Below are 80,905 nucleotides of genomic sequence, written 5' to 3'. Positions count from 1 at the left end.
ACCACGTTAATATTCGTGGGCCTGGTGGTAGTGACGGATCTCGTATGTCGTACATCCTTATTGGATTGGTTGTGCGGCGAAGAGGTTCCAGGAAATAGCTCCACCGTATAGACCGTACCCGAAACCGACACAGGTGGTCAGGTAGAGCATACCAAGGCGCTTGAGAGAACTCTGCTGAAGGAACTCGGCAAATTGCACGCGTAACTTCGGAAGAAGCGTGACCCCATTTTACGCAAGTGGAGTGGGGTGGCACAGACCAGGGGGTAGCGACTGTTTATCAAAAACACAGGGCTCTGCGAAGTCGCAAGACGACGTATAGGGTCTGACGCCTGCCCGGTGCTGGAAGGTTAAGAGGAGAGGTGCAAGCTTTGAATCGAAGCCCCAGTAAACGGCGGCCGTAACTATAACGGTCCTAAGGTAGCGAAATTCCTTGTCGGGTAAGTTCCGACCTGCACGAATGGCGTAACGACTTCCCCGCTGTCTCCAGCAGAGACTCAGTGAAATTGAATTCCCCGTGAAGATGCGGGGTTCCTGCGGTTAGACGGAAAGACCCCGTGCACCTTTACTATAGCTTTACACTGGCATTCGTGTCGGCATGTGTAGGATAGGTGGTAGGCTTTGAAGCGCGGACGCCAGTTTGCGTGGAGCCATCCTTGAAATACCACCCTTATCGTCATGGATGTCTAACCGCGGCCCGTCATCCGGGTCCGGGACAGTGTATGGTGGGTAGTTTGACTGGGGCGGTCGCCTCCGAAAGAGTAACGGAGGCGCGCGATGGTGGGCTCAGACCGGTCGGAAATCGGTCGTCGAGTGCAATGGCATAAGCCCGCCTGACTGCGAGACTGACAAGTCGAGCAGAGACGAAAGTCGGTCATAGTGATCCGGTGGTCCCGCGTGGAAGGGCCATCGCTCAACGGATAAAAGGTACGCCGGGGATAACAGGCTGATGACCCCCAAGAGTCCATATCGACGGGGTTGTTTGGCACCTCGATGTCGGCTCATCGCATCCTGGGGCTGGAGCAGGTCCCAAGGGTTTGGCTGTTCGCCAATTAAAGCGGTACGTGAGCTGGGTTCAGAACGTCGTGAGACAGTTCGGTCCCTATCTGCCGTGGGTGTAGGAATATTGACAGGATCTGTCCCTAGTACGAGAGGACCGGGATGGACATATCTCTGGTGGACCTGTTGTCCTGCCAAGGGCATAGCAGGGTAGCTATATATGGAATGGATAACCGCTGAAGGCATCTAAGCGGGAAACCAACCTGAAAACGAGTATTCCCTTGAGAGCCGTGGAAGACGACCACGTTGATAGGCCGGGTGTGGAAGCGCAGCAATGTGTGAAGCTTACCGGTACTAATAGCTCGATTGGCTTGATCGTTCTCATTGTTCATGCTCATCAGCGCAGCATCGCTGCACTGATGATGCCGATCTTATGTCCTCACGGGCGCACCGCGATCTCACGATCGCTGCCCTGCGGACGGCGCGCCAGACGATTGGCGACGCGCTCTGCGCTTGCGGCCCCCGGCCGAAGGCGTCTGGCAAGGTCAAACAAGACGTGTTCACAAAATTAAGACAAACGAAGGCTCTGCCTTCTACCAGCTTCTCAATTGATTGCCCTTAGCCGACCTGGTGGTCATGGCGGGGTGGCCGCACCCGTTCCCATTCCGAACACGGCCGTGAAACGCCCCAGCGCCAATGGTACTTCGTCTCAAGACGCGGGAGAGTAGGTCGCTGCCAGGTCTGCTAAAGGCAATCAACAATCTTCTCCAAACAAACGTCGGCCCAAGCCGAAAGCGGGCCGCCCTCAAAGCGGCCCTTTTGCGTGATAAGCAAAAACAAAACAATAACGCGGGGTGGAGCAGCCCGGTAGCTCGTCAGGCTCATAACCTGAAGGCCGCAGGTTCAAATCCTGCCCCCGCAACCAAATCAGCCTTCCATCGGGGTCCACGGAAGGCCATAAAAAGCCAGCTTCTCCAATTAAAACAACGCGGTAAGGCATGAATGCGGTTCCATCCCCGTCCGGGAAGGTCCGCTGACAGCCGCGATTTTTGTTGGTATTTTTGCGGATAGGTTCAAATGGCCACCCGGAGATACCATCATGGCTCTGACAGAAACCGCCTGCAAGAATGCCAAACCCTCCGACAAGTCCCGCAAGATGAGCGACGGGGGAGGGCTTTCCTCCTCGTCCAGCCGACCGGCTCCAAGCTCTGGCGGCAGGCCTATCGTGAGCGCGACGAACACCCCACCTTTCCTTTTGCGATCGCGGCCGCGAGAACAGCTCCTTCACCGATAGGAGCGGAACGGGATGGTCGAAGATCGCGCTGATGCCATGCTTGAAGCCATGGATGAAGGCATGCATGAAGCCAGGCATGAGGGAAAGTATCGTCGGATCGAGGTGATCACGGGTCGACGCCAGCGGCGGAATTGGACCGACGAGGAGAAGGCGCGGATCCTTGCCGAAAGTGCAGAACCTGACGTGAACATCTCGGCGATCGCCCGGCGCTGGGGCGTCAATCGCGGCCTGCTGAACGTCTGGCGGCGCGAAGCCGGGCTGACCTCTCGACGATCCGCGCAAGCCGGCGCACAGCAGGCCATGTTCGTGCCGGTGACGGTGGTTGGCGATAGAACGTCTTGCGAGAACTCGCCGTCGGATGTCGCCCATGACGCCGCGGGGCGTATTGAGATCGAGATTGCTGGCGCGCGTATGACCGTGATCGGCTCGGTGGCGCCCGAATTGGCGCAGGCGATCGTGGCAACGTTGCGAGCACGCCGGTGATTGGACTTTCGCCTGGTGGAGTGAAGATCATGGTGGCGACGCAGCCGGTCGACTTCCGGCGCGGCATGAATGGGCTTGTTGCGCTGGTGGCGTCAGCGCTTGCAGCTGATCCCTACTGTGGTGACGTGTTCGTGTTCCGCGCCAAGCGTCTCGATCGCCTGCGCTGCATTTATTGGGACGGATCAGGCATGATCCTGGCGACGAAATGGCTGGAGGCTGGCACGTTCGTTTGGCCACCGATCCGTGATGGCGCGATGCAGATGAGTAGCCAGGAGTTCTCCCTTTTGCTGGCCGGTATCGACTGGACGCGGGTCAGGCGAAACACCGTAAAGCGGCCAACGAAAGCAGGCTGATCCTATTGGATTTGCTTGAAGATTCAGGGTCATGTGCTAGGGTCTGCCATGCCGCTTCGACCCGACCCTTTACCTCAGGATGCCGCGCAATTGAGCCGAATCATTCTCTCGCTCGATGCAGAGAATGCCGACCTCAAGGCGCGCGTTGCCTTCCTGGAGCGGCAGCTCTTTGGGCCGAAATCGGAGAAGATGACGGCGATCGACCCGAAGCAGGCGACGCTTGAGCTTGGCGATCTCAGCGACATTCCCGCGGCGGCCAATGACGATGTTGCACCCGTGGCTGACGGCCGAAAGCAGGAGCGGCGATCGCCGGCGCGCAACATCGGCCGGTTACCCAGGCATCTCCCACGGTATGAAGAGCTCATCGAGCCGGAGAGCAAGATTTGCCCGTGCTGCTCGTTCGAGCTGCATTGCATCGGCACGGACGTCAGTGAGGCGCTCGACATCGTGCCGGCGGTTGTCCGGGTGAAGCGGACGATCCGGCCGCGCTACGCATGCCGGGCCTGCGAGAGTGCCATTGTGCAAGCGCCAGCGCCGGCGCGTGTGATGGACGGCGGCATGGTGACCACGGCGTTTGCCGCCCATGTCGCCGTTTCGAAGTTCGCCTGGCATTTGCCGCTTCATCGCCAGGCGCAGATGCTTGCCTCCTGCGGCGTGATCATCGATCGCGGCACGCTCGGGGCCTGGGTGACGCGGGTCGCCTGGTGGCTTGAGCTTCTCTATGACGCGCTGCTTGCCTTCATCCGCTCCCAGCCAAGGGTGTTCTGTGATGAGACGCCGCTCCCGCGGCTTGATCCGGGGCGTAAGCGAACCAAGGTCTGCCAACTTTGGGCGCAGGCGGTCGACGATCGGCCATGGAATGGTCCGGCGCCGCCGGCGGTGGCCTATACTTTTGCCGAAAGCCGCAGCGCGCGCGAGGTCGAGGGGCAATTGTCGTCGTTTGCCGGCGTGCTCCAGGTCGATGGGTACCAAGCCTATAAAACCTTGGCCAAGCGCCGGGGGAGGAGCAATGTCGCTCCCATGCGGCTGGCCTTCTGCCTTGCCCATGCCCGACGCAAGTTCGTCGAAATCGTCAAGATGACCGGGTCTGCTGAGGCCCTGTCGATCCTTGCCAGGATTGCCGAGCTCTATCGGATCGAAGCGAAACTGCGCGGCGAAAATGCCGATACCCGGCTCACGGTGCGGCGTCGCGAGGCAGCGCCCATCATGAGCGAACTGAAGGCCCAGCTCACCGAACTGAGCGACGAGGTGTCGTCGAAATCGGCGCTTGGCAAGGCCGTCACCTACACGCTCAACCACTGGAACGGACTGGCAGCCTTCCTGGAGGATGGCCGGATCGAAGTGGACTCCAATGTGGTCGAGCGTTCGATGAAATCGGTGGCTCTGACGAGGAAGAACTCGTTGTTCGTGGGCAGCGAACGCGGTGGCAAGACGTTCGCGGTCCTCGCATCGCTCGTCAACACGGCAAAGCTCAATAGTGTAGACCCCGAAGCTTGGCTTGCCGACGTGCTCGAGCGCATCATCTCCGGCAAGGTGACCGCGAACCAGATGGATACGCTCTTTCCATGGACCTGGAAGGCCAACCGCGAGAGCATTGCAGATCAGGAGCGACGGGCGGCATGACACAGAACAGCCAAGGGGCTACGGCACGACCGAAGCTCGATGACGAGGCGTTCGAGGCGTTTATCAGGGCACGCCGTCCAGTCTCGCCGATCTGGTCGATGAGCGGCCTCGACGGCTATCTCACGGCTCTCATCATCGGCCCGAGGTTTATCGACCCGCGTCAGTGGATCCCGGAGCTGACTGGCCCGGATGCCCTGAACCTGCCAATGGAAACAACCGAGCATCGAGCCGTCCAGACCATCGTTGCGGAATACAACCGGATATCGGCAAGCCTCGCCGAAACGCCGAAAGATCATCGGCCCAGGTTCACCAAGATCGATGATCAAACCTTTGATCCCTTCGCTTGGGACCTCTGCTTTCTATTGGGAACAAGGTACGCGCCCAAGCTTTGGCAGCCCGTCCTTGGAGGTCATGCCGTCACTGGGGATATCGTCGCGCCCATCCGCAAGCTCGGCGAGGCAAAACGGAACGCGACCCGTCAGGATGCCGTTGCCGTCGCCGAAGCGCTCGTCAAGATCCGAGCCTATTTTATGCCGAAGCGGGCAAAGCAAAAGTTCTGACCGACAGCCGGAAGCCTATTCAGTCAATCACGGAAGCCGTGGGCTCTTCGTTGCGCTCACGGCCTATCGCTTCAACGGCAAGCCGAAGCTCCTCAGCCACGGCTCCTATCCGACCGTGTCGCTTCAGGAAGCGCGCGACAAGCGTGAGGCCGTCAAAGTGCTCCTCGCCAAGGACGTTATCTTCTCTCCGACCTCCTCATCCGGGTCTGAGCGGCATCTACCGCCGCAAGGTCGCGGCATTGACAGAAGCCATTGAACAAGGACGAGATTGCCCGCAACGAGGCGGTCGAAGTTCTGCGCGATCTGGTCAGCACGATCCGGTTTACGCCCGATGGTGAGGGCGAGCTCCATATCGAACTCGTGGGCGAACTCAGGGCAATCATGCTACTCGGGCAAGCCACAAACAAAAAGCCTCGCTACCGGGGTAACGAGGCTTATTCAGCAACACTGGTTGCGGGGGCTGACAACCGCTGTAATCGATCGGTCCTGAAATGTTTCGTCCGGGCGCACAACAAGCGCTGGAATGCGCTGGCCTGCTGGCCGTGATCTCGACTAATCCGATATTGTTTCCAGAACGGTTTTGGTATCAACCGCGCACCATGCCGGCATCATCTCCGCAACGGCTCCAAGGTTGCACAAGAGGAAGCTTTGCGTTCCCACCATAAATGGCCTGTGGTGGCGTCACTGCTTTCAGTAGAGGTCAGGAGCCTCACCGATCCACGCTCCGCGCAACAGGCGAAGGATGGAGCCGCTGTCGAACGGTTGCGGATTCCAGTAGGGATTCGCGGTCGCCAGTAGTGCCGCGCGTTCCAGTTCCTGCTCCGGCAATCCCAGATCGCGCAGCGATGAGGGCGCCGCAACGGACCGCGCGAAACGGTACAATCCAAGGCCGGGATTGGGATCACCGAACAGGTCCGCGATTGGCGCGAGCTGTGTCCTGGCTGCCCCGGCGTTGAACGCTATGGCGTGTGGCAGGATGACGGCATGGGTTTCGGCATGGGGAAGATTGAAGCTTCCGCCGAGCACATGGCAAAGCTTGTGGTGCAGAGCCATGCCCACCTGCCCCAGGACGGTTCCTCCCAGCCAGGCGCCATACAGGGTTTCAGCCCGCAAGGCGATGTTGGCGGGATCGGTCACCAGTCCTGGAAGGGCGCTGCGAAAGGCGCGCAGGCCTTCGACCGCCATCAGCGAGGAAATCGGTGATCTGTCCCTAGCATAAAGCCCTTCGGCGGCATGGGCCATGGCATTGAGGGCCGACGTCACGGTCAGCGCGACGGGCAGGGTGGCGACGAGCTCCGGATCGTAGAGGATGACCTCGGGCTGGACAGCCTGCGAGGTCAGGGTGGTCTTCAGCCCGCTTTCCGTCTGTCCGAGAATAGCGGTTGCCTCGCTCCCGGCATAGGTGGTCGGGATGATGATCTGCGGCAGATCGGTGCGCAGGGCGATCGCCTTGGAAAGGCCGGTAGTTGAGCCGCCTCCGACGGCGACCAGCACATCCGCGGCGAAATTTCGCGCCTGTTCCGTGGCACGTTCCGAAATCTCAACCGGCGTATGCATGGCGGCCCCGGTGAAAATCGAAACGTCCTCGCAGCAGCAAAGTTCCGCGAAGCTTTCGGCGGCATCGGCCTGCTGCGGCGTCGTCAGGACAAGGGGCCGACTCGTTTTCAGGCGGGCGATTTCCTCAGCGAGCTCATGGCGGATACCAGCTGCGAAGCGGACCCGGACGGCCGCGCTTTGCATGGTGAAGGATTCACTGAAATAGGTCATAGCTATCCCCTAGATGCATGCGGAGGAACGTCACTCTGGAGCGGTTCCGGCTCACGCCGCAACCAGAACGAAATCAAAGGGAGCCCGCCAGGCGGTTTGACCGTTCTCCACACGGCTGAACGGGGCGATCAGGCTTTGTTTGACGCCGAAAACCGTATCTGAGGTGAGATAGGGATCGTCGCCCACGAATATGTGCGTCACAAGCTTCTGAAAGCCGTCCGCCGTCACCAGGAAATGCATGTGCGCCGGCCTGTAGGGGTGGCGCCCCAGCAATGCGAGCAATTGTCCGACCGGACCGTCATCCGGGATCGGGTAGCTTACAGGACGGATGCCGACGAAGCTGTAACAGCCGTCGGCTTGCGTGATGAAGCGCCCCCGATTGTTCCATTTCGGCTGAATGCCGGGCTGCTGCACGTCATAGAAGCCGTCCGCGTTGTCCGACCAGACATCCAAGCAGGCCCCCATAATGGGGTTGCCTTCGAGATCGAGCACCATCCCTTCAAAAAGGCAGCTTTCTCCCTTTCCATCGAGCGAGATGGTGTCGCCCATCGTGCGCAGCGGGGCATTCGCGACATGGAAGGGGCCGAAAACCGTGTTCTCTGTTGCCCCGGGGGGGCGCCTGTTGTTTATCGCATCCACGAGCATGGAGAAGCCGAGCGTATCCGACAGCAGAATGAATTCCTGCCGTTCGTCCGAACAAAGGTGTCCAGCCCGGGTCAGGAACTCCACGCCGAGTTCCCATTCCTTCTGGGTGAGATGAACCTCGCTCGCGAAGGCATGCAAATGACGCACGAGAGCAGACATAACCTCCGCCGGACGCGGAAGTGCCGCACTTCCGATACGCCCGTTGACGATCTCGGCGGAGTTCTCTTCGGAAAAATAGCTCATGATTCCTCCCCTTTCCCGGATCTTGGCGCCAGCGGGTTACGGCGTCTCTGCGCCGGCGAGCCAGTTGCGGCCTCGCGCGTAGAGGTGCTCGACCTCTGGGCCGAGAAGTCCGGGCATGTCCAGCTTGACGGTGAAGCCGAGCCCTTCCTGCAGATAGGCGAGGTGCCGGTATCCTTCGGGAAACTTTGCGAGCAGTTCGGCATCGAGGGAGGGCCGGGTGGCGGGGTCGATCGGATCTATCCGGTCCTTCTCGTAGATCGGCTGCCGCAGGACGATCCCCCAGGTTCTGCCGCGCCGTTCCAAGAAGTCGTAGAAGCGCCCGGTGCACACCACGTCGCAGAGGTGGCCTTCCACTTTCGCGCGCTGGCTGATGGTCATCTTTGTCTGCGAGATGGCCCGGTCGCCCTCGATGTCGATCGATGTGCCGCCAAGGAAATGAAGAATGTTCACACCGCTCTCCAGGCCCTTCTTGCTGACGGCGATGAACTCGTCGGCGCTGCCTTGGAACCAAGTGGCCATCATGCGGCCATCATCGTGCCAGACGCTTCTGAAGCGCTGCCAGTCGCCCGCATCGCGCCAGACGGCCCAGTTCTCGAGGAGCTGGCGGATTTGAAGTTCATCGTTAAGGTTGGCGTTCATGTCGGTCTCATCCTTGCATCTGTTCATGTATGGGAATTTCTTTTTGGCGCGTGATCACGCGGCTCGGGACTACACCCTCCGATTGAACGCGAAATGCCCGAAGGCCTGATCACGCGGCATAATCTGTATCCGATTGACATTGACATGCGCTGGGCGGCTAACGGCCCAGAGAACGGCATCGGCGATGTCCTCGGCCTCGAGCGGCACGACGCCCTTGAACGTTTCCTCGGCTGCCGCCGCGTTCCCGCGCAGGCGGACAGTGGCGAAGTCCGTCCTCACCATGCCCGGTTCGATATTCGTCACGCGGACGGGTGTGCCGAGAAAGTCCGCGCGCAAGGACAGGGCGAACTGTCGGACGAACGCCTTGCTCGCCGCATAGGCAGCGCTCCCCGGATACGGAAACTCCCCGCCTACGGCGCCCATCGTGACGACATGCGCGGCCTCCCGCTTCACGAGCGAGGGAGAAAGCCTTGCCACGAGATGCGCGACCCCTTTTATGTTCGTGTCTATGATCGTCTGCACGTCGGCTGGATCGGCGTCCTGCAGCAACTCCGTTCCCAGCGAAACGCCGGCACTGCAGACAAGAATGTCGATCTTCGCCATCGCGTCCCGCAACCCGTCAAGCAGGGCGTCGATGGCCTGGGGCGAGCGCAGGTCGGCCGAAGCGACAACGATCCGATCATTCCCCGCATCCCTTGCGAGCGCGGCAAGCCCCTCGGACTTGCGCGCCACGGCAATGACCCTAACCCCCTGCCGGGCGAGCGCGAGCGCGACCGCTCGTCCGATGCCGGAACTGGCACCGGTGACAAGGGCCGTTCGCCCATCAAAGCCGTAGCCGGACATGTTTACCTCCGATCTCTCCCCCGCGACGGCTTCCCACCTGTCGCGCCAAGGCAAAGATTAATCGGCAAGTTAGTTCATGTCCATATTTTATTTCTCATATGAGAACACATATTATTTGACAACCGATCTCCCGCTGCTAGTCTTCACTGCGCAGGCTTCGGAGCGGCCCCGCAATCTGGGAGGAGGTTCGCCCGAACTCAAGCGGTCTGCTGGGAGGGAATATGTCTAGAATGTTGAATGCCGGCCTCTCGCGCCGGTCGTTAATGGTTGCAACCGCCGCGTCCGCGTTCGTGGCCGCCACGCCCGCAATCCTGCGCGCAAAGACGCTCCGATGGGTCGGCGCGTCGAACGCCGCGATGTCCGATACGACAGCGCAGGCATTCGATTTCTTTGCCGAGCGCGTCACCGAGCTGACGTCGGGACAGATCACGTCTGACCGGTTCCACGGCGACGCGCTCGGCGACGACCGGGATCACGTCGAAGGCATCCTGCAGGGAACGATCCAGTTCGCGGCGCCGGGCGCGCCACTTCTCTCGGGCTGGTTCAACCAGGCCGATATTTTCGTCTATCCCTATGTGTTCCGCGATGTCGGGCACAAGGACCGCGCCATGACCGCGATCATCGACGATTTCTCCGAAAGGATGCTCGAAACGGTTCCGCTGCGCATCCTCGGCGCCATTCCCCGCATGGGGCGCCACATAACATCGAACACGACCATCGTGACGCCCGCGGATATCAAGGGCTTGAAGATCAGGACGCCACAGACCCCGATGTGGGTCAAGGCATTCGAGAAATTCGGCGCCGCGCCCACGCCCTTGCCGTTCCCCGAGGTCTTCTCGAGCCTGCAGACCCGCGTCATCGACGGACAGGAAAACCCTCTCGCCACTAGCTTCCAGAACGGGCTTTTCGCGGCCAACAAGAAGCTCGCTCTCTCGGAGCACATGTTTGCCGACAATGTCGTCGTCATCGGAAATTCCGTCTACAGTTCGCTCGACGACGCACAGCGCGCCACCCTGCATCGGGCTGCCCGAGAGATGGAGGACGAGTTTCGTCCGAAGGTTCAGGCCGGCGAGGCCGACCTGATCGAGAAGGTCAAGGCGGAAGAGGTCGAAGTCAATGAGGTCGACAAGCAGGCCTTTGCCGCCACCGTTACCGATCTGCATCTGGAGTTCCCCCACGTTACGGAGTGGGTGAAGCGGATTCACAGCATCGCCTGACATCGATGCTCTCCGCACGACCCGCGCCGATGCCGGCGCGGGTCGCATCGCAAATCTTCGCTTGCCGGGGAAATCATGATCAGAAGAATTTGTGGAACGATCGACAGTATCGTCATGGCGTTGCTCGGGCTGTTCTTAGCCGGGGTGGTCGTTACCTGTCTGCTCGCGGTATGGATGCGCTACATATCAAATCTGCCCATCAGTTGGTCGGAACAGGTGGCGCGGATCGGGCTGGTTTGGATCATCCTGTTGGGGACAGCAGTCGCGTATCGCCGCAAGCGGCATGTCGCCGTCGAACTTTTCTATACGATGCTTCCCGCCCGATACCGGCCCTCGCTGTCGAAGGTGGTCGAACTGATGAACCTAGCTCTGTTCGTCATTTTCACCTGGCATGGCGCGAAGCTGACGCTGGACAATCTCGGCCAGACATATGGCGCCCTCGGAATAAGCGTGGCCAGCTATTACGCGGCCATGCCGATCGCGGGAGCGTTGATGCTTCTTTTCTGGCTGGAGCGGGTCGTTACCGCCGACTGGGAACAGCCCCTCATTAGTGAAACTCCAATCTGATAGGTCTGGCAGTGCCAACGATCCTCACTATCGCCTTCCTTGTCCTGCTGGCCCTCGGCGTTCCGATTGCCTTCTCCATCGCGCTCGGCTCGGTGGTGGCGATCATTGTCGACGGCAGGCTTCCCCTGACGCTCGTCCCCCAACGCACCATCGCCGGTGCCGACGCCTTCTCACTCCTGGCCGTCCCCATGTTCATCCTGGTCGGGAACCTTATGAATATCGGCGGTGTGACCGACAAGATCATCAATCTCGCCAATGCTCTCGTCGGGCGCTTTCGCGGCGGACTGGCCCAGTCCTCGATTGTCAGCGCCGTGATTTTCTCCGGCGTCAGCGGTTCGGCCGTTTCCGAAGCTGCGGCGCTCGGCAAGATACTCGTGCCCGCCATGAAGAAGCAGGGCTATTCCGGCGCCTTCTCCGCCGCAGTCGTGTCCGCCGCCTGCATCAATGGTCCCATCATGCCCCCGTCGGTGCCGCTGATCGTCTATGCGGTTAGCGTCGGCGTGGCCGGCGTGACTGTTGAGAAGATGTTCATGGCAGGAATCGTGCCGAGCATCGTCTATTCGCTCGGTCTCATACTGGTGACCTACATGCTCGCGCGCAGGAACAACTTTCCCGTCTCCATGGCGGTGCCCCTGTCGCGCTTTCCTGCCATCCTCGTCGCCGCACTGCCTGCCGTCTTCATGTTCATCTTCATCCGCATCTCGGTCAGCCTCGGCATCGCGACCGTTACGGAGAGCGCGGCCGTGGCGGTCGGCCTCGCCCTTCTAATCGGCGTGGCTTACGGTAACCTGAACCTACGCAACCTGCCGAACATCTTCATGCAAAGCGCACTGGAGACGGCCATCGTGCTGATTATCGTGGCGACGTCCGCGGTCTTTGCGTGGCTGGCTACGGTTTCGGGCTTCGCCCGGATCGGCGCGGACCTGATCCTGGCGATCTCGGACAACCCAGCCGTGGTCATCTTCATGATCGTGCTCTTCCTGCTCGCGCTCGGGACGTTCATGGACGGGCTGCCCGCCATGCTGATCCTGATCCCGGTCCTGCTTCCGGTGGCCCAGCAGATCGGCATGGATCTCACCCAGTTCGGCATGGTTCTGGTCTTCGGGCTGATGCTCGGACTGCTGACGCCGCCGGTCGGGCTGCTGCTCTTCATCACCGGCGCGTTCGCCGGGGTGACCATGGGCCAGCAGTTCCGGGCGATCCTGCCCTATCTCGCGGTCGGCGCCATCACACTCACCCTGATCGCCTTCATCCCCGGGCTCAGCCTTTGGCTGCCGCAATGGCTCGGAATGTGACCCAACCTTTGTTTTCCGTTTTCTGGGACTGACGTAATGAGCGAACTTCTTCTTGACAACATGCGATCCCTGGGGCGACGCCTGCGCCTCGGCATCGTCGGCGGCGGCGCGGGCAGCGGCATCGGTGCGACCCATCGCTATGCCGCGCGCCTCGACGGAAAATTCGAGATCGTGGCCGGCGCTTTCGACATCGATCCGGTGAGAGGCCGTGACTTCGCGTCCGGGCTCCTGCTCGATCCCGCGCGGATCTATGACGATGTCGACGAGCTAGTCGCCGGTGAAAGCGAGCGTGAGGATGGGGTCGACCTCGTCAGCGTCCTGACCCCAAACCATTCGCATTTCGCAATCTCGGCCGCCCTTGTCGACGCCGGCTTCAACGTCCTTTGCGAAAAACCTCTGACCACGTCCTGGCAGGATGCCGCGGTGCTGCTCGACAAGGTCGAGAAGGCAGGCGTCGTCCTCGCCGTAAACTACGGTTACAGCGGCTATCCGATGGTCCGCCAGGCGAAGGCCATGTGCGAACGGGGCGATTTCGGCCGCATCAACCTCATCCAGGTCGAATATGCTCTTGGATTTCCTGCGACGATGGAGGAACAGAAGGGTGGCCACTGGCGCACCAAGGCGGGACTTGCGGGCAACTCCGCCGTTCTTTCGATGATCGGGACCCATGCATCCCATCTGGCAAGCTATGTCAGCGGCCAAGACATTACCGAGGTTTCCGCCGATCTGCATACTTTCGTGCCGGGGCGGGAGCTGGAGGATAACGCACAGATCAACATGCGGTTTTCCGGCGGCGCCCGCGGCGCCATGTGGGCGAGCTATGTCGCCGCCGGCGCATGGCACGGTCTCAAGCTCAGGATCTTCGGCGACAAGGGTGGCTTCGAGTGGCTCCAGGAGGACCCGAACCACCTGCTGGTGCACAGCCTCGGCGGCGAACGCAAGATCCTGACGCGGGGCGGCGTCGGCATGCTGCCGCAATCGCTCGCCGCATCGAGGATCGCGCCCGCCCACGCGGAAGGCTTCATCGAGGCGATCGGCAATGTCTATTCCGACGTGGCCGAGGCGGTGGCCGGCCGGCTGCTCAAGCGCAGTGAGAAGGTGCCCTATCCCGACCACATCGACGGCGCGCTCGGCGTCCGCTTCGTCGATGCCGCGATCCAGTCCAGCGCCGAAGCTGGAAAATGGACCCCGGTCTCCCTGTAATTCCCCGTATCAAGCCAACCTTCCAACCCTGTCAGAGGATGAAAATGTCTGAAAGAACCATTCTGTTTCTGAACGGCCCGAACCTGAACATGCTGGGCGTGCGCGAACCGCACCTCTACGGCCATACGACGCTGGCCGACATCCAGAAGATGGTAGAGGCGCGCGGTGCCGAGCTGGGCCTCAAGATCGACTTTCGCCAGAGCAACTACGAAGGCGACCTCATCACCTGGATTCACGAGACGCGTGACAAGGTCGCTGGCATCGTCATCAACCCGGCCGCCTTCACTCATACCTCGATCGGTCTGTTCGATGCGCTGAAAATCGCCACCGCGCCGTTCATCGAGCTGCATCTGAGGGTCAAGCTCGATGCCAGCGAGGCGTTTCGCCACCACTCCTATATCCGGCCCGCCGCAAGCGGTCTGATCGCTGGGCTTGGGGCCAACGGTTATGTGCTCGCCGTCGACGCGATGAAGATGATTCTCGATTCGCCGGCTCCCTGAGGCCGCCGCCTGTCGAAACGGGCAGGCGCAGCCCTCCTGCCGGCTTCCGCCGGTCGACAGCAGGGTCCGGCCCCACGGTCGGACCTAGACACAGTTTCCTGGAGATGGCGATGACTTCACCGGTTCTCTCGATGGCGGCCTTGACGATGATCGACGCCGAGCCAACGGAATTCGTCAGGGCGTGCGCCGCCGCCGGCTTCGACGCGGTGGGCCTCAGGCTCGTCGCGCCCCCCGCCGCCGCCGTGTTTCATTCCATTGTCGATCGACCCGCGGTCGTCCGCGAGATCGAAGCCGTTCTTGATGCCAACGGCATGCGGGTGAATGACATCGAAAGCATGATTATCGGTCCCGACACCGACCTATCGAGTTTCGAGCCGGCCTTCGCGCTTGGCCAGAAATGGGGCGTCGGACTCGCCATCACCGCGATAGACGATCCCGATGTCTCGCACGCCATCGACATGTTCGGAAGGTATTGCGAGCTTGCCGGAAGCTACGGCATCCAGGCATCCTTGGAGTTCGTCCCCTATTGGGGGCTCGTTACGGACCTTCCGAAAGCCTTGCGGTTGATCAGGGCCGTGCCGGAAGCGGTTAGACCAGGCCTTCTGGTTGACGCCCTGCACCTTGCCCGTTCGGGCGGCAAGCCTTCCGATCTCGACGGCCTTGATCCTGGATTGTTCAATTTCGTGCATCTGTGCGATGCGCCGTCGGTTCCGCCCCGGCCAGACGACCTGCGGGAGGAGTCGCGCTACGAGCGGCTATATCCCGGCGATGGCGAACTGCCCCTGTTCGATCTTCTCGACCGGATGGCGCCCCATACGGTCTGCTCCGTCGAGGCGCCCTGCGCCCGCTACCAACATCTTGATTTCCAGGCGCGAGCGAGGCTCTGCGCGGACAAGACCCGGGCCGTGCTCGCGCAGCATACGGCACGCAATCCGGGCACCCCTGTATCGGCAACCAGCGGAAAGGAACGATCGTGACAGTTAAAATTGAAGGCCATTGCGACGCAGCGTTTCTGGCTGTACGCGATGCGTTTGCCGCCAATTTCGAGGTGGACCGGGAGATCGGCGCATCTTGCTCCGTCGTCATCGACGGCCGCACGATCGTCGATATCTGGGGCGGGTACACGGACGACAGCCGCACGACGCCCTGGTCTCAGGACACCATCGTCAATCTGATGTCCGTCGCCAAGGGGTTCGATTCAATCGTCATGCAGAAGCTGTTCGACCGCGGCCTGCTCGAGATCGACGCCCCGGTCGCGAAATACTGGCCGGAGTTCGCCCAGGCCGGCAAGTCCGGCGTGACCGTCCGGCATGTCCTGTCGCATACCTCCGGGCTCGAAGTCGTCCGCGAGCCGATGTGGCCTGGAGCGATCTACGACTGGAACGCATTCGTCGGGGCGCTTGAGCGTCAGGCGCCGTCGCACGAACCGGGCACGTTTCGCGCCTATCATCCGATGACCGTCGGCCACCTGACCGGTGAACTCGTCCGTCGGGTGACGGGCAAGTCCTATGGTCGCATCCTGCGCGAGACGATCGGCGCACCCTTCGGGATCGACTTCCAGGTCGGGCTTTCGCGTCCGGAGCTCGCGCGTTGCGCACGCTTCACGCCCGGGCCCGGCTATGACGATCCCCAATATGCCCCCAGCCCTCTCAACGATCTTCTCGTCGCCTCGCGGGCGCAGTTCGACGCCGAACGCGACGACGCCTTCAACAGCGAACAGTACCGCATGTCCGAGATCCCCAGCGCCAATGGCCATGGCAACGGGCGCTCCATCGCGAAGTTCTATGGAAAGCTCGCCCTCAACGACGAAGCGATCGTGACGAAGGAAGCGCTTCAGCGGATTTGCGAGGTGCAGTGGGAAGGCGTGGAAGCGGTGCTCAGCCACGACATTCGCATGGGGCTCGGGGTGCGCCGCAATTGTGTCGACGTCTATATGGGGCCGAACGAAACGGCGTGGGGCCACAGCGGCGCAGGGGGCTCGCTCGGCTACGTTGATCCGGAGGCCAAACTCGGTTTCGGCTATGCGATGAACCTGATGCGACCGACGCGCAACAACGGCCCGCGCCCCCGACGACTGATTGACGCTCTCTATAGCTGCTTGTAACGCTTGACAACTGGTCCGGAGGAGGGTGTTCCGGACCATTATTTGAACGGAGTGCCTCTCGATGTATCTTGGACCAGGGCGCGCGGCCTGCGATGCCGGTTGCTTCCGCCGACACGGCCTATTCTGCGAGATTGCGGGAGGCCGGAACGATGCGTGACGCCCTGAGTGGAAAATCGGAAGCCGTCTCCGTCAAGTCGGCGACAAGGGTGCTGGACCTGTTCGAGCTGCTGGGGCGGTGGGATGCGGAGCGGACGCATACGGAGATGGCCGAGGAACTCGACATTCCGAAGAGCAGCCTGACCCAGCTTCTGAAGACCCTCTCCAGCCGAGGATATCTGCATTACAACTCGGAGACGAAAAGCTACAGCCTCGGCCCCGCTATCCTCACGCTCGCCAAGAAGACGAGCGCTGCGGGCGACCTCGTCGCAGCTTCCGGGCCGGTGCTTGCCTGGGTTTCGGATGCGACACGCGAGACCAGCGCCCTGAATTTCCTGAAGGGCGACAAGTCCGAGGTCGTCGCGGCCGTGGTCGGGCAACACCGCCTTCTCTATACGATGCGGATCGGCGATTCCGCGCCACTCTATGCCACCTCCGGAGGCAAGGCCCTGCTCGCGTTCCTTCCCCGGGACATGCGGAACGAATATCTGGAACGCGTAACGCTGCGGCCGATTACACCGTTTACGATCACCAGCAAAGACAGGCTCCTCTCCGAGCTGGAGGAAATCCGCGAAACCCGCCTTGCCTTTGTGGCGGGCGAATTCACGCCGGGTACGGTGGGCATGGCGCGCCCGCTGCTTTCGGCCGCCGGATACCCGCTCGCGGCCCTCAATGTCGTCATGCCCGAAACCCGCTACTCGGAGGAGGTGCGGGAAAAATGCTCGGACATTCTGGCCAAGGCAATCGAGATGCTTCAGGTTCCGGCCGCCAGTTGAAAGGTAGTGCACCCATAGCCGGCTCGAAGGGTATCCGCCTTGCCCTTCCCGTATGGATTACGGTGGGGCGCAAGACACTCAAGGCTGCCGCTGACTGCGAGCCCATGGAGAATGCCACTTTCATCACCGAAACGACGGGACAGTTCTACAGCGTTTTCTCGCTGTCCTATGGTTCTGTCCACGGCGCAGCGGCCAATCGTATGCTGGTCTTGGACTTACCTGAAGTTGCATTCGCTAGAACACGCTTGGATTTTTCGGAATCTCGGATTCGCATCTCAGCAGAGATGTACTTGTCTGTCCGTACCGGAAAAGGACGGCCGGCATGGATGACCCAGCCCTGTTGTGAAGATCTTCGCGAACGGGCGATGGCGCGCCTGGAATGCTTGCGATCGCACCCGCCTGCGTTTCGAAATGGAAGAGGCGTCTTGCGCAGACCGGCGCCCTGACGGCGGGCCGCGTCGGCAGTGGCAAGCCGCGGACCCCGTCCGGTGAACGGGCCGCCTGGCTGCGCCAGCGCTGTCCATCCGGCCCGTTCACGACACGGGGCCTCGTGGCGGAACCGGCCGAACGCGGCGCCAAGACCGAGCGGCGCGCCGTTTGGGTGTGCGTCCGGGCCGAGGGCCTGAGCTTCAAAAAAACGGTGCTGCCGGCCGAGCAGACGCGGGTGGACATTGCCAGGAAACGGTTGCGTTGGAAGACCCAATCACCGGCGGATCGAAGCACCGCGGCTGGTCTTTCTCGATGAGACCTGGATCAAGACCAACATGGCGCCGCTCGGGAGGTGGGCACCGCGTGGCCAACGCCTGTGTGCCGCGGTCCCGCACGGGCACTGGAAAACCCTGACCTTCATTGCCGCTTTACGCTGCGACCGCATCGATGCCCTTTGGATCATCGACGGACCGATAAACGGCGAGCTCTTTACCCTCTACATCCACAGGGTCCTCGTCCCCACGCTCGCCAAGGGCGACATCGTCACCCTCGACAATCCCGGCAGCCATAAGGGCCAGGCCGTCCGTCGTGCCGTCCGGGCCGCAGGCGCACACCTCTTCTTCCCGCCGCGATACTCGCCAGACCTCAATCCCATCGAAATGGCGTTTTCCAAGCTCAAGACGCTCTTGCGAAAGCGAGCCGCCTTTTCTCAGTCGAAGAATGCAGAAATTTCTTCAAAGCTGCAGGATATGAGGCTCAATAACGCGACACGCTTTAGGCTGACACCCGATGCAACACGCATCCGCAATCGGTTGCGGTTGGCCTGCGATTTCTGAACTGCTAGGCTGCGGGAAACGAATACGCCGAAGACATGGCGGTTGCGGTTGGCCTGCGATTTCTGAACTGCTAGGCTTTCCAATTGCGTACGCCCGATGGCCAACCAGTTGCGGTTGGCCTGCGATTTCTGAACTGCTAGGCTTGCGCCTCGCGCGCAGAGATCATCCGCACCGTTGCGGTTGGCCTGCGATTTCTGAACTGCTAGGCTCTGGTCCGAAGCCAAGATCGCGAAGGAGCTGTTGCGGTTGGCCTGCGATTTCTGAACTGCTAGGCTGGATGTAAGCGTCGATCGAGATCGTGTAGCGTTGCGGTTGGCCTGCGATTTCTGAACTGCTAGGCTGCTTCAACATGCAGACGGTCACTGGCCGTCGTTGCGGTTGGCCTGCGATTTCTGAACTGCTAGGCTTCGATGCGTGAGCATCTGACCAGGCTGCCGGTTGCGGTTGGCCTGCGATTTCTGAACTGCTAGGCTGGTCGCGGCCACCTTGACGAAGATGTATCCGTTGCGGTTGGCCTGCGATTTCTGAACTGCTAGGCTGCCTCGCGAGACGCCTCTGGAAGCCCTATTGTTGCGGTTGGCCTGCGATTTCTGAACTGCTAGGCTACCATCGAGGATCTCGACATCGGCGAAGTCGTTGCGGTTGGCCTGCGATTTCTGAACTGCTAGGCTGGACCTGGCCAGGGCGAGCGAAGCGCAGATGTTGCGGTTGGCCTGCGATTTCTGAACTGCTAGGCTGGCTATCGCAAATCCCTCCACGCTGGTCTCGTTGCGGTTGGCCTGCGATTTCTGAACTGCTAGGCTATCGAGCCGCGACGATATCGCCGCGCAAGCGTTGCGGTTGGCCTGCGATTTCTGAACTGCTAGGCTGATCAGCCAGAGCGTGGTGCCGCCATCGAAGTTGCGGTTGGCCTGCGATTTCTGAACTGCTAGGCTGTCACGTCGCTGCCACACCAGTCGTAGGCGGTTGCGGTTGGCCTGCGATTTCTGAACTGCTAGGCTGCGGTTTCGCTCGTTAGCGAGGAGCCATTGGTTGCGGTTGGCCTGCGATTTCTGAACTGCTAGGCTAACTCGTCGGCGTCTTCCTTCGTCCGGGCCGTTGCGGTTGGCCTGCGATTTCTGAACTGCTAGGCTCGTCACGCTGGACACCGCAACCATCAACCAGTTGCGGTTGGCCTGCGATTTCTGAACTGCTAGGCTATACGAATGGCAGACGGCGATGCGCCGCTAGTTGCGGTTGGCCTGCGATTTCTGAACTGCTAGGCTAAAGGCGCTGGGCGGCGTTGCGACCGCTCTGTTGCGGTTGGCCTGCGATTTCTGAACTGCTAGGCTGACCCGTCGTCCGCATCAGGCCACACGATTGTTGCGGTTGGCCTGCGATTTCTGAACTGCTAGGCTACCTTGCCGTCGTGCTGGTCGACGCGCGCCGTTGCGGTTGGCCTGCGATTTCTGAACTGCTAGGCTCGGAAAGGATCGGCTTCTGGAGCCGCTGGCGTTGCGGTTGGCCTGCGATTTCTGAACTGCTAGGCTCGATATTGCCCCAAACCCCTGTTTCGACGGGGGTTTTGGGGCTTTATCACGCCATGAAGTGGCCCGTGGACACTAGAAAAGAGCAATCTGTTCGGGATTTTTCTTTCGGGTGCGGCGGCTTTGATCGCTGAATCGGACGATATTTTCATACTGCCTGTCCGTAAATTGAAAGATGAAAACATCGCCCCGCTCCGGAAGACGCGATCCGATTCGCCGCGTGTAGGTTTCAAACTGTTCCTGCCCGTTCACCAATCTAAGGTAATTCGAAAGCTGGCTCATCTCAAAGCCCTGATCAAGCAGGAACTGGCGAAATTTCGTAGCTTCGGCGCGATGCCTTTTCGTATCCACCGGCAGATCAAACGTAACGAGCATCCACATCATCCGATAAGCGGACATGAAGGATGGTGTGGTCCGCTCTCCCCGTTTTTCCGTATGGAGCGTCGTCATGGCGTCCCGCCCTGCCGTGCAAGGCCAGATAACGTCAGCGGGTCAAGGGGCGAAGGCAGCTCCAGGCCCTCGTCCTCCTTGTCGAAAAGCGCCGCCAGTTGCTGTGCAAGTCGCGTTGCATGCACGTGCAGCGGGCTCATGCCGTGCGGTGCCGGCAGATCCAGCGCCGTCAATGTCACCAGCGCGGTCTTCGCTTTGGGCGAAACCTCTCGCAACCCGTCCTGCACGAGATTGTAGACGGCCCTGTCGATGATCGGTCGATAGGGCTCCATCAGGTCGTCCGCCAGGGCAAAGGCGTTGGCGCGGTTGGAGTGGTGGAGCCCGATCGAGGGATGCAGACCGGCGGCGCAGATGGCCCGGCTGATGATCGCGCGCAGCACCGTGTAGCCGTAATTCAGGAGCGCATTGACACCTTCGCCATCCTGATCGCGCCGGAAATCCGGCCCCATGAACGCTTGCCAATAACGCCGCGCCGCCTGGGCCTCCACATTGTCCGGATCGCCGGAGCGGACCTTGCGGGCAAGCATGTCGAATGCACCGGCCTCCGCCCCGACCGATGCCAGCATTGCGCCCTGCATCCGGATCTTCGCAACCACGATGTCGCGCCAGATGCGCTTGGCCAAAGGCCGCGACGCGTCCACCTGGGCGTTCAGCCGCCTGCCCTGCAGATGATTGCCCTGCAGCGGCCAGACACAGGCCACCGGCGCATGGTTCGCCGCGCACAACACAACCGGCACCGCCCGCTCCGAGAGGCGAACGAAGACTGTATTGGACCATGTCAGCCCGTGTGCATGGGCGATAACGCCGCCGATGTCATCGAGCGCTACGCGGCCCATCTCCTCCCGGTCCTTCGACACGGTAAGGAAACCACGATGAACGGCCACATGCAGGCCATCAGAGGAAAGGTCAACCACACGCTGCATGTTGAGAGGCTAACTCAATCGTGTGCCTGCGTCCGGCAAATCTTAATCCTTGGTTAACCGTCCTGCTTTTCCCACCAAGGTCCGGGATCGAACACCTGGCCTATCTCGTCGATGCGGACCTGCCGCGGCCTGTATTTTTTCAATGGGTTGGGCATCGGGCGAAGCGGCTTGTAGGTTTTCTCCTTTTCCCGTTTGTCGAGATTGCCCGCCTCGTTGTGCGGATCGAGGTAAAGCTGCTTGTTGCGCTGGTCGAACTTGCGGACGATGGCGACGATATGCTTCCCGCTATCGGGATCGTCATAGGCGACCATATCCCCCTTCTTCAGGCTCATGATCTTGCGGGCATTGTGGTTTTCGAGCCGCATGCGGGGCACGAAGCCGGGGCGGTGCGCATCGAAGGTCGTCACCACTTCGGCATCCCATTTGCCGTCCGCCAGCTCCCAGACGTCGAAACGATCGTTGCCGCCCGGCAGATAGCCCTTCCGGTGCCGCCCGTCGCCATGCGTGATCCAGACGGGGTTCTGCACCTCGGTGATGCGGACGTGGCGGATGCCGCTGAATTTCGCATCGCCCGTGACGAAATCCAGCACCGCCTGTTCGAACGCCTTGCCCTCCAGCCCGCGAGTCGCCTCGTAAAGCCGGTCCCTCAGCTCCGAATGGCCGTGCGCATTCGTCCTGATCTTCAGGATATCGGCGGGGCTCCTGATATCGGTGATGGCAATGCGGCGCACGACGATATCGTTGCCGCCGGCGTCCTTTTCGCCGGTGTGCCCGTAGGCGGTATCGTTGTGCAGCTTGCCCGCCGTCTGCCCGCGACCCTTTGCATAGCCTTCGCGGCCCACCGTGCCGTGATCCGGCTTGTGGCTGACGACGATGGCACCCACCGCCGCACGAACGTCCTCACGGAAGCCGGCCCAGGGCTGATCGATCCGCTCGACGACACGCTCGGCCCCGCGCTCCTCGGCCGCCGCGGAAGCCGTCGCCAGCCGCTGGATGAGCGCACGCGAGGTGCAGGCGATGACGATGGCGTCGATGGCGTGGTGGCGATGATCCAGCCGGTTCTTCGGCTTGGCCATGTCGGCGCCGATGAGATTGTGGCCATGCAGAAGCTCGTTGAGGCTCCACTGGCGGCACAGCATCTCGGTCATCCGCCCGGGCAAGGCACGCACACGGGCATGCCGCTTGTAGATACCGTCGAGGTCCACTTCCTCGTAGTCGTAGAGATGGGCGAGGTAGGTCAGCGCCAGCCGGGAAATATACTGCATGTCGGTCAATTGCCGGGCGAGAAAACCGTCCTCCTCGCCGAAGCGCGTCATGGCGTCTTCGCCAAAGCGCCATTGCTTGTTCTTCGGCAGCGTCGTGGCGCGCGCCAGAATCTCGCCATAGCGACTGCGCCATTGCGGCACGCGCGACGGAGGCCGGTTCTTCTTCTCGCGATTGCAGGAGGTGCAGCACAGGATCCGGTTCGCCTTGCTGTCGTCCAGCGTCTTCGAATAGGGCAGGATGTGATCGATATCCGTCTCGCCGTTGAAGAGCATGTGGCCGGCGATGGCCTTGCCGCAATAGATGCAGACACGGTTTTCCGGCTTCTGGTTCAGATCCTCCCACAATTCCAGCCGGAGGCGATTGTAACCGGTGTCCAACTGCCGGAAGGTCTCAACGAGTTTCTTGCCGCGCTCGATGGCTGCGTTTGTGTTCTTGCGTATACGATCATTGACCTTGCGGAGTTCATCCGGTCCCAATGGAAGGTCTCGCCCGACCTCGATGGCGATCCGGTCCGGCTTGCCGTATGTTCGGATCAGCGCGTTGACCACGCGGCGCAACTGGTTGAGCGCGATATGGACCGTCGGATTGGTGATGCGGCCCATGAAATCGTCGTAGGGATCGTCGGGTTCGCCCGTTCCCGGAGGAATGTGGCGCGCCAGCACCTCCTGATATTTCGGAAGTTGATCAACGCCCTTGCGGTTCGGATCGGCTTCGGAATTACTGCGGCCGTAAACCCGCTTCGCCGCCTCGGCCTCGGTGATGACGAAACCACCCTCGCCCGCTTCGTTTTCCAGCGCATCGATGAGCGCGGTCAGTGCGGATTGCCCCAGCCTGCCGAAACCGTCCGGCACCGGTGTGTCGGCCACCGCCCGGGCATGCGCCTCGTCCAATCCCGCCTCCGTTCTCAGCCAGTTCATGAGGGCGTTGTAGTCAGGCTCGGTGCGCAGTCTCTCGGTGATTGCCGCCTGCATCTCCACCGGCAGGTCCGCCCAGCGGTTGCCGAAGCATTCCGGGCGCGACAGGCGGAAATAGATCACGTCGCCTTCGAGATCGCTGCGGTTGTCGGTCTCCTTGTTGAAGCGCACCTCGCGCCCGAGCTTCAGCGTGTTCCGCAACTTCGAGAAGGGCACCTTGCCCTGCTTGGTGAGGCTCGTGCGCAGCTGAAGTGCGAGAGCATTGCGCTGCTCCGGCGTCAGCTTGATGTGTTTCTGGTCCTCCCCGACGATTTCCAGTTCGTTGAGTTCCTTCAGCAGCCGGAATTTCTGGAACAGGGGATGCGCCTTCGGCAACCGCTCCTCCAGCGGATTGTAGGAGCATTTCCCCGGCTTCACCGGTCTCAGCGGGCGCTGGTGGAAGACCACCTCGCGCAGTTCCCGGATTGCCGCATCGGTGAGCAGGTCGGGATAAAAAAGCGTCTGTCGAGCTATGATCCGGTCGAATTCGCGCTCAAGCGCGCCACGCGAGGGATAGAAGGCATAGCCTTCCCCGTCAGGCGCAATGCGGGCACGAACCGGCAGGCTTTGCAGCCGGCGCATATGCAGCCATTCGCCGATGGTCCGCGCGCCCGCTTCCGCCATCTTTTCATCGAGCGCGCGCATCCCCTCGGAGATCAGGCCCTGTTCAGGGTCGTTGCTGTCGGCCTTGCGATTGCTCCTGAAGCCGCGGCGCTGGTTGAGATGGAAAATCGCGCGGCCTATCTCATAGGGCGACAGCGCCTCGTCCAGCGCCCGCGCGCGCAAGGCATAGACGGATGACGAGAGGTCGCCCGTCTTTCCATCGCCATGGTTCTTCACCAGTTCCGCGCGAGCGGCCTTGTCGGCGGGCATCAGCCCGAGATCGACGAGAAGGTCGACAAGGCGCTGCCGCCGCTTCAGATAGCGATCCCGCCGGCGCCTTGACCCACGCGCCTGACGCCGCGCCACGGCCAGCGACGCCTTCGACTGCGGATCGCGCCCGGCCATCTCGGATTGGGAGAAGATGCGCACGCCGCTGGCGACGATGCGTCCCTCACTATATTTTGCGGGCTCATCGCGCGTTTCGATGATCGCCCAGCCGAGTGAATTTGTACCGAGATCGAGTCCAAGCGTTTTCATACTCCCCTCCTTTGAGATTATTTCTTGCCCGCTCGCAGTTAATTGACGTTCCACTTTATTAGTGTGAAATAAATTAAATGAATTGCCCTGGTGTCCTTGCCAAGAGGTCGCCACCGGCGGCATGGGCTACACAACGTGATCAAGTGCGGCGCACGTCAATTCGTAGCATGCCAAACGGTAAATACAATTTCTACTTGCCATAGAAGCAAGCAAGAGCAGGTAGTTGCGGTTGGCCGGCGATTTCTGAACGCATGAGAAAGGAGAGGTTTCGGCCTCTCTTTTTCGTTGATTTCGGCGCCATATGGGCTATTCTTCTATTGTTCAGAAATCGCAGTCCAGCCGTTAACAAGCTGAGATATGCACCAGATAAGGCGTCCGCTTCGGCGGACGCTTTTTCGTTTGGCGATGTAAAAGCCTCTCTTCATAGTGGATCATCACCCGGGCAGCGAACGTGGATGCGCTGCCACGCCTTGCCCAGCGAGAGCGAGTTCCTGTCGAAAATCAACCCTCACGAGTGAAAAGGCCTTCTTCGCGGTAAAAAACAACGCTAGTCTCCCCGTGGGGAGACACACCGATGCAGATTGAAAGCGAAAGTAATTCGGAAGAATTCGATCGGGATATCAGCAACACCCGCGAAGGGCCGGTGGTCGTTGCCGATATCGCCGCGAGCTTCACTTACGCGTCCTATCAGAATGCCATACCGGTCATCCGCTCCATTCTGATCGAGAACAACAGCGACAGGCACTTTGCCAATTGCAAGCTGGAATTGACCTCTTCGCCCTCGTTCCTGAGGCCGAAAACATGGACGGTCGACCGGCTCGTGCCGGGCGACGGGCTCCCGCTGAGCGACAGGAAAGTGGAACTCGACGCCGGCTATCTCGCCGGCCTCAACGAGGCGGAGCGCGGCGAGATCACGCTTCGCCTGTCCTCGGCGGGAAACGTCCTCGACGAACGGCGCCTTCCCGTAAGGCTGCTCGCCCGGGACGAATGGGGCGGCGTCGCCGACATGGCGCAACTGCTTCCGGCCTTCGTCATGCCGAACGATCCGGGCGTGGCATCCATTCTGCGGAATGCGGCAGAACGGCTTGCCGCGCATGGACAGCCGAGCGGCCTGGACGGCTACCAGTCCGGGAGCCCGCAGCGGGCCTATCTGCTCGCCGCCGCCATCTACTCGGCAATTGCCGGCATGGCGCTCCACTACGCGGAACCGCCCGCCAGTTTCGAGAGCCGCGGCCAGAAGATCAGGCGCCCGGGCACGATCTCCGAGGAGCGGCTGGCGACCTGCCTCGACACCACGCTTCTTTTCGCCGCCGCCCTGGAAGCTGCCGGATTGCATCCTGTCATTCTGATGTTCCACGGACATGCGGCAGCCGGCGTGTGGCTGACCAAGAGAACCTTCGCCAATGCGATTGAGACGGACCCGATGGAGGTCCGCAAGGCTCTTGCATCCCGCGAGCTGAGCGTCTTCGAAACGACCGGCGTGACACATCGCCCTGCCATGACGATGGAGAGCGCGCAACGGATCCTCGACCACCGTCTCAGCGAAAAGGAAGCCCATGCCTTTGTGGCGGCGATCGATGTCCGGCGATCGCGCAGCGGCGGGATCATGCCGCTTGCCTCGCACGAGCCGATCCGCCGCGCTGTTCCCGATGAAGAAATAGCACCCGTTGCGGACCTGCCTCTGCCCGCGGCGCCGTCCTTCGGCAAATTGCCGGTCGAAACCATCGAGGTGAAGCCGACCACCGCTGCCGGCCGCATCGACCGGTGGCAGAAGAAACTGCTCGACCTCACCCTTCGCAACCGGCTCCTCAATTTTCCGGATTCGAGGAAGACGATCCCGTTTCTCTGCACGGACGTCGCTTACCTCGAGGATCGGCTGGCGGGCGGTGGCGCAATCCGCATCATATCCCTTCCCGAGCAAAATCCGCTCGGCGAGCGCGATGCCGCGCTTTATCGCGACGTCCATGGCAAGGACCTGCAATGCGGTTTCGCGGCCGACGCGCTGCTCAGGGACGAATTGCCTTCGACGCTCGGTGCATCCGAGCTTGAGGCACGGCTGATCGACCTTTACCGCCAGGTCCGAAACGACTTTGCCGAGGGCGGCGCAAACACCCTGTTCCTCGCCGTCGGCTTTCTGCGCTGGAAGAAGAAGCCGGAGGATGATCGCAGCTACCGGGCTCCTCTTCTGCTGGTCCCCGTGAAGCTCGAGCGCCGCAGCGCCAGCTCGCGTTTCACGGTCCGTTTTCATGAGGACGAGCCGCGCTTCAACGCCACGCTCCTGCAGTTCCTGGAGCGCGATTTCGATCTGGAGCTTCCGCAATTCGCAGGAGACCTCCCGCTCGACGACAACGGTATCGACGTTCCTCTCCTTCTTGCCAGGATGCGCCAAGCGATCCGCGATGTTCCGGGCATGGAGGTCGTCGATGAAACCGCCTTGTCGACCTTCTCCTTCGCGAAGTTTCTCATGTGGAAGGACCTGGTGGAGCGTACGGAGGCGCTTCGCGCGAACAAGGTCGTCCGCCACCTGATCGACATGCCCGAGCAGGCGTTCCAGGCAGGCGACGGGCAACCGCCGTTTCGCGAGGAACGCGAGCTCGATCGCGCCTATGCGCCGTGCGATCTCATCTGCCTTCTTCCATCGGATTCGTCGCAGATGGCGGCAAGCCTTGCCGCCGCCGAAGGGCGGGACTTCGTCATCGTCGGCCCACCGGGCACCGGCAAGAGCCAGACCATCGCCAACATGATCGCCAACTGCCTGGCGGTGGGAAAGACGGTCCTGTTCGTCGCCGAGAAGACGGCCGCGCTCGATGTCGTCTATCGTCGATTGCGCGAGCATGGCCTCGCAAACCACTGCATAGAGCTGCATTCGAACAAGGCCGACCGTCGCCATTTCCTGGGACAGCTCAAGGCGGCCTGGGAACAGGGCGGCGGGATCGATGCATCCGAATGGGTGGCGGTCAACGAGCGCCTTCGGCTGCGCCGCGACGAGTTGAATGCCTATGTCGAGGCCTTGCACAAGTGCTACCCCAATGGATGGACGCCCTATCTGGCGCTCGGAATCGCTTTGAAGGCTGGGGAGAGCCCTGCGCCAGGCCTTGCATGGCCGGAGCGGGATGCCCATGACGCGCAAACGCTCCAGGATCTGGAAGAGCTTGCCGGCGAGCTCGGCCTCGTTTTCGCTTCCGTCGATCGGCAGCCGGTGCTGGATCTTGTCGATGTCGGTGACTGGAGTTCCGGCTGGCAGGAAAGCCTGCTCGCGGCCGCGCAATCCTTGAAAGATGCGGCCGAGTCGGTGACGACCGCCGTCACGGCCTATCTGGCAAGCCTCGGCCTCGGTTCGCACAGCCGATCATCACAAGCCGAAATCCAGGGGCTGACGAACCTCGCAACAGTGGTGCGCAAATGTCGGGGCCGCGACATCACCATCGCATTCGATCGGGAGCTTCCGCAATGCGCCGGTGCGTTGGAGACGCTCGCGAATTCCATCAAGAGCTATCGCGAGGCAGAGCGCGGACTTTCCGCCACCTACGCCACGACCGCCATATGCGCCCTCGATCCCGATGCGCTGGACCGTCAGTGGCGGGAGGCGAATGCGTCGTTCTGGCCCACGTCCACGCTCGGCAAGCGCAAGGTCCAGAAGTTGCTGCAAAGCTATGCCGAAGGAGGAGCAGCAGAGCCGGAACGGGATATTCCCCTGTTGCGCCGCATGAAGGAATGCCTGTCGGCGATCGATCGGAATCAATTGGCGGGCAAGCCTCTGTCGATCGACGGTCTGGCGACCGATGTCGTCGCCGTCGCGGAAATCCTTGAACTCGCATGGGAGTTCCGCGCCACCGTTCCGATCCCGGGGCGCAGCGAGGAAGAAACACGATCCATGCTCCGCTCCCTTGCCCCGTGCCTGCGCGGAACGTCCGCAAACGACAGAATCCGGCAGACGGGAGACAGGCTTCTCACCGCGATTGAAGATTTGCAGGCCGCACGCCAGCGCTTCCGCGAGATTGCCGGGCGAGAGATGTCCGCAGGATCGGACGGACCCGACCTCGTGACACTGAGTGAGAATCTCGATGCTCTCGTGAATGCGCGGCATCTTCTGCGCGACTGGTCGGCTTGGTGCCGCATCCGAAACCGGGCGATGGCCTCCAACCTTGCCCCCCTTGTCGAGCAGATCGAGAAGGGGATGGTCCGCCCCGAGGAAGCGCGCTCGGCGTTTCGACTGGGATATGCCAGGTGGTGGCTTCCGAAGGTTCTCGACAGCGATCCTGTTCTGCGGGATTTCCGACGGTTCCAGCACGAAAACGCCATCAAGGAGTTCCGTGAGGTCGACGATCTGGTGCGCTCGCACGCCACCCGCCGCGTGATCAGCGCGATCGCGCATGGACTGCCCGCCGTGCAGAGTGTTTCGCGCAACTCGGAACTCGGGCTGTTGCGCCACCAGATGGAATTGCAGCGGCCGAGCCAGTCGATACGCGACATGATCGGCAAGATGCCGCAGAGCTTTCCCAAGCTTGCGCCCTGCATGCTGATGTCGCCGCTCTCCATCGCCCAGTATCTCCCACCGGATCAGGCGCTGTTCGACGTGGTGATTTTCGACGAGGCGTCCCAGATCACCACCTGGGACGCCGTCGGCGCCATCGCGCGGGCACGCCAGACCGTCATCGTCGGCGACCCGAAACAATTGCCGCCGACGAACTTCTTCGGCCGCAACGAGGATGAGGACGAGATCGCCGATCACGAGAAGGATCTGGAGAGCATTCTGGACGAGGCGAAAGCGGCCGGCATTCCGGTACGCGATCTGAGGTGGCACTATCGCAGCCGAAGCGAATCGCTGATCGCCTTCTCCAGTCACCACTACTACCAGAACCGCCTGGTGACGTTCCCCTCGCCCCTGGTCGAAGACCGCGCGGTGCGCCTGCACAAAGTGCCCGACGGTGTCTACGATCGCGGCAAGAGCCGGACGAACAGGATCGAAGCGGAAGCCCTCACGCGCGAAGCGGTTTGCCGCATGAAAAGCTGGTTGAAGCAGCCGGAAAAGGATCGCCCGACGCTCGGCGTCATCACCTTCAACGCCCAGCAGCAATCGCTGATCCTGGACCTTCTCGACGCGGCACGCCGGCACGATCCCGAGCTTGAATGGTTCTTCGCCGAAGAACGGATCGAACAGACGATCGTCAAGAATCTGGAGAACGTGCAGGGCGACGAACGTGACGTGATCTTTTTCTCGATTACGTTCTGGAAGGATGCCGCCGGCAAGCTGACGATGGATTTCGGTGCGCTCAACCGCGACGGCGGCGAGCGACGCCTCAACGTCGCCGTGACCCGCGCGCGCCAGGAACTGGTCGTCTTCTCCGGCTTCACGGCCGATCAGATCGATCCGGCGCGGACGAAGGCGCTGGCGGTGCAGCATCTCAAGACGTTTCTCGACTATGCCGAGCGCGGCGCGGTCGCGCTGCCGGCCCAGGATATCGGATCGGTCGGCGGTTTCGATTCCCCCTTCGAGGAAGCGGTCGCCGCGCAGCTTGAGCGACACGGTTGGACGGTGGTGCCGCAGGTCGGGATTTCCGGCTTCCGGATCGACCTCGGCGTCCGCCACCCCGATCTTGCCGGTGCGTATCTCGCAGGTGTGGAATGCGATGGCGCCACCTATCACAGGTCGGCCACCGCGCGGGATCGCGACAAGGTCCGCGAACAGGTCCTGAAGGGGCTTGGCTGGAATATCCTGCGTGTCTGGTCGACGGACTGGTGGTTCGATGCTGCAGGCTGCGTGGAGCGGCTTCACGCCGGGCTGGACCGTCTGCTGGAGGAAAGCAGGGCGCGACGGGCCGCCGAAAAGGAGGACGTCGCCACCCACTGGGACATGGGACATGAGGTGGAGGGGATAGAGGAGATTCGCGATGATGGGGTCGTTCCTGCCGAGGAGAGCGCGCCGCCGCCAGCAACCACTGAGGCGGAACTCGTCTCGGCGGAAGCACCAATGGTCTCTCGCGGTATCGAAGGAGCAGCAATGCAAACGGCTGCGTCTACAACCGTGGTCGATATCGTTGAGAAGCGACGATATCACGTCACCGATCTTTCCGGTTTTCCGGCCGATCCTGATCAGTTCTTCGAATTCGGCTATCGGGATATCCTGCGGAGGATGATCGAAGCCATCATCGAGACGGAAAGTCCCTTGCGCACCGATATCCTTGCCCAGCGGCTGGCGCGCGCCCACGGCTGGCTGCGGACAGGCGGACGAATCCGCGAAAGGATAGACCTTCACTTGCGCGACCTGGACAGGACCGTGGAATCGAGCGGCGAATTCATCTGGAAGAAAGGGGTCGTGTCGGATATCCTTCCGTATCGGCAGCCTGCAGACGAGGATGCGCGCAGGTCGATCGGAGACATCCCGCTCGCCGAACTCACTGCCGTCTTGCTCGATAATCCCGACCTGCTGGACGAGCCCGACCCCGCGCGCGACCTGGCGCGTCTCCTGGGCGTCGAACGCCTCGCAGCCGTGTCTCGTGCCCGTCTCGACGAAGCGATCGCACGGGCCCGCCAGCATGTCGCGAACATTCAACCGACCGGATAAATCATTTGGCGCCCGGCCCCCAAGCGGTGTCCACTCGCAGGAGACACTTACGCAACGTAGACGGCCGCCCTGAAGGCGCACCGGCAACCTTCCGCATGGAAGTTGGCCGTCCAGCGACGGGAATGAAGGCGCGAAGCGGCCGCGCGAGTTTCCTCGTCGCCAACCCGACGGGGCTTATTGCTATCCGCGCCAAACAACAGGCCCGATACCCAAGCGGCCCTTGCGCAAAACGCCCCAGACTGGATATGAAGTGCCATGTCAATCGAATCCGTCCGTGCCTTCCTCCACCAATACGCACCAGATCTGACGGTGCTGGTCACCGAACAGAGTTCGGCGACCGTGCCGCTGGCCGCGGCAGCGCATGGCGTGGCGCCGGAACAGATCGCCAAGACGATCTGCCTGCGCGTCGGCGAGGAGATCGTGCTGCTGGTGGCGGCCGGCACGGCGCGCCTCAGCAACCGCAAGTTCAAGGATCGTTTCGCCGCAAAGCCGCGCATGCTCGATGCCGAGCAGGTGCTGGCCGTCACGTCCCATCCCGTCGGCGGCGTCTGCCCGTTCGGACTGCCCGCCCCCGTGCCGGTCTATTGCGATGTTTCGCTGAAACCGTTCGAGGAGGTCGTTCCGGCGGCGGGCGCGACGAATGCGGCGGTGCGCATCGCGCCCGAACGGCTGGCGGCGCTCGTCAAGGGCGAGTGGATCGACGTCTGCGAGTGACGAAAGCCCGCCGTGCGGGCAAATCGTGAAAGAGTTTCGCGAAAATCCGGTGAAATTCCCGGCTGGCGCAATCCCGCGTGAACACGCAATATGACGCAACTGTGATCAACCGCGGCCGGCTTCCGGCGGACAGCGGCGCGCGGACGCGGGGAGACCCGCGGGCAGGCGGTTCGCAGTGCGAAGCGTCGGCTGGGTCCCGGGTTGCTGGAGGAGCATCTGGCCCGGAGGTTTTGCACGGCGCCGCCGCTGGCGCGCCAGGGGGAGAAAACATGTTTGAACGGCTTTTCAAGCTGAGTGAGCACGGCACCACCGTGCGCACCGAGGTGATCGCGGGTCTGACGACCTTCCTCACCATGTCCTATATCATCTTCGTCAATCCGGACATCCTGTCCACCACGGGCATGGACCGGGATGCGGTCTTCGTGGCGACCTGTCTTGCCGCCGCGCTCGGCTCCATGGTCATGGCGACCGTCGCCAACTGGCCGATCGGCATGGCGCCCGGCATGGGCCTCAACGCCTTCTTCGCCTTCACCGTGGTGGCCTCGCTCGGCTTCACCTGGCAGCAGGCGCTGGGCGCGGTGTTCATTTCCGGCATCATCTTCGTCATCCTGACGGTGACCGGCGTGCGCAGCTGGCTGATCGCGGGCATCCCGCATTCGCTGAGGAGCGCCATTGCCGCCGGTATCGGCCTCTTCCTCGGCATCATCGCCCTGAAGAGCTCGGGCATCGTCGTCGACAATCCGGCGACGCTCGTCGGCCTCGGCGACCTCAAGCAGACCGGTCCGCTGCTCGCCATCCTCGGCTTCTTCATCATCGCGGTGCTCGATGCGCTGCGTGTCAAGGGTGCGATCCTGATCGGCATCCTCGCGGTCACGGTCCTCTCCTGGATCGTCGGCGTCAGCGAATTCCGCGGCATCGTCTCCGCGCCGCCGTCGATCATGCCGACCTTCCTGCAGCTCGACATCCTCGGCGCGCTGCATGGCGGCCTGCTGCATGTCATCCTCGTCTTCGTGCTCGTCGAGGTCTTCGACGCGACCGGAACGCTGATCGGCGTGGCCAAGCGCGCCAACCTTCTTCAGGAAGGCAAGCAGAGCCGCCTCGGCCGCGCGCTCCTTGCCGACAGCACGGCGATCGTCGCCGGCTCGCTGATCGGCACCAGCAGCACCACGGCCTATGTCGAAAGCGCCTCGGGCGTGCAGGCGGGCGGGCGCACGGGCCTTACCGCCTTCACCGTCGCGATCCTCTTCCTCGCCGCCCTCTTCGTCTCGCCGCTTGCCGGCTCCGTGCCGAGCTATGCGACGGCACCGGCCCTGCTCTATGTCGCCGGCCTGATGATGCGCGAGCTGACGGAAGTCGAATGGGAGGACCTGACGGAAGCGGCCCCGGCGGCGCTGACCGCGCTCGCCATGCCCTTCACCTATTCCATCGCCAACGGCCTTGCCTTCGGCTTCGTCAGCTACGTGGTGCTGAAGCTTTTCACCGGCAAGTGGAAGGACATCCATCCGGCAACGGCGCTGGTCGCCGTCCTCTTTATCATCCGTTTCGCCTTCTTCGCGGAATAGACAGGGGCTTATCGATCAAGGAAAACGGGCCGCGCGAGGAGCGCGGCCCGTTTTCCTTTGTGGCGTAGTCTGGTGCGGGAATCCGGATATGAAAATGCCGGCCCGTGGAGGCGGGCCGGCACAGATCCGTGATCCCGGTGGATGGATCAGCGGATCAGGAAGGGTTCTGCGTAGAAATGCTCTTCGAGGTTCACGCCCTCGCCGCCGCGGTCCACCACGGCGAAGTCGGAGACCGTGTCGAGCGGCGTCAGGATGCCGTGCCAGACATTGCGGCCGATATTGACGCCCTGGCCGGGCGCGGTGCGAAAGGCGATCGGCTCGGCCGGGCCGTTCTCCGTCTCCTCGGCGACGACGACGAGGAACGCGGCATCACCGAGCGGAATGAAGGCCTGGCTGCCGAGCGGGTGGCGCTCAACCATCGCCAGCTCCAGCGGCAGCGGATAGGGCTCTCCGCGCAACAGGCTGATCATCGGCCGGGCCTTCTCGCCCGTCGTCTCGATATGGGCAAGGTCATGGTAGCGGGTGCATTTTCCCGCATTGATCGGGAAATTGTGCGCGCCGTCCCGCTCGATCACCTGGCCGAAGGGCGCGAAGGCCTCGCGGGTCAGCGGTTTGATCTCGATGGTCTTCATGTCTTTCCTCCCTCGGCCGGATGGCCGCAATTCGCAAGGCGGCTGGCGCCGCCCGCCGGTTTCACGAGATTGCCGTCGAACGCCGGAGGCGGCCGCCGGCAGGCGTCTGCCCCGGCAGGGGTTTCCTGCCGGAACATCGACGCGGCACGACAAGAGTGGGGAGGTCCCCCGTCGCGCCCGTCAGGTCGGCAGCATGGCCTTCAGCCGCAGCAGCGCGATGCGCTCCACCTGCCGGCAGGCGGTGGCAAGCTCGGTGTCGCGGTCGTTGGCGATGCGGGTCTCGAAGGCGGTAAGGATGCTCGCCTTCGTGTTGTCGCGCACGGCGATGATGAACGGGAAGCCGAATTTCTTCACATAGGCCTCGTTCAGCTCCGTGAAGCGGGCGCGTTCCGTGTCGGTCAGCGCGTCGAGGCCGGCGGAGGCCTGTTCCTCGGTGGAGCTTTCGGTGAGGCGTTTCGCCTGGGCCAGCTTGCCGGCAAGGTCCGGATGGGCGACGAGCACGCCGAGCCGTTCGGCATCGCTCGCCGCGCGGAACTGGAAGGCGAGGGCGGCGGCAAGGCCGATCGCCGTATCGTTCGCCGGCGAAAGTTCGTCGGCGAAGGCGCGGCGGGCGACCCAGTCGGAATGTTCGAACACGCCGCCGAAACGCGCGACGAAGGCCTCTTGCGTCATCTGCGAGGGGCGTTCGGCGGGCGGGCGCGGCGGATGGGTCTTCGCCCAATGCTCGGCGATATCGATGCGCCGCGCGATCCAGACCTTCTCGTGGCTCTGCACATAGTCGATGAAGCGGGCGAGCGCCATGACGCGGCCCGGCCGGCCGATCAGGCGGCAGTGCAGGCCGATGCTCATCATCTTCGCGCTGCCTTTGGCGCCTTCCGCATAGAGCGCATCGAAACTGTCCTTCAGGTAGCTGAAGAACTGGTCGCCGCTGTTGAAACCCTGCGGGGTCGCGAAACGCATGTCGTTGGCGTCGAGCGTATAGGGGATGATGAGCTGCTGCCGACCGCCATGCTCGTACCAGTAGGGCAGGTCGTCGGCATAGGTGTCGGAAACATAGGCGAAGCCGCCGGCCTCGGCGACGAGATCGATCGTGTTGACCGAACAACGTCCCGTATACCAGCCGCGCGGCCGCTCGCCGGTGACGAGCGTGTGCAGGCGGATCGCCTCGTCGATGGCGGCGCGTTCGTCTTCCGCCGTCATGTCCTTGTGCTCGACCCATTTGAGGCCGTGTGAGGCGATTTCCCAGCCGGCCTCCTGCATGGCGGCCACCTGGGCGGGCGAGCGGCGGAGCGCGGTGGCGACGCCGTAGACCGTGACGGGCACGGCCTTCTCCGTGAGCAGCCGGTGCAGGCGCCAGAAGCCGGCGCGCGCGCCGTATTCGTAGATCGATTCCATGTTCCAGTGGCGCTGGCCCGGCCATTGGGCGGCGCCGACGATCTCGGAGAGGAAGGCCTCGGATGCCGCGTCGCCATGCAGCACGCAGTTCTCGCCGCCCTCCTCGTAGTTCAGCACGAACTGCACGGCGACGCGTGCCTCGCCCGGCCACGCGGCCGCGGGCGGTATCCGTCCATATCCGTGCATGTCACGGCAATATCGCATGGGAACGCTCCTCCAAACGTTTTCGGTACGGAATGTCTAGCCGCAAATCGCCGGCGTCATTCCCCACGGAAATTTTGAAAGTCTCGAACGATCCTGCCGCTTTTCAGTGGCAAGGGGCTGGAGGATAGTGATTATCGGAGCGCTGTGTTCGGGAGGAAAGACATGCAAACTCATTCGCAAGGGGCCGGCCGCCTTACCACTCATGTGCTGGACACGGCGCGCGGCAAGCCGGCGGAAGGCCTGCGCATCGATCTCTACAGGGTCGAGGGCGACACGCTGCACCTTCTCAAGACCACCGAGACGAACGACGACGGCCGCTGCGATGCGCCGCTGCTCGCCGGCGAGACGATGAAGGCGGGCACCTACGAGCTGCGCTTTCATGCCGGCGATTATCTTGGCCGCAGCGGGGATGGCCCGATGTTCCTCGACGTCATCCCGATCCGCTTCGGCCTTGCCGACGAGGGCGCGCACTACCATGTACCGTTGCTCGTCTCGCCCTTCAGCTATTCCACCTACCGCGGGAGCTAAGCCATGCCGGCCGCCAAGATCCGCTCGGAACTGCGCTTCATCCTCAACGGCCGCGACGTGGCGCTTCGCGACGTCGCGGCGGACCAGACGCTGCTCGACTGGCTGCGCCTTTCGCGCCTCCTCAAGGGCACCAAGGAGGGGTGCGCGGAGGGCGACTGCGGCGCCTGCACGGTGCTGGTGGGCCGGTTGACGCCCGAGGGCGGCCTGGTCTACGAGGGCGTCAATGCCTGCATCCGCTTCCTCGGCTCGCTGGACGGCTGTCATGTCGTCACCGTCGAGCATGTCGCCGCCGTCGACGGTCGCCTGCACCCCGTGCAGCAGGCCATGGTGGATTATCACGGCTCGCAATGCGGCTTCTGCACGCCCGGCTTCGTCATGTCGCTCTATGCGCTGTGGATGCAATCGCCCAACCCGACCGACCAGGAGATCGAGACGGCGCTGCAGGGCAATCTCTGTCGCTGCACCGGCTACGAGCCGATCCTGCGCGCCGCCCGCGCCATTTCCAGCTATGGCGGCACGGAGAAGGACCCGCTTCTGGCCGAACGCCAGGCGATGATCGCGCGCCTCGAGGCGCTTGCCGACGGCGCGCGCGTCGAGATCGGCGAGGGCAGGAAGCGGTTCGTCGTGCCGGCGGACCTTGATGATTTCGCCGCCGTGCTGGAGGCGGAACCCGCCGCCACGGTGGTTGCCGGTTCCACCGATGTCGGCCTGTGGGTCACCAAGCACATGCGCGACATCACGCCGGCCGTCTTCATCGCCGGCCTTCGGGAGATGAAGGCAATCACGGTGAAGGACGGCGTGATCACCCTCGGCGCCGGCGTCACCTATACCGAGGCCATCGCGACGCTCTCGCGGCACATTCCGGCGCTCGGCCCGCTCATCAATCGCATCGGCGGCCAGCAGGTGCGCAACATGGGCACGATCGGCGGCAATGTCGCCAACGGTTCGCCGATCGGCGACACGCCGCCGGCGCTCATCGCGCTCGGGGCATCGGTGACCTTGCGCAAGGGCGCGGAACGGCGCACCATCCCGCTTGAGGATTTCTTCATCGCCTACGGCAAACAGGACCGCCAGCCCGGCGAATTCGTGGAATCCCTTGCGGTGCCCGTTCCCCCGGCTGCGGAGAAGTTCGCCGTCTACAAGGTGACCAAGCGCCGCGACGAGGACATTACCGCAACGCTCGGCGCCTTCCGCCTGGCGCTTGCCGCCGACGGCACGGTCGCCGCCGTCACCATCGCCTATGGCGGCATGGCGGCGACGCCGAAGCGCGCCGTCGCCGTCGAGAAGGCGCTGCTCGGTCAGAGCTGGACCGAGGCGACGGTGGAAGCGGCCATGGCGAAATATGCCGAGGATTATACGCCGCTGACCGACATGCGCGCGACCGCGGAATACCGCGCGCTGGTGGCGAGGAACCTGCTCCTGCGGTTCCATGTGGAAACGACGACCAGCGGGGAAGCCGCGCAGGTCTCCAGATACGAGGCTGCGTAAGCCATGAACAAGCACAGTCCAGACCTCACGGCGGAAAAGATCACCGGCGGCGTGCATCAGAGCCCGCGCCACGATTCCGCGCACAAGCACGTCGCCGGCACGGCCGTCTATATCGACGACATCACCGAGCCCGCCGGCACGCTGCATGCCGGCCTCGGCCTTTCGACCGTCGCCCATGGAATCGTGAAATCCCTCGACCTTTCGGCCGTGCGCGCCGCCCCCGGCGTCGTCGACGTGCTGACCTATGAGGATGTGCCCGGCGACAACGACATCTCGCCTTCGGGCATGCACGACGATCCGGTGCTCGCCGCCGGCAAGGTGGAGTTCCACGGCCAGCCGATCTTCTGCGTAATCGCCGAGACGCGCGAGGAGGCCCGCCGCGCCGCGCGCCTCGCGAGGGTCGAATACGAGGAGCTGCCCGCCAATATCGACATCTGGGACCTCGACCAGAAGACGCACCGGCAGGTCTTTCCGCCGCTGACGCTGAAGCGCGGCGATGCGGCCGCCGCCCTCGACGGCGCGCCGCGCCGGGTGAAGGGCCGCATGCGGCTCGGCGGGCAGGACCATTTCTATCTCGAAGGCCAGGTCTCGCTCGCCGTGCCCGGCGAGGACGACGAGGTCACCGTCTACTGCTCCACCCAGGGGCCGAGCGAGACGCAGCACCTCGTCGCCCATGCGCTCGGCGTGCCGAGCCATGCCGTGACCGTGGAGGTGCGCCGCATGGGCGGCGGCTTCGGCGGCAAGGAGACGCAGGCCAACCAGTGCGCCGCGCTCGCCGCCATCGCCGCCAAGAAGCTGGGCCGCGCCGTAAAACTCCGGCTCGACCGCGACGAGGACATGGTGGCGACCGGCAAGCGGCACGATTTCGCCATCGACTACGATGTCGGCTTCGACGACGAGGGCCGCATCCTCGGCATCGACTACACGTTCGCGCTCCGCGCCGGCTTTTCGGCGGACCTTTCCGGCCCGGTGGGCGACCGGGCGCTGTTCCATTGCGACAACGCCTACTTCTTCCCGCATGTGCATGCCAGGACGGCGCTTCTGCACACCAACACCGTGTCCAACACCGCCTTCCGCGGGTTCGGCGGTCCGCAGGGCATGGTGGGCGCGGAGCGCGTCATCGACGAGGTGGCCTTCGCCGTCGGCAAGGACCCGCTGGAGATCCGCAAGCTGAATTTCTACGACGCGATGGGCGTCGAGGGGACCCGCAACCTGACGCCCTACCACCAGAAGGTGGAGGACTGCATCATCCAGCGCATCGTCGCGGAGCTTGAGGAAAGCGCCGACTATGCCGGCCGGCGCGAGGCGATCCGCGCGTTCAACGCGAAGAGCCGCATCGTCAAGCGGGGCCTCGCGCTGACGCCGGTCAAGTTCGGCATCTCCTTCACCAAGACGGAATCCAACCAGGCCGGCGCGCTGGTGCATGTCTACACGGACGGTTCCGTGCACATGAACCACGGCGGCACGGAAATGGGCCAGGGCCTGCACCTGAAGGTGGCGCAGGTGGTGGCGGAAGAGTTCCAGATCGACCTCGACCGGGTGAAGATCACCGCGACGACGACGGCCAAGGTGCCGAACACCTCGCCGACGGCGGCCTCGTCCGGCGCCGACCTCAACGGCATGGCGGCGCAGAACGCGGCGCGCCAGATCAAGGACCGGCTGATCGATTTCGCCGCGGAAAGCCACCAGGTGCCGCGCGACCAGGTCGTCTTCCTGCCGAACCGGGTGCGTATCGGCAATTCCGAGATCGCCTTCAACGATCTCGTCAAGCAGGCCTACATGGCGCGCGTCCAGCTCTCGGCGGCCGGCTTCTACAAGACGCCGAAGATCCATTGGGACCGCTCGAAGGGCCGCGGCCACGCCTTCTACTACTACGCCTATGGCGCCGCCTGTTCGGAGGTCTCGGTCGACACGCTGACCGGCGAATATGTCGTCGAGCGCACCGACATCCTGCACGACACGGGCCGGTCGCTGAACAAGGTCATCGACATCGGCCAGATCGAGGGCGGCTTCATCCAGGGCATGGGCTGGCTGACGACGGAGGAACTGTGGTGGGACGCCAAGGGGCGGCTGCGCACCCATGCGCCCTCCACCTACAAGATCCCGCTCGCCTCGGATCGTCCGAAGATCTTCAACGTGGCGCTGACGGACTGGTCGGAGGCTTATGAGCCGACCATCCATCGCTCCAAGGCGGTCGGCGAGCCGCCGCTGCCGCTCGGTCTTGCCGTGCTGCATGCGCTGTCGGACGCGGTGGCGAGCGTGGCGGACCACAGGATCTGCCCGCGGCTCGACGCCCCGGCGACGCCCGAGTGCGTGCTGATGGCGATCGAGCGGCTGAAGATTCAGAGCAAAGGGTAAGGCCATGCCCGCCGTGCGCGAAGACATCCGGGATTTCCTGCGCCGGGCGCCGGGGTCGATCCTGGTCGAGGTGACGGGCGCGGCGGGCTCTACCCCGCGCGATACGGATGCCTTCATGCTGGTCTCGGAGCGGGAGATTTTCGCGACGATCGGCGGCGGGCAGCTCGAATATATGGCGATCGACCAGGCCCGGCGCGCGCTGCGTCTCGGCGCTGCCGCCGAGCCGATGAGCGTGCCGCTCGGCCCGGAGATCGGCCAGTGCTGCGGCGGGCGCGTCGGGCTCACCTTCACCGCCATGAACCCGGCGCTGGCCCGCGACCTCGTCGCGCGTGCCGACCGGGAGATGGCACAACGGCCGCATGTCTATGTCTTCGGCGCCGGCCATGTCGGCGATGCGCTCGCCATGGCGCTGTCGCTCGCCCCGCTGCGCGTCGTTCTGGTGGATACGCGCGAGGACGAGCTCGTCGCCTCGACGGTGCCGCGCATCGAGACCTGCCTCACCGCCATGCCCGAGGCCGTGGTGCGCGATGCACCCGCCGGCAGCAGCTTCGTGATCCTGACCCATGACCACGCGCTCGATTTCCTGATCGCGGCCGAGGCGCTGAAGCGCAACGACGCCGCCTATATCGGCATGATCGGCTCGAAGACCAAGCGCACGACCTTCCGCAACTGGCTGTCGCGCGAGATCGGCCAGCCCGACCTTTTCGCCCGCCTCGTCTGCCCGATCGGCGCCACGGCGGTGAAGGACAAGCGCCCGGCGGTGATCGCCGCGCTCGCCGCCGCCGAGATCATGACGGCCGCGCTGACATGGGCGGCAAGGCGGGCCGAGGCCGCGCTCAGTCGCTAGCGGCTTCGGCGGCGACCGGTTCCTCGCCGAGCAGCCGGCCGATCAGCCGCTGACATCGCTCGGCCATGAAGTCGATCATCAGCCGCACCTTCGGGTCCTGGAAGCGCTTGTGCGGGTAGATCGCGGCGAGCTGCACGGAGGCGGGCGGGCTGTCCTTCAGGATCTCCACCAGCCGGCCCTCGGCAAGATCGGCCTTCACCTCGAAGAGCGGCTTGTTGATGATGCCGCGGCCTTCCAGCGCCCATTGGGTGAGCACGTCGCCGTCGTCGCTGTCATAGGGGCCGGCGACCTCGAACTTGCGCAGGCCCTCGGCGGTCACCAGCGTCCAGTAATATTCCTTCGAGCCGGGATAGCGCAGCAGCAGGCAGTCGTGCTTGTCGGCGATCAGCGCATCCGCCGAGGCCGGCGTGCCGCGGCGCGAAAGATAGGCGGGCGAGGCGCAGAGCACGCGCTCGCAATTGAGGATGCCGCGCATGCGCAGGTTCGAATCCTCCAAGACGCCCAGCTTGAAAGCGACGTCGACGCCCTCGGCGAGGATATCGACATTGTGGTCCGACAGGCGCACCCGCACCTCGATATCGGGATACTTGTCGTGGAATTCCGGAATGCCGGACGCGATGAGGCGCCGGCCGATGCCGAGCGGCGCGGTGATGCGGAGCGAGCCCTTGGGGTTGCGCGAAAGGTCCGCGATCGCCGCCTCCGCCTCGTTCACCGCCTCGATGATTTTCACTGCGCCCTCGTAGAACACGCGGCCGTGCTCGGTCGGCGAGAGTTTTCGCGTGGTGCGGTTGAACAGCCGCACGCCGAGATGGCGCTCCAGCTCCTTGATGCGATTGCTGGCGACCGCCGGGGTGACGCGCTGGTCGCGCCCCGCCGCCGAAAGAGTACCGAGTTCGACCACGCGAACGAAGACGCGTACATTATCGAGATAGGACATGGCTCTTTCTACCACATCGCCATACAGAGCAAAGAGGCGGTCATCTTTTAGATTTTTTTGAAAGTGTTCGGGATTCACCGGGATTTCCGGGAAAATCACTTGATGGCAAACAAGCCCATGGAAAATGGGAGGAGGTCCCTATGTACGAATATGCCATAGCCTGGGATTGGTTGATGTTCGCCGTCCGCTGGCTGCATGTCATCACGGCGATCGCCTGGATCGGCTCGTCGTTCTATTTCGTCGCGCTCGACCTGGGCCTGAAGAAGCATCCCGCGCTGCCGCCGGGCGCCCATGGCGAGGAATGGCAGGTGCATGGCGGCGGCTTCTACCACATCCAGAAATACCTGGTGGCGCCGGCCCAGATGCCCGAGCACCTCGTCTGGTTCAAATGGGAGAGCTACGTCACCTGGCTTTCCGGCTTCGGCATGCTCTGTCTCGTCTATTATGCGGGCGCCGACCTCTACCTGATCGACCCGAACGTGCTGGACGTCTCCAAGCCGGTGGCGATCGGCATCTCGCTGGCCTCGCTCGCCTTCGGCTGGATCATCTACGATCTCATCTGCAAGTCGCCCTTCGGCAACGACAACACGCGGCTGATGGTGGCGCTCTACTTCATCCTCGTCGCCGTCGCCTGGGGCTATACGCAGCTCTTCACGGGCCGGGCCGCCTTCCTCCATCTCGGCGCCTTCACGGCGACGATCATGTCGGCCAACGTGTTCTTCATCATCATGCCGAACCAGCGCATCGTCGTCGCCGACCTCATCGCCGGCCGCACGCCCGATCCGAAATACGGCAAGATCGCCAAGCAGCGCTCCACGCACAACAACTACCTGACGCTGCCCGTCCTGTTCCTCATGCTGTCGAACCACTATCCGCTGGCCTTCGGCACCGAGTTCAACTGGATCATCGCCTCGCTGGTCTTCCTGATGGGCGTGACCATCCGCCACTACTTCAACACCCGCCACGCCAATACGGGCAACCCGACCTGGACCTGGCTTGCCACCGCGCTGCTCTTCGTCGCCATCATGTGGCTTTCCACGGTGCCGAAGATCCTTTCCGGCGAACCCACGGAAACCAAGGTCTCCGCCATCCAGCAGACCTTCGTTTCGGCGGACGGTTTTCCGCAGGTGCGCGACACCATCCTCGGCCGCTGCGCCATGTGCCATGCCAAGGAGCCCGGCTGGGAGGGCATCATCACGGCGCCGAAGGGCGTCGTCCTGGAAACGGACGGCGAGATCGCCAACCACGCCCGCGAGATCTACTTGCAGGCCGGCCGCTCGCATGCCATGCCGCCGGCCAACGTCACCCAGATCTCCGACGAGGAGCGCCGCCTGCTCGTCGCCTGGTACGAAAGCGCCGTCAGCGGGGAGAAGACCCAATGAGCGAACTCCTGATCCGCGGCCGCGTGCTGACCTTCCTTGCCGAGCCGCAGGGCATCGACGACACGGCCGCCTGGCGCTACATCGAGGACGGCGCGGTCTTCGTTCGGGGCGGCAAGGTCGTGGAGACCGGCGAACATGCCGAGGTCGCCAGACGCGCCGGTGCCGGCGTTCCGGTCGCCGATCATCGCCCGCACCTCGTGCTGCCGGGCCTCATCGACACGCACCTGCATTTCCCGCAGACCCAGGCGATCGCCTCCTACGGCGCGCAGCTCCTGGAATGGCTGAACACCTATATCTTCGTCGAGGAGCAGAAGTTCGCCGAGGCCGCCCATGCGGCCGCCGTCGCGGAACGCTTCATGGACGAGCTGATCTCGAACGGCACGACGACCGCCGTCGCCTATTGCTCCGTGCATCCCGAAAGCGTCGAGGCCTATTTCTCGGCGGCCCAGGCGCGCGGCATGCGCATGGTCGGCGGCAAGGTGATGATGGACCGCAACGCGCCCGACGCCCTGCGCGACACGCCGCAGCAGGGCTATGACGAGACGAAGCGGCTCATCGAGAAATGGCACGGCCGCGGCCGCGCGCATTATGCGATCAGCCCGCGCTTTGCCATCACCTCGACGCCCGGGCAGATGGAGATGAGCCAGGCGCTCGTCGCCGAGCACCCGACCTGCTTCGTGCAGACGCATCTTTCGGAAAACCGCGACGAGATCGCGTTTGCCACCTCGCTCTATCCAGAGGCGAAGGACTATACGGACATCTACGCCCGCTACGGCCTGCTGAATGACCGCATGCTGCTCGGCCATTGCATCCATCTCACCGACCGCGAGGTTTCCGTGCTCGCCGAGACGGGCGCCGTCGGCGTCTTCTGCCCCACGTCAAACCTCTTCCTCGGCTCGGGTCTCTTCGACCGCGACAGGTTCGACCGGCTCGGCGCGCGCTGGTCGGTGGCGACGGATGTCGGCGCCGGCACCAGCTTCTCCATGCTGGAAACGATGGACGAGGCCTACAAGGTGCTGCACCTCAACGGCCAGAAGCTGACGCCGTTCAATTCCTTCTACCGCCTCACGCTGGGCAATGCCCGCGCGCTCGGGCTCGAACAGCATATCGGCTCGCTGCATGCCGGGGCGGATGCGGATATCGTCGTGCTCAACGCCTCCGGCAAGTCGGCGATGGAATACCGCATGCGCACCGCCACCTCGCTGGCGGAGGAACTCTTCATCCTCCAGACCATGGGCGACGACCGCTGCGTCGCCGAGGTCTATGTCGCCGGCAAGGCGATGAAGGGGAAGGGCAAGGCCGGGGCTTCTGAAAAGCGGGTTCTCGAAACGGCCTGAAATCCGGCATGGCGGGAACGTGTTCGTGTGCCGGCGCCGCACACGCCATCGTCATCCTCGGCCTTGAGCCGAGGATCCACATGACGCCTCTTCGCTTGTGACATGGATGCTCGGGTCAGGCCCGAGCATGACGGAGGAGAGGTTTCGGGAGAAATGCGGCCGGGGGCGTTTGCCCGGGATGACTTTATCTCAACCGTCCCCCCATCGCCTTGGTCAGCCCCTCCGCCGCCGCGCGCACCACCGGGCCGAAGGCGTCGACCTTGCTGTCGGGCAGGCGCACCGCCGGACCGGACACGGAAATGCCGGCCACCGCCTCGCCATATTCGTCGAAGATCGGCGCGGCCACGCAGCGCATGCCGAGCGTGTGCTCCTCGTCGTCGATCGACCAGCCGCGGACGCGGATCTTTCCGATATCTTCGAGCAGCGTCGGGATCGTGTCGCGCGTCCTGTCGGTGAAATGCTGCAGCGTGCGGCCGGAAAGCAGCGCCTCGATGCGCGCGTCCGGCCAGGTCGAGAGGATCGCCTTGCCGATGCCGGAGGCGTGGATCGGCCCGCGCCGGCCGGGGCGGAAGAAGGCGCGCATCGGCGCATGGCTCTCGACCTGCGAGATGAAGACCACGTCGCCGTCGTCCTCGATGGCGATGTTGGCGGTCTCGCCGCAACCCTCCATCAATTGCTTGAGGAACGGCCGGCTGATCGTGCCGAGCTTGCGGAAGCGCAGATAGGCGGTGCCGATCTCGAAGGCCTTGACGCCGATCGTCCAGGCGCCGGTCTCCACGTCATGGGCGACCATGCCGTGCTGGGCAAGCGAGGTCAGCAGGCGGTGCACGGTGGAGGGCGCCATGGCCGACTGGTCGGCAAGGTCGGTCAGCGCCGCGCCGTCCGCCCGCGCCACGAGATCGAGAAGCTTCAGGCTGCGGTCCAGCACCTGCACCGAGGAGGGTGCCGCATTCTCGCCGGCCTTGCGGCCCGGCCGCCCCCGCGTCTTCTCCTGCTGTTCCGCCATGCGTCCCTCTTTTCCGTCGCTCTGCGCTCATGACATAGCCGGCCCGGGGCGATTGTTCCAGTTTCGTTGAAAATGTTTATTTCCACATGATGGGATTGATTTCCATTTTATGATTGCGCGCAGAAACGGATGCGCTACCTTCCTTCCCCAGAGACGGAGGAAATCCCATGGCTAAAATGCGAGCTGTCGATGCAGCGGTCCTGGTTCTGGAGAAGGAGGGCATCGATTGTGCCTTCGGCGTTCCGGGCGCTGCGATCAATCCCTTCTATTCGGCGCTGAAGGCGCGCGGCACGGTCCGCCACGTTCTCGCCCGTCATGTCGAGGGCGCAAGCCACATGGCCGAGGGCTATACAAGGGCCCGCGCCGGCAATATCGGCCTGTGCATCGGCACGTCGGGCCCGGCCGGCACCGACATGATCACCGGCCTCTATTCGGCCTCCGCCGATTCGATCCCGATCCTGTGCATCACCGGCCAGGCGCCGCGCGCCCGCCTCGACAAGGAGGACTTCCAGGCGGTCGATATCGCCAAGATCGCCGCGCCCGTCACCAAATGGGCCGTCACCGTCATGGAGCCGGGCCTCGTCCCCTATGTCTTCCAGAAGGCGTTCCACACGATGCGCTCCGGCCGTCCCGGCCCGGTGCTGATCGACATGCCGATCGACGTCCAGCTTGCCGAGATCGAGTTCGACATCGACGCCTACGAGCCGCTCGAACCCTACAAGCCGGCCGCCACCCGCGCCCAGGCGGAAAAGGCCCTCGCCATGCTGAACGCGGCCGAGCGCCCGCTGATCGTCGCCGGTGGCGGCATCATCAACGCGGATGCCTCGGACCTCCTGGTCGAGTTCGCCGAGATCACCGGCGTTCCCGTCATCCCGACGCTGATGGGCTGGGGCACGATCCCGGACGACCACCGGCTGATGGCCGGCATGTGCGGCCTGCAGACCTCGCACCGCTACGGCAACGCCACGCTGCTCGCCTCCGACTTCGTCCTCGGCGTCGGCAACCGCTGGGCCAACCGCCATACCGGCAATATCCCGACCTATACGGAAGGCCGCACCTTCGTCCATGTCGACATCGAACCGACCCAGATCGGCCGCGTTTTCACGCCGGATTTCGGCATCGTCTCGGATGCCGGCGCCGCGCTGAAGATGTTCCTCGACGTCGCGACCGAATGGAAGGTCGCCGGCAAGCTGCGCGACTGGTCGGCCTGGGCCGAGGAGTGCCAGGAGCGCAAGCGCACCATGCTGCGCAAGACCCATTTCGACCAGACGCCGCTGAAGCCGCAGCGCGTCTACGAGGAGATGAACAAGGCCTTTGCCCGCGACACCTGCTACGTCTCGACCATCGGCCTTTCCCAGATCGCCGGCGCGCAGTTCCTGCATGTCTACAAGCCGCGCAACTGGATCAACTGCGGCCAGGCAGGGCCGCTCGGCTGGACGCTGCCCGCCGCGCTCGGCGTGCGCGCCGCCGATCCCGATCGCCCGATCGTCGCCTTGTCCGGCGACTACGACTTCCAGTTCATGATCGAGGAACTGGCGGTCGGTGCCCAGCACAAGCTGCCCTACCTGCATGTCGTCGTGAACAATTCCTATCTCGGCCTCATCCGCCAGGCCCAGCGCGGCTTCAACATGGACTTCGAGGTCTCGCTCGCCTTCGACAACATCAATGCGTCGGAGGGTTCGGAAGCCGGCTACGGGGTCGACCATGTCGCCGTTGCCGAAGGCCTCGGCTGCAAGGCGATCCGCGTGCGCAGCCCCAACGAATTCCAGGAAGCCTTCACCACCGCGCAGGCGCTGATGAAGGAGCACCAGGTTCCCGTCGTCATCGAGTTCATCCTCGAGCGCGTCACCAACATCGCCATGGGCGCCGACATCAATGCCGTCGTCGAGTTCGAGGACCTGGCCGAACGCGGCGAAGACGCCCCGACCGCGACGTTCGCCCTGCTGGACTGAGACGTAGAGAAGGAAGAAACCATGCCGAAATTCGCGGCCAACCTGACCATGCTCTTCAACGAGGCGCCGTTCCTCGAACGCTTCGCGCTGGCCGCGAAGGCTGGCTTCGAAGGGGTGGAATATCTCTTCCCCTACGATTTCGACAAGGAGGCGCTGCGCGCCGCGCTCGATCTTCATGGCCTGACGCAGGTGCTGCACAACCTGCCGGCCGGCAACTGGGCCGGCGGCGAGCGCGGCATCGCGATCCTGCCGGACCGGGTCGACGAGTTCCGCCGCGGCGTCGCCTCGGCGATCGATTATGCGACGGCGCTCGGCTGCAGGCAGGTCAACTGCCTGTCGGGCATCGCCCCGGTCGGCGTCTCGGATACGGTGTTGCGCACCACCTTCGTCGCCAACCTGAAGCTGGCGGCGAGCGAGCTCGGCAAGCACGGAATCCGGCTTCTAATCGAGCCGATCAACCGCTTCGACATTCCGGGCTTCTACCTCAACACCCCGGACCAGGCGGCCTCCATCATCGCCGAGGTGGGCAGCGACAACCTGTTCATCCAGTACGACCTCTACCACCAGCAGCGCACCGAGGGCGAGCTGATCGGCACGTTCAGGACGCACCAGGCGCAGATCGCCCATGTGCAGCTTGCCGACAATCCGGGCCGGGGCGAACCGGGCACCGGCGAGATCGCCTGGCCCTTCGTGTTCAGGACGCTCGACGCACTCGGCTACGACGGCTGGATCGGCTGCGAATACAAGCCGCGCACCACGACGCAGGAAGGCCTCGGCTGGCTGGCCGACGCCGGTCGCTGAGCCACAAAGTTTCAGATTGGGAGTTAGCATCATGGCAAATATCGGTTTCATCGGCCTCGGCATCATGGGCACGCCCATGGCGCGTCATCTCCAGGACGCCGGCCACACGGTCACCACCTCGAAATTCTCCGTTTCGCCGCGTCAGGAGCTGCTGGACAACGGTCTCAAGATCGTCGACAGCCCGAAGGTACTCGCCGAGACCGTCGACACGATCATCCTCATGCTGCCCGATACGCCTGAGGTCGAAGGCGTGCTCTTCGGCGAGAACGGCGTCTCCTACGGTCTTTCGGCCGGCAAGCTCGTCATCGACATGAGCTCGATCTCGCCCATCGCCACCAAGGAATTCGCCCGCAAGATCCGCGCGACCGGCGCCGAATATGTCGACGGCCCGGTCTCGGGCGGCGAGGTCGGCGCTAGGAACGCCTCGCTCTCCATCATGGCCGGCGGCTCGCAGGAAAGCTTCGACCGGGCCCTGCCGCTCTTCCAGCTGATGGGCAAGAACATCACCCTCGTCGGCGATTGCGGCGACGGCCAGGTGACGAAGGTCGCCAACCAGATCATCGTCGCGCTGACCATCGAGGCGGTGTCCGAGGCCCTCGTCTTCGCCTCCAAGGCCGGTGCCGATCCGGCGCGCGTGCGCGCCGCGCTGATGGGCGGCTTCGCCTCCTCGCGCATCCTCGAAGTGCATGGCGAGCGCATGGTCAAGCGCACCTTCGATCCGGGCTTCCGCATCTCGCTGCACCAGAAGGACCTGAACCTGGCGCTGCAGGGCGCCAAGGCGCTCGGCGTCGCCCTGCCGAACACCGCGTCCACGCAGGAACTGTTCAACCAGTGCGCCGCCCATGGCGAGGCCGGTCTCGATCACTCAGGTCTCGTCAAGGCGCTGGAGCGCATGGCGAACCACGCCGTCGCATGACGGCCTGGCCGGGCGGGGAGGGGAGCCCCGCCCGGCCACCCATTCCGGAGGAGGAGGCGCGGCCCCTCATCCCTCGCCGCCGCTCTTTTTCATCGGGAGGTGCTGGCGGGCGGGTGAGGGGCCGTGCTTAATGGCCCGGCCCGAAACGCCCCGCGCCCGCGAGGCGACGGCCGCCGTAGAATTTCGAATCCGCCGCTGTTCGAGGAGGACGGCGGCAGCATGACCCGGAGGAATCCATGCCGCCCATTGCCGATCCGCGCGCCTTTCTCGAAAATCTCTTCTCCGTTGCGGTTGCCGCAGCCGATCCGGACAAGGTGCTGGCCGCCAACCTGCCGGAAAAGCCGAAGGGCCGCACGGTGGTGATCGGTGCCGGCAAGGGCGCGGCGCAGATGGCGCATGCCTTCGAACGCCTCTGGGACGGTCCGCTCACCGGCGTCGTCGTCACGCGCTATGGCTATGCCGTCGCCTGCGAGCGCATCGAGATTCTCGAGGCCGCCCATCCGGTGCCGGACGACAGCGGGCTTCTCGCCTCCGGCCGGCTGATGGCCGCCGTCAGGGGCCTGACGGAGGACGACCTCGTCGTCGCCCTCGTCTGCGGCGGCGGCTCGGCCCTTCTGCCGGCGCCGGCCGGCGACCTGACGCTTGCCGAAGAGATCGCCGTCAACAAGGCACTGCTCGCTTCCGGCGCGCCGATCAGCGCCATGAACGCCGTGCGCAAGCAGGTCTCGCGCATCAAGGGCGGGCGGCTCGCCGCGCTTGCCCATCCGGCCCGCGTCGTCTCGCTCGTCGTTTCCGACATCCCCGGCGACAATCCCGCCCTCGTCGCCTCCGGCCCGACCATCGCGGACGAGACCACCCGCGCCGATGCGCTGCGCCTCATCGAGCGCTACCGCCTCGACCTGCCCGAAGTCGTGATGCGCCATATCCGCGAGGGCAAGGACGAGCCGCCGCTGCCGTCCGATGCCGTTTTCGCGCGCAATGACGTGAAGCTCGTCGCCTCCGCCGCCGTCTCGCTCGATGCCGCCGCCGAAGCGGCGCGCAAGGCGGGCGTCGAGGCCGTCATCCTTTCCGACGCCGTCGAGGGCGAGGCGGCCGAGGTCGGCCGCGTGCATGCGGCGATCGCCGCCGAGGTGGTGCGCCGCGACCGGCCGTTCCGAAAGCCCGTCGTCGTGCTGTCGGGCGGCGAGACGACCGTGACGATCAGGGGCAAGGGCAAGGGCGGCCGCAACGGCGAGTTCCTCCTGTCCTTCGCCTGCGGCATCGATGGCCTGCCGGGTCTTTTCGCGCTTGCCGCCGATACGGACGGCATCGACGGCTCGGAGGACAATGCCGGCGCCTTTGCCGACGGGACCACCGTCGCGCGTCTCGCCGACAAGGGCAAGGATGCCGCCGAGTTCCTCGCCCGCAACGACAGCTGGACCGCCTTCGACGCGCTCGGCGACCTCTTCGTCCCCGGCCCGACGGGCACCAATGTCAACGACTTCCGGGCCATCCTCATCCAGTAGAGGGCAAGCCGGCTAAATATATTAGGGCTGCTGCGCCCGCTTACGCCCCCGACGCATCGAGCGCCGCCATCTGCCTGGCGCTCAGCGTCAGCGTCGCCGCCTTCGTCAGGCTTGCGAGCTGGCCGAGGCTGGTGGCGCTGGCGATCGGCGCGGTGACGGCCGGCTTGGCCATCAGCCAGGCGAGCGCGATCTCGGCGGGGCTCGCGCCGGTTTCGGCCGCCACCTTGTCGAGGGCGGCGAGGATGCGCAGGCCCCGGTCGTCGAGATAGGGCGCGACGCCCTCGCCGCGGGTCCTGCCTTCCGTGTCCGCCTTGGTGCGGTACTTGCCGGTGAGGAAGCCCGAGGCGAGGCTGTAATAGGTGATGACGCCGAGGTCTTCCTTCCGGCAGAGATCGGCCAGCGCGCCCTCGAAACCGGACCGGTCGTAGAGGTTGTATTCCGGCTGGAGCGCGGCGTAGCGCGGCAGGCCGGCCCCGTCGGCCGCCTCGAACGAGGCCTGGAGCTGGCCGGCATCGAGGTTCGACGCGCCGAAGGCGCGCACCTTGCCGGCCTTTACGAGGCTGGCATGGGCTTCCAGCGTCTCCTCGTAGGGTGTCTGCGGGTCCGGCCAATGCGAGAGGTAGAGGTCAATATGGTCGGTCTGCAGCCGCTTCAGCGACGCCTCGACCGCCTCGACGATCCACGCCTTGCGCAGGTCCCGGCGCCCCTGGCCCATGTCGGAGCCGACCTTGGTGATGACCACCACCTTGTCGCGGGCGATGCCGGAGCGCTTCAGCCATCTGCCGATGATCGCCTCGGATTCGCCGCCCTGATTGCCCGGCGCCCAGCGCGAATAGACGTCGGCCGTGTCGATGGCGTTGAAGCCCGCGCCGGTGAAGGCGTCGAGCAGGTCGAAAGAGGTCTTCTCGTCGGCCGTCCAGCCGAAGACGTTGCCGCCGAAGACGAGGGGGGCGATCGAAAGGCCGGTCTTGCCGAGGGCGCGAAACTGCATGGGGTCCTCCAAAGGGTTCGTCATGAAAAGGCCTTCCCAACATAGGGTGCGGCCGAGGCCTTTGCACGTCATGGACCCGACTTTTTGCCCGCCGCCGCGCTTGCGAGGAACGTACCTCGCGACTAGTCTCCTGTCGCAATCAAGGAGAGATCATCATGCTGCGTTTCGGAATCCTGTCGACGGCCAAGATCGGCCGCGAACTCGTCGTGCCGGCCATCCAGGACGCCGAGAACTGCGTCATCACCGCCATTGCCAGCCGCGACCTCGCCAAGGCCCGCGCCATGGCCGACCGCTTCTCGGTGCCGCATGCCTTCGGCTCCTACGAGGAGATGCTGGCCTCGGACATGATCGACGCCGTCTATATCCCGCTGCCGACGTCCCAGCATGTGGAATGGTCGATCAAGGCGGCGGATGCAGGAAAGCATGTGCTGTGCGAAAAGCCGATCGCGCTCAAGGCCGGGGAGATCGACGCGCTGATCGCCGCGCGCGACCGCAACAAGGTGCTGATCTCGGAAGCCTTCATGGTCACCTACAGCCCCGTCTGGCGCAAGGTCCGCGCGCTGCTCGCCGAAGGCGCGATCGGCCGGCTGCGCCATGTGCAGGGCGCCTTCACCTATTTCAACCGCGATCCCGGCAACATGCGCAACGTGCCGGCGCTCGGCGGCGGCGGCCTGCCGGATATCGGCGTCTACCCCACCATCACCACGCGTTTTTCCACCGGCAAGGAGCCGGTCCGCGTGCAGGCGAGCACCGATCGCGACCCGGACTTCGGCACCGACATCTATTCGAGCGTGCGCGCCGATTTCGGCGATTTCGAGCTCTCGTTCTACGTCTCCACCCAGCTCGCCCAGCGCCAGGTCATGGTATTCCACGGCGACAAGGGCTTCATCGAGGTGAAATCGCCCTTCAATGCCGATCGCTACGGGGCGGAGGAGATAGAACTGACCAACCAGGGCCGCAGCGAAAGCCAGCTCTTCCGCTTCCAGGACGCCCGCCAGTACAGGCGCGAGGCGGAGGCCTTCACGCGGGCGGCGCTCGGGGAGGACGAGGAGGTCGTGTCGCTGGAGAATTCGCGCCTCAACCAGAGGCTCATCGACGCCATCTACCGCGCCAGCGAGAAGGACGGCTGGGAGCCGGTCTGAGGCCGGCGGCCTCCGCCGTATAGGCGGCGGAGGCGATGGAGAAAATCAAGCGGCCGGCTGCTTCGTCTTGCGCAGGTAGGGCAGGACGGTATCGAAGGCGCCGAAGCGGGTGATCGCGTCCTCGTTGGAAACGGCGCCGGTGATGATGACGTCGTCGCCCTGTTCCCAGTTGGCGGGCGTCGCCACCTGGTGCTTGCTCGTCAGCTGGATCGAATCGATCGCGCGCAGGATTTCCGCGAAGTTGCGGCCCGTCGTCATCGGGTAGGTGAGGATCAGCTTGATCTTCTTGTCCGGGCCGATGACGAAGACGGAGCGCACGGTGGCGTTGTCGGCGGGCGTGCGGCCTTCCGACGTGTCGCCGGCGGCGGCCGGCAGCATGTCGTAGAGCTTGGCGACCTTCAGGTCCTTGTCGCCGATCAGGGGATATTCGACGTCGAAGCCCGTGGCGGTGCGGATATCCGCCTTCCACTTGACGTGGCTGTCGACCGGGTCGACCGAGATGCCGATGATCTTCACGCCGCGCTTGCGGAACTCGCCCTCGACGCCGGCCATGGCGCCAAGCTCGGTGGTGCAGACCGGGGTGAAGTTCTTGGGATGCGAGAAGAGCACGGCCCAACCGTCGCCGATAAAGTCGTGGAAGCTGACCGGGCCGAGGGTGGTATCGGCGGTGAAGTCCGGAGCGATGTCGTTGATGCGCAGGCTCATGGGGATCGTCCTCTCTTTCGTGCGGAAATCGCGGGATTTCTCCCGCGAGAAACATGTCCGATCGGTAGTAGAACGAAAAATCCGCCTTGCCTATAGCGGCACCCCGTCGCTGCCGGGCCGCCCGGAAGCGCATCTTTGCGCCCTTTTCGCCAGCGGGAAGAAGGCTTTCGGCGACACGCGGATGCCGCGCCAAACCGTTCTGCGAAGCCGGCGGTCCGTGGAAGAGGATTTCTTTTGACCAGAAGGGCGGAATCCGGTGCCGGCGCCGCTTCGAGCCGGCTATCCGTCGATTTCGGCGCGTCCGCTCGTCAGGTCCACGACCATCCGGCCGATCTCATCGGCCTTCTCCGCCGGCGCGCGGAAGGAAAGGCGCGCGCCGCTGTCGTGAAAGGCCTCCCCGTCCATCACGAGGCGCGCAAGGGCGCCAAGCCGCGCCTTGACCAGAGCCAGGTCGGAAAAGCCGAGCGAGACGGACAGCGCGACGCGCTCGACATATTCGGTCTTGGCGGCGGCGCGCAGGCAGGCGGCCGCCGTGCCGCCATAGGCGCGGATGAGGCCGCCGCTGCCGAGCAGGATGCCGCCGAACCAGCGCGTGACGACCACGAGCGTGCGGTCGAGCGCCTGGCCGTCGATCGCCTGAAGGATCGGTTTTCCCGCCGTGCCGCTCGGCTCGCCGTCGTCGCTGAACCGATAGGTCTGGCCGATGCGGAAGGCCCAGCAATTGTGGTTGGCGGCAGGGTCCGACACCTCCGCCAGCCGCGCCTTCGCCTCGGCCTCGCTCTCGACGGGACAGGCGATCGCGCGGAACCGGCTCTTGCGGATCTCCTCTTCGAAAAGCTCTGTCTGGTCCAGCGTGTACACGGGCGCGTTTCCGGTGGCGTCAGACCGCCTCCTACTCCCCCGGCGCCGTCCGTATCAAGTGCGGAGTAGAGCACTAATTCTATAGACTATTGACAGTCGCCACGATTCCGCCATGATGTTGAACGGGACGTTAAACGAATGGGAGCCTACCCGCATGATCTATCTCGGCGGCGTGACGCTTGGTTACTTCAACCTCTATCCCGTCGGCTTCCAGCCGAAGGACGCGCAATCCGACGACGATACGACGGCCGGGCGCGTGACGGAAGACAGGCTGCCGCTCGAAGGCAGCCGGCTGTCCTCCTCCCGCCGCCCGGTGCAATGGCCGCTGCACGTCTTCTTCTGAGACGGGACGGCGCTACAGGAAATCATCGATGATTTCCTGTAGCGGGCGAAGAGAGGTGAACGGGTCAGGCAAGCGCGGGCCAGGCGCCGGACTTCGCCGGCCGAAGGCGCGTTGACGCGCCGGATAGGGATTGCACGCCTGCCTTCCGTTCGGGCCATCGGAGCCGATCAAGACGTGCACGATCTTGCGGCGGATGAGGAGGGGCCGCCTTGCGCCCCTCAGTGCGCCTCGTCCCAGTTGGTCGCCGCCCGTGCGTCCACCTTCAGCGGCACCTTCATCGAGAGCGCCGGCATGGAGGCGTTTTCCATCACGTCGACGATGACGGGGATCGCCTTCCCCACCTCGCCGTCCTCGACCTCGAAGATCAGTTCGTCATGCACCTGCAGCAGCATGCGGGCCGAAAGGCCGGCGGCCGAGAGCGCCGGCTCCATCTTGATCATGGCGCGGCGGATGATGTCGGCGGCCGAGCCCTGGATGGGCGCGTTGATCGAGGCGCGTTCGTTGAAGGCGCGCACCGAGGGATTGGACGACTTGATCTCCGGGTAATGCGCGCGGCGGCCGAAGATGGTTTCGACATAGCCGTTCTCGCGGGCGAAGGCCTTCGTCTGGTCCATGTAGTCCTTGATGCCCGGGAAGCGCTCGAAATATTTCTTGATGTAGTCGCCGGCCTCCGAGCGCTCGATGGAGAGCTGGTTGGCCAGGCCAAAGGCCGAGATGCCGTAGATGATGCCGAAATTGATCGCCTTGGCGCGGCGGCGCACGTCCGACGGCATGCCCTCGACGGGCACGCCGAACATTTCGGACGCCGTCATGGCGTGGATGTCGACGCCATCGGCAAAGGCCTGCTTGAGCTGGGAAATGTCGGCGACATGGGCGAGCACGCGCAGCTCGATCTGGCTGTAGTCGGCCGAGACCAGCTTGTGGCCGGGCGTCGAGATGAAGGCCGTGCGGATCTTGCGGCCTTCCGTCGTGCGCACCGGGATGTTCTGCAGGTTCGGATCGGAGGAGGAGAGGCGACCGGTCGTCGTGGCGGCGAGCGCATAGGACGTGTGCACGCGCTTCGTCTCGGGATGCACGAAGCCGGGCAGCGCGTCCGTATAGGTGGATTTCAGCTTGGTGAGCTGGCGCCAGTCGACGATCTTGCGCGGCAGCGGAAGGCCCTGGGCGGCGAGGTCTTCCAGCACCTGCGCGGAGGTCGACCATTGGCCGGTCTTCGTCTTGGAGGCGCCGGGCAGGCCCATCTTGCCGAACAGGATGTCGCCGAGCTGCTTCGGCGAGCCGATGTTGAAGCGTTCGCCGGCAAGGTCGTAGATCTCGTCCTCGAAGCCGGCGGCGCCCTGCGCGAGTTCGCCGGAAAGGCGGGACAGCACCTGGCGGTCGATGGTGATGCCGCGCTCTTCCATGCGGGCGAGTACCGGCACCAGCGGGCGCTCCAGCCGCTCGTAGACGGTGGTCATGCGGTTGGCGGCGAGCCGCGGCTTCAGGACGTGCCAGAGGCGCAGCGTCACGTCGGCGTCTTCGGCCGCATAGGCCGTGGCGCGGGAAATGTCGACCATGTCGAAGGTCTGCGCGCCCTTGCCCGAGCCGGCGACGTCCTTGTAGGAGATCGGCTTGTGGCCGAGCCAGCGTTCGGAGAGCGTGTCCATGCCGTGCGTGCCGGCCCCCGCATCGAGCGCATAGGACATCAGCATCGTATCGTCGAAACCCTGAACGGTGATGCCGTGGCGGCGCATGACGAGATAGTCGTATTTGAGGTTCTGCGCCACCTTCAGGACGGACGGGTCCTCCAGCAGGCCTTTCAGCCGCTCCAGCGCCTGGCGGATCGGAATCTGCCCCTCGGCGAGCCCGCCGCCAAGCAAGTCGCCGACGCCGGTCTTGTGATTGAGCGGCACATAGCAGGCGCGGATGACGGTGCCGGTCGGGTCCCTGGCGTTGTCGGCGATCGCCAGCGAGAAGCCGCAAAGCTCCGCCTGCATGGCGTCGAGCGAGGTCGTCTCGGTGTCGAAGCCGACGAGGCCGGTCTCGCGCGCGGCGGCGATCCAGCGGTCGAGTGTTTCGACGTCGCGTACCGTCTCATAGGTCGAATGGTCGATCGGCGCGGCGGAGAAGCGTTCGGCGCGTGCCCTTGCGAGCGCGGCGGGCGTGTCGCCGTCGGCGCCGGCTGTGGGCAGCAGCGTTGCGGCGGCCTCGGCCGCCGTCTCCTTGCCGTCGAGTACGAGGGCGGGGCCGGCGACGTCGCCCTTGTCGAGGTCGGGGCCGCGCGCCTCGGCGCCCCATTCGACCGGCACGTCCGCCGGTTCGATCGCGCCGGCATCGCAGTCGCAGGCGTCGGCGACGCGCCGCGTCAGCGTGGTGAATTCCATCGCTTTCAGGAAGCCGATCAGCCGCGGCCCGTCCTGCGGATGCAGGATCAGCTCGTCGAGCGGCATGTCGAGCGGCGTGTCCGTCTTCAGCGTGACGAGCTGGCGGGAGAGCAGCACGAGCTCGCGGTTGGCGATGATGTTCTCGCGGCGCTTGACCTGCTTGATCTCCTCGGCGCGGGCAAGCAGCGTGTCGAGATCGCCGTACTCGGCCAACAACTGGGCGGCGGTCTTCGGGCCGATGCCGGGAACGCCGGGGATATTGTCTGTCGAATCGCCGGTGAGCGACTGGAGGTCGATCATCTTTTCCGGCGGCACGCCCCATTTCTCGATGACCTCGGGAATGGAGATCTGCTTGTCCTTCATGCCGTCGTACATCGAGACGTTCTCGCTCACGAGCTGCATGAGGTCCTTGTCGGAGGAGACGATGGTGACATCCGCGCCGCCCGCCTCCGCAAGGCGGGCATAGGTGGCGATCAGGTCGTCGGCCTCATAGCCTTCCTTCTCGATGCAGGGCAGGTTGAAGGCGCGCGTCGCGTGGCGGATCAGGCCGAACTGCGGGATCAGGTCTTCGGGCGGCGCCGTGCGGTTCGCCTTGTACTGGTCGTAGAGCTCGTTGCGGAAGGTCTTCGAGGAATAGTCGAAGATGACGGCGAAATGGGTCGGCGTCACGCCCACATCGGTGTTGCGCGCATCCTTCAGGAGCTTCCACAGCATGTTGCAGAAACCGGAGACGGCATTGACCGGCAGCCCGTCCGATTTGCGGTTGAGTGGCGGGATGGCGTGGAAGGCACGGAAGATGAAGCCCGAGCCGTCGACGAGGAAGAGATGATCACCTTTTTTCATGGGGGGAATGGATAGCGCGGGCCGCTTTCCGCGTCCATCTTTCATTGTGGGGAGCGGGGCCTTTCGAGGGGCCGGAAAACCTCACGCGAACGTTACCGATTTGTAATTTTCCACGGCCTCCGAATCCCTTGAAAAGCCACATTCGAACCCACAGATATTGGTTATCGGCACCTGATCAAAGCCGTCGTCTGGCACCCGGCCTGTCCCCCGCCGCGCCAGACAAAGGACAAAGGCCTCATCCCCCTCTCCGGGCCTTTGTCCATCATTCGAAGAAGCCGCCGCGACACGCCTCCTGTCGTCGGCGGCTTCTCGTTTTTGGGGCAGATGGATCGCAAGCGATCCATAGTTGTCTTCCCCCTGAAACCGGCATACCCTTCCGCCATGGAATTTGACCGGAAGGAGTCGGCAGCCTACCTCGCCAATCTCCTGGCGAAGGCGGCGTCCCGCGCCCTTCAGGCACGGGCGGACGGGGCCGGCTTTGCGCCGGGCCAGTTCCCGGTCCTCCTGGAACTGTGGAGCGGCGACGGCCTCACCCAGCGCGAACTCCTCGACCGGCTCGACATCGAGCAGGCGACCATGGCCAACACGCTCGCCCGCATGCAGCGCGACGGGCTCATCTCCCGCCGGCGCCACCCGAAGGACAAGCGCGCCCAGCTCGTCTTCCTGACGAGCCGCGGCAAGGCGCTGCGCGAGACCGCGATGGCGGCGGCCTCGGCCACCGAAGACACGCTCTTCCAGGGCTTCCGGCGCTTCGAACGGGAGCTGCTCCTGGAATACATGCGCATGGTGCTCGCCAATCTCGGCCGTGATCCGCGCCTCTGATCGTCATACGATTTGCCCTGACCGAGCCGATCGGTCTAATGTCGCGCCGAAATTCATTTGATTTGCCGCATGTTGCACCGCAAACGCGCGCCCGCACCATGTTCTGGGGGTTCATCCATGACCAACATCCTGCCCGTCCTCGATCGCGCCAGCGCCGGCATCCCGGCCAGCCTCGAACGCCTGTTCGAACTGGTGCGCATCAAGTCCATCTCCACGGACCCGGCCTTCAAGGCGGAATGCCGCCGGGCCGCCGAATGGCTGGTCAGGGAGCTCCGCTCGCTCGGCTTCGACGCGACGGTGCGCGATACGCCCGGCCACCCGATGGTCGTCGCCCATCACGACGCGGCGAAGCCCGATGCGCCGCATGTCCTGTTCTACGGCCATTACGACGTCCAGCCGGTCGACCCGCTGAACCTTTGGGACCACGATCCCTTCGACCCGGCGGTGCGTGATGCCGGCAAGGGCCGACGCGTCATCACCGGCCGCGGCACCTCCGACGACAAGGGCCAGCTCCTGACCTTCGTGGAAGCCTGCCGCGCCTACAAGGAGACGACGGGCGGCCTGCCTTGCCGCGTCACCATCCTCTTCGAAGGCGAGGAGGAGTCCGGCTCGCCCTCGCTCAAGCCGTTCCTCGAGGCCAATGCCGCCGAGCTGACGGCCGATTTCGCCCTCGTCTGCGATACCAGCATGTGGGATGCCGACACGCCGGCGATTTCCGCGGGCCTGCGCGGCCTCGTCGGCGAGGAGATCGTCGTCAAGGCGGCCGACCGGGACCTGCATTCCGGCTATTTCGGCGGGGCGGCGGCAAACCCGATCCATATCCTGTCGCATATCCTCGCCGGCCTGCACGACGAGACCGGCCGCGTGACGCTCGACGGCTTCTATGACGGCGTCGAGGAGACGCCGGACGAGATCAAGGCGGCCTGGGAAAAGCTCGGCAGCTCGGCCGAAAGCTTCCTCGGCGAGATCGGCCTGTCGGTCCCCTCCGGCGAAAAGGGCCGCTCCGTGCTGGAACTCACCTGGGCGCGCCCGACCGCCGAGGTCAACGGCATCACCGGCGGCTATACGGGCGAGGGCTTCAAGACGGTGATCGCCGCCGAGGCCTCGGCAAAGGTCTCCTTCCGCCTCGTCGGCAAGCAGGATCCGGCGAGGATCCGCGATGCGTTCCGGGCCTATGTGCGGGCACGCATCCCGGCGGATTGCTCGGTGACGTTCCATGCCCACGGCGGCTCGCCGGCCATCCAGCTCCCCTATGATTCCGCGCTGCTCGGCAAGGCGAAGGCCGCGCTCTCCGACGAATGGCCGAAGCCCGCCGTCGTCATCGGCATGGGCGGCTCCATCCCGATCGTCGGCGATTTCCAGAAGATGCTCGGCATGGAATCGCTGCTCGTCGGCTTTGCGCTGTCGGACGACCGCATCCATTCGCCGAACGAGAAATACGAGCTGCGTTCCTTCGAGAAGGGCATCCGCTCCTGGGTGCGCATTCTTTCGGCGCTGGCGGCGCGCTGACGCAGATGTGATGACATGGGAGGCCAGCGTTAACCGGACGGAACGGAAATGCTGGTTTCCTCAAGAACAAGGGCCGCGCGCCGACAGGCGACGACGGCCCGGGCATGGGAAAGGGTGAGGATGGCATCAGGAAGGATCGCGAGAAACCCTCGCTGCCCGGGCTATGGGGCGCCGGGAGCAGGGGGCAGGGCAGGATGAAGCGGCTGAGAAAATTCTTCTGGCCGCTCGTCAGCACCGCCGCGATCATCCTGTCGGTCTACATCCTCTACAGGGACCTTCGCGGCCTGTCGCTCGACGAGTTCGTGGCGAGCCTCCATGCCATCCCGGTCTCCGGCTGGCTCATGGCCTGCGGCGCGACGCTGGTCGCCTATGCCGCGCTCGCCGCCTACGACCACCTGGCGCTCGAACATCTCGGCCACCGCATCTCGCTGTGGTTCATCACCATCACCTCCTTCACCACCTATGCGCTGTCGCACAATATCGGCGCCTCGGTGTTTTCCGGCGCGCTGGTGCGCTACCGCGCCTATACGTCGAAGGGGCTCACCGGATCGGAGGTCGGCGTCCTCGTCGCCTTCTGCTCCTTCACCTTCGCGCTCGGCACGGTCATGCTGTTCGGCCTCGTCCTGGTGCTGGAGCCGGAGATCGTCGGGCGGTTCGCCGAATTCCTGCCGATCGAGGCAGCCTTTTCGACGGGCGTCTTCATCCTCGCCCTGGTGGCGCTCTATGTGATCGGCAGCCTCGTCGGCTTCAGGCCGATCGATACGCGCTGGCTGAAGCTGGAATATCCCAAGCCCTCGCTGGTCGCCCGCCAGCTCGTCATCGCGCCGATCGAGCTGATCGGGGCGGCGGCGATCATCTATTTCGTGCTGCCGGCAGAGGGCAATCCGGGGTTCTTCGTCGTGCTCGGCATCTTCCTCGCCTCCTTCTCGGTGGCGCTGCTCTCGCACGCGCCGGGCGGCATCGGCGTCCTGGAGCTGGTCTTCATCGCCGGCCTGCCGGACATGGATCCGGCCGTGGTGCTGGCCGCGCTCGCCGTTTTCCGGCTGTTCTACCTGATCATCCCCTTCATCATGGCGCTGGTGGTCATCCTCATCTTCGAACGCCGGCGCTTTCTCAGCCGGCCGCGCAACGGCGAGGACTGAAGGACGGGACGTTCGGTTCATCCTGCATTCAGTCGAATTGTTTCATGCTGTCATCCGTCTTGATCACTGTAAACCAGTGACTATCCAAGGGAGACCGACATGAAGACAACGATCAAGGGCGGTATAGCCGCTGCCATGGCCGTCGCCATGTTCGCCACGACATTCGTATCCGCACCGGCCTTCGCCATGCCGATGCCGAAGGTCGGCGCTTCTCAGGCGAGCGATGTGCAGGAGGTGCAGTATCGACGCGAACGTCGCGGCTGGCACAATGGCCATCGCGGCTATCGTCATGAACGCCGCGGCTATCGCCGCCATGCGGACGGCTGGTGGTATCCGCTGGCAGCGTTCGGTGCCGGCGCCATCATCGGCGGCGCGATCGCCAATGACGGCTACGCCCAGCCGCGCTACGAGGGCATCAACCCGCGCCACACCGAATGGTGCTATGCGCGCTACCGTTCCTACCGGGCCTATGACAACACGTTCCAGCCCAATTACGGCGGTCGCCGCGAGTGCCTTTCGCCCTACTATTGAGGCTTTTTCCCGGGCGGCCCGAAAGGTCGCCCGGTCCTTCGTTCAAATCTCCCTCAAACTGTCGGCCCGGCGTTCACCGCTTCTTAACGACCCCTTAAATCGCCGCATTTAAGGTCCAACGGACGCCGACATTTTCGAGGGCATATCCGACCGCTTATGGCAGCCAATCGCAAATCCCAGCGCATCGAACCGTCCTTCCAGGGATCGGGAGGCCGCGACGACGACGATTTCCACGTCGGCGCGGGGGATCGCGTGGCGGGCGGTGGCCGCAAGGCAGGCGGCAAGCCGGCGAAGGCCGCGCGGCCGCGCCGCAGCTCCGGGCGGCGCCGACAGGCTACCGGCGGCGGAATCTTCGGTCTTTTTCGCAGGCTCTTCTACTGGTGCGTCGTGCTCGGCATCTGGGGCGCGATCGGCGTCGGCGGCCTTGTGCTCTATTACGGCGCGCGCATGCCGAGCGCCACGAGCTGGTCGATCCCCGACCGGCCGCCGAACATCAAGATCTTCGCGGTCAGCGGCGATGCCATCGCCAATCGCGGCGTCACCGGCGGCGAGGCGCTGTCGCTGGAGAACATGTCGCCCTATATACCGCAGGCCGTCATCGCCATCGAGGACCGGCGCTTCTATTCGCATTTCGGCGTCGATCCGCTCGGCCTTGCCCGCGCCATGCTCACCAACGTCATGACCGGCCGCATGGTGCAGGGCGGGTCCACGCTGACCCAGCAGCTCGCCAAGAACATGTTCCTCTCGCCCGAGCGCACGCTGGAGCGCAAGGTGCAGGAGGTGCTGCTCGCCTTCTGGCTGGAGCACAAATATTCCAAGGATCAGATCCTTGCGATGTACCTCAACCGCGTCTTCTTCGGCTCCAATTCCTACGGCGTCGAGGCCGCCTCGCGGCGCTACTTCAACAAGTCGGCGCGCGACGTGAACCTTGGCGAGGCCGCGCTTCTCGCCGGTCTCCTGAAAGCGCCCTCGCGCCTTTCGCCGGCGCGCGACCCGGAAGCGGCTGAAGCCCGCGCGCAGGTCGTGCTCGGCGCGATGCGCGAAGAGGGCTTCGTCACCGACACCGAGATCAAGACCGCCATGTCGCAGACGCCGGCGCGGGCGAAGAGCTACTGGTCCGGCGCCCAGCACTATGCCGCCGACATGGTCATGGCGCAGTTGCCGGGCATGATCGGCGACGTCACCGAAGACCTCGTCATCGACACGACGATCGACCTCGACCTGGAGAAGAAGGCCGACGAGGCCATCACCGCGCTCCTCGACAAGGAGGGAGAGAAATCGAGCGCCTCGCAGGCCGCCCTCGTCTCGATCGACGGCACCGGGGCCATCCGGGCCCTCGTCGGCGGGCGGGACTATGCGGAAAGCCAGTTCGACCGCGCCTCCAAGGCCAAGCGTCAGCCGGGCTCGGCCTTCAAGCCCTTCGTCTATGCGGCGGCGCTGGAAGCCGGCCGCTCGCCGCTCTCGGTGCGCAACGACGCGCCGGTGAAGATCGGCAAATGGACGCCAGAGAACTACGACCAGAAATATCGCGGCGAGGTGACGCTCTCCTCCGCGCTTGCCCATTCGCTGAACACGATCGCCGCCCAGCTCGTCATGGAAGTCGGGCCGGACGACGTCATAAAGCTCGCCCGCCGGCTCGGCATCGAATCGGAGTTGCAGTCGAACGCCTCCATCGCGCTCGGCACATCCGAGGTCACGCTGGTGGAGCTGACCGCCGCTTATGCCCCCTTCATGAACGGCGGCTACAAGGCGACGCCGCACATCATCCGCCGCATCTCGACGGCCGACGGCAAGGTGCTCTACGAGAACACCTACGACAACCCGCCGCGCGTTCTGGAGCCGAACATCGTCTCGATGATGAACGGCATGATGATGCGCGTCATCACCGAGGGCACCGGCAAGAACGCCCGCATCCCCGGCTGGCCGGCGGCCGGCAAGTCGGGCACGACGCAGTCCTTCCGCGACGCGCTCTTCGTCGGCTACACCAGCAACCTGACGACCGGCGTCTGGTTCGGCAACGACGACGGCAAATCGATGAAGAAGGTGACGGGCGGCGGGCTTCCGGCAAAGGCCTGGAGCCAGTTCATGACCGCCGCCCACGAGGGCCTTGCGCCTTCGCCGCTCTTCGGCACGGCCGGCGGCGGTGAGCCCGCGGTGGACGCAACGGAGCCGGCCCCCGAAGGCGACCAGCTCTTCGACATCATCTCCCGCACGCTGGGCACGGATGAGCGGGCGGCCGATAACGGCGCGGCCGTGGCCAGCGAGCAGAGGGGAGCGGTTCCTCTCGACGACGGCCTCATTCCGCCCGCCGACGTCGGCGGCGAGCGGCAACCCGGCACCCGCCGCACGACGCTTCTCGACGTGCTGCTGGGTGGCTGACGCTTTTGAACGGCGCCTGTTGCTATGTTCCTGATGTCTTTGTACCACACCAGTGACCCCCATAGATGCTGCCGATGCGATCAATCTCCGCTTGCTCTGCCCTGTTAAGCCGCCTGTTCGTTGCTGGCGCGGTTCGCGGCAGCCTAGATTGGAGAGTGCGAAGTATCGCCCCGACGGCTGATGAGGATCGGGCGGTTGCCGGAACCCTCGTCGACCCATTGTCCGCCATCGCGATTGCCTGCGGGGACACGCGGCTGTTCAGGACGGAAGCCGGCCTTCAGTCGCAGGGATAGCGCCAAGGCGCGGATTTCGACGGTTATCGCCGCATATCGGTAGCTTGATTGTAAAAAGCTTGGTTCAGTCGGGTCCGGCGAGATCATTTGCCACACAGTCCGCCCTCAATTCAGTCGGACAAGTGCGCGCGGTAGCAGCGACGGGTATGAATTGAATTCGGGAAAAACCCTATAACGAGTTCAAGCGAAGGAATGTATTGCGTATTTTCTTCAGCAATTTTCTTTTCTGCGCCTCCGTTCATGCCGGAAGTTCTACATTTCCGTACTTGAAATCCCTATCTCCCACAGAACCGCCGGCGCCTATATCGGCCGCTTGAATCCCCCGGGAGGATTATGGTTGATTGCGGGTTGCGGCGGCAGTACACCAAGCCCATCGGACGCGCTGATTTTGCGCGCTTTGCGGCCCGGCAATGTCTTGCAGTCGTCCGGAGGGCTCCTTATATACGCCGCAAGGCAGGGCTGCGGCCCGTGCTTTTGTGAAGACCATACCATTAGGGGCTGCCAATCGAATGCCTGAATGGGTTCCGGCAGCTCGCTTGAAGGAGAGAATGACATGGCTAAAGTAATCGGTATCGACCTCGGGACGACCAATTCCTGCGTCGCCGTCATGGATGGCAAGGACGCAAAAGTTATCGAAAATGCCGAAGGCGCGCGCACGACGCCTTCCATGGTCGCCTTCACCGAAGACGGTGAGCGGCTGACCGGCCAGCCGGCCAAGCGCCAGGCGGTCACCAACCCGGAAAACACCCTGTTCGCCGTCAAGCGCCTCATCGGCCGCCGCTACGACGACAAGCTCGTCGAGAAGGACAAGGGTCTCGTTCCCTACAAGATCGTCAAGGGCGACAACGGCGATGCCTGGGTCGACGCCCGCGGCAAGGGCTATTCCCCCTCGCAGATCTCCGCGATGATCCTTCAGAAGATGAAGGAAACCGCCGAATCCTATCTCGGTGAAACCATCACCCAGGCCGTCATCACGGTTCCGGCCTACTTCAACGACGCGCAGCGCCAGGCGACCAAGGACGCCGGCAAGATCGCGGGCCTCGAAGTGCTGCGCATCATCAACGAGCCGACGGCTGCCGCGCTCGCCTACGGCCTCGACAAGAAGGACGGCAAGACCATCGCCGTCTACGACCTTGGCGGCGGTACGTTCGACATCTCGGTGCTCGAAATCGGCGACGGCGTCTTCGAAGTGAAGTCGACCAACGGCGACACCTTCCTCGGCGGTGAAGACTTCGACATGCGCCTCGTCGAATATCTCGCGGCCGAGTTCAAGAAGGACCAGGGCATCGACCTGAAGAACGACAAGCTCGCCCTGCAGCGCCTCAAGGAAGCTGCCGAAAAGGCCAAGATCGAGCTGTCCTCCTCGCAGCAGACCGAGATCAACCTGCCGTTCATCACGGCGGATGCGACCGGTCCGAAGCACCTGACGATGAAGCTGTCGCGCGCCAAGTTCGAGAGCCTGGTCGACGATCTCGTCCAGCGCACCGTCGCGCCCTGCAAGGCGGCCCTCAAGGATGCCGGCGTCACGGCGGCCGAGATCGACGAAGTCGTTCTCGTCGGCGGCATGAGCCGCATGCCGAAGGTGCAGGAAGTCGTCAAGCAGCTGTTCGGCAAGGAGCCGCACAAGGGCGTCAACCCGGACGAAGTGGTCGCCATGGGCGCCGCCATCCAGGCCGGCGTTCTCCAGGGCGACGTCAAGGACGTCCTGCTCCTCGACGTGACCCCGCTGTCGCTGGGCATCGAAACGCTGGGCGGCGTCTTCACCCGTCTGATCGATCGCAACACGACGATCCCGACGAAGAAGAGCCAGACCTTCTCGACCGCCGAGGACAACCAGTCGGCCGTGACCATCCGCGTCAGCCAGGGCGAGCGCGAAATGGCCGCCGACAACAAGCTGCTCGGCCAGTTCGACCTCGTCGGCATTCCGCCGGCCCCGCGCGGCATGCCGCAGATCGAGGTCACCTTCGACATCGACGCCAACGGCATCGTGCAGGTCTCGGCCAAGGACAAGGGCACCGGCAAGGAGCACCAGATCCGCATCCAGGCCTCCGGCGGTCTCTCCGACGCGGACATCGAGAAGATGGTCAAGGATGCCGAGGCCAATGCCGAGGCCGACAAGAAGCGCCGTGAGGGTGTCGAGGCGAAGAACCAGGCCGAAAGCCTGATCCACTCCTCGGAGAAGTCGCTGAAGGAATACGGCGACAAGGTCACGGAAGCGGACCGCAAGGCCATCGAGGACGCGATTGCCGACCTCAAGACCGCCGTCGAAGCCTCCGAGCCCGACGCAGACGACATCAAGGCCAAGACCAACACGCTCATGGAAGTCTCCATGAAGCTCGGTCAGGCGATCTACGAGGCCCAGCAGGCCGAAGAGAACGCCTCCTCCGGCGAGGCCGGCGACAATGTCGTCGATGCCGACTACGAGGAAGTCAAGGACGACGACGACCGCAAGAAGTCGGCCTGAGGCACCTGAATTGCCGGCTGCGCGAAGGCGCGCGGCCGGCGCAGTGGATAGCGAAAAGGCGGAAGTCAGCGCGAAGGGAAAAAGACAAGATGATCACTCCCGTTCACCGCGGCGACGATGTCTTGGCTTCTCCTTCGCTCCAGCTTCCGCCTTTTCGCATGCGTGCTTTCCAGGCGCAGGCCAAGGCAAGCTTCCAGGTCCATAACAAGAAGACCGTTCCAACGAAACGGACGTGAACCCGAATGGCAAAAGCTGATTTTTACGAGACGCTGGGTGTCTCCAAGACCGCCGACGAGAAGGAGCTGAAGAGCGCCTTCCGCAAGATGGCGATGAAGTATCACCCGGACAAGAATCCGGGCGATGCCACGGCCGAGCAGACGTTCAAGAACGTCAACGAGGCCTATGAGACGCTCAAGGACCCGCAGAAGCGCGCGGCCTACGACCGTTACGGCCACGCTGCCTTCGAGCAGGGCGGCATGGGCGGTGGCGGCGGTGCCGGCTTCCAGGGCGGCGGCTTCTCCGACATCTTCGAAGACATTTTTGGCGAGATGATGGGCGGCGGGCGCCAGCGGCGCTCCTCCGGTGGGCGCGAGCGCGGCGGGGACCTGCGCTACAACATGGAAATCTCGCTGGAAGAGGCCTATAGCGGCAAGACCGCGCAGATCCGCGTGCCGACGTCGATCACCTGCGACGTCTGTACCGGCACCGGTGCCAAGCCCGGCACCAGCCCGAAGACCTGCGCCACCTGCCAGGGCTCCGGCCGCGTGCGCGCCGCTCAAGGATTCTTCTCGGTCGAGCGTACCTGCCCGACCTGCCACGGCCGCGGCCAGACGATCAGCGATCCCTGCACCAAGTGCCACGGCCATGGCCGCGTCACGGAAGAGCGCTCGCTGTCGGTCAACATTCCAGCCGGCATCGAGGACGGCACGCGCATCCGGCTTTCCGGCGAAGGCGAGGCGGGCGTGCGCGGGGGACCGGCGGGCGACCTCTATATCTTCCTGTCGGTCAAGCCACATGAATTCTACCAGCGCGACGGGGCGGACCTCTACTGCGCCGTGCCGATCTCGATGACGACGGCGGCGCTGGGCGGCACGTTCGACGTGGCGACGCTGGATGCCACGAAGTCGCGCGTCTCGGTGCCGGAAGGCACCCAGGCCGGCCGGCAGTTCCGCCTGAAGGGCAAGGGCATGCCGGTGCTGCGCTCCACGCAGGTCGGCGATCTCTACATCCAGATCCAGATCGAGACGCCGCAGAAGCTGACCAAGCGCCAGCGCGAGCTTCTCAAGGAATTCGAGGAGATCTCCTCGAAGGACAACAATCCGGAATCCTCGGGCTTCTTCGCGCGGATGAAGGAATTCTTCGAAGGCTGACCGCCTTTTGCCGGACACCGGAAAGCCGGGGTGGAGACATCCCGGCTTTTTCGTGCGCGACCGGTCGGCCGATCCTTCAGCCTGCGGCGCGAAGCAGCGTCAGGCGGCCGTCGCCGTCGCGCTCCACCGTCACGCCCTCATAGCTTTCCAGCGTCGGATGCCCGGTCTCGATCGGGTGGTGGTGCGTCGCCGTCATCACCGCGACATGGGCGCCCGCGCCCTCGCCGGCGAGAATGCCCGCCGGGACGTCCTCGAAGACCAGGCAATCGGCCGGATCGAAGCCGAGGCGTTCGGCGCCGAGCTTGTAGCCGTCCGGTGCCGGCTTGCCGCGCGTCACGTCGTTCGCCGTCACGATGACGGTTGGCAGCGGAATGCCGGCGGCGGCGAGGCGGCGATGGGCGAGCGCCACCGGCGCCGAGGTGACGATGCCCCAGCGACCGGCCGGCAGGGCGGAAAGGAAGGCTATCGCGCCGGGGATCGGCACCACGCCCTCGACATCCTCGATCTCCTCGCGTTCTACTTCCCTGGCCTCGGCGAGGGGATCGACGCCCGGCAGGCCGAGCCGCGTGATCGTGTCGATGCCGCGCACGCCATGCATGGTCGGCAGGAAGGTCGCTACATCCAGCCCGTGCTTCAACGCCCAGCGCGTCCACACGCGCTCGGTCGCCGGAATGGAATTGATGATCGTGCCGTCCATGTCGAAGAGGAAGGCGGAGAACGAACGGTCGAAGACGGGACGGGAAGTGGACAAGGCGGAGGACCTGCTGGCTGGGAGGGGGAGGGCGCAAGGGCGGGCGGGTCCTTCCGCTTATCGTCTCCCGTCCGCGCAGGCAACCACTCTCCGGCTTTCTGCTGTTGCCCGATCCATGCGAATACTCTAGCTCTCACCCCCATGCCGCACAAGGTTTTCCTCTCCCGCCTCAAGCTCACGGATTTCCGCAACTATGCGGGCCTGTCGCTGCCGCTCGACGGGCGGCATGTCGTGCTGACGGGGCAGAACGGCGCCGGCAAGACCAATCTCATGGAGGCCGTCTCCCTGCTGTCGCCGGGCCGGGGCCTGCGCCGCGCGCCCTATGGCGATGTGGTGCGCGCCGGCGCGAGCGGCGGCTTTTCCATCTTCGCCACGCTCGACGGCATGATGGGCGAGGTCGATATCGGCACCGGCACGGAGGGCGGCGACGAAAGCCAGGCGCGAAAACTCCGGCTGAACGGCACGCCCGCCCGCACCGTCGACGAACTGCTCGACCATCTGCGCGTCGTCTGGCTGACGCCCTCCATGGACGGTCTCTTCACCGGCCCCTCCGCCGATCGCCGCCGCTTCCTCGACCGGCTGGTGCTGTCGCTCGATCCCGAGCACGGCCGCCGTGCGGCGGATTTCGAGAAGGCGATGCGCGGCCGCAACCGGCTGCTCTCCGAGCCGCGGCCCGATCCCGCCTGGCTGACGGCGCTGGAAAAGCAGATGGCCGAACTCGGCATCGCCATGGCCCATGCCCGCCACGAACTCGTCGGCCTCCTCTCCGGCCTCGTGGAGGCGGCGCGCGACGACGGGCCGTTCCCCTCGGCCAGCATGCGCCTTTCCGGCTTCCTCGACGGGGAATGGCAGCGCCCGGCCTACGAGATCGAGGACATCTATCTCGCCATGCTGCAGGACGGCCGCTACCGGGACGCCGCCGCCGGCCGCACGCTGGACGGCCCGCACCGCGCCGATCTTTTGATCCGCCACCGCGAGAAGGACATGGAGGCCGAGCGCTGCTCGACGGGCGAGCAGAAGGCGTTGCTTATCGGCCTCGTCCTCGCCCATGCCGGGCTCGTGGGGGGCATGACCGGCCATGCGCCGGTGCTGCTGCTCGACGAGATCGCCGCCCATCTCGACGAGGGCCGCAGGGCCGCGCTGTTCGACCGGGTCGATGCGCTCGGCGGCCAGGCCTTCATGACCGGCACCGACCGGTCGATGTTCGACGCGCTCGGCGATCGCGCGCATTTCCTCACCGTCTCGCATGGAGGCATCGTGCCATGACCGATCCGCTCAGCCCCGAAGAGATCGCGCGCTACCGCCGGCACATCGTGCTCGCCGAGGTCGGCGGCGCGGGCCAGCAGAAGCTGAAGCAGGCGAATGTGCTGATCGTCGGCGCCGGCGGCCTCGGCGCGCCGGTCATCCAGTATCTCGCCGCCGCCGGTATCGGCCATATCGGCGTGCTGGACGACGACACGATCTCCCTCTCCAACCTCCAGCGCCAGGTGATCCACGACACCGCGGGCCTCGGCACGCCGAAGATCGCAAGCGCCGAGGCCGCCGTCGCCCGCCTCAACCCGCATGTCGTCTTCACCGGCATCGCCGAGCGGCTGACGGCGGACAATGCCGCACGCCTCCTTGCCGGCTACGATCTCCTCGTCGACGGCTCGGACAATTTCGACACGCGCTATGCGTCGGCCGATGCGGCGGAGGCCGCGCGCATCCCGCTCGTCACCGGCGCCGTCGGCCGGTTCGATGGCTCGCTGACCGTGCTGAAACCCTACGAGGCGGGGCCGGACGGCACGCTCCATCCCGGCTATCGCGATCTCTTTCCCTCGGCCCCGCCGCCCGGCGTCGTGCCGGCCTGCGCCGAAGCCGGCATCGTCGGTGCGCTGACGGGCGTCGTCGGCACGCTGATGGCGATGGAGGTGATCAAGCTCGTCACGGGCGCCGGCGAACCGCTGGTGGGGCGGCTGCTGCTTTACGACGGGCTGGCGGCGCGGTTCGAGACGCTGAAATACAGGCGGCGTAGGGGCTGATTGTATTTTCTCGGGCGTGCCTGGCCGCTCACCCCCGCCCCGGCAGCACCCGGTCCGGCGGACGGTGGCCGTCGAAGAAGGTGCGGATGTTGATGACGACCTTCTCGCCCATGTCGATGCGCCCTTCCAGCGTCGCCGAGCTCATATGCGGCAGGAGCACGACCTTTCCCTCGGCGGCGAGCTTCAGCAGCTTCGGGTTGACCGACGGCTCGTTCTCGAAGACGTCGAGGCCGGCGCCGGCGATCCTGCCCTCGCGCAGGCACTTGATCAGCGCCGTCTCGTCGATGATGCCGCCGCGCGCCGTGTTGACGATGTAGCTCGTCGGCTGCATCAATTCGAGCCTTCGGGCCGACAGAAGGTGATAGGTCGCCGGCGTCGAGGGGCAGTTGACCGAGACGATGTCGACGCGCGCCAGCATCTGGTCGAGGCTGTCCCAATAGGTCGCTTCCAGCGCGTCTTCCGTGTCCGGGCGCACGCGGTGACGGTTGTGGTAGTGGATGGAGAGGCCGAAGGCCTTGGCGCGGCGGGCGACGGCGGTGCCGATGCGCCCCATGCCGACGATGCCGAGGCGCTTGCCCCAGATGCGCCGGCCGAGCATCCAGGTCGGGGACCAGCCGGCCCATTCGCCCTTGCGGTCCGTCAGGATGCGTGCCCCTTCGGCAAGGCGGCGCGGCGCGGCGAGGATGAGCGCCATCGTCATGTCGGCGGTGTCCTCGGTCAGCACGTTCGGCGTGTTGGTGACGGTGATGCCGCGTTTGGCGGCCGCCTCCACGTCGACATTGTCGACGCCGTTGGAGAAGCACGCGATCAGCTTCAGTTGCGGGCCGGCCTGCTCGATGAGCGCGGCGTCGATCCGGTCCGTCAGCGTCGGCACCAGGACGTCGGCCGATTTGACGGCGGCGACGAGTTCGGGCTGGCTGCGCGGCGTGTCGTCGATGTTGAGTTCGGCGTCGAACAGCTCGCGCATGCGGGTCTCCACGACCTCCGGCAGGCGGCGGGTGATGTAGACCTTCGGTTTTTTCTTCTGGGTCATGGGCTGTTCCGGCGTCCTGTTGACGGGTCCTTAACCAAGTTGGGCAAGGATTGCTTCATCAGGGGCATTTTCTACCAGACCCGGTCGCGAAGACAATCCGCCCTCTTCGGCGTTCGCGCGATTTGCCACTTTGCGCCGGTCCGGCAGGGTGATGCCCTCTCCAGTTTGTGCGGATCGTCCATGCGTAACCTCGTCCTGCGTCTCAGCCTTGCCGCCCTTGCGGGCATCCTCGTCTCCGTTGCAGGCGTCCAGTACGCCCATGCCCAGGCGGCCAAGGGGCCGAGCGGCCTGCCGCTGCCCCGCTTCGTCAGCCTCAAGGCGAAAAGCGTCAACCTGCGCGTCGGCCCCAGCGTCGACTATGCCGTCGCCTGGCGCTATCTCAAGTCCGGCGTTCCGGTGGAGATCATCCAGGAATACGACAACTGGCGCCGCATCCGCGATGCGGACGGCACGGAGGGCTGGGTCAACCAGGCGCTGCTCTCCGGCGAGCGCACGGCGGTGACCGCGCCGTGGATGCGCGGCAAGGGCGAGGGCATCTTCGTCAACATGCGCCGCGACGCCATGTCGAACTCGTCGGTCATCGCGAAGATCCAGCCCGGCGTCGTCGTCAAGGTCGGCGAATGCAACGGCGACTGGTGCCGCGCCGAGGCGGACGGCACGGCCGGCTGGGTCTCGCAGAACGAGATCTGGGGCGCCTATCCGGGCGAGGCCTTCAAATAAGGCGGGCCTTGCGGGCTTCGTCGGCCAGCGACAGCAGCGGGCGGGGCCCGACCTGCTGGATGACGAGGCCGGCGGCAAGGCTGCCGAGCCGGCCGCAATCGGAAAGCGGCCGTCCGGCCGTATAGCCGTAGAGGAAGCCGGCGGCATAGAGGTCGCCCGCACCCGTCGTGTCGACGACGCTGGGAATGCTGATCGCATCCACCTTGGTGCGCGCGCCCTTCGACAGGATGACCGAGCCTTCCTCGCTCATCGTCACCGCCGCCATCCGGCAATCCTGCGCAATGCGCGTGAGCGCCTCCTCGAAATCCTCGGTCTCGTAGAGCGCGAGCGCCTCCGCCTTGTTGGCGAAGACGATGTCGATCGTGCCGGAGCGCATCAGGTCGAGGAACTCGTCGCGGTAGCGATGCACGCAGAAACTGTCCGACAGCGTCATCGACATTTCGCGCCCGTTCGCATGGGCGATGCGGGCGCAGTCGCGGATCGCGTCCTTGGCGCGCGGCGGATCCCAGAGATAGCCTTCGAAATAGGTGACTTTGGCGTCGGCGACGACGCTTTCCTCCACGTCCTCGGGGCCGAGTTCCACGCAGGCGCCGAGATAGGTGTTCATTGAACGCTCGCCGTCGGGCGTGACGAAGATCATCGAGCGGGCGGTGGGCGGCGGGCCGGCCAGCGGCTTCGTCTCGAAATGCACGCCCTGGGCGCGGATGTCGTGGATGAAGATCTCGCCGAGCTGGTCGTTCGCCACCTTGCCGAAATAGGCGGCCCTGCCGCCGAAGCTCGCGACGCCCGAGGCGGTGTTGCCGGCGCTGCCGCCGGAAGCTTCGAGCGCGGGACCCATGCGGGAATAGAGCAGTTCCGCACGTTCCGCATCGATGAGGTTCATCGCCCCCTTGATGATGCCGTTATCCGTGATGAAGGTCTCGTCACAGCGCGCGATGATGTCGACGATGGCATTGCCGACCGTCAGCACGTCGAATTTGGTCATGCGGGTTCCCGTCTCGGTTGGGTAAGAGCCGGGGGTTGGTCTTAACGGATTTTCTGCAAGTTGGAAGAAAAAAAGCCGCTCAGCCGTTTCCGGCGGGCGGCTTCTGCATCTGCTGGCGCATAACCCTTTCAATCGGCACGATTGAAAGAAAGGAATTATGCGCTCGTCAAAAAGCTCAATCCTTGGCGCGTTCCACGTAGGAACCGTCTTCCGTCGCGATGACGACGCGCGTGCCGGCGGTGATGTGCGGCGGCACCAGCGTGCGCACGCCGTTCGACAGCATGGCAGGCTTGTAGGAGGAGGAGGCCGTCTGGCCCTTGACGACCGGTTCCGTCTCGGTGATCTCGAGCGTGACGTGGCGCGGCAGGTCGATGGCGATGGCAACGCCTTCATGCACCGACAGGATGACCATCATGCCTTCCTGGAGATAGGCCTTGAGGTCGCCGATGTCCTCGTGGGACATGGTCAGCTGGTCGTAGCTTTCCGGGTTCATGAAGTGGTAGCCGTCGCCGTCCTCGTAGAGGAAGTTGTGCTCGCGGTCTTCGACGAAGGCGCGTTCGACCTGCTCGGTCGTGCGGTAACGCTCGGAAACCTTCACGCCGTCGGAGATGCGGCGCATGTCGACCTGGGTGACCGGCGTGCCCTTGCCCGGGTGGAAGTTCTGCGCCGTCAGCACGACATAGAGCTTGCCTTCGACCTCGAGGACGTTGCCCTTGCGGACGGAAGAGGCGATGATCTTTACCATAAGTCTTCCTTGTAACTGGATGGATCGCGGCGTAGAGGACCGCCGTGAGACGCCTTCCCCGAGTGCCGAAAATGTGTTTTCGGGGCCGCAACTACCCTATATTCCGGCAAAAGACCAGTCTGTCCGCCGGCAAGCGCGAAGAAACCTGTCATAGAGACGCCATGAGCCCGAAGCCCTCGCCCTGGTGGACGCCCGATGTCCATGCCGACCGCCGGCCGTTTCTCCTGGCGCGAAACCGCATCCAGGCAGCGCTGCGCGGCTGGCTTTCCGCGCGGGATTTCATCGAGGTGGATACGGCGACCTTGCAGGTCTCACCGGGCAACGAGGCGCATCTGCACGCCTTCGAGACCGCCGCGATCGGCCATTCCGGTGCACGGACGCCGCTCTACCTGCACACCTCGCCGGAATTCGCCTGCAAGAAGCTGCTGACGGCGGGGGAAAGGCGCATCGCCTGCTTCGCCCATGTCTACCGCAACCGCGAGCGCGGGCCGCTGCACCACCCCGAATTCACCATGCTGGAATGGTATCGCGCGGGCGAGACCTATGGCGTGCTGATGGCGGACTGCGCCGAGATCCTCGCGCTGGCCGCCGGCGTGACGGGGGCCTCGATGCTCGCCTATCGCGGCGCGACCTGCGACCCGGCCTTGCCGCCGGAGCGGCTGACGGTGGCGGATGCCTTCCGGCGTCATGCCGGCATCGACCTCCTCGCCTCGATCGACCCTGACGGCGCGACGGACCGCGCGCGGCTGGCCGCATCCCTGCGGGCGGCCGGCCTGCGCGTGGCGGAAGACGACACCTGGGCCGACCTCTTCAGCCGCGTGCTGGTGGAAAAGGTCGAGCCGCAGCTCGGCTTCGGCCGCGCCACCATCCTTTGCGAATATCCGACGGCGGAGGCGGCGCTTGCCCGGCCCGCCGCGCAGGACGGGCGCGTGGCCGAGCGCTTCGAGCTCTATGCCTGCGGCGTGGAGCTCGCCAATGCCTTCGGCGAACTGACGGATGCGGGCGAGCAGCGCCGGCGCTTCGAGCTGGAAATGGCGGAAAAGGCCCGCGTCTACGGCGAGGCCTATCCGCTCGACGAGGATTTCCTTACCGCGCTCGCCCATATGCCCGAGGCCAGCGGCATCGCGCTCGGCTTCGACCGGCTGGTCATGCTGGCGACGGGCGCCGCGCGCATCGACCAGGTGATCTGGGCGCCGGTGGCGGAGACCGCGCCATGACGGCGGCGCGCAGCCTGACGACCGTGGCGGAGCTGGTCAAGGCCGGGCTCGTTCCCGAGGCGGGGCGGGCCGGTGCGGCGGCGGTTGCCGCGCGCTATGCCGTCGCCGTCACGCCGCCGCTCGTCGCGCTGATCGACCCGGACGATCCTGATGATCCCATTGCCCGCCAGTTCGTGCCCGATCCCGCGGAACTCGCGACCCTGCCGGAGGAGCGCGCCGACCCGATCGGCGATCTTGCGCACAGCCCCGTCGAGGGCATCGTGCACCGATATCCCGACCGCGTCCTCCTGAAGGCCGTGCATGTCTGCCCGGTCTATTGCCGCTTCTGCTTCCGCCGCGAGATGGTCGGGCCGGAAGGGCTCGGCACCCTGTCGGCCCAGGCACTCGACGCGGCGATCGCCTATGTCGCCGGCCGACCGGAAATCTGGGAGGTCATTCTGACGGGCGGCGATCCGCTCGTGCTCTCGCCGCGGCGGCTCGGCGACATCATGAAACGCCTTGCCGCAATCGACCATCTGAAGATCGTGCGCTTCCATAGTCGCGTGCCGGTGGTCGATCCAGGCCGCATCGACGCGGCATTGATCGATGCTCTGAAATCCTCCGGCAAGACAACCTATGTGGCGCTGCACGCCAACCATCCGCGCGAATTCACGGCCGAGGCCCGCGCGGCCGTCGCCCGCATCGTCGATGCCGGCGTGGCGATGATCAGCCAGACGGTGCTCCTGAAGGGCGTCAACGACGACGCGGCGGTGCTGGCGGACCTGATGCGCACCTTCGTCGAGAACCGGGTCAAGCCCTATTACCTGCACCATCCCGACCTTGCGCCGGGCACCGCGCATTTCCGCCTGACGCTTACCGAGGGCCGGGCGCTGGTCGAAAGCCTGCGCGGCCGCGTCTCCGGCCTCTGCCAGCCGGCCTATATCCTCGACATCCCCGGCGGGCACGGCAAGGTGCGGGCGGATTCGGCGGCGGTCGAAGAGGCGGACGAGGGCTGTTTCCGCCTGCGCGATTTTCGCGGGGCCACGCATCTCTATCCGCCGCGGCCGGACGAGGCGTGACGCCGGCCGAGAGGCTTTTGCATCTTTGTGTGCAGCACCGCCGGATTTCCCGGAATCCCCGCTTTCGGAGGCTTGACGACACTTTCGTCAAAATGCCCACTTTAACCGATTGATAGCGCTGCCCGACAATTGTATTTCTTTTGTCGACAAGGGGATTTTCGATGACCGATACCGTTTCCAGTTCCTTGCCCGAACGCAAACGAGGCTCCGGCGTGAAGATGGTCTACGACCTTTTGCGCGACGAGATCCTCGACCTGAAGCTCGCGCCCGGCAGCCCGATCGACGAGGTGCAGCTTGCCGAGCGGTTCAAGATGTCGCGCACGCCGATCCGCGAGGCCTTGGTGCGGCTGGCCGGCGAGGGGCTGATCGAGACCCTGCCGAACCGCTCGACCATGGTCTCGAACATCGACTTCCTCAACCTGCACACCTTCTTCGACGCGCTGGTGCTGATGTACCGGGTGACGACGCGGCTTGCCGCGCAGGCGCACCGCCCCGAGGACCTCGCCGTCATCCGGGGCTTTCACGAGGACTATGCGGCAGCGCTGAAGGCGCGCGATTCCCTGACGATGATCGCCACCAACGCCGCCTTTCACGCGGCCATCGCCGAGGCCGGCCGCAATCCCTACTTCACCGGCCTGTTCCGCCGGCTGCTCGACGAGGGGCGGCGCATCCTGCAACTCTACTACAAGTCCTACGAGGAACAGTTTCCCCAGCGTTTCGTCGACGAGCACGCCGCGATCATCGCCGCCATCGAGGCGCGCGACCTGGAGGAGGCCGACCGGCTCGGCAAGGCCCATGCCGAGGCGATCATCGCCCAGGTGCAGAAGCTGTTCAGCCGCAACGACAGGCTCGACATCGCGCTCTGACGAGCACTGTATTTTTCTTGTCGACAAATAAAATACAAGATGCTATACCCATCATCGCAGAGAGGGGAGGCCCCGTGCATCGGGCCGGCCGACCATCCGACGAACCGCCAAAGGAGACCGACATGAAGGCCAAGATTTTTTCCGGTGTCATTCCCGCCCTGATGACCCCCTGCAAGGACGACCGCACGCCGGACTTCGACCAGCTGGTGCGCAAGGGCAAGGAACTCATCGAAAAGGGCATGTCGGCCGTCGTCTATTGCGGCTCGATGGGTGACTGGCCGCTCCTGACCGACGCGCAGCGCATGGAAGGCGTCGAGCGTCTCGTCAAGGCCGGCATCCCGGTCATCGTCGGCACCGGCGCCGTCAACACCGCCTCGGCCGTCGCCCATGCCGCCCATGCCCAGAAGGTCGGCGCGCAGGGCCTCATGGTCATTCCGCGCGTCCTCTCCCGCGGCTCCGTCGTCGCCGCCCAGAAGAACCACTTCAAGGCGATCCTTTCCGCTGCCCCGGATCTGCCGGCCGTCATCTACAACAGCCCCTATTACGGCTTTGCCACCCGCGCCGACCTGTTCTTCGCGCTGCGCGCGGACCACAAGAACCTCGTCGGCTTCAAGGAATTCGGCGGCGCGGCCGACATGCGCTATGCGGCGGAAAACATCACCAGCCGCGACGATGACGTCTCGCTGATGATCGGCGTCGATACCTGCGTCTTCACCGGCTTCGTCGATTGCGGCGCCGTCGGCGCGATCACCGGCATCGGCTGCGTGCTGCCGAAGGAAGTCATCCACATGTGCAATCTCGCCCGGGCTGCAGCCAAGGGCGACCCGGACGCCCGCGCCCGCGCGCTGGAGCTGGAATCGGCGCTTGCCGTCCTCTCCTCCTTCGACGAAGGCCCGGACCTCGTCCTCTACTTCAAGCATATGATGGTGCTGAAGGGCGACAAGGAATACACGCTGCACTTCTACGAGACCGACGCACTCTCCGACAGCCAGCGCGGCTATGTCGAAAGCCAGCTGAAGCTGTTCGACACCTGGTATGCCGAATGGAGCAAGCTGCCGGGCGCCGTGCAGACCTGCAAGGCATAAGGTTTACGCCTCCTCGCAACAAGAAAGGCCCTCCGCAAGGAGGGCCTTTTGTTTTGGCGGCGATCGTGTGTGCCTGACGACGGCGAGTGATACGCCCTGCGACGTCTCACGCAAAAGGTCCTCTCCTCCGTCATCCTCGGGTCAAGCCCGAGGATGACGTTCGTGGGGATGCTTGCGACTCCTTCGCCGGCTAATGAAGAGGGGAGGCGATCAGGCGATCGCGTCCAGCCCCTTCTCCAGCAGGCGGTCGAGCTGCTCGACCTCGGCGGCCGTGAGCGTGACACCATCCGTCTCGGACGTCTTGCGTGCCACGAAGCGGCGCTGCGAGGGGAGGCGGGCGCCCTGGCCGACGATGGCCTCGAACAGGACCTCGGCGCGGGCGAAGGGATCGCCGGGGCGGCCGGCGGAGAAGGCTTCCGGCGACATCGCGATGATCAGCTCGCCGTGGAAGGGCGCGAGCGTCGTCGTGCCGAGATAGTCGAGCACTTCCGGGCTCGTCAGGTCGCCGATCATTATGCCGGCGAGCAGTTCGATCATCGTGCCGATGGCCGAGCCCTTGTGGCCGCCGAAGGGCAGCATGGCGCCGGCGAGGGCGGCCTCCGGGTCGGTGGTCGGGTTGCCGTCGGCGTCGATCGCCCAGCCCTGCGGAAGCTGCTTTCCGGCGCGGCGGTGCAGCTCGATCTCGCCGCGGGCGGCGACCGAGGTGGCGAAGTCGAAGACATAGGGCGCGCCGCCCTTGCGCGGCCAGCCGAAGGCGAAGGGATTGGTGCCGAGCAGCGGCTTGTTGCCGCCGGTCGGCGCGACCGTCGCATAGCTCGGGCACATGACGAGACCGGCAAGGCCTTCCCCGGTCACGGCCTCGACCTCCGGCCAGAGGGCGGAGAAATGCGTGCAGTCGTTGATGACGAGCGCGGCAAGGCCGAGCTTGCGGGCGCGCTCGGCGAGAGCCGGCACGCCGAGTTCGAAGGCCGGGTTGGCGAAGCCGCCGTCGGCATTGACCTTGACGATGGCCGAACCCTCGTTGGCGTCCAGCACCGGCACGGCGTCCGGCTTCACCTTGCCGGCCTTGACGGTGCGCAGCGCACCCTCGATCCGGTAGATGCCGTGCGACTTGCAGGCGTCGCGCTCGCCGGCGACGATGACCCGGGCAAGCGCGCCGGCCTGCACGGCGTTGAGGCCGGCCTTGCGGAAAATCGCGTCCACCCGTTCGTGCAGGGCGGCAATCGTCAGGGTGGTGGTCTGCGTCATCTTAAGTCTCTTCCGCTTTTGCTGACCGGACAGGTCGGCGATTGATCATTTGCATACATAGAGTATACAAGATTTCAACAAGTGCAATTCGCCCAGCAAGGGTCTATGTCGGGGGTGAATCCCCCTTCCCGTGAGAAAGGTACGTCGAATGGCTTTCACTCCCAACGGTAAACATCTCGTCGCCGGGCAATGGCTCGATGGCAACGGCACCTTCACCTCCTCGCCGGCCCATGGCCCGGCGCACGACTTCGCCGTCGGCACGGTGGACCTGGTGAACAAGGCTGCGGAAGCCGCGGAGGAAGCCTTCCTCAGCTACGGCTATTCGTCGCGTGCGACGCGCGCCGCCTTCCTGCGCGCCATCGCCGACGAGATCGAGGCGCGCGCGGACGCCATCACCGAGATCGGCACGCAGGAAACCGGCCTGCCGGTCGCCCGCCTCCAGGGCGAGCGCGGCCGCACCACCGGCCAGCTGCGCCTCTTCGCCGACCATATCGAGAACGGC

65 protein-coding genes, 1 tRNA gene, 2 rRNA genes, 1 pseudogene and 1 CRISPR repeat array (2 of these 70 running past the window's edge) are annotated in these 80,905 nt (G+C 64.5%); of the genes and pseudogenes, 49 read left to right on the top strand and 20 right to left on the bottom strand.

Annotated elements, in window-relative coordinates; translation table 11 throughout:
* The 9 genes from AB3G45_RS25900 to AB3G45_RS25860 form a co-directional block, all read left to right on the top strand.
* Positions 1-1,375 (top strand): 23S ribosomal RNA (locus AB3G45_RS25900); it begins 1,423 nt to the left of the window's first position.
* Positions 1,376-1,622: 247 nt separating this feature from the next.
* Positions 1,623-1,737: ribosomal RNA gene (gene rrf, locus AB3G45_RS25895) — 5S ribosomal RNA — on the top strand.
* A gap of 107 nt (positions 1,738-1,844) precedes the next feature.
* Positions 1,845-1,921, top strand: a tRNA-Met gene (locus AB3G45_RS25890).
* Between the two features lie 381 nt (positions 1,922-2,302).
* Entirely contained in the window at positions 2,303-2,773 is a 471-nt protein-coding gene (locus AB3G45_RS25885) for a transposase (protein WP_160788234.1), read from the top strand.
* Entirely contained in the window at positions 2,770-3,126 is a 357-nt protein-coding gene (tnpB, locus tag AB3G45_RS25880; protein WP_160788235.1) for an IS66 family insertion sequence element accessory protein TnpB, read from the top strand. The genes AB3G45_RS25885 and tnpB overlap by 4 nt, the downstream gene beginning before the upstream one ends.
* Positions 3,127-3,174: 48 nt before the next feature.
* Complete coding sequence (locus AB3G45_RS25875) at positions 3,175-4,749, top strand: IS66 family transposase (RefSeq protein WP_160788236.1); 1,575 nt, start codon at positions 3,175-3,177, stop codon at positions 4,747-4,749.
* Positions 4,746-5,309: a YecA family protein gene (locus AB3G45_RS25870; RefSeq protein WP_064334525.1), complete on the top strand. Its 564-nt coding sequence runs from the start codon at positions 4,746-4,748 to the stop codon at positions 5,307-5,309. Before AB3G45_RS25875 ends, AB3G45_RS25870 begins: the two co-directional genes overlap by 4 nt.
* On the top strand, positions 5,233-5,565 hold the full coding sequence (locus AB3G45_RS25865; protein WP_367833255.1) for an Arm DNA-binding domain-containing protein: 333 nt from the start codon (positions 5,233-5,235) through the stop codon (positions 5,563-5,565). Before AB3G45_RS25870 ends, AB3G45_RS25865 begins: the two co-directional genes overlap by 77 nt.
* Positions 5,562-5,855 carry a hypothetical protein gene (locus AB3G45_RS25860; protein WP_367833254.1) on the top strand — a complete coding sequence of 98 codons (294 nt, stop codon included), beginning with the start codon at positions 5,562-5,564 and terminating at the stop codon, positions 5,853-5,855. Before AB3G45_RS25865 ends, AB3G45_RS25860 begins: the two co-directional genes overlap by 4 nt.
* 144 nt (positions 5,856-5,999) lie before the next feature.
* On the opposite strand, the gene AB3G45_RS25855 is transcribed toward AB3G45_RS25860, so the two are convergent.
* From AB3G45_RS25855 to AB3G45_RS25840, 4 genes are all read right to left on the bottom strand, one after another.
* Entirely contained in the window at positions 6,000-7,076 is a 1,077-nt protein-coding gene (locus AB3G45_RS25855; RefSeq protein WP_367833253.1) for a maleylacetate reductase, read from the bottom strand.
* A gap of 51 nt (positions 7,077-7,127) precedes the next feature.
* Positions 7,128-7,967 carry an intradiol ring-cleavage dioxygenase gene (locus AB3G45_RS25850; RefSeq protein ID WP_367833679.1) on the bottom strand — a complete coding sequence of 280 codons (840 nt, stop codon included), beginning with the start codon at positions 7,965-7,967 and terminating at the stop codon, positions 7,128-7,130.
* 33 nt (positions 7,968-8,000) lie between these two features.
* Positions 8,001-8,603, bottom strand: a complete 603-nt coding sequence (locus AB3G45_RS25845; protein ID WP_367833252.1) for a nuclear transport factor 2 family protein — start codon at positions 8,601-8,603, stop codon at positions 8,001-8,003.
* Between the two features lie 69 nt (positions 8,604-8,672).
* The gene (locus tag AB3G45_RS25840) at positions 8,673-9,446 is read right to left on the bottom strand and encodes an SDR family NAD(P)-dependent oxidoreductase (protein WP_367833251.1); all 774 of its coding nucleotides are present in this window, start codon (positions 9,444-9,446) and stop codon (positions 8,673-8,675) included.
* A 230-nt stretch (positions 9,447-9,676) separates the two neighbouring features.
* Between AB3G45_RS25840 and AB3G45_RS25835 the strand changes: the two genes are divergently transcribed.
* The 9 genes and pseudogenes from AB3G45_RS25835 (at position 9,677) to AB3G45_RS25795 (ending at position 18,456) form a co-directional block, all read left to right on the top strand.
* Complete coding sequence (locus AB3G45_RS25835; RefSeq protein WP_367833250.1) at positions 9,677-10,663, top strand: TRAP transporter substrate-binding protein; 987 nt, start codon at positions 9,677-9,679, stop codon at positions 10,661-10,663.
* Between the two features lie 75 nt (positions 10,664-10,738).
* Complete coding sequence (locus tag AB3G45_RS25830; protein ID WP_367833249.1) at positions 10,739-11,230, top strand: TRAP transporter small permease; 492 nt, start codon at positions 10,739-10,741, stop codon at positions 11,228-11,230.
* 11 nt (positions 11,231-11,241) lie between these two features.
* Positions 11,242-12,525, top strand: coding sequence for a TRAP transporter large permease (locus tag AB3G45_RS25825; RefSeq protein ID WP_367833248.1), 1,284 nt, complete (start codon positions 11,242-11,244; stop codon positions 12,523-12,525).
* 36 nt (positions 12,526-12,561) lie between these two features.
* Complete coding sequence (locus AB3G45_RS25820) at positions 12,562-13,728, top strand: Gfo/Idh/MocA family protein (protein ID WP_367833247.1); 1,167 nt, start codon at positions 12,562-12,564, stop codon at positions 13,726-13,728.
* Between the two features lie 44 nt (positions 13,729-13,772).
* Positions 13,773-14,228, top strand: a complete 456-nt coding sequence (gene aroQ, locus AB3G45_RS25815; RefSeq protein WP_367833246.1) for a type II 3-dehydroquinate dehydratase — start codon at positions 13,773-13,775, stop codon at positions 14,226-14,228.
* Between the two features lie 110 nt (positions 14,229-14,338).
* Positions 14,339-15,205, top strand: a complete 867-nt coding sequence (locus AB3G45_RS25810; protein ID WP_367833245.1) for a sugar phosphate isomerase/epimerase family protein — start codon at positions 14,339-14,341, stop codon at positions 15,203-15,205.
* A complete protein-coding gene (locus AB3G45_RS25805) occupies positions 15,202-16,332 on the top strand; it encodes a serine hydrolase domain-containing protein (protein ID WP_367833244.1) in 1,131 nt (376 codons plus the stop codon). The genes AB3G45_RS25810 and AB3G45_RS25805 overlap by 4 nt, the downstream gene beginning before the upstream one ends.
* Positions 16,333-16,400: 68 nt before the next feature.
* Positions 16,401-17,264 (top strand): IclR family transcriptional regulator, encoded by an 864-nt coding sequence (locus tag AB3G45_RS25800; protein ID WP_367833243.1) that lies wholly within the window; start codon positions 16,401-16,403, stop codon positions 17,262-17,264.
* A 326-nt stretch (positions 17,265-17,590) separates the two neighbouring features.
* Positions 17,591-18,456 (top strand): annotated as a pseudogene (locus AB3G45_RS25795) (IS630 family transposase).
* A 48-nt stretch (positions 18,457-18,504) separates the two neighbouring features.
* A CRISPR array of direct repeats spans positions 18,505-20,058; the repeat unit is 36 nt; unit sequence GTTGCGGTTGGCCTGCGATTTCTGAACTGCTAGGCT.
* Between the two features lie 72 nt (positions 20,059-20,130).
* On the opposite strand, the gene cas2 reads toward AB3G45_RS25795, so the two are convergent.
* The 3 genes from cas2 to cas9 are packed head-to-tail and all read right to left on the bottom strand — an operon-like array spanning position 20,131 to position 24,787.
* Complete coding sequence (gene cas2 / locus AB3G45_RS25790; RefSeq protein WP_367833242.1) at positions 20,131-20,505, bottom strand: CRISPR-associated endonuclease Cas2; 375 nt, start codon at positions 20,503-20,505, stop codon at positions 20,131-20,133.
* On the bottom strand, positions 20,502-21,428 hold the full coding sequence (gene cas1, locus AB3G45_RS25785; protein WP_367833241.1) for a type II CRISPR-associated endonuclease Cas1: 927 nt from the start codon (positions 21,426-21,428) through the stop codon (positions 20,502-20,504). Before cas1 ends, cas2 begins: the two co-directional genes overlap by 4 nt.
* 53 nt (positions 21,429-21,481) lie before the next feature.
* Positions 21,482-24,787 (bottom strand): type II CRISPR RNA-guided endonuclease Cas9, encoded by a 3,306-nt coding sequence (gene cas9 / locus AB3G45_RS25780; protein ID WP_367833240.1) that lies wholly within the window; start codon positions 24,785-24,787, stop codon positions 21,482-21,484.
* A gap of 574 nt (positions 24,788-25,361) precedes the next feature.
* Here cas9 and AB3G45_RS25775 point away from each other — a divergent pair.
* The 3 genes from AB3G45_RS25775 to AB3G45_RS25765 all read left to right on the top strand — a co-directional run bounded on the left by AB3G45_RS25775 (position 25,362) and on the right by AB3G45_RS25765 (position 33,628).
* Complete coding sequence (locus tag AB3G45_RS25775) at positions 25,362-31,352, top strand: DUF3320 domain-containing protein (protein WP_367833239.1); 5,991 nt, start codon at positions 25,362-25,364, stop codon at positions 31,350-31,352.
* Between the two features lie 255 nt (positions 31,353-31,607).
* Complete coding sequence (locus AB3G45_RS25770) at positions 31,608-32,066, top strand: YbaK/EbsC family protein (RefSeq protein WP_367833238.1); 459 nt, start codon at positions 31,608-31,610, stop codon at positions 32,064-32,066.
* 269 nt (positions 32,067-32,335) lie between these two features.
* Positions 32,336-33,628: an NCS2 family permease gene (locus AB3G45_RS25765; RefSeq protein WP_367833237.1), complete on the top strand. Its 1,293-nt coding sequence runs from the start codon at positions 32,336-32,338 to the stop codon at positions 33,626-33,628.
* Between the two features lie 146 nt (positions 33,629-33,774).
* Here AB3G45_RS25765 and AB3G45_RS25760 read toward each other — a convergent pair whose 3' ends face one another.
* A complete protein-coding gene (locus AB3G45_RS25760) occupies positions 33,775-34,260 on the bottom strand; it encodes an ureidoglycolate lyase (protein ID WP_367833236.1) in 486 nt (161 codons plus the stop codon).
* Between the two features lie 180 nt (positions 34,261-34,440).
* Positions 34,441-35,859 carry an allantoinase PuuE gene (puuE, locus tag AB3G45_RS25755; protein WP_367833235.1) on the bottom strand — a complete coding sequence of 473 codons (1,419 nt, stop codon included), beginning with the start codon at positions 35,857-35,859 and terminating at the stop codon, positions 34,441-34,443.
* A 162-nt stretch (positions 35,860-36,021) separates the two neighbouring features.
* Between puuE and uraH the strand changes: the two genes are divergently transcribed.
* The 4 genes from uraH to xdhC are packed head-to-tail and all read left to right on the top strand — an operon-like array spanning position 36,022 to position 41,080.
* The gene (gene uraH / locus AB3G45_RS25750) at positions 36,022-36,387 is read left to right on the top strand and encodes a hydroxyisourate hydrolase (RefSeq protein ID WP_367833234.1); all 366 of its coding nucleotides are present in this window, start codon (positions 36,022-36,024) and stop codon (positions 36,385-36,387) included.
* A gap of 3 nt (positions 36,388-36,390) precedes the next feature.
* Complete coding sequence (xdhA, locus tag AB3G45_RS25745; protein ID WP_367833233.1) at positions 36,391-37,875, top strand: xanthine dehydrogenase small subunit; 1,485 nt, start codon at positions 36,391-36,393, stop codon at positions 37,873-37,875.
* 3 nt (positions 37,876-37,878) lie between these two features.
* Positions 37,879-40,233, top strand: a complete 2,355-nt coding sequence (gene xdhB, locus AB3G45_RS25740) for a xanthine dehydrogenase molybdopterin binding subunit (RefSeq protein ID WP_367833232.1) — start codon at positions 37,879-37,881, stop codon at positions 40,231-40,233.
* Positions 40,234-40,237: 4 nt separating this feature from the next.
* Positions 40,238-41,080 carry a xanthine dehydrogenase accessory protein XdhC gene (xdhC, locus tag AB3G45_RS25735; protein ID WP_367833231.1) on the top strand — a complete coding sequence of 281 codons (843 nt, stop codon included), beginning with the start codon at positions 40,238-40,240 and terminating at the stop codon, positions 41,078-41,080.
* Here the strand turns inward: xdhC and AB3G45_RS25730 are convergent.
* Positions 41,070-42,017, bottom strand: a complete 948-nt coding sequence (locus AB3G45_RS25730; RefSeq protein ID WP_367833230.1) for a LysR family transcriptional regulator — start codon at positions 42,015-42,017, stop codon at positions 41,070-41,072. The genes xdhC and AB3G45_RS25730 overlap by 11 nt on opposite strands.
* Positions 42,018-42,157: 140 nt before the next feature.
* Between AB3G45_RS25730 and AB3G45_RS25725 the strand changes: the two genes are divergently transcribed.
* Together AB3G45_RS25725 and guaD are read left to right on the top strand one after the other, a co-directional pair.
* Entirely contained in the window at positions 42,158-43,399 is a 1,242-nt protein-coding gene (locus AB3G45_RS25725) for a urate hydroxylase PuuD (protein WP_367833229.1), read from the top strand.
* Positions 43,396-44,736, top strand: coding sequence for a guanine deaminase (guaD, locus tag AB3G45_RS25720; protein WP_367833228.1), 1,341 nt, complete (start codon positions 43,396-43,398; stop codon positions 44,734-44,736). Before AB3G45_RS25725 ends, guaD begins: the two co-directional genes overlap by 4 nt.
* Before the next feature lie 184 nt (positions 44,737-44,920).
* Here the strand turns inward: guaD and bhcR are convergent, their stop codons facing one another.
* Positions 44,921-45,742 (bottom strand): HTH-type transcriptional regulator BhcR, encoded by an 822-nt coding sequence (gene bhcR / locus AB3G45_RS25715; RefSeq protein WP_367833227.1) that lies wholly within the window; start codon positions 45,740-45,742, stop codon positions 44,921-44,923.
* Positions 45,743-45,909: 167 nt separating this feature from the next.
* Between bhcR and gcl the strand changes: the two genes are divergently transcribed.
* The 4 genes from gcl to AB3G45_RS25695 all read left to right on the top strand — a co-directional run bounded on the left by gcl (position 45,910) and on the right by AB3G45_RS25695 (position 50,916).
* A complete protein-coding gene (gene gcl / locus AB3G45_RS25710) occupies positions 45,910-47,694 on the top strand; it encodes a glyoxylate carboligase (RefSeq protein WP_367833226.1) in 1,785 nt (594 codons plus the stop codon).
* A gap of 21 nt (positions 47,695-47,715) precedes the next feature.
* Positions 47,716-48,495, top strand: coding sequence for a hydroxypyruvate isomerase (gene hyi / locus AB3G45_RS25705; protein ID WP_367833225.1), 780 nt, complete (start codon positions 47,716-47,718; stop codon positions 48,493-48,495).
* Positions 48,496-48,526: 31 nt separating this feature from the next.
* Positions 48,527-49,411: a 2-hydroxy-3-oxopropionate reductase gene (locus AB3G45_RS25700; protein WP_367833224.1), complete on the top strand. Its 885-nt coding sequence runs from the start codon at positions 48,527-48,529 to the stop codon at positions 49,409-49,411.
* A gap of 236 nt (positions 49,412-49,647) precedes the next feature.
* Positions 49,648-50,916, top strand: a complete 1,269-nt coding sequence (locus AB3G45_RS25695) for a glycerate kinase (RefSeq protein WP_367833223.1) — start codon at positions 49,648-49,650, stop codon at positions 50,914-50,916.
* 40 nt (positions 50,917-50,956) lie between these two features.
* On the opposite strand, the gene AB3G45_RS25690 is transcribed toward AB3G45_RS25695, so the two are convergent.
* The gene (locus tag AB3G45_RS25690) at positions 50,957-51,907 is read right to left on the bottom strand and encodes an aldo/keto reductase (RefSeq protein WP_367833222.1); all 951 of its coding nucleotides are present in this window, start codon (positions 51,905-51,907) and stop codon (positions 50,957-50,959) included.
* A 155-nt stretch (positions 51,908-52,062) separates the two neighbouring features.
* Between AB3G45_RS25690 and AB3G45_RS25685 the strand changes: the two genes are divergently transcribed.
* The gene (locus tag AB3G45_RS25685; protein WP_367833221.1) at positions 52,063-53,049 is read left to right on the top strand and encodes a Gfo/Idh/MocA family protein; all 987 of its coding nucleotides are present in this window, start codon (positions 52,063-52,065) and stop codon (positions 53,047-53,049) included.
* Positions 53,050-53,094: 45 nt separating this feature from the next.
* Here the strand turns inward: AB3G45_RS25685 and AB3G45_RS25680 are convergent, their stop codons facing one another.
* Positions 53,095-53,754 carry a peroxiredoxin gene (locus tag AB3G45_RS25680; protein WP_367833220.1) on the bottom strand — a complete coding sequence of 220 codons (660 nt, stop codon included), beginning with the start codon at positions 53,752-53,754 and terminating at the stop codon, positions 53,095-53,097.
* Here AB3G45_RS25680 and AB3G45_RS25675 point away from each other — a divergent pair.
* Positions 53,741-53,992 carry a hypothetical protein gene (locus AB3G45_RS25675; RefSeq protein ID WP_367833219.1) on the top strand — a complete coding sequence of 84 codons (252 nt, stop codon included), beginning with the start codon at positions 53,741-53,743 and terminating at the stop codon, positions 53,990-53,992. The two genes, AB3G45_RS25680 and AB3G45_RS25675, sit on opposite strands and share 14 nt — an antisense overlap.
* 41 nt (positions 53,993-54,033) lie before the next feature.
* Here AB3G45_RS25675 and AB3G45_RS25670 read toward each other — a convergent pair whose 3' ends face one another.
* Positions 54,034-54,615: a YigZ family protein gene (locus AB3G45_RS25670; RefSeq protein ID WP_367833218.1), complete on the bottom strand. Its 582-nt coding sequence runs from the start codon at positions 54,613-54,615 to the stop codon at positions 54,034-54,036.
* Positions 54,616-54,769: 154 nt separating this feature from the next.
* Here AB3G45_RS25670 and AB3G45_RS25665 point away from each other — a divergent pair, with 154 nt between their 5' ends.
* Positions 54,770-54,958, top strand: coding sequence for a hypothetical protein (locus AB3G45_RS25665; protein WP_367833217.1), 189 nt, complete (start codon positions 54,770-54,772; stop codon positions 54,956-54,958).
* 218 nt (positions 54,959-55,176) lie between these two features.
* Here AB3G45_RS25665 and polA read toward each other — a convergent pair whose 3' ends face one another.
* Positions 55,177-58,164: a DNA polymerase I gene (polA, locus tag AB3G45_RS25660; RefSeq protein ID WP_367833216.1), complete on the bottom strand. Its 2,988-nt coding sequence runs from the start codon at positions 58,162-58,164 to the stop codon at positions 55,177-55,179.
* 381 nt (positions 58,165-58,545) lie between these two features.
* Between polA and AB3G45_RS25655 the strand changes: the two genes are divergently transcribed.
* From AB3G45_RS25655 to dnaJ, 7 genes are all read left to right on the top strand, one after another.
* Complete coding sequence (locus AB3G45_RS25655) at positions 58,546-58,986, top strand: MarR family winged helix-turn-helix transcriptional regulator (RefSeq protein WP_367833215.1); 441 nt, start codon at positions 58,546-58,548, stop codon at positions 58,984-58,986.
* 117 nt (positions 58,987-59,103) lie between these two features.
* Entirely contained in the window at positions 59,104-60,495 is a 1,392-nt protein-coding gene (locus tag AB3G45_RS25650) for a dipeptidase (RefSeq protein WP_367833214.1), read from the top strand.
* Positions 60,496-60,689: 194 nt separating this feature from the next.
* Positions 60,690-61,637, top strand: coding sequence for a lysylphosphatidylglycerol synthase domain-containing protein (locus tag AB3G45_RS25645; RefSeq protein ID WP_367833213.1), 948 nt, complete (start codon positions 60,690-60,692; stop codon positions 61,635-61,637).
* A 135-nt stretch (positions 61,638-61,772) separates the two neighbouring features.
* Positions 61,773-62,168 carry a BA14K family protein gene (locus AB3G45_RS25640; RefSeq protein ID WP_367833678.1) on the top strand — a complete coding sequence of 132 codons (396 nt, stop codon included), beginning with the start codon at positions 61,773-61,775 and terminating at the stop codon, positions 62,166-62,168.
* A 156-nt stretch (positions 62,169-62,324) separates the two neighbouring features.
* Entirely contained in the window at positions 62,325-64,547 is a 2,223-nt protein-coding gene (locus AB3G45_RS25635; protein ID WP_367833212.1) for a transglycosylase domain-containing protein, read from the top strand.
* Between the two features lie 846 nt (positions 64,548-65,393).
* Positions 65,394-67,304 carry a molecular chaperone DnaK gene (gene dnaK / locus AB3G45_RS25630; RefSeq protein WP_367833211.1) on the top strand — a complete coding sequence of 637 codons (1,911 nt, stop codon included), beginning with the start codon at positions 65,394-65,396 and terminating at the stop codon, positions 67,302-67,304.
* Positions 67,305-67,546: 242 nt separating this feature from the next.
* Positions 67,547-68,674 (top strand): molecular chaperone DnaJ, encoded by a 1,128-nt coding sequence (gene dnaJ / locus AB3G45_RS25625; RefSeq protein WP_367833210.1) that lies wholly within the window; start codon positions 67,547-67,549, stop codon positions 68,672-68,674.
* A 76-nt stretch (positions 68,675-68,750) separates the two neighbouring features.
* On the opposite strand, the gene AB3G45_RS25620 is transcribed toward dnaJ, so the two are convergent.
* Positions 68,751-69,425: an HAD-IA family hydrolase gene (locus AB3G45_RS25620; protein WP_367833209.1), complete on the bottom strand. Its 675-nt coding sequence runs from the start codon at positions 69,423-69,425 to the stop codon at positions 68,751-68,753.
* A gap of 141 nt (positions 69,426-69,566) precedes the next feature.
* Here AB3G45_RS25620 and recF point away from each other — a divergent pair, with 141 nt between their 5' ends.
* On the top strand, positions 69,567-70,691 hold the full coding sequence (recF, locus tag AB3G45_RS25615) for a DNA replication/repair protein RecF (RefSeq protein WP_367833208.1): 1,125 nt from the start codon (positions 69,567-69,569) through the stop codon (positions 70,689-70,691).
* Positions 70,688-71,446: a molybdopterin-synthase adenylyltransferase MoeB gene (gene moeB, locus AB3G45_RS25610; RefSeq protein WP_367833207.1), complete on the top strand. Its 759-nt coding sequence runs from the start codon at positions 70,688-70,690 to the stop codon at positions 71,444-71,446. The genes recF and moeB overlap by 4 nt, the downstream gene beginning before the upstream one ends.
* A gap of 28 nt (positions 71,447-71,474) precedes the next feature.
* On the opposite strand, the gene AB3G45_RS25605 is transcribed toward moeB, so the two are convergent.
* Entirely contained in the window at positions 71,475-72,479 is a 1,005-nt protein-coding gene (locus AB3G45_RS25605) for a 2-hydroxyacid dehydrogenase (protein WP_367833206.1), read from the bottom strand.
* A gap of 180 nt (positions 72,480-72,659) precedes the next feature.
* On the opposite strand from AB3G45_RS25605, the gene AB3G45_RS25600 reads away from it, so the two are divergent.
* Entirely contained in the window at positions 72,660-73,199 is a 540-nt protein-coding gene (locus tag AB3G45_RS25600) for an SH3 domain-containing protein (RefSeq protein WP_023514639.1), read from the top strand.
* Here the strand turns inward: AB3G45_RS25600 and AB3G45_RS25595 are convergent.
* Positions 73,192-74,184 (bottom strand): adenosine kinase, encoded by a 993-nt coding sequence (locus AB3G45_RS25595; RefSeq protein ID WP_367833205.1) that lies wholly within the window; start codon positions 74,182-74,184, stop codon positions 73,192-73,194. The genes AB3G45_RS25600 and AB3G45_RS25595 overlap by 8 nt on opposite strands.
* A gap of 175 nt (positions 74,185-74,359) precedes the next feature.
* Positions 74,360-74,929, bottom strand: a complete 570-nt coding sequence (efp, locus tag AB3G45_RS25590; protein WP_367833204.1) for an elongation factor P — start codon at positions 74,927-74,929, stop codon at positions 74,360-74,362.
* A gap of 161 nt (positions 74,930-75,090) precedes the next feature.
* On the opposite strand from efp, the gene epmA reads away from it, so the two are divergent.
* From epmA to AB3G45_RS25570, 4 genes are all read left to right on the top strand, one after another.
* Positions 75,091-76,146 carry an EF-P lysine aminoacylase EpmA gene (gene epmA / locus AB3G45_RS25585; protein WP_367833203.1) on the top strand — a complete coding sequence of 352 codons (1,056 nt, stop codon included), beginning with the start codon at positions 75,091-75,093 and terminating at the stop codon, positions 76,144-76,146.
* Positions 76,143-77,204, top strand: coding sequence for a lysine-2,3-aminomutase-like protein (locus AB3G45_RS25580; RefSeq protein ID WP_367833202.1), 1,062 nt, complete (start codon positions 76,143-76,145; stop codon positions 77,202-77,204). Before epmA ends, AB3G45_RS25580 begins: the two co-directional genes overlap by 4 nt.
* A gap of 161 nt (positions 77,205-77,365) precedes the next feature.
* Positions 77,366-78,070: a GntR family transcriptional regulator gene (locus tag AB3G45_RS25575; protein ID WP_367833201.1), complete on the top strand. Its 705-nt coding sequence runs from the start codon at positions 77,366-77,368 to the stop codon at positions 78,068-78,070.
* 122 nt (positions 78,071-78,192) lie between these two features.
* Entirely contained in the window at positions 78,193-79,155 is a 963-nt protein-coding gene (locus tag AB3G45_RS25570) for a dihydrodipicolinate synthase family protein (RefSeq protein WP_367833200.1), read from the top strand.
* A gap of 210 nt (positions 79,156-79,365) precedes the next feature.
* On the opposite strand, the gene AB3G45_RS25565 is transcribed toward AB3G45_RS25570, so the two are convergent.
* Positions 79,366-80,403 (bottom strand): Ldh family oxidoreductase, encoded by a 1,038-nt coding sequence (locus tag AB3G45_RS25565; RefSeq protein ID WP_367833199.1) that lies wholly within the window; start codon positions 80,401-80,403, stop codon positions 79,366-79,368.
* A gap of 148 nt (positions 80,404-80,551) precedes the next feature.
* Here AB3G45_RS25565 and AB3G45_RS25560 point away from each other — a divergent pair, with 148 nt between their 5' ends.
* Positions 80,552-80,905, top strand: the 5' portion of a protein-coding gene (locus tag AB3G45_RS25560) for an aldehyde dehydrogenase (NADP(+)) (RefSeq protein ID WP_367833198.1). It continues 1,164 nt past the right edge of the window; 354 of the gene's 1,518 nt are visible here — the first part of the coding sequence; its start codon is at positions 80,552-80,554; its stop codon lies beyond the right edge, outside the window.

The sequence above is a fragment of the Shinella sp. S4-D37 genome (assembly GCF_040812195.1).
GTDB lineage: Bacteria > Pseudomonadota > Alphaproteobacteria > Rhizobiales > Rhizobiaceae > Shinella.
The sequence above is the reverse complement of the archived record's forward strand: the minus strand, read 5'-3'. Positions and strand labels throughout refer to the sequence as shown.

Bases quoted from the DNA above. Each gene is read 5' to 3' on its own strand.
- AB3G45_RS25835 (WP_367833250.1), top strand. From the start codon at position 9,677: ATGTTGAATGCCGGCCTCTCGCGCCGGTCGTTAATGGTTGCAACCGCC.
- AB3G45_RS25675 (WP_367833219.1), top strand. From the start codon at position 53,741: ATGCGCAGGCTCATGGGGATCGTCCTCTCTTTCGTGCGGAAATCGCGG.
- hyi (WP_367833225.1), top strand. From the start codon at position 47,716: ATGCCGAAATTCGCGGCCAACCTGACCATGCTCTTCAACGAGGCGCCG.
- AB3G45_RS25665 (WP_367833217.1), top strand. From the start codon at position 54,770: ATGATCTATCTCGGCGGCGTGACGCTTGGTTACTTCAACCTCTATCCC.
- AB3G45_RS25820 (WP_367833247.1), top strand. From the start codon at position 12,562: ATGAGCGAACTTCTTCTTGACAACATGCGATCCCTGGGGCGACGCCTG.
- dnaK (WP_367833211.1), top strand. From the start codon at position 65,394: ATGGCTAAAGTAATCGGTATCGACCTCGGGACGACCAATTCCTGCGTC.
- AB3G45_RS25600 (WP_023514639.1), top strand. From the start codon at position 72,660: ATGCGTAACCTCGTCCTGCGTCTCAGCCTTGCCGCCCTTGCGGGCATC.
- efp (WP_367833204.1), bottom strand. From the start codon at position 74,929: ATGGTAAAGATCATCGCCTCTTCCGTCCGCAAGGGCAACGTCCTCGAG.
- guaD (WP_367833228.1), top strand. From the start codon at position 43,396: ATGAGCGAACTCCTGATCCGCGGCCGCGTGCTGACCTTCCTTGCCGAG.
- AB3G45_RS25690 (WP_367833222.1), bottom strand. From the start codon at position 51,907: ATGCAGTTTCGCGCCCTCGGCAAGACCGGCCTTTCGATCGCCCCCCTC.
- AB3G45_RS25770 (WP_367833238.1), top strand. From the start codon at position 31,608: ATGTCAATCGAATCCGTCCGTGCCTTCCTCCACCAATACGCACCAGAT.
- moeB (WP_367833207.1), top strand. From the start codon at position 70,688: ATGACCGATCCGCTCAGCCCCGAAGAGATCGCGCGCTACCGCCGGCAC.
- AB3G45_RS25640 (WP_367833678.1), top strand. From the start codon at position 61,773: ATGGCCGTCGCCATGTTCGCCACGACATTCGTATCCGCACCGGCCTTC.
- AB3G45_RS25840 (WP_367833251.1), bottom strand. From the start codon at position 9,446: ATGTCCGGCTACGGCTTTGATGGGCGAACGGCCCTTGTCACCGGTGCC.
- AB3G45_RS25855 (WP_367833253.1), bottom strand. From the start codon at position 7,076: ATGACCTATTTCAGTGAATCCTTCACCATGCAAAGCGCGGCCGTCCGG.
- AB3G45_RS25700 (WP_367833224.1), top strand. From the start codon at position 48,527: ATGGCAAATATCGGTTTCATCGGCCTCGGCATCATGGGCACGCCCATG.
- AB3G45_RS25635 (WP_367833212.1), top strand. From the start codon at position 62,325: ATGGCAGCCAATCGCAAATCCCAGCGCATCGAACCGTCCTTCCAGGGA.
- bhcR (WP_367833227.1), bottom strand. From the start codon at position 45,742: ATGGCGGAACAGCAGGAGAAGACGCGGGGGCGGCCGGGCCGCAAGGCC.
- AB3G45_RS25680 (WP_367833220.1), bottom strand. From the start codon at position 53,754: ATGAGCCTGCGCATCAACGACATCGCTCCGGACTTCACCGCCGATACC.
- cas2 (WP_367833242.1), bottom strand. From the start codon at position 20,505: ATGACGACGCTCCATACGGAAAAACGGGGAGAGCGGACCACACCATCC.
- AB3G45_RS25725 (WP_367833229.1), top strand. From the start codon at position 42,158: ATGTACGAATATGCCATAGCCTGGGATTGGTTGATGTTCGCCGTCCGC.
- AB3G45_RS25685 (WP_367833221.1), top strand. From the start codon at position 52,063: ATGCTGCGTTTCGGAATCCTGTCGACGGCCAAGATCGGCCGCGAACTC.
- AB3G45_RS25845 (WP_367833252.1), bottom strand. From the start codon at position 8,603: ATGAACGCCAACCTTAACGATGAACTTCAAATCCGCCAGCTCCTCGAG.
- AB3G45_RS25765 (WP_367833237.1), top strand. From the start codon at position 32,336: ATGTTTGAACGGCTTTTCAAGCTGAGTGAGCACGGCACCACCGTGCGC.
- cas1 (WP_367833241.1), bottom strand. From the start codon at position 21,428: ATGCAGCGTGTGGTTGACCTTTCCTCTGATGGCCTGCATGTGGCCGTT.
- polA (WP_367833216.1), bottom strand. From the start codon at position 58,164: ATGAAAAAAGGTGATCATCTCTTCCTCGTCGACGGCTCGGGCTTCATC.
- AB3G45_RS25695 (WP_367833223.1), top strand. From the start codon at position 49,648: ATGCCGCCCATTGCCGATCCGCGCGCCTTTCTCGAAAATCTCTTCTCC.
- AB3G45_RS25830 (WP_367833249.1), top strand. From the start codon at position 10,739: ATGATCAGAAGAATTTGTGGAACGATCGACAGTATCGTCATGGCGTTG.
- AB3G45_RS25810 (WP_367833245.1), top strand. From the start codon at position 14,339: ATGACTTCACCGGTTCTCTCGATGGCGGCCTTGACGATGATCGACGCC.
- cas9 (WP_367833240.1), bottom strand. From the start codon at position 24,787: ATGAAAACGCTTGGACTCGATCTCGGTACAAATTCACTCGGCTGGGCG.
- AB3G45_RS25575 (WP_367833201.1), top strand. From the start codon at position 77,366: ATGACCGATACCGTTTCCAGTTCCTTGCCCGAACGCAAACGAGGCTCC.
- recF (WP_367833208.1), top strand. From the start codon at position 69,567: ATGCCGCACAAGGTTTTCCTCTCCCGCCTCAAGCTCACGGATTTCCGC.
- aroQ (WP_367833246.1), top strand. From the start codon at position 13,773: ATGTCTGAAAGAACCATTCTGTTTCTGAACGGCCCGAACCTGAACATG.
- AB3G45_RS25645 (WP_367833213.1), top strand. From the start codon at position 60,690: ATGAAGCGGCTGAGAAAATTCTTCTGGCCGCTCGTCAGCACCGCCGCG.
- xdhA (WP_367833233.1), top strand. From the start codon at position 36,391: ATGCCGGCCGCCAAGATCCGCTCGGAACTGCGCTTCATCCTCAACGGC.
- AB3G45_RS25570 (WP_367833200.1), top strand. From the start codon at position 78,193: ATGAAGGCCAAGATTTTTTCCGGTGTCATTCCCGCCCTGATGACCCCC.
- AB3G45_RS25730 (WP_367833230.1), bottom strand. From the start codon at position 42,017: ATGTCCTATCTCGATAATGTACGCGTCTTCGTTCGCGTGGTCGAACTC.
- AB3G45_RS25865 (WP_367833255.1), top strand. From the start codon at position 5,233: ATGCCGTTGCCGTCGCCGAAGCGCTCGTCAAGATCCGAGCCTATTTTA.
- AB3G45_RS25885 (WP_160788234.1), top strand. From the start codon at position 2,303: ATGGTCGAAGATCGCGCTGATGCCATGCTTGAAGCCATGGATGAAGGC.
- AB3G45_RS25565 (WP_367833199.1), bottom strand. From the start codon at position 80,403: ATGACGCAGACCACCACCCTGACGATTGCCGCCCTGCACGAACGGGTG.
- AB3G45_RS25870 (WP_064334525.1), top strand. From the start codon at position 4,746: ATGACACAGAACAGCCAAGGGGCTACGGCACGACCGAAGCTCGATGAC.
- AB3G45_RS25605 (WP_367833206.1), bottom strand. From the start codon at position 72,479: ATGACCCAGAAGAAAAAACCGAAGGTCTACATCACCCGCCGCCTGCCG.
- xdhC (WP_367833231.1), top strand. From the start codon at position 40,238: ATGCCCGCCGTGCGCGAAGACATCCGGGATTTCCTGCGCCGGGCGCCG.
- AB3G45_RS25580 (WP_367833202.1), top strand. From the start codon at position 76,143: ATGACGGCGGCGCGCAGCCTGACGACCGTGGCGGAGCTGGTCAAGGCC.
- epmA (WP_367833203.1), top strand. From the start codon at position 75,091: ATGAGCCCGAAGCCCTCGCCCTGGTGGACGCCCGATGTCCATGCCGAC.
- AB3G45_RS25655 (WP_367833215.1), top strand. From the start codon at position 58,546: ATGGAATTTGACCGGAAGGAGTCGGCAGCCTACCTCGCCAATCTCCTG.
- uraH (WP_367833234.1), top strand. From the start codon at position 36,022: ATGCAAACTCATTCGCAAGGGGCCGGCCGCCTTACCACTCATGTGCTG.
- AB3G45_RS25760 (WP_367833236.1), bottom strand. From the start codon at position 34,260: ATGAAGACCATCGAGATCAAACCGCTGACCCGCGAGGCCTTCGCGCCC.
- AB3G45_RS25875 (WP_160788236.1), top strand. From the start codon at position 3,175: ATGCCGCTTCGACCCGACCCTTTACCTCAGGATGCCGCGCAATTGAGC.
- AB3G45_RS25650 (WP_367833214.1), top strand. From the start codon at position 59,104: ATGACCAACATCCTGCCCGTCCTCGATCGCGCCAGCGCCGGCATCCCG.
- puuE (WP_367833235.1), bottom strand. From the start codon at position 35,859: ATGCGATATTGCCGTGACATGCACGGATATGGACGGATACCGCCCGCG.
- xdhB (WP_367833232.1), top strand. From the start codon at position 37,879: ATGAACAAGCACAGTCCAGACCTCACGGCGGAAAAGATCACCGGCGGC.
- AB3G45_RS25775 (WP_367833239.1), top strand. From the start codon at position 25,362: ATGCAGATTGAAAGCGAAAGTAATTCGGAAGAATTCGATCGGGATATC.
- dnaJ (WP_367833210.1), top strand. From the start codon at position 67,547: ATGGCAAAAGCTGATTTTTACGAGACGCTGGGTGTCTCCAAGACCGCC.
- gcl (WP_367833226.1), top strand. From the start codon at position 45,910: ATGGCTAAAATGCGAGCTGTCGATGCAGCGGTCCTGGTTCTGGAGAAG.
- AB3G45_RS25595 (WP_367833205.1), bottom strand. From the start codon at position 74,184: ATGACCAAATTCGACGTGCTGACGGTCGGCAATGCCATCGTCGACATC.